The following is a 115,343-nucleotide window of genomic DNA, read 5'->3' on the forward strand; positions in this document are numbered from 1 at the left end:
CGCTTCTTTGTCATGGCTCGGTTCTCACACGTTGAACGTACGCCCGAGGACAACACATTCCCAACGAGCCGACGACAGTCCTCACAATGAGAAGCGCCAGAAGCCGCGGCCTCCGTCGTCGATGCGCCGGGCCCGCACGCGGAAAATGCGCTCGAGCTCTTCCTGCGGGAGCGACGCGGCATCATCGGTCTCCAACGCCACACTGCCGCGATCGAGCAACACGAAGTGATCGCCGTACTCGAGCGCGACATTGAAGTCGTGCAGGATCGCGATCACCGTGCACCCGGAATCGAGCAACGAGCGCGCGACGTCGAGCAGATGAATCTGATAATGAACGTCGAGGCTCGTCGTCGGCTCGTCGAGAAACAAGAATCGTCCTGGCCGGCCGCCGCCCCGCGTTGCGTCGCCCGGTGCGTCGTCGCTCCAGATCTGCGCGAGCACGCGAGCGAGTTGAATCTTCTGCTGCTCGCCGCCTGAGAGCGTCGGATACGATTGATCGCGCTTGTCCGTCATTCCCACCAGCTCGATCGCGCGTGCAACGACGTCACGGTCATGGACCGTCGCCACGCGATCGTAATGTGGATAGCGGCCCATCATCACCACGTCCGCCGCGCGCATTGGAAATGCCAGCTCGACATGCTGTGACAGCACCGCGCGCACGCGCGCCAACTCCATCGTGTCGAACGAGTCGATCGGACGATCGTCATACAGCACGCTGCCGCTCGTCGGATGCAACAGTCCGGTCGCGATGCGCAGCAGCGTCGACTTTCCCGCGCCATTCGGGCCAAGAATCACGTTGAACCTGGCGCTCCGAAAGCAGGCGCTCGCATCGTTGAGAATGCGCATGCCGCCTACCGCATAGCTGACGTTCCGAAGCTCAACCACGAAAACCTGCCGCTCCCGGACGGCTGTCGCGCAGCAGAATCCACAGGAACACCGGCGCTCCCACCACCGCCGTGATGATGCCCACCGGCAACTCGGCGGGCGCGATGATCACGCGCGCGATGATGTCGATCGTTTCCATCGACAGCGCGCCGAGCAGCGCCGATGCCGGCAGCAAAAACGTGTAATCCGAGGATCGCCGCATGCGAAGCACGTGCGGCACCACGAGTCCCACGAACGCGATGACGCCCACCATCGCCGTGGCCGCGGCCACCATGACCGTATTCACGAAGAGCAGACGTCCGATCAATCGCTGGGGATCGATTCCGAGGAGCGCCGCTTCGTCCTCACCCAGCATCAATGCGTTGAGTGCCTTTCCGGCGCGCAGCGTCCAGACGAAACACACCACGAAGCACACGAGCACAATGGTGGTGCCGCGCCAATCCGCGGTGGTGAACGTGCCGAGGTTCCAGAACGTGATGTTGCGCGCTTGCGGATCGCGCGCGATGTACGACAGGAACCCCGTCCCTGCACCGCACGCGGCGTTCACCGCGATTCCCGCCAGCAGCAACGTGAAGATGTTGACCTTTCGGAACGACGAGGCAACGCGGTACACGAGCATCGTCGCCGCGAACGCACCGACGAATGCCAGGAGCGGCACGGCGAAGGCGCCGAGGATGGTCGTGAAGGCGAGCATGGTGCCGCTGCCGAGCACGAACACGAGCGCCGCGCCGAATGCCGCGCCGGCCGACGTGCCCGCGAGCCCCGGCTCGACGATCGGATTCCGAAACAGTCCTTGCATGAGAGTTCCAGAAACGCCGAGCACCGCACCGGTCAGCCCGGCGAGGAGGACGCGTGGAAGCCGCAGCTGCAGAAAGACGTTGCGCGCGAGCGTGTCCGTGGTGCCGGCCTCGCGCAGGCGCAACGCCTCCCCCATGAAGCGCGCCATCTGGCCCGGCGTGAATGAGAACGCGCCGATCCCCGCCGATGCGCAGACCGCGATCGCCAGCAGGATCGCGAGCACGATGTACGTGCCCGCGAACGAATCTCGAGACGACGTCACCGCGCGACCGCCACTGGCGTTACTGATGCAGCCATCCCGCGATCTTTCTGAGACTCGCCGCCGTGCGCGGTCCGAAATACATGATCTCGGTCTCGTCGACGCGGTAGATGCGCTTCGCCTTGCCGGCCGGCGTCTCGGCGACGCCCGGCATCTCGGCAAACTTCTCGGCGCTGCCGAGCCGGTCGAAGCCGACGTCGGTGGCGATGATGATGTCGGGCGCCGCCTTCGCGATGAGCTCCGGAGTGAGGCGCATCATGCCGCCGACGGAATCGATCGCGTTGACGCCACCGGCCCAGCGAATGATCTGATCGCCGGGCGATCCGCGCTTGATCGCGAGATAGTTGTTCGCGATCTGCCCCATGTGCATGATCATCACGCGCGGCGGTTTCGCGCCTGCCCATTTCACCGTGTCGGCGAGCGCGCTCTTCATGTCCGCGTTCCATTGCGCAATGACGCTGTCCGCCTGCTTTTCGTGGTGGAATAGTTGGCCGAGCTGCTTCATGAGGAGCTGCGAGCTGTCCGGTGTATTTCCGGGCGCCATCGTGACGACGGGAATGCCGACCTGCTTGACCTGCGTGACGACCGCCGCGGGACCGAGATTGCCGTCGGTGAGGAGCATGGTCGGGTGCATCGACAGGATGCCTTCGGCACTCAGCGCGCGATGATAGCCGACCGAGGTGAGCTTCGTGATTTGCGGCGGATAGACCGACGTCAGGTCGCGCGCGACCAGCACCGACTCGGCGTGGATGTCGTATAAGAATTCGTTGATCTGCTTCGAGACGCAAACGACACGCGCCCCCTGGCCGGCGTCATGGGCGGCGCATGCCGCGCTGAATGCGCTGAGCGCAGTGAGTCCAGCGATGATGCGTCGGCGAAGGTTCATCGGTCACGGGCTGCGAAGGGCGGGGCTGCGGGGTTGCGGGCAGAGCCTCAAATGTACCTGTCATTCCGAGCGAGCGTCAGCGAGCACCATGTCATCCTGAGCGTAGCGAAGGACCCCTTGCTCGGCGGAGTGCTGCATAGGACTCCTCCGTCGGGACGGGGGTCCCTCGACTCCGGCGCTGCGCGCCTGCGCTCGGGATGACAGCAGAGGAGCGCCTGCGCTCGGGATGACAAAAAAGAAGGCGTCGCGCGCCCTCCGCTCGCGTAACGAACGGGTGCTTGACACCCCGCGCTCATCGCCTTATATAACCACTCAGTTAGATAACCTTTTGGTTATATATGTCCCTCGATTCTCTCTCACTCGCCTTCTCCGCCCTCGCCGACCCCACGCGGCGCGCCATCCTCGCGCGACTCGCCGAAGGCGAATGCACGGCCGGCGAGCTCGCGCGACCATTCTCCATGAGCGGCCCCGCGGTCTCGAAGCACCTCAAGGTGCTCGAACGGGCCGGCCTCGTTGCCCGCGGCCGCGACGGACAACGGCGGCCACGACGCCTGCGCGCCGCCCCGATCAAGAAGGTGGCCGAATGGGCGGACAACTACCGCCTCTTCTGGGACGCGAGCTACGAGCGGCTCGACGAATACCTCACGCATCTGATGGAGGAGACGGACGATGACGCCTCGAAGTGAAGCTCGCGCCGTGGCCTCCACGCCGGCGCGCCACGAAACCACCTACGCGACGCCCAGCGACCACGAGCTCGTGATCACGCGCACGTTCGATGCGCCTCGCTCACTCGTCTGGTCGGTATTCACCGACCCGAAGCACGTCCCCAACTGGCACACCGGCCCAGCCGGATTCACCATGCCCGTGTGCGAGATCGACCTGCGTGCCGGCGGCGCGTGGCGCTACGTCTGGCGAAACGCGCACGGCCGCGAGTTCGAGGTGAGCGGCACGTATCGCGACGTCGATCCACCCAATCGCCTCGTCTCCGTCACGATAAAAAACGACGTCGAGCAACCGAGCACCACGACGTTCATCGAGCATAACGGCCGCACGACCGTGACGCTCGCGATTCTCTTCGCGAGCAAGGAAGCTCGCGACCAGGGTCTCCCTTACGCGAAGATCGGCACAGAACCCGACTACGCGCGCCTGGACGAGTATCTCGCGCACGCCAGCTGATCGTCCGCACACGCACGCACACACACTCGAACCGACACCGCTGAGGATCATCCCATGAAGATCAAGCTGACGAGCGTTCACGTCGACAACCTGGACAAGGCGCTGCACTTCTATACCGACGTGCTGGGCTTCGCGAAGAAAGCCGACTTCTCGAACGGCCCATACCGCTGGCTGACGGTCGTGTCGCCGGATGAGCCGAACGGCACCGAGTTACAGTTGGCGCTCAACGACAACCCGGCCGCGAAGACCTATCAGCAGGCACTGTTTCAACAGCATCAGCCCGCGGCGCTCTTCTTCACCGACGACATCAAAGCCGATTACGAGCGCATCAAGAAGGCGGGCGGCGAGTTCATCATGCCGCCAACGGAAACGACCGGCTCCACCATCGCCCAGCTGAACGACACGTGCGGCAACGTCATTCAGCTCGTCCAACTGGCCCGCTGGTAGTCGTGAGGCCGCGCATTGCGCGCCGATCCGGAACGAGCGCCGCGAACGCGAGAACGACCCCGCCGGCGAATACCACGGCGAGACCGATCCCGGCGCGCGGCGCAAGCATCGCGTTCGAGGTGTGCACGCGCGTCAATTCTCGGACGCCGATGAGCAGCCACACCGCCGCGACGGCGACGCCGACCCCGAGCACGCCGGTCGAACGCCGCGCGAATGCACGCACGCGAGGTTTGGCGCTCAACGCCATCACCACCGCCAGCAACAGTGTGATCGTACCGGCCCCAAGCAACAGCCGCCCGTTGATGCCGATCACGCCGCGCAGCGGGACGAGCCCGGCGAAGTACGACATCCACGGCAACCACGCGCCGAGCACGATCGCACCGCCGCCCGCGACGGCGAGCAGCGGTGCGACCGACGCCGACCAGCCAAAGACGCGAAATCTTCCACGCATCGCTCAACGCACCTTGAAGAAGAGGAAGATGTTCGTCTCGATGTCGTCGGTGATATGCACGTTTCCCGGATCGATGTGCTGGAGCCGCCGCACTTCGCCCAGGTTCTGCGTCGCGACGATGTCGTCCCACGTCGCTTCGTCCTTCACCCCGATCACCTCGAGCACCCACGGCGTTGGCTGGTGATTCATTGGATCGATGATGATGTGGCTGTGCGGCGGCAGCGGCGTCTTCTCCGTTCCCGCGCCGAACACGCGGCTCACGTCGACGTCGCTCGGATGCGTGACGCAGTTCCCCGCCGTCGGGCAATGCAGCGTGCTGTCGGGCGGTTTGAACCCCATCGGCGTCATGACGTAGAGAACCGGAATCGCGGTGTTCGCGGCGGGCTCCGTCTGCGCGGTATCGCCCAGCTCGCATCCTGACACCGATCCGGCCGACGGCGGATTCTTACACTGAAACGGCGCCGTGTAATCGAATGTCACCACGTCGCCGTCGAACCAGCCTGGCGTGCTACCGAGGATGGTGCCGGGCGCGACGGGCGCGACGGCGTTGTTGTCGCTGCCGCAGGCGGCGAGCGCGAGTGCTGCGCCGGTCACGGCGAGCGCGGTGAAAACTTGTCGATGCATGAGACTGCCTCAGAGAGTTGGGCTGCGACGCTCATCGCCGCGTGCGCCCCGGTCGGGCAGATGACATGCCAATAGTTGACACAACAAGTGATTATCGAAGAAGCTTTGTCTTTGTGATAGAATAAAGGCGCGTCTCAGGACGCATCCCGTCCGCGGAAAGGGCCGAGCCCACCTGATCGATCGTCGCACGTCCACATCCCGATCTTCTTTCTGCCCGGCGTGCGGACACGGGCGCTCGTGAGAGGAGATCACATGTCTGACCCAGCCTCGCGGCTCCCGGCGCGTCCGTCGGTAGCGCAACTCCGGAAACAAGCGAAGGAACTGCTGCGTGCCTTTCGTTCGGGCGACGCCGTCGCGCGCGAACGATTTCGCGCGATCGTTCCGCGGTTCGCCTCGGCGAACGAGAGCGCCGTTCTCGCCGACGCGCAATTCGTGATCGCGCGTGAAGCCGGCTTCCCGAATTGGGCGGAGCTCGTGCGTCATGCCGAAAGTGTGAATCCCACGCCGACGCGCGGGCCTGCGTTGCCGCTCATTCGGCCGATCGAGATGACCGCTTCGCCGTCGATCACGCTGTCCGACGGTGACGTCGCGTCATCCGATGAGGTGTATGGCATCTTCGTCGCCGCGCGCGCCGGCGACATGAAAGCGGTGCGGCGCCTCGTGAGCCGGCACCCCGCGCTCGCCACGCACGAGTACAACTACACGCCGCCGATTCACTTCGCGGTGCGCGAGGGGTTTCTCGACCTCGTGCGGTTCTTTCTCGAGCACGGAGCCGACCCGGCCTATCGCACGTACCCGTATGGCGACTCGCTGTTGATGATGGCCGAAGATCGCGAGCATCACGACATCGCCTCCCTGATCCGCACGCGGCTCGCGGCGCAATTCGGCGATGCGCTCGACGCGACGGTCATTCTCGCCGCTGCCAGAGGCGGGGATCTCGCGCGTATCCGTGCCGAGCTCGCGCGTGATCCTCGGCTCGCCGTTCACGGCGATGAGACTGGAAACACCGCGCTGCACGAGGCGGCGTCCAACGGCCATCTCGAGATCGTCATTGCGCTGCTCGACGCCGGCGCGCGGGTCGACGCCGTGCGCAGCGACGGCGCGCGTCCGATTCACAATGCCATGGGCCCGAACTGGCGTGCGCAGGTGCCGCCCGAGCGCGCCCGCGCGATTGCCGACCTCCTCCTGGCGCGCGGGGCCAGGTACACGATGTTCCTCGCCGCGTTGCGCGGTGACGATGAGTACATCAAAAATGCGCTTGCGCGCGACGCATCGCTCGCGAATGCGGAGGACAGCTGTCATCGCCGGCCGTTGTCGGCGGCGGCCGGCACGCAGAATCTCGAGATGGTGAAGCTGCTCTTGGAACACGGCGCCGATCCAAGGTTGCCGGAAGTCGGAGCGCCGGGCGGTGCCGCGCTGTGGGACGCTGTCTATCGCAAGCAGTACGAGATGGCGCGGCTGTTACTCGAGCATGGCGCGAACCCGAACGCGATGGTCGAGTCGAGCGGCACGCCAATGTATCATGCGCGGAAGGACCCTCGCTTCTTCGAGCTGCTGAGCCGCTACGGCGGGAGGCACGAGACAGATCACGTCGCGACGCTCGGCCGACTGATCGGCGACGATGACCGCGCGGGCGTCGAGACGATGCTGCGCCGCCGGCCGGAGCTCGCCCTCGAGGATCGCCTGTTCTGGTCCGAGGGTATTCTCTGTGGCCCGTCGAGCGCGGGGAGTCATGAGATGATCCGGCTGTTGTTTCGTTTCGGCGCGCGCGTGCCCGCGGTGTCGAAGTGGGGCCCAAATTACTACTTCAAGCATTACGAAACTGCAAAGCTGCTGCTCGAGCACGGCATGGATGCGAACCACATGAACTGGCATCGCACCACGTTGCTGCATCACTTCGCGTCGAGGGGCGACGGCGCCAAGGTGCGGCTGCTGCTCGATCACGGCGCATCGATCGACGGCGTCGACGAGGAGTATCGCTCCACGGCGCTCGGCATGGCGTCGCGCTCGGGACAGCGGGAGATTGTCGGTCTGTTGCTCGAGCGTGGCGCGGATCCGTCGGTCGCCGGTGCGTCGTGGGCGACGCCGCTGGCGTGGGCGAGAAAGAAGGGGCACTCGCACATCGAGACGCTGCTCGTTCAACGCGAATCGACCGCGTCGTGACCGGGCCCCACGTACCGCGCGCGCGGTCGAATCAACTGCCCGAGGGTGTATTGCTCGATCGCATGTCCGATCCACCCGATCGTGCGGCCGATCGCGAACAACGTGAGGCCCGAGCCCGCCGGCAGGCGCAACACGCGTGAGACGGCGGCGAGGCCGAAGTCAAGTGAGGGACGCGTGCCAAGCGTGTTCGACGCCGCGTCCGCGACGTCGAGCGCGAACGCAAGCTCGCGCGAGGTGGGATAACGCGCTCGCAGCACATCGAACAATTCGCGTGCTCGCGGATCGCCGTCCGGGTACAGGGGATGGCCGAAGCCGTGAATCTCCTCACCCTGCCGCAAGCGTTCGGCCACTGCCGAGCGTCCCGAGCGGGCATGGCGCATGGACGCGAGCATCGCCTCGACGCGCTCGGTCATGCCGCCATGCCGAACTCCCTCGAGCGCCGAGAGGCCGGCGATCACGGCGGCATAGACACTCGCGCCGGCCGATGCGACACATCTCGCGGTGAATGCCGAAACGTTGAGCTCGTGATCGGCGCACAGAATGAGCGCGGAGCGCACGACGTCGACTGCTCCGCGCTTCAACCGCCACGCGGCGGCGAGCTCCGCGTCGATGCTCGCATTCAGCGCCGGCGCCAGGGTCGCGGCGCGAGTCATCGATGAGAGAATCGTCAATCCGGTCTCCACGACGGCGTCCCGGCGGAAGTCGAATGCACGCGCATCACGCGCCGCGGCGGCGGCGAGCAGCGTTTGTGCTCGGAGGACGAACGGAAGATCGCGCGGTAGGTTCGGTGGCCGCGCCGTGGCCACGCGGGGGGCGGCTGGCTCCTCGAAGCTGCCGGTCCAGAGCAGCGCCGCCACGGCGCCGACCGATCGGCTTCGCGAGAGCTCGATCGCGTCGTGGCCGCGATAGTACAGCCGTCCGCCGTCGATGAGCGTGATGGCCGACTCGAGCACGGGGGTGCCCAGGTCGAGAGCGTGCGCGGCGACGGCGCTCGGATCGCGACGCTCCTCGGCCCGCCGCCGAAGCCGCTCGACGTCCTCGCGCGCATAGAGTCGCTGGCGCGTCGCGCCGCCGCGTGGCCGGGACCGAAGCCGCCCGCGGCTCACGTACGCGTACAATGTGGCGCGTTTCACACCGAGGCGGCGCGCGGCCTCGGCGGCCGAGAGCCACGCGGCCGGCGCTTTCATATTGATTTATTGATCAACATTGACTCGAATATGGAGCGGCCGCTACCCATTCGCCATGGGCACCGATACTGGACTCGAGGGCGTCGTCGCCGCGTCGACCCGCCTGAGCCACGTCGACGGCGAGCGTGGTGAGCTGATCATCGTCGGATATTCGCTCGCCGAGCTGGCCGCGCACGCGACATTCGAGGAGACGACGTGGCTGCTGTGGCACGGCCGCCTTCCCGCGTCATTCGAGCTCGATGCATTTCGCGCCGAGCTCGCGGAAAAGCGTGCGCTGTCCGAGACCACCCTGTCGCTGCTCCGCGACTGCGCACGCGCGAAGCTCGACGCCATGGACGCGCTGCGTATGGCGGCGGGAACGATCTCGCTCACGGCCGACGACGCGGTCACGATCGCCGCCGCGATTCCGACGATCGTCGCCACGTTCTGGCGATATCGCGACGGGCTCGAACCCATCGCGCCCCGGCCCGATCTCTCGCATGCCGCGAACTACTTGTACATGCTGACCGGTCGCGAGCCGGCGGCGGAGCGCACGCGCGGACTCGAGACCTATCTCAACACCGTCATCGACCACGGGTTGAATGCCTCGACGTTCACGTGCCGCGTGATCACCTCGACCGGCTCCGATCTCGTCTCGGCGATCGTCGGCGCGATCGGCGCCCTGAAAGGACCGCTGCACGGCGGCGCACCCGGTCCGGCGCTCGAGATGGTGTTCGAGATCGGCGACGCGTCACGCGCCGAGCCGATCCTGCGCCGCAAGATCGAGAGCGGCGAGCGGCTCATGGGCTTCGGTCATCGCGTGTACAAGGTGCGCGATCCGCGCGCCGACGTTCTCGCCACCGCGGCCGAGCGCCTCTTCACGCGCGGCGGCGACATGGCGTTGTACCGTTTGGCGCGCGACGTCGAGGGCGTGGCGCTGCGCCTGCTGGAGGAGTACAAACCCGGACGACGGCTGCAGACGAACGTCGAGTTCTACACCGCGTTGCTGTTGCACGGTCTCGGCCTGGACGTGCCGCTGTTTACGCCGACGTTCGCGATCGGCCGCGTGAGCGGCTGGATCGGCCATGCGCTCGAGCAGCGGGCGGCGAACCGTCTCATTCGGCCGAGCTCTGCGTACGTCGGGCCGCGCGACCTGAGGTGGACGCCCCTCACCTCGCGCGTGCGATAGCTCGCAGGCCGGACACTTTCCGGCCCTGGGACGATGACGGCGATCGCGATACCGCTTGCGTAGCGGCCCCGGCGGTTCCGCGAGCCACGCAAATCGTGCGGACCCGGCGGTGCTGGTCTGAAACGTGACGCATCTAACAGAAAGGCGTTGGACCGTCTGTTATCCATCGCGGCCCCCGATCAGGATGGAATGATGGCATTATGGAAAGAAGCAACCGTGACACAGAAGGAATCGTCGGAGCCCGCGCCCGACGCCACGGCCAAGAGCGATCTCGGCTTCGCCGCCGATCTCGGCTCGACGCCGCGACGTCCCGCCGCGCGCGAAGGCCGCGACATTCGTGAGGTCAAGGACTCGGTGCTCGGCACCGAGATCACTATCACCGGACGTATTGAAGGTGCAGGCAGCGTTCGCATCGCCGGGCGCTTCGAAGGCGACGTGAACATTCAGGGCGACTTGACGGTCGAAGCGGGCGCCAAGCTCACCGGCAGTATTCGCGCGAATGCGGTCTCGATCGCCGGCGAAGTCGAAGGGAACATCGACAGCGCGGCGCGCGTCGAGCTGCAGTCGACCGGTGTGCTCAATGGTGATCTCAAGGCGGGCACGCTCGTCGTCGCCGCCGGCTCGAAGATGCGCGGACGCTCTGAATTCGGATGGGGCGACGAATCTTCATCGACCGCGCTGACGCTCGGCACGCGCCAACTCTTGTGAGTGGACTTCGTCGCCCGCCCGTCGGGGCGACGCGCACGTGTCCGCACTGTCGCGCGGTGATTCTGCAAAGCGCCAGCGTGTGTCCGTCGTGTCGCAAACACTTGCGATTCGACCCCGCGACCGACGGCACGAACGCAGAGCCGAGCTTTTCACCGCTGCGCGTGGAAGGCGCGATCCGTCGCCCGGCGGCCGGAGAGGGGTGGGAGTACGCCGTGATGGTCACCGTCAGCAACGAGCGCGGCGAAGAGCTGGTTCGCCAGCTCGTCGCCGTTGGAGCAATTCCGTCGGGCGAGCTGCGTCGCTTCACGTTCGCCGTCGAAGTGTTCACCGCGGAGGAGACGCCGGCGCCCGCGTCATCCACGCCGCTCTGACGAGGGTCACGACACCAAGCTTCTGCCGCGCGTTTCAGGAAGCAGAAACGCGGCGAGACCCATGAGGCTGTACGCGATCGTGGCGAAGATCGCGATCGCGCGCGACAACGGCATGGTCGCCGAGATGTAGCCGACGAGCGCGGGAAACGTCGCGCCAATGCCGCGGCCAAAGTTGTACGCGAAGCCCATCGCCGAGCCGCGCACGCGGGTCGGAAAAAGCTCGGCGAAGAATGCGCCCATGCCGGCGAAATACCCCGACACCACGAAGCCGAGCGGAAAGCCGAGCAGCCACAGCACGTTGTTCGTGAGCGGCGCGCGGGTGTAGATGAGCGTCATGACGAGCGCACCGCCGGCAAAGAGCAAGAACAACATCCGCCGTCCGATGCGATCCGCGAGCCACGCGCCCGTGAGATACCCGGCGAACGCACCGGCGATGAGAAAACCCAAATAGCTCGTCGAGCCGACGATCGTCAGGTGCCGTTCGGTCTGAAGAAAGATCGGCAGCCACGTATTGATCGCGTAATAGCCGCCCTGCGCGCCGGTGCCGAGGAGCGCGGCGAGCAGCGTGGTCTTGCGCAGCTTCGGCGAAAAAATCTCCCAGATCGACGCCATCGATTCCCGGCGCGCGGCCACGACGACAGGCGGCTCCTCGACGAAGCGCCGGATGAACACCACGTACAGCGCCGGCACGAAGCCGAGCGCGAACATCCACCGCCACGCCTGCTGTTCCGGCACGAGTGAATAGACGATCGCCTGAAGCAGCACCGCGCTTCCCCACCCCACCGCCCATCCGGATTGAACGCATCCGACGGCTCGGCCGCGATAGCGCGGGCGAATCGTTTCGCTCATCAGCGCCGCGGCGGCCGTCCACTCGCCGCCAAACCCAAAGCCGAGCAGCGCGCGGAAGAGCGCGAGCTGCATGAAGCTTTGCGCAACGGCCGAGAGAAGACTGAACACGGTGAACCACAGCACCGTGATCTGCACGGCGCGCACGCGGCCCATGCGGTCCGAAATGTGGCCGGCAGCCCAGCCGCCGACCGCCGAGCAGAGGAGCGTCGCGCTGACGGTAAGTCCCGCGGCGCCGCGATCGACATGCCATAGTGCGATGACGCTGCCCAGAACGAGCGTGTAGATCGTGAAGTCGAGACCGTCGAGTGCATAGCCCAGGGCACACGCCAGCATCGTTCGGCGTTCGGTGATCGTCATCGCGCGATAGAAGGCGACCATTCCCGAATCGTCGCGATCCACGCCGATGCTCGCCGATGGTTCTGCCTCGGTGGCCTCGGTCATGGAGACGAACGTACGGCGCGCGAGCAGTCCACGCTATCATTCATCCATGCGACTCATCTCGTTCGCCACTGCCGAATCAGGCTGGACGTCGCCGCGCATGGGCATCATCCTGCGAACCAACGGCGCGGATAACGGCTACCGGCTCGATTGCGAGAAACTGTTCGCGCCCGCCGACCGTCCGACGAATCCGCTCGCGTGGTTCGACATGGACGCGCGCTGGTTTCAGACCGCGCGGGACACGGCGCTCCGCCTGGAGCGCGACGAGCGCGCGCTCGAGGACGCAGGTGACAAAGGTTGGCTCGTGCGGAGCGAGGACGCCTACTGGTTCGCGCCGGTTCCGCGGCCGGGCAAGATCGTGTGCATCGGGCTGAACTACCGCGACCATGCCGCGGAGCTTGGCATTGCCGTCCCGACGCTGCCGACGATCTTCTCCAAGTTCCCGAGTTGCGTGATCGCACCGGGAGAACAGGTGGTCATTCCCGAGGGCAGCGAGCAGGTGGATTACGAGGCGGAGCTCGCGGTGGTGATCGGGCGGCGCGCATCGCGCGTCAGCGCCGATCGCGCATACGATCACGTGCTCGGGTACACCGCGTTCAACGATGTGACCGCACGCGATTTTCAGTTCAGCGACGTGCAGTGGCAACGTGGGAAATCGTGCGACACGTTCGCGCCGATGGGTCAAACGATCGCCACCACCGATGAGATTCCCGACCCGCATACGCTCCGCGTGACGATGCGCGTCAACGGCGCGCTGATGCAGGATTCGAACACGAGCCAGATGATCTTCGGCGTGCCGGCGCTGATCGAATTCGTATCGCGAAGCATCACGCTCGAGCCGGGCGACGTCATTGCGACGGGCACGCCGGCCGGCGTCGGGTATGGGCGCAAGCCTCCCGTTTTCGTACAGGCGGGCGACGTCATGGAAGTCGCGATCGAGGGGGTCGGGGGTCTCGACAATCCGGTCGTCGCGGCGGGCTGAGTCCCGTTCACATTACGGCGACCGGGGCCGACTATCCGGCGGGATGATTCCGTTCATCCGCGCGTATTCGACCATCTGGCCGTAATGGTCGAATGAGTGAGCGATGGCGTCGATGGCGAACGACAAGCGGTTTCGTTGCCAGGCGCTGGATGTCGCAACCGGCGCCGTCACGTTCGCCGGCTCGATCGAGCCGACAGCGTGATGCAACGCGGCGAACGAGCCTTTGAGATATCTCATGATCTGTGCCTTGGTCCGAACGGAGTCGGGGCCGCGTTCGTCCGACATGTCGCCGCTCGGCGTCTCTCCGAGGATCAGCGCCGCCGCGCGATAGTTGTTCGCGGCGAGATGTTTCACCTGATCGCCGAACGAACGCACGCCCTCGAACTCGCCGAAGCGGCTTGGCGGCGCGAATGCGTACTTGCTCGCCGGCAACGCATCGGCGAGCGGTACGAGGTGCTGCTCGGTGTTTCCGATCCATGAGTCCACGGTCTCGGCGATCGTGCCTTGGCGTGACGGTTGGCTCGTCTGTGACGCGCCAGTCGCGGCGCTGAGGGATAAGAGTGCGATCGCGAGCGAGAGACGGGCGTCGAGCATCGAATCTCCGGGAAGTGAGAAAGCCGCCGATGAGTCCCGCGAGCTTAGCACTTCAAGCCGGCTTGAACGCAAGCTCCGGCGCGCGCCGATCCCGAACGATCGCCGCGCTCCTCGACCGCTCGGGCCGTCTGCCCTACACTTCCCTCGTGACCCAATGGACCATTTCCCAGGTCGGGCGGCGTGTCGGCTTGAGGCCATCCGCCATTCGCTATTACGAGGAGATCGGCGTCGTCGAGCCGCCCGCGCGCGTCGGCGGTCAGCGTCGTTACGACGACACCGCGGTCGAGCGCCTGATCGTGGTTCAGCGAGCGCGCACGCTGGGATTTTCCCTCGACGAGATTCGCGCGCTGTTTCATGAATTCCCTGACGACGCGCCACCGGCCGAGCGTTGGAAGCAGCTCGCGCAGCGAAAGCTCGCGCAGTTGGCCGAGCTTTCGGCGCGGATTGCCGAGCGAGAGCAACTCCTGCGGCAGCAGGGCGCCTGTGGATGTTCGTCGCTCGAGGAGTGCGGGCGGTGTCTCATGGAAGCCGAGGGCGCCGGCCCGCGGACCCCGTAAGGTCCCTGCACGTTTGCTTGACACGCCGGACGGTCCGACGTATCGTGCGGCACTTCCTGCCGGAATCCAGTAGGAGAGCATGCCCGCTTCGCACCCTGACGTCCTTCGCGGCACCCTCGACCTCCTCGTCCTGCAAACGCTCGCCCGCGAGCCGATGCACGGCTGGGGCATTGGGCAGCGCATTGAAGACTCGTCCCGCGGCGTGCTGGGCATCAATCAGGGATCGCTCTATCTCGCCCTGCAACGTCTCGAGCAGCGCGGCTGCGTGGCCACGGAGTGGCAGGCCAGCGAGAACAACCGGCGCGCGAAGTACTACCGCCTCACGGCGAAGGGCCGCCGCCTGCTGAACGAGGAAACCGCGTCGTGGCGGCAGTACGTCACCGCCGTCGAATGGGTCCTTCGGACGACATGAGGATACTCGAATGCTCGACCGACTGCGTTACGCGCTGACCGCCATGCTCCGCCGCCGCCGCGTCGAGCGGGACCTGGACGACGAGATTCGCGACCACATCGAGCGCGAGACCGAGAAGAATTTGACGCGCGGCATGGCGCCGGCGGACGCCCGGCGCGCGGCGCTCGTCGCGTTTGGTGGACGCGAGCAGCTCAAGGAGTCGCATCGCGATGCGCGCGGCACGCGGTGGCTGGACGACTTCGTCGCGGACATGCGCCACGGTGTGCGCATGTTCGCGGCGAACCCGGCGCTCACCGCCGCCGCCGTGGCGACGCTCGCTCTTGGCGTCGGGGCAAACACCGCGATCTTCACCGCCGTCAGCGCCGCGCTGTTGCGGCCGCTGCCATTCCAGAATCCGGATCGTCTCGTCATGGTTGGCGAGAACAATCGCGAGTTCGTCTGGCACATGGCGGACGCCGCGCCGGCGAACTACCTCGACTGGCGCGCGCGCGTTCCGGCGTTCGCCGACGTGATGGCGTACGGCGACGGTCCCGCGTCGGTCACGTTGCTGGTGAACGGCGCGCCGCGGCTCGCACCCATCGTCGGCGTCACCGGCAACTTCTTCTCGGTGCTTGGCGTCGGCATGCAGCTCGGCCGTGCATTTCGCGACGAGGAGACGTGGAGCGGGCATCCGTTCGTCGTGATCATCAGCGATCGCTTATGGCGCGAACAGTTCGGCGGCAAACCGTCCGTTGTCGGCACGTTCGTGTCCGTCAGCGGGAAGATGGCGGAAATCGTCGGCGTCGCGAAGCCCGGTTTCACCTTCCCGCGACCCGAGGTCGACGTCTGGTTGCCGCTGGGCTGGACGGTGAAACAACGCGCGAACATCTCGTTTCGGCGTGCGCACTATTTGCGGGTCGTCGCACGGCTGCGCGATGGCGTCACGGCCGACGAAGCAAGCATCCAGCTTCGCTCCGTCGCCGACGCGCTCAAGCGGGAATATCCGGAGACGAATCGCATCATGGACGCGGAGCTCGTCCCGCTGCATCGCTTCCTCGTCGGCGACTCGCGGCTTCCGCTGCTCGTGCTCCTTGGCGCCGTGACGCTGCTGCTTCTCATCGCGTGCGTGAACGTCGGCAATCTGCTGCTCGTGCGAGCGGCGAACCGGGAGCGCGAGATGGCGGTGCGCGCCGCGCTCGGCGCGGGGCGCTCGCGGCTCGTTCGGCAAGCGTTCGCCGAAAGCGTCGTGCTGTCGTGTGCCGGTGGTGTTCTGGGACTCGTCCTCGCGTGGTGGGGAACGCGCGTGCTCGTACGTCTGGCGCCGCGGGGCGACGGCATGCTGCCGATGGCGAACGTCGGCATCGATTGGCGTGTCGCGCTGTACGCGCTCGCGGTGACGCTTGGCGCCGGCCTGCTGTTTGGCATCGCGCCGGCGATCTGGGCCTCGCGACGGTCGCCGAACGACGTGCTGTCGGGCGCCGGCGGCAGCGGCCGCTCGAGCACGCGCGGCGTTCGTGCGCGCCGCGGCGGCGAGCGTCTCGCGGCGATCGAAGTGGCGATCGCGCTCGCCCTCACGGCGGGCGCGGCACTGCTCGTTCGCAGTTATGAGAATCTTCAGAATGTGAACGTCGGCTTCGAGTCGGCCAACGTGCTCGAAGCCACGGTGCAATTGCCGGCGCGCTATGACAGCCAGACCAAGATCGTCCGTTTCGCCGACGAGGTCATGACACGGGCGCGGGCGCTGCCCGGTGTCGTCGACGTCGGCGTCGCGAATCAACTCCCGTTGACACGGCCCAGCTGGAGCAGTGCGTTCAGTATCGAGGGACCGTCGGCGGGGCACTTCGGCGCGAGCCTGCTGCATCGCGAGGTGTCGGCGGACTACTACAAGACGATGCGCGTCCCGCTGATCCGCGGCCGCACGTTCACCGCATCGGATCGCGGACTGCCGTTCTACGTCGTGATCAACGAGTCCTTCGCGCGCGCGTACTTCAAGGGAAGCGATCCCGTCGGCCAGCGAATCACGTTCGACAAGGCGCCCGATTCGACGTCGCTGTGGCGAACGATCGTCGGCGTGGTCGGCGACGAACATCAGGCGACACCGGGCACACCGACCGACATCGAAGTGGATGCGCCGATCACGCAGGAACCGTCGCATCAGCTCGCGTTCGTGGTGCGCACACGCGGTGAGCCGTTAGCCGTTGCCCCGGGCATGCGGCACGCGATCGGCGACGTCGATCGACTCCTCGCGATCGAGAGCATCCGGTCCATGGACGGCATTCGCGCCGAGTCCATGGCGCGTGACAGATTTCTCATGATGCTACTGTCGATGTTCGGCATCGTCGGACTCGCGCTCGCCGCGGTCGGCGTCTATGGCGTGATCGCGCAGCTCGCCCGGGCTCGCACGCGCGAGATGGGCATTCGCATCGCCCTCGGCGCGAATCCGCGCGAGGTGCAGTGGCTGATCGTGCGCCGAGGGATGGGCATTGCGATGTTCGGTGTGATCGCCGGCTGCGCATTGTCGCTCGCCGGGGCGCGGGCGATGACGAAGCTCGTCTTCGGCGTGGCGCCGACCGATCCGCCAACGCTCGGCGCCGCCGTGGCGATCATTCTGGCGTCGACGTTGCTGGCGTCGTGGCTTCCGGCGCTTCGGTCGGGACACGTGGACCCCGCGACCGTGCTGCGGGAGGACTGAGCTCCGGCGGTTCGCGCCGCAATGCGGGTTGACGCCGACGTCGTTCGGTCGCGCGCGACGGCGTGGCGGTTGGCGACGGCTGCCGTAGCGATCAGCGCGGCCATTCGCCGCCGGGACGACGCAATGCGCGCGCGATCACAGCATGCGCGTGACGGCGGTCACGGGTGTGACCGCCGTCGCTGTTTCCGGGATCAACGCGCACGAGATTCGCGTACTTCACTGGCAACGATCGTCACATCGACGCATCAACCAGACGCATCAATCCGCAGGAGACGAGCGATGAAACAGTTCCGCGTTGCGCTTTGCGTGGCCGCCGCGGCAGCGGCATTCACTATCCCGTTGGCGTGCTCCGATTCGGGAACGCCCACGGACACCGCCAGCGGCTCCGGGACCGTCGTCGTCAATCTCACTGACGCGCCCTTCTCCACCGACTCCGTTCGCAGCGTCGACATCTTCGTGCTGCGCGTCGACGCGCGTCAGTCAGACGCAGATTCCGCGACGACCGATCATGCGCTGTCGAGCGACAGTGCGTCCTCGAATGGTTGGAAGACCATCGCGGCGCCGAACGCATCGTTCAACTTGCTCGCGCTTCAAAGCGGCGTCATCGCCCCGCTCGGACAGACGACGCTCGCCGCGGGCACCTATAACGGCTTCCGTCTCGTCATCGACCCAACGCGCTCGAGCGTGACGCTCAAGAATGGAACGAAGCTCACCAACAGCAGCTCGCCCAACGTGACGTTCCCGGGCGCCGCGCAGTCCGGCCTCAAGATCATTCCGTCGCAGCCCGTGACCATCGCCTCGGGCGCGACCACGACGCTGCTCGTCGACTTCGACGTCAACAACAGTTTTGTCCAGCGCGGCAATACCATCGCGCAGAACGGGTTGCTCTTCAAGCCGGTGATCAAAGCGACGATCACGAATAAGACGACAGCGAACGCGGGAACGTAGCAACCGATTACGCGTCGGACAATCGCTCGACGGCTAGCGACAGGTCAGTCGGCGCGCAGCGCTTCCGCGGGATCGACTCGCGCGGCACGGCGCGCCGGCAGCCAGGCGGCGATCGACGCCGTGACGACGAGCGCCAGCACCGCGCCGCCAAGCGTCAGCGGATCCGTGGGCGAGACGCCGTAGAGCAACGAGCGAAGCAGCGGCGCGACAACGGCGAACAGCACGAGGCCGGCACCCGCCCCGATCACGACGAGCGCGAGTCCGCGCATCGCCACGGTTTGCGCCAACTGCCGCGGGTCGGCACCCAGCGCGATGCGCACTCCGAATTCTCGCGTGCGCAACGCGACCATATACGCCATCACGCCATACAGTCCGATGGCTCCGAGCAGCAGCGTGATGATGGCCGCCGCGCTCATCAGCGTCAGCGCGAACGAGAGTCGCGCCATCGACGCACGAACGACGTCGGTCATCAGCTCGACGTTGAAGATCGGCACCGTCGGGTCGAGATCGCGTACGATTTTTCTAATCGACGGCAACACCGCCGTCGGCGACCCCGACGTCTTCACGACGAGCGCCATCATGCGGCGAGCCCTCGGCTCGACTGAATCCAACGGCACCACCTGCGGCACATAGAGTGTCGCGGACGGCTGCGCGCCGAGGTCACGATCGCGCACGTCGCCGGCGACGCCGATGATGGTGTACGAGGGTCCGGCAGGCACCGACACGATTCGCCTCCCCACCGCGGCGCGGCCCGTCGGATCGTGCCACAGCGTTTCCGCGGCGCGCCGGCTGATCACGGCTTCGCCGTCACGCTGAACGCTCAAGGTCTGAAAGCTTCGGCCGGCGAGCAGCGGAATGTTCATCGCCGCGAAATAGCCGTCGTCGATCGCGTTCGTCGAAAGCGAGGACTGCCGTCCCTCCTCTTCCATGCGGAACGACTGCTGATGCGTCTCTCCGTCGCCCAGCGGCAATCGTTCGGTGAGACCAGCGGCGCGAACGTTGGGAAGGTCTCGAACCGCCGCGGTGAGGCGCGCATGAAACCGGACCGCGCCCGAGTCGCTGTAGCGCGCGAACGGCAGCTGCATCCAGACGGTAATCACATTTCGTGTATCGAAGCCCGGACGCTCGTCGTAGAGCCGGCGAAACGTGCGCAGGAGCAACGCCGATCCCGCGAGCACCACGAGCGCCACCGCGATCTGCGTGGCGGCGATGCCCATGCGCAGCCGCTGTCGCGCTTTGCTTGCGGTGTCGCTGCGCCCGCCATCGCGCAGACTGATCGACAGATTCGCGCGCCGAATGCGAAACGCCGGTACGATGCTGCACAAGCACGCGCTCGCGATCGCCACCACGACGACGAACACAGTCGTCACGCTGCCGACATGCAACTCGGCCAGCCGGGGAACGTCCGCCGGTCCGAACGACACGAGCGCACTCACCGCGACCCACGCCGCCGCGACCGCAATCGCGCCCGCCGCCGCACACAGCACGACCGCTTCACCGAGGAAGTGCGTGAGAATCCGCAGCCGGCTTGCGCCGAGTGCTTCGCGCACCGCGAGCTCGAGCTGGCGGCCATCCGCGCGGATGAGCATGAGGTTCGTGACGTTCGCGCACGCGACGAGCAGCACGAGCCCCGCCGCGGCGGCGAGAATCCACAGCGTGCGCGCGATGCCGCTCGTCATCTCGTCGCGCAGCGGCGTGACGACGGGAGTGACGCCCGTCTGGTCCAGCCAGGTGATCGTCGGCGTTCCCGATTCGAGAAGTGGAAAGAGCTCGACGACGCGCGGCAGGACCGTCGCGAGATCGCGCTGCGCCACCGCCGTCGTCGCGCCGTCGACGAGACGCCCGACCGCCGAATAACTGAAGTCGCCGAGCGAGGCGCCGGCCCGATCGAGCTTGGAGGGAAGCCACACGCGAGTCGCGGCGTCCGGAAACCGGAAGCGCTCCGGCATCACACCAACGATGATCCTCGCGACACTATTGGCGTAGAGGATCTTCCCGATGACGTCGCGGTCTGCGTGGAACCGCTGCCTCCACACCGATTCGCTGATGATGGCGGCGTCCGGCCCATGCCCACGATCTTCGTCGACCGTGAACGAGGCGCGGCCGAGAAGCGGGGGCACCTGCAACATGGAGAGCGTGGACGTCGTGACCCACGTCGCGGTGACGCGCTCCGCCTGGTCATCGCTCCCGCGCGTCCAGATGTTGGCATTTCCAGTTCTATAAAACCCGATGTCCTGGAGGCGCCGTGAGAATCGCTTGAACGCGAAGTACGCGCCGGCCGGCTGCTGGATGCGCCGAAGCTCGGGCGATCGCGCATCCATGCCGACGCTGACCAGACGATCGGAGTGCCCGAACGGGAGGGGCGCGAGCAGCACACCGTAGACGATGGCGAACATCGCCGCGACAGAACCGAGCCCGAGGACGAGCGTCAACGTCGCCGTCGTGGTGAAGACCGGCGTGCGCTTCAAGGATCTGAGAGCGTGTTTCAACCAGCTCGGCAGATTCATCGTGGCTCGCCCGAGCTCACTTGCGCTTCCATTGGCTGAGCGTCATTCCCTCCCCGCCGGCAGGCGGGAACTCCGCCGGTCGCTCGCGTCCCGGCGCGGCCATCAGAAAACACACCTCGTCGCCGATCCACTGCATGATGCCTTTGCTCACTTTGCCCGTGTCGCGCCCGTGGACATGGAGATAATCGATGGCAATCGGTGTCGCGCTCTCGTCGATGCGCATCTTCACGTGCAACATGGTTTGTCCGCCGAACACGACCTTCGCTTCGTTGCGCGTCCCGGTGCGCGACCCGTACGCCAGCCAGTCGGCCCGCATCTCGTCGCCGTTGGTGACGAGCCGAACAGGAATCCACGTGCCTTCGAGTCGCGCAAGTATCGGGCTCGACTCGATCGCGAAGTCCGCGGGATCGACGGGCGGTAACGGAGCGGCGCTCGCGGCTTCCCCGTCCGGCGCGGTACCACCGGTGACTCCGGCCGGACGGGCCGGCGAGGCACGACGCAGCCGCTCCAGCGCATGTCCGCTTCCTGCCGTCGTCGCAAACGACGTCGGACGCGACGAACCGACCAGGCCGAGACAGATGGTGAGGCGATCATCGTCGAGCGCGAACAATCCGTACGCGTGATTTCCGGCCTCGGGACCCTCGACGAACGTGATGTCGATCTGCATCGGCGTCGTCAGCGTGTCGATGCTGAATCGGCCGTCATAGGTGGCCTCGGGCGACTCCATCCGAAACAGATCGCCGTCCATGAGAAGTTTCGAATCCCCGAACGCCGCGCCGGGCATGTTGCCGCCGTCGATCTGCAACGACTCGAAATGCCACTCGCCTTGCAGTGCCCGCAGCTGCTCGACATGCCGAACGAGCTGCGGCCAACTGGCGAACCCGCTCTGTCGCGCGATGACGGACTGCGCGTCGGCCAGGCGAAATCCCGCCGCGCGCGTTTGCGCGACGGACATGCCGCCGGCCTTCGGCAGATGTGCGATGAATGCCCGCGCGGCCGAAGCGTCGCCGGCGCGAAGCTCGGCGAGCAACGTTTTTGCCTGGCCGCGAAAGTGGTCCAGGTTGGGGCGGGTCGTCAGCTGATGCGTCACGAAGCCTCCATGCCGAGCCTGGGGTCCGCAATCAGGCTGCACGAAGGTCGTGGCCTAACCGACGAGCGCACATACATGCGCGAGCATGCGAAGGTGAGTTGAACTCTTCCCGCGGACCCGGAGGCTTCCTTCAAGCCGCCCCGATCATACGTCGGATGGTCACGGGTGGCAAGAATTGCTTCGCCACCGCTCGGTGCGACGCACCATTCGCTTGACCCCGCCCCGCGCGACGGGTAGCCTACGGGATCATTTTCTGTGTAACTACATCACATGTCCGGATCCGCCACGAAAGCCTCGGGCGCCACAGCCAAATGCGCCGCCGGTACGCTCCGCCGCGCCACGCGCTCCATCTCGCGCGTGTATGACGCGCGCCTCGCGCCCGCCGGACTCACCGCGACGCAGTTCTCATTGCTGAGCGCTGTCCAACGGCGCCGTGGACCGGTTCGCCTGACCGAGTTGGCCGACGAATTGGTGTTCGAGCGGACGTCCCTCTACCGGAACCTCACGCCGCTCGCGCGCGAGGGACTGATCACGCTCAGCAACGCCGGCGGTCGCGCGCGGCAGGTGGCCCTGTCGGCGAAGGGTGTTCGGCGCATCGCGCAGGCGCTGCCGCTGTGGACCGCCGCGCAGGAGGATTTTCTCGAACGGTTCGGGCGCGGTCCGTGGAACGAGCTTGCCGAGCAGCTCGTCGAGATCGTCGACATCGCGCGGGCCATGCCGGGCGCGGACGGCTGATTGGTTTCGCGACGAGCGCCCTAGTCCTGCCGAAGCGCCTGCATCGGCGAAATTCGGAGCGCCGCAGACGCGGGAACGAGCGTCGCGACCGTCCCGACGAGCATGAGGAACACCGCGATCGCGGCGAGTCCCAGAACGCCGAGCGACGGCAACGGCAGCGTCCAGCTGTTGATGAGGCCCGACTCGCCGATCGCCAGCACGAGGCCGATCGCCAGTCCAATCCCGACGAGCCGCAGCTCGCCGCGCATGACGAACTTCAGAACGTCCGCGGGCCTTGCGCCAACGGCCATGTGCACCGCGATCTCACGCCGCCGCTGCTCCACGCCGAACGCGACGACGCCGTACAGGCCGACCACCGCGAGCGCGAGTCCGAGCAACGCGATCGCGCCGGTGATGCCGGCGCCGTACCGGAACGGAACGATCTGCTGATCGTGTAACGCCGACAGCGGAGTGATCGTGAGCGGCGCGTTCGGGTCCACCTGCGCGGCGATGTCCGCGATCGTGCGCGACGCATTGACGGCTCCGGCATCCATGCGCGCGAGAATCGGCATGTCGAGCGACGCGAAGTCCGCGGCGACCGCCGGCGTATAGAGGTATCCCTCATCGTCCGGATCCCACAGCATGACACTGTGCGCATCGGCAACGACGCCCACGACTTGCTGCGGCGCGCTCAACTCGCCGTTCGCGTCAACCGAGCGAAACGTATTGCCGACGGCACGACGACCCGGCCACAGCGCGCGCGCCGCGGCCTGCGTGACGATGGCGACCGAGGTGCCGGATGCACTGTCCGCGCTCGTGAAGGCGCGCCCATCGACGATGCGCTGGCCGATGACGTCGAAATAGTTCGGCGTAACGATGTTGTGCGAGAGAACGTGGGGGCGTGCGTCGTTCGATGCTTCACTGGAACGAATACGCGTCACGCGCCAACTGCTGAACGGCGGGAACGCCGCGCGCGCGACGACGGCGACACCGGGTGCGCGCGCGATTCGCGCGTCGAGCGTCGCCCGGTCGGACGCGATCGTCGCCGGCAGATGGTCCGCCGGAGCGATCCCGAACTCCACGAATGCAACATGCTCGGGATTGAGACCGGAATTCGACGACGCGAAGCGCTGCACGCCGCGCGTGAGAATGCCTGCCGCCGCGATGAGCACGACGGACCCCGCGACCTGCGCGGCGATCAACCAATCGCGGACCTTCGAACGACGCAGCCTCCCGCCCACGGCGGTGTCGTCGCCTTTGAGCATGCCGCTGAGATTCAACGAAGTCGCCTGCAGCGCGGGCACGAGGCCAAACGTCATCGAGCTCACGCACGCGAGCACCACCGTGTACGCGACGACGCGCCAGCTCGGCGCGAGCGTCAGCGCGAGCGTCAGCGCGAGTGAGCCGAGTGTCGGCGGCACGAAGCTCAGGTAGGATCGCGAGACGATCTTCACGGTCCAGTCGGCGAGCACGAACCCGAGAATCGCGCCGGCGACGGCGATGAGCAAACTCTCAGTCAATAACTGTTGAATCAACCGGCCGCGCGAGGCGCCCAGGGACAGACGGACGGCGATCTCGCGACGACGAACGAGCGCGCGACAAAGCAGCAGGTTCGCCAGGTTGGCGCATGCGATGACCAGCACGAGTCCCACCACGAACAGCGCGGGCGTCAGTATCAACAGCGTGTTCGACGTTGGAGGAATCATCGACGCTCTGGGTTCGACGGTGACGCCCACGATTCGCTCGAGCGCCGCGCGGGTTCCCTTGGGCGCCGGCGGCTCGGCGACGAATCCGGACAGCTCCGCCCGCGCCTGGCGCGGCGTGTAGCCTGAACGAAGTCTTGCGTGCAGCGTGATGAATCGATTCGTCGGATCGAGCAGGCGTCCCGGCGTCGCGCCGATGCGTTCGGCTTGCGGCAGCGTCATCCAGATGTCCGGCACCAACGGGTTGATGCCGATGAACGTCGGCGCGGCGACGCCAACCACGGTGACGTATGCCCCGTTCACGATGAGTGAGCGTCCGATCGCGTCCCGCGAGCCGCCGAACATGCGTTGCCAATACGCGTCGCTGATCACGGCCACCGGACCACCGTCGGTTCGTTCATCCGCCGTCGACAACACGCGACCTGCCGATGCCGAACCGCCGAGCGCCGTGAAGTAATCTCCGGTCACGAGCCCGACGCTGCTCGCCGTCGCGAGAGTGGTCGCGCTCGGCTTGATCGCCACGGGCTGAGCGAAGTATCCGATGACCTGTTCGATACTCCGCGCGTTCGCCGAGAGCGCGACGACCTCCGGATACGAGAAGCGAATGTTCTGGAGTCCGCGGCCATCGAGCGTCAAGAGCCGGACGAGCTGTTCCGGACGCGCGACCGGAAGCGGCCGCCACATGAACGTGTCGATGAGCGTGAAAAACCCTGCGTTGATGCCGATCGCGATTCCGACCGCGCCGATGGCGATGGCCGCGAAACCGGGCGAGCCACGGAGCATGCGCGTGGCGTAGCGGATGTCCTGCCCGAGCTGCTCGAACCAGCGGAGGCTCCGCTCGCCGGTACGCGTCCATACGTGCATGGTCTGACTCCGTTGGGTTACCGGATAGTACGAGGGGAAGGCAGAATGGATTCAGCGCGTCACCAGCTTCAGAATTTCCGGCCGTCCGAGAAACTCGGCCCAACCAATGGCGTCGCTGTCGTGTCGCGTATCGCGAATGGTCGGATCGGCCCCGGCGTCCAGAAGCGCGCGCACGACGTCGACCTGATTCCCGAGCACGGCGAGGTGCAATGGCGCAACGTCCGAATCCCAGTGACTCCAGCGCGTGTTCGGATCCGCACCGTGGTCGAGGAGCCACTTCACCCCCCGGAGATCTCCGCGCTTCGACATCAGATGCAACGCGCCGGCCGCGGGCTCGAGGAGCGCGCGATTGTCCGCGACGAGCCGCTCCGCCATGTCCCAGTCGCCGAGCGACAGCGCGGCGAGAAGATCCATTGCCGTGCCGTTCATCGGGCGATTCCCGCGACGCGCGCTCGTCAGCTCGGCGGCGGTCATCGCGCGAATCGCTTCCATGACCGGCCGGTCGATCAATGCATTGCGTGCGTGCGCCGCGGCGGGAGCACCGGATGCGTCGCCGGCGAGCGGATCGGCGCCAAGCTCGATGAGCAGCGACACCATGCGAGGGCGATTCGCGTTCACCGCGAAGTGCAGCGGCAGGCGGTTGTTCTCGTTGCGGCTCATGCGACGTCTGAGCACCGACGGATCGGCGGCGACGATGCGGCGCACTTCATCTTCCAGGTCCAGCGCGATCGCCGAGAAGATGTGGTGTCGCGCGCCGCGGCTGATCAGGAAATCGACCACCTCGCGATGCGCTCGATCGTCGCATCCCTCCCAACACGACGCCCAGCCGATCACTTCGAGCTCGTGATCGTCGCCGTGGCCGACGACGTCGCCACCGGCGTCGGCAAGCCGGCGCACGACATCGAGCTCGCCGCCGGCCGCCGCCCAGTGCATGGCGTACGTGTTGTCGCCCTTTTCGCGCGCGTTGACGTCGGCGCCGCGTTTCAACAAGAGATCGGTCGTGCCGAGGTGTCGCGCCGCGAGATGGAGCAGCGTCTGCTCATACGGGTCGAGGCGAACGCTCAGTTTTTCGGGATGCGCATCGAGCAGCTCGGCGAGTTTCGCGTTGTCGCCTTCGCGCGCGGCCGCCGCGAGTTGTCCATCGATCGAGCGTGAATCGATATGGGCTTTGAGCGCGCGCCAACTCGCGAAGCCGTAGCGTTTCGCGAGATCGAATTGCGCGTCGGCGAGCTTCGCCGCGGCATTCGACCGTTGGAGCTCCGCCAGGCGCCGCTTGGCGTGCTTCCGAAGCCAGTCGAGGTTGGGCGCGTCGGGCAATGACGCAGCCGCCGATGGGTGGTCCTGCTCGGACATGGCACCTCCATTCCTGGTGGAAGGGGCGAGCCCTTCGTGCCGCCCATGGTCCGCAGTGAGGGCGAGGAATAGAAGCCGATATGAGAATGCTAAAGAGGTGGGTTGAACCCTTTACGCGGACCGTCGGCCGCCCCGGCGGCCATGGGGTTAACGCTAGGTCCGATGCGGCGCGACGGCAAGCCGGCGTGCGGTCTCAGTTACGGCAAGATCGTGTCGATGAGCGCCCGAAATCGGTCGCGCACACCTGCACTGAGGGACTCGAGCGGCGGTTGTCGTATGAGATGCAACGTCCCACGCTTCTGAACGATCTCGCCGTGCGATTCTCCCTTTTCCGTTCGCCAGAAGCGTAACGTCGCCGTCGCTCCGCCGATGCGGACGCGCTCCAGAATCACTTCGGGCATCCACTCGGGCAGCACCGGATCGATGACCATCATCGACAACGGCGCGACAGGCTGCAAGCCAAGCAGCGATTGCAGCAGCATGGGAAACGTGGACGCATTCCACAGTTGCGGCGTGTTCGCTCGCGGGTACGCGCCGGGCGTCGGATACTCACTTCGCGCGTAGCCGCCGACGGTTTCGGGAATTCGAAATCCGCCGTACAACGTCGCGAGATCGAACAACCCCTTCGAGAGCTCGCTCGCCCGCTCGTCGAATCCAAAACGCCGAAGGCCGAACACGATCGTCGCGTTCTCGACGGCCCACACGGCGCCGAGGTGATAGTCCACGGGGTTATAGGAGCGGTCCGTGGCCGACAGGGTGCGGACGCCCCAGCCGCTGAAGAGATCGGGCGCGAACATGCGCCCGACGACGCGCGGCAGATGCTCGTCGTCGATGATTCCCGTGGCGATACACTGCCCGACGTTCGACGTCAGCGCCGGCACGAGCGCCTTCGACGGATCGCGCGCGAGCGCGAAGAAGTCGTGCTCGGGCATCCACCAGTCGCGGTTAAAGCGCGCTTTAAGATCCTGCGCGGAGTGCCAATACGCCTTCGCATCGTCACGCGCGCCGCGCGCCCACGCGAGTGCCGCCATCAACTGTTGCGCGCCGAACCAGTACCCCTGCAGCTCGCAGGTGCCGAGCGGCGACGGTACCGGCGTTCCATCCGGATACAGAACGGCGTTGCCGCTGTCCTTCCATCCTTGATTCTTCGTGCCCTCGCGCGATTTCGTCTGGTACTCGAAATACCCGTCGCCGTCGCGATCGCCGCGCTCGCGCGCCCAATCCATGATGCGCCGCGCGACGTCCCAGTGCCGCGCGAGGAACTGCTCGTCGCCCGACCACGCGAACGCATGCGCGAGCGCGATGACGAACATCATCGGACTCGCGTAGTCGGCGTAATAGGCGGAGTACGGATTGATGTTCAGCCGCGCGAGCGGCCCCTGGCGCACTTGATATGGAATGCGTCCCGGTTCCTCGTCGTGCCAATCGTCGATACGCGTACTTTGGAGCCGCCCCAGTCGAGTGAGCGATGCGTCGGCCAACTCGCCCCGGTCGATGAATGCGGCTTGCCACGCCGCGGTGAACGCATCGCGGCCGAACAACGCCGGATACAGCGGCATGCCGGCTTGCGGCGCGAGCCATTCGTCGCGGCCACCCTGCAGCAGTGCAAACGACGCCAGATCTGAAACGTTCGCGCGGACGATCTCTTCGACGATCGTGTTCGCCGGCACTTTGATGCGGACGAGATTGTCGCGCCACGTCCGCCAGACTCGTTCGCGCTCGCCGATCGTCGCCTCGTCGTATGGCTCGAGGTAGTCGACCGGTTCGACGCGAAGCGTGACGACGACTCGCTCTTGCGGCGCAAGTGTGACGGCCGCATCGAAGCCGGCGTCGTGCGCAGTCCACGCGGCACCTGATACACGGACGCTGGTGGCGTATGGCAGCTCGTCGTGATCGTACGCGAAATCCAATGTCTCGCCGTCCGCGCGGCGTGTGACTGCCGCTTCTTGCTGGCGAGCACCGCCCAGCGCCTCCTGAATGTCGGCGAAGTCGGCGTCGACGAGCCATCGCAAATCAAACGATACGGTCTGGCGCGGCGCGCGATTCGTGATCGTCGCTTCGACGTCGAGCGAGGCAATGCCCACGCGATACGCGAGCCGAATGTCGATCGCGCGTTGCGGAATGCCGTGCTCGTCGACCGGCGTCTCGTCCTGCGACTGGCCGGTGCCTCCGCCTCCATACGTCGAGATCTCGGGAAACGCGAACGCGAAACACAGCTGCTGCGGGTCGACGAGCGCGTCCTCACACACCCACGGTTGCTCGTTATTGATGAGCAAACGAAGCGTGCTCAGGTAGCGCGCTTCGCGAAAATAATAGCCGGCGATCTGTAGCGTTTCGGTGCATTCACCGTGGTGGTCCACGATCAGCAATGACTGGCCGTGCCAGGCGTAGCGCTCGGTCGGACGGATGCACGCGCGCGTCGAAGTGTTCGGCATGCGCCTCACGCGTCGGCAGGAAACAAGCCAGTGACAGACCCAGCTGGCACACACCTCGCAAGCGGCGGCCAGCTGGAGGGTTGTGGAATGAGCATACGTTTACGGCCGCTGGCGGAGCAGGTCGTCGTCGTCACCGGCGCGTCGAGCGGCATCGGCTTGGTCACGGCAACGAAGTTTGCGGCGGCCGGCGCGCGCGTGATGCTCGCCGCGCGCAACGAACGGGATCTCGAGGCGGCCGTCACGCGGATTCGCCGCGATGGCGGGCGGGCGGTGTATCTCGCCACCGACGTCTCCGACGCGGAGCAAGTCGAACGACTCGGCGATGCGGCCATCGCGGAGTTCGGCGACCTCGATACGTGGGTCAACAACGCCGGCGTATCGATCTATGGTCGCTCGACCGAGATCCCCCTCGCCGACATGCGGCGACAGTTCGACGTGAACTATTGGGGCCAGGTGCACGGTATGCTCACCGCCGTGCGATTGATGCGCCGCCGCGGCGGAGCGCTCATCAACGTCGCCAGCGCCGTCGCCGACCGCGCCATTCCGCTGCAAGGCAACTACTGCGCGACGAAACACGCCATCAAGGGATTCACCGACACGCTGCGCATGGAGCTCGAGGAAGAAGACATTCCGATCTCCGTCACCCTCGTGAAACCAGGGAGCATCGACACGCCGCTCTTCGCGAAAGCGAAGTCGTTTCTCGGCGTCGAGCCGCAGCCGATACCACCGGTGTATGCACCGGAAGTCGTCGCCCGCGCGATTCTCGCGGCGGCGCAGCGGCCCATTCGAGACGTCATCGCCGGCGGCATGGGCAAGGTCGTCAGCCTGGGCGAAAAACTGTCGCCGCGACTCACCGACCGATACATGGAACGCACCACGTTCGACTCGCAGGCGACCACCGAAGCGCTGCAGCAGGGCCGAACCGACAACCTGTATGAGCCGGTCGAACATGATGGCGGCGAGCGCGGACACTTCGACGGCCGCGTGCACGAGCACAGCGCGTACACCGAAGCGGTGCTGCATCCGAAGGCGGCGACCGCGATCGCGGCGGGCGGCGCGGTCGCGGCGTTGATGCTGAAGCGTCGCCTCGCCAGGGGACATGCCGAGGCCGAATCACAACCCGAACCGCCGCGAGCGGACTAACCGGAGGATTCATGGAAGCACGCGCCAAACTGCTGGGTCATCCGATTCACCAAATGCTCATCGTGTTTCCGCTCGGTTTGCTCACGACCGCGGTCATCTTCGATCTCATTCATCTCGCGATGCATGATCCAACGTGGTCGATGATCTCGTATTGGATGATCGGCGCCGGCGTGATCGGCGGCTTGTGCGCGGCGTTGTTCGGCCTCATCGACTGGATGAAGATCCCGAGTGGAACGCGCGCCCATCGCGTCGGCCTGTGGCACGGCCTGGGCAACGTTTGCGTCGTGGTATTCTTCGCCATCAGTTGGTTTCTGCGGCGGGCGGATCCGAGCAATCCTTCCGCGCTCGCGATCGTGTTGCTGCTCATTGGCGGAGGCTTGAGCCTCGTGACGTCATGGCTCGGCGGAGAGCTCGTCGGGCGCCTGGGCGTCGGCGTAGACGATGGCGCGAATCTCGATGCGCCGAGCTCCCTGACTGGTCCCGCCTCGCGTTCCAGCGGTCGTCGCTGATCGCCACCTCGGGCAAGTTCCCTCCCGCGCGGAATTGAAGGCATCGAACGGCGAAGCGTGATTCGCCGTTCGCGACCGCGTTGCGCCCCAAGCGAACCACACTTCGCGGCGCCCCACGAAAAATCAACGACTTACGTGTGGCACTCCGGCTGCTTTAACGCGGGTCCGACGGATGACCCCGTCCGCGTCCCACATCCCAGCCCCGGAGGAGATCATGCACGACGTGGATCGCACGCTCCGCGAGTTCGAAGGAAACGAGATGGAGTTCGAAGCGTTGGAAGCGGAAACCGGCGAAAACGAGCAGTTCCTCGGCGACATTCTCGGTGGAATACTCGGAGGAGAGATGGAAACCGGCGAGACTTTCGAAGCAGAACAGAGCTTTCTTGGCGAAGCGGAGTACGAGACCCAAGGCTTCCTCGGTGAAGCCGAAGCCGTCTTCGACGAAGTACAAGAGATGGAGTTGGCGGGCGAGCTGCTCGAAGTCGCGAACGAAGCCGAGTTGGAATACTTCCTCGGAAACCTGATCAAGGGCGCGGGCAAGGCGATCGGCGGATTCGTGAAAAGTCCCGTGGGCAAAGCGCTCGGCGGCGCGTTGAAGGGCGTCGCGAAGAAGGCACTGCCCATCGCGGGCGCGGCGCTCGGCAACATGGTGCTGCCGGGTGTTGGTGGCGCGATCGGCGGCAAGCTCGCCTCGGCCGCCGGCAACATGTTCGGTCTCGAGCTCGAAGGGTTGAGCCCACAGGATCGCGAGTTCGAGGTCGCCAAGCGATTCGTGCGGTTCGCCGGCGCGGCCGCGGGCAAGGCGGCGCGTACGCCGCCGCACGTGCATCCCGCGCGCGCCGCGAAGACGGCCGTCGTCGCCGCCGCGCGTCGTCATGCGCCGGGGCTGTTGCAGCCCACGCGTCACAACGTCAGCGTCGCGCGTCGTCGCCATCATTCGAACGGACGCCCGGTGAGCGGGCCCGCTTCGAACAGCGTGTCAGCACCGATCAATATTCCGGGCGCGCCGCAGTCGCCCATCTTCCGCGGCGTCATCAGTGGCGTCACGAATCAGTATTCGCCGTCTGTCTCGCGTCCGTACACGGTGCCGTCGGCCCAGACGCCGAGCTACGCCGATGATGGATACGGCGCGGACGACGCCGGCGGATATTCGGCGGGCGCGCGTACCGGGCGTTGGTATCGCCGCGGTCGCCGCATCGTGCTGGTCGGAGCCTGAGGCTTCACATGGCGAGCTCCCCCGCGTCCATCTTTCTCGCGCAAGAGGCGCGCGCGATGCTCACCCGGCTCGCTCGCGTGAAGCCGTTCGCGCTGATCATGCCGTCCGTTCCCTCCGCATCGGTATCGGTCGCCGCACAGAGTGCGATCGAGAGCTACCTGGCGGAGGGCCGACGGGAGTTGCGCGGACGACTTCTGCGGTTTCTGCAATGGATTGGCGGGCCTGCCGGACGCACGGCAAGCCCCGCCGATCTGCAGCGCCGCTTCACGTTCTTGCGTCTTCGCTTCAACGTCGTTCTGAATCACTTCAACATCTTCGCCGACGTGCTCGCCCAGCGCGCCGAGCATGAGACGGGCGTCTTCTGTGGCGGCTTGGACGTGTTGGCGGGCGACGCCCTCGCGTTGCCGAACGTGCAGCTCCCGGAAGATCCGCCAATCATCTGCTATCTCGAGCGGGATCCGGGCGCCGCGATTCGGCGGGCGCGCACGCGTCTGCCGGGCGGCGGCGAGAACCCGGTGGCGGTCATCAAGATTCCGCGCGAGCGGATGGTGTCGTCGGGTGTCGCCTCGAGTCTGGTGCACGAAGTCGGACACCAGGGCGCCGCGCTGCTCAAGCTCAACGAATCGCTGCGCGTCGCCCTGCAAGCGAAGCAGCGCACCGCGTCGCAGCTCGACCAGCTCACGTGGTCGATGTGGGAGCGGTGGATCTCGGAGATCGTCGCCGATCTCTGGTCGGTGTCGCGCGTCGGCATCGCGTCTACGCTCGGTCTCATGGGCGTGGTCAGCTTGCCGAAGGCATTCGTCTTTCGCGTGAACGTCGACGATCCGCATCCGCCGCCGTGGATTCGCGTGCGCCTGAGCTGCGCGATGGGTGCGGCGCTGTATCCGCATCCGCAGTGGGAGCGGCTCTCCGAGCTCTGGGGATCGCTGTACCCGCTGAGTGAATCGAGCGACACGCAGCACGGTGTGTTCGTGATGCTCGAGCGCAAGAAGCGCGAGCTGATCGAGTTGATGCTCGACCATCGGCCGGCGACGCTGCGCGGCCGGTCGCTGCGCGACGTGATGCAATCGACCGAACGGCAGCCGGTGCACCTCCGGCGCCTGTATGAGAACTGGAAAGGCCGGCCGGTGGCCATGCGTGACAACGCGCCGACGCTCGTCTTTGCGGCGATCGGGCAGGCGCGGGCCGACGGGAGATTGTCTCCCGAACGCGAAAGTGAAACGCTCGCGTACCTGCTCACCTATTGGGCATTGCGGGGCACGCTGGACGTCGCCGAGGTGTGCGCGACGGACTTCGGCGTCAGACAAGGCTGGCGCCACGCTCCGATCCACGTACCGCGATCGGCGGCCATCGCCGCCGTCTGAGGAGGATAGACAGGTATGACCACTCCGCAGCAGGACATCAGCAAGCTCGAGGTCACGCTTCCCGACGTGCAGCGCGTCGATGTGATTCGCAGCGGCCGGCCGTTCACCCGGGACAGTCTGCTCTGGGAGATCATCAAGGATCGGTCGGCGGCGGTGTCGTTCACCAGGTATTCGGCATTCGTCGACGACGTGTTCAGCGGCAAGCGCCCGGAGCACGTGATCGGACAGCGGCCGGTGAGCACCGCCGACGCCCTGCACCGCGCCGAGGCGATCGCGCAAGCGCAGGATGTGCTCGCGCGCAGCGAGGACGTCGACGAGCGCGACGAGGCGCAGCGGTTCCTCGAGTCCGAATCGCTCGAGGACGCGAAGAATCCGTCATCGAGCAACTCGAGCCGCGTCGACATCTTCAAGCCGAAGGATGCGCAGGGCAGTCAGTTCGCGATGAATCCCGAGATCAACTCACATCAGTACTTCTTCAACGGCGACGCGTACTCGCTGCTGAAGTCGGCGACCGAGGCGTTCGTGTTTCACGAAGCCGGACGGCTCGAGGACCTCGGGAGCGAGAACCCGCTGATGGAGCCGCCGACGACGTATCTGTCGGACGACTTCATCCGGCGCTTCCGCACCGAGTATCTCACGGCGCTGCGCACGGAATCGGGACCGGCGGGCGTGTTGCCGTATCTCGAAATCATCCGCTCCAATCTCGCGGAGCTGCCGATCAAGGCCGGCATGGCCCTCGGCGTCGCGCCGCAGATGTACGGCATTCTTCGTTCGCGCGTCACGAGCCCCCCGTTGATCGAGCTCCTGTGGAATTACTGGCAGGAGCAAGGGTTGCTCGTGCAGACGATGAACCTGATCTCGCTGCGGTTCCAGAACGTGCGGCGCGGCCGCGGAGTCGATCCGCTCGCGTCGCTCGAGCTCGATCCGCTGCGTCCGCTCAGCAACATCCTCTGGGGCTACATCCAGGACGAGATCAACCGCCTCACGGTGTCGCGGAGGGCATATGAGTATGCTCATGGCCTGGGACTGCAGCTCGTCGGGCGCGCGGTGCCTGAGATGCATCCGGCCGACGTCCGCACGCAGTTCCTGCCGGCGTTCCACGACCTGCTGCGCCTGTGCTGGATCTTCTTCCGCGAGGACGACGACAAGATGGTGGTCGCCGACGCGTTCCCGCTGTTGAACGCGCTGCGCGAAATGCATTTCGTCGTGTCCGAGGGCGCACACAACCAGTTCGGCGATCTGCCGATCCGGGCCCGTGTGGAAATGCTCATGCAGCAATGGATTCTCGCGCGGCCGGAAATGCGCGAGTTCCTGCGCGGCCGCACGATGGTGCCCTACCCCGAGCGCTGGATGGATCGCGTCGACGCGATGAAGGCGCTACAGGGCTGGAACGATGCGTCGGTCATCAACTACAACGATCTCGCGATGTTCGGCGAGCAGATCATCCTCGGCGTGCGCTACGGGAGTTGGAGCACGACGACCGATCAGAACCAGGCCGCGAACTGGGCGCGCGCGTGGCGTCCGGCCATTCAGCGGTACACACATGCGCTCAAGATCGTGTCCGGCATCGACCTGTCGATCGCCGGCGCCGTCGAAGTGCGCACGGATGCGGAACGGCTCGCGCAAGGCGCGCCGGGGGGACGTACGCCGTACCCCGGCGGCACGATGAAGCGCGTGCCGGCGCCGGTCGAACAGCCGGCGTTAGCGCCGCGTCCGGGAGCGGACAAGGTATTGCGTCCCGTGTCGGTGAGTCAGCCGGCCACGGCGCGCGTCATCAATACGCCGTCAACGCCGCCCACTCGCGTGCGGTAAGGGTGCAACCCGAGGCAGCGCGGGTGATCGCCGATTTCACGTCGTCGTTGTATCTGGGAATCGGCCACCCACGCGACGCGCTCGCGGAGTGGCGGCAACTCACTACCGGCGCGCCCGCCGTTCTCGGCGAGCCGCCGGTGGTAAGACGCGTGGCGGAGGAGTTTGCACGACTGGTTGGATTCGACGCGGCCCTCGCGGCCACATCGACGTTGCACATCGCGTGGGACCTCGCGGAGTTGATCGGGTCGATGAACGCCGCGGTGCTCGTGGATCACTCGGCGTATCCAACACTGCGCATCGCCGCGGAGTTGGCGCGCGCACGCGGTGCGCCGGTGCGCCGCTTCTCGGGCCACGATCCCATGACGCTTCGCGATGCCGTCGGCCGTCTCGGCCGGCGCGACGCGCGGCGACCCGTGGTGGTGATCACTGATGGATTCTGTCCGATGTGCCGGCGCGTCGCACCGATCGCCGGATTCGCCAACGTCGTACGCGACACAGGCGAGGGAGGCTTCGTGGTCGTCGATGATACACAGGCACTCGGCATTCTCGGTGAGCATCCAAGCGTCGCGCAGCCATATGGCCGCGGCGGCGCGGGAACGCTTGCCTGGAGCGGCTGCCCTCGCGATCGCGTGATGCTCGTCGCGTCGCTGGCGAAAGGATTCGGTGCGCCACTGGCCATGGTCGCCGCGAGCGACAATCTCCTCGAACGCTTTGCGGCGGAGAGCAAGTCGCGCACGCATTGCAGTCCGCCGTCGATCGCGGATCTGCACGCGGCCGAGCGTGCGTTGGCGATCAATCGCACGCACGGCGATCGCTTGCGCGATCGGCTTCTCGCTGTGGTTCGCGAATTCCGCGCGTCGCTCGCCGCCGCCGGCGCGCGACTCGAGCCGGGCTTGTTTCCCATTCAGTCGATTCATGCTCCACGAGGCGACGGCGCCGTCGCGCTTCACGCGCTGCTCGCTCGGCGCGCGGTTCGGGCGGTGCTCGCGAACGGACGGCGCCGTGCGCGCGTGATGTTCGTGCTCACCGCCAAGCATTCATCCAACGATATTCGTCGCGCCGCAGCGTCGGTCCAGCCGACCGTCGAATCGTCAGCGTCAAACGCGTCAAGCGCGTCGAACGCGTCCATCGCGGGCGGCACCAGACAGTTCGGCGACGCGCGCGAGCGTGCGGCCACGTGGCGCTGATCGACCGCGTGCTCGCGTACACCAACGCGCATCGCCAGCGCTTCGTGCGCGAGTTGACCGAGCTCGTTCGCTTTCCGAGCGTGAGCGCGGATCCCGCGCACGCCAAGGATGTGCGCGCCTGCGCGTCGTGGCTCGCCGCCCACCTCGCTTCGATCGGCGCGACGGGCGCGCGTGTCGTCGAGACGAACGGCCATCCCATCGTCGTCGCGGTGCTCCGTGCGTCGCACCCGGATCGGCCAACGGTGCTCGTCTACGGTCACTACGACGTGCAGCCCGCGGAGCGCGCGACAGAATGGACGAGCCCACCATTCGCCCCGGTCGTCCGCGACGGTTCGCTGTTTGGCCGCGGTTCATGCGACGACAAGGGCCAGCTGTTCACGCATCTCAAAGCGCTCGAGGCCTGGATGCGCGTGGCCGGCGACGTTCCGGTGAACGTGATCTGCATGATCGAAGGCGAGGAAGAGATCGGCAGCGCCGCTCTGCGTTCCTTTCTCACCGAGAATCGCTTGGCACTCCGCGCCGACGTTGCGCTCATGAGCGACATGCTCATGCGCGGCCCCGACCGCCCGACGATCACGTACGCCGTTCGCGGCGAGATCGCCATGGAGATCGAGCTGCGCGGCACCGATCGCGATCTCCACTCCGGGCAATTCGGCGGCGCGATCCACGACCCGGCGCAGGCGCTCGCCGAGCTGCTGGCGAGCTTGCACGACGCACGCGGGCGCATTGCCGTACCCGGTTTCTACGACCGCGTTCGGCCGGTGAGCGCGGCTGAGCGCCGCTACATGGCGCGCGTCGCGCCGGATGATAAGGAAATTCTCATGTCTGCCGGCGCGGGGCTCGGTTGGGGCGAACGTGGCTTTTCACTATATGAACGAACCACGTCGCGGCCATCGCTGTCGATCAACGGCATCAGCGCGGGCTACACCGGCACCGGCCACAAAGCGGTGATCCCGGCGCGCGCCTCGGCCAAGCTGAGCGCGCGCCTCGTCCCCGATCAGGTTCCCGACGAGATCCTCGCGCTGCTCACGCGGCATCTGGAGCACGCGACCCCGCCGACGATGCGCATCTCGGCCACGACGCTGCTCTCGGTTCCACCGGCGCAGGTCGATCTCGATTCGGCGGTGATGCGCGCCGCGCGCGAATCGTGCGCAGCCGCCTTCGGTCGAGCGCCCGTCTTCGTGCGGCTCGGCGGAACGATTCCGATCGTGAGCACGCTTGAGGCACTCGGTATTCCGGCCGTCATGATTGGCTTTGCCCTGCCGGACGACCGCATTCACGCAAGCGACGAACATTTCGAGCTCGCCAACTTCCATCGCGGCATCGCCACCTCGGCGCGATTCCTCGGCCTGCTCGGGCAGGCGGGAGTATTAGAAAATGATCATCGACTGTCATTGCCACGCCGGCAAGGGCGACGGCCTCACAGCGCCGTGGGACACTGACGCGCCGCTCGAGAAGTATCTCGAGCGGGCGGCGCGCGCCGGAATCGAACGAACGGTGCTGTTCGCGGCGTTTCATTCGGATTACGCCGTCGCGAATGCCGAAGTTGCGCGGATCGTCGCGAGCCGCCCCGATCGCTTCTTCGGATTCGTGTTCGTGGATTCGGTGCGCGACCGTGGCCGCATTCGCGCGCTGGTCGAAACCGGTGTGCGGCGCTATGGGTTTTGCGGCATCAAGGTCCATCGGTATCACGGCGACATGACGCGCGAAGTTTGCGACTGCGCGCGTGAATTTCGGCTGCCAATTCTGTACGACGTCATGGGCAAGGTCGCGACCATCGAGATGTTTGCGACACGATATCCGGACGTGCCCTTCATCATTCCGCACTTGGGCAGCTTCAAGGACGACTGGCGCGCGCATCTCGCCATCATCGACCATCTGGTTCGGCATCCGAACGTCCATACGGATACATCGGGCGTATTGCGCTTCGACATGATCGAAGAGGCCGTGGCGCGCGCGGGGGCGCACAAGGTTTTGTTCGGCTCCGATGGACCATGGCTCCATCCCGGCGTCGAGCTCGCGAAAGTGCGCGAGCTGCGGCTGCCGATCGAGCAGGAGCGGCTCATCACCGGCGGCAATCTTCTGCGTCTCATCATGCCGGCGGTGCGGCGCATTCCGCATCTCATCGCGCGAACGGGGCGTCATGTTCGCCGCGCGGCCGCCGTTGCGCCGCTGAACCTGCCGTCCCCCGCTCCCATCGGCGTCGATCGCGAGATGGTCGCGGAGCAGTTGTAAAGTGTCAGAGCTCGGCGAGTGGATCCGGCGATTGCCGCTTGGCGGCGCGGCGCATCTGAAGCGCTCGATCCGTCACGCCCAGTCGGCGTGCGGCGCTCTGCAAATTGCCTTCGACTTCGACGGCGATCTCGATCGCCAGCTCGGTCGCGGCGTGGCTGATTTCTTTCATCCCGGCGCCTTGCGCGACGGCGCGGCGCACCGCGCGCTCGAACGTCTCGTCGCGCCAGTCGCCAGGCAGCGCGACATCCGGCCGCTCGTCGGGCGGAATGTCGCCGACCGTGATCGGCCCGGGACCGACGTGCCGCTGCATGATGCGCGACACGAGCTGCCGAAGATCGCGCACGTTGCCGGGATACGACCGGCGGCAGAGGTACTCGCGGACAGTGTCGTCGAGCGGCGGCGTCGATCCGTCGCGCGTCATCTGCCCCACGAAATGCTGCGCGAGCGGAACGATGTCCTCAGCGCGCTCGCGAAGCGGCGGCAGTCGCACGACGACGCTTGCCAACCGGTAGTAAAGATCACTGCGAAACTTGCCCTCCTCGACTTCGCGCGGCAGGTCGCGATTCGTCGCCGACACGAGCCGGAACGACGTCTCACGCCACACGTTGCTGCCGAGTCGTTTGTAGGTTCGCTCCTGCACGGCGCGCAACAACTCCGGTTGAAGCCTGAGCGGAAGCTCGCCGATCTCGTCGAGAAACAGCGTTCCGCCGTCGGCGATCGCAAACGCTCCCTCGCGCGCGTCGACCGCGCCGGTAAACGCGCCGCGCACGTGACCGAACAATTCGCTTCCCGACAGCTCGGGCGCGATCGCGCCGCAGTCGACAACGATGAGTCCACGTTTGTTTTGTCGCGTATCGAGCGCGTGAATCAGGCGTGCCGCCAGCTCCTTGCCGGTTCCGGTTTCGCCGAGGATGAGTACCGGGCCGTCGGCGAAGCGCGCCGCTTCGACGAGCCGCCGAGCGACGAGCGTCCACGCGTGACCCGTCCCAACGAGATTGTCGCGCACCATCGGCGACTCGACGCAGCGATCGACTTCGTCCCACCGCGCGACACGCGCGACGATTTCCGCGGCGGTGTTTCGCTCCTGCGACCACACGAGCAGGTCCGACGCGCCCTCGCGCACCAGTCGCCACGAGGTGTCGCGGCCGATCGCCGCCTGATCGACGGCGATGGCGATGACGCGCCCCAAGCCGCCACGACTGACTTCGCGCAGGCGCTCATGGAGCGCCGGCGAGTCGGTGTCGAAGAAAATGAGACCGGTCGCATGGGCCGGCATGTCGTCCGACGGCGCGACGAGGCGCATGCCCGCATGCGACAGCGCGTCGAGCAACGGCTTCGCCGCCACGCCGGAAGCAGTCCCAACGAACTGATGCCACACCGCCGGCCTTGGCATGTCGTTGCCGAGGATCGCGAACTTCGGATCCGGTCGTGGGTGGCGGCTCGATGCCTCCAATCGCGCCGTCGCGGTGGACCTAGGACTGCGGCATTGCGATGTACTGCGTCGAGCGCACGCGGGGCCCTATTCTCGGGGCAAAGTGCGGATGCGTCAAGAGAAAACACTTCGCGCAATCGGCTTGGATACACTCCGTTGAATCATTTCGCGACACGATGTTGCGAGATCGTGATTCACCTCACCTCTGAACGCGAGTTTGTCGCATGAGCGGCGCGCATCGAGTGCTGATCCTCAGCGGAGTGCGCCTGTTCTGCGAGGGACTGGCGCTGCGATTGAGCGAACATAAACAACTGAGCGTCGTCGGCTTCGCGACGTCGCTGCACGACGCGCACGAACAAATGCGTACCCTCCGCCCCGACGTCGTGCTCGTTGACGCGTCGGCGCAGGATTTTCTTCGCATCGTCAGCAGCCTGCGCGAGCTGTGCAACGCGGTGATCATCGCGTTCGCCGTTGGCGACGAGGAGACCGAAGCCATCGCGTGCGCGGAAGTCGGTGTAAACGCCTTCATCGAGCGCGACGCGTCCGTCGAGGACCTGGTGCGCGCGATCACCGAATGCACGCGCGGTGAAATGACGCTCTCGCCCCGGTTGGTCGGCGCGCTGTTCCGCCGCGTGGGATTCCTGGCGCGCATGGCGAGCGGCGCCCCGGCGACCGCGCTCACCTTGCGCGAGGCGCAGATCTACTCGCTGCTGCGTCAGGGCTTCGCCAACAAGGACATCGCCTCACGCCTCGGGATCAGTCTCCCGACGGTGAAGAACCATGTCCGGCGCGTGCTCGAGAAGCTGGGCGTCCATCGTCGGAGCGAAGCAGCCGCGCTTCCGCGGACTGGTCCTTCGCTGCCCATGACAAGCCGCACCTCGATGGATCGGCCCAGTTCCACGACTGCGCCTTAATGCTCTGGTTGGCGTTTCGAAAAGTCGTACCATGGCCAGCGCCAACCGCACCGCACCAATCGCACTGTCTTCCGCCATCGAGGAGGAGCGCATGAGCAAGTTGGATCGCCCGGATCGGGTGACGAGCCACGTCGGAAAGCTCATCGAGAAGCACGGTCTCACGGCCGCCGAGCAGGAAGAGATTCTAGCCGCGCTCGAGGAGCGGGCCGCGACCATCGCGCAGCGTCGCAAAGAGCAGGCACGGGAACGGGCCAACGACCGAGACAACGACGACGACTGTGATCCGTGCCTCGAGTATCTCGACAATCCACTCGCCGAGCTGCGCGTGCTGGTCCTGTCGCAGCCGGGCGCGGGCGAGCAGCCGGAGTATCTCATGGGCGACAACATCCGGCGCGTACGCGAGTGCGAGCTGCTCAACATCACGACGGATGTGATCGAGGGCGAAGCGGCACAGGTCTGCGATCGCTGACGCCGCCGCATCCACTGAATTCACTGGAGTTTCATCACTCACTGCTGAACAATCTGGCGGCCGTGCGCCGCGGGAGAGTCGACGCATGTTCAGGAATCTCGTTGCGAACGTGGGCGGCGGAGTCAACAACGCGAATACCGTGTTGACCGGCTACACGCCGCTCCAGCTCGCGAACTATCTCGAATTGACGTGGAACGCGCCGCGCTCGCGCGCGCGTGTGTGGCGACTCCCCGCCGTGCAGGGCGGCGGCGCGGTCGGGCGTCTGGGCGTGAGCCGGCGCATGGCGCGCAACGTCGCGGAGATGTGGGCGCCGCGCCCGCCGATCAACCCAGCGCTCATCGGCGCGCCGACGTTCTGGAGTCATCTCATCTACGCGTACATGATCGAGAATACCGGTATTGTCGAAATTTTTCGGCGTGTGCTGCAGTCATGGATCTCCGACGAGAAATTGCCGCCCCCGTCGATCGAGACGCAGTATTGGATTCGCGCGAGCGAAGATCTCTTCTTCAAGAACCCCTCGCCGTATTTCCACTCGCTGGCGAGCAGTCTCCGCCCCGATCCCGACAGCATTCGCGTGAACGCGTACAAGCGGCTGCTTGGTGTCGAGCTCGGCCACAACTTTACCGGGAACGGCACGGGTCGCGCCCCGGCGATCGCGAACACCGAGTTCATGATGGTGTTCGAACGCCTGCTGCATGAAGTCTGGAATGGGTACGTCTACCGCGCCCCGGCTGCGGGGCCGAACGCCGCGGACGTTCAGGCCATGGAGTATCTGTGCCGCACGCTGCGCTGCATGATGCTCGACCGTCGCACGAACGGCGCGCTCATGCGCGAGGAGTTCGAGGCGGTAAGCCTGTTGTCCTGGTTCCACCTCGCCGTCGAATACGACACGTTCATCGTCGATAATCTCGACGCGCAGTCGACGCGCGCGGCAAGCCGGCTGCATCGCATCGGCGCGCTCGTCGGGGTGACGCCGGCCGCCGCATCCGACGCGTACTTCCAGCTTGCCGACGCGCTGTCGACGGCCCTGATCTCGATCGAGAGTGGCCTCGTGGAACTGGCGCTGCAAGCCAACGTGCCCGCGCTGTCGGACCCCGCGGTGAGCCCGCTCGCGAACGTCTTTCAAACAATCATCACGTACTGGCCGCTCATGACGGGCCGCGCCTTGAAGGCGCCACTTGCCACCGGGTGGGCGGTGCCGGTGCAGTTCCTCGGCGGCAGCGGTGGCAGCATCAACGTACGCGGCGAGCTTCCTGCGCCGACCGACGCAACGGCTGCAGCGCCCTCGAACGTGTATGCGATCCAGCAGCCGACAGGCGCGGCCGCGCCGGCACCCGCGAAGGCGGCGGCCGCACCTGCGCCGGCGACGGTCAATGGCCCTCCCGCGCAGCGCATCGTGAAGCTGATCGCCGAGAACCGGTCATCGTCGTTCGTCGGCATCAACCGCGTCGCGCGCACGGAAACGACGACGCAGTTGATCAGTTGATCAGCTGACCGGCTGACGGGTTTGATCGGCTGCACGGATTTTTCGCGATCGAGCCGGCGGAATGATGCCGGCTCGATCGTGACCGCTCAGTGAGTGATCTTCTTATACGAACGCTGAACCTCCGTCATTCATCGTTCCCTTACAGAAGGCATACGCTGTGTTGCGCGGCCGAGCGCCTATCATAGAAGTCATGCGCGCCTCACTCATCGCCGCTCTTGTTCTCGTCCCGTTGTCGCTCGCCGCGCAACGGACCTCGTTCGTCACCACACTCGGCCACGATACGCTGTCGTTCGAGCAGTACACGCGAACCGGCGACACGATCACCGGCGACTGGGTGACGACGTACGGCGGCATCATGTACCATCACTACGTCATCACGCTGCGCCCCGACGGCACCGTCGCGCGCTATCATCTCGCGTTGCACCGCGTCAACGGAAAGCCGGTCGGCTCGGTGGACATGCAGTTCGACGCCGACTCGGCGACGATCACCACGACCGATCCCGACAAGGTTCAACGCGTCGCGGCAGCGAATGCCTTTCCCGTGTTCGCCGGCACCGTCGCGCCATACGAGGTGATCGCGCGGTTCGCGCGCGCACACAATCGCGATTCGTCGGTCACGCGCATCCTGCCGGCATTCAGCAGCTACCGCACCGGCGAAGCTCCACTCGTTTTCTTCGCGGGCGACTCGGCGTGGCTCGGCAATCCGGCGGCGCCACGCTATGCGCGTATCGATCGCAGCGGTCGCATCGAGGGCATCAGCGCGCGTGCGACAACGACCCGCGGCGAGACTCGACGCACTGCCGATTACGATCTGGCGTCGATCATCTCGCACTTTCCGGATATTCCGCCCGACAAGAACATCGTCGGCGCTCCCGGCATTTCGCCGCGCGATACCGCACGCGGCCAGCTTGGGCGCGCGACGATCTCGGTTGACTACGGTCGCCCCGCCGTGCGCGGTCGCGACGTGTTCGCCCGCGGCGTGCTTGGCGACACCCTATGGCGAGTCGGCGCGAACGCCGCGACCCAGTTCACGACCGATCGCGATCTGAAATTCGGCGAATCGACGCTCCGCGCCGGTACGTACTCGATGTGGATGCGGGTCACTCCCGACGACTCGCGCTTCGAGCTCGTATTCAACAGCCAGATCGGGCAATGGGGTACGGAGCACCATGCCGATCGCGACGTTCTCACGGTTCCGCTTCGGCGACTCAAAGGCAGTGCCCCAGTCGAGCGGCTGACCATCACGCTGCCGCAATCCGGCGAGAAATCAGGCGCGATGCGCATCGTGTGGGGAACGACGGTGCTGGCGACGCCCGTCTCAGTTCCCTGATCCACGGGTCGAAAACGACGCGGGCCTGACCGCGCTTGCCTGTCTGGTGTCCTCATTTTAGGTTAATATATGGGGACCAATCCAGACCTGTAACTGATGATTCTCGAAGTACTTCGCATCGCCGCCGCCGCGCTCCGGGCCAACCTGCTCCGCTCGCTGCTCACCATGCTCGGCATCATCATCGGCGTCGCCGCGGTCATCGCCATGGTCGCGCTCGGCGGCGGTGCCCAACAGTCCGTTCAGGATCGCATCGCCAAGCTCGGTACGACGACGCTCCAGATCGACGCCACCTGGATTCGCACCGGCGGCGTTCAGCTCAACACCCGCCGGCGTCTCACGATCGACGACGCGCACGAGATCGAAGAGCGCGCGCCGCACATCGTCGCGGTCCAACCGCAGCAGGACAAGATGCTCCAGCTGCAATGGGGCAACAAGAACGCGAATCTTCGCGTCATCGGCGCGTCGCCCAACTTTCTCATCGTCCGCAACTATCAGATCGACATCGGGCGCATGTTCACGCCGGCCGAGAGCCGCGGCATGCAGCGCGTCGCGGTGCTGGGCGCGGGCGCGCTCACGCAGCTCGGCGTCAATGATCCGTACGCCATCCTCGGCCAGCATGTACGGATCGGCGGCATTCTGTTCACGGTCATCGGCACGCTACGCGCGAAGGGAGCCGGCGGTGGGTTCGGCAGTCCCGACGACCAGATCGTGATTCCCTACTTCACGGGGCGGTGGCGCGTCTTCAAGACCGATTGGGTGAACGACATCTTCGCGCTCGCGACGAACGAAGCGGATCTGCCGAGCGCGATGAGCGAGATCCGCCTCGCGATGCGCCGCTCGCATCGCCTGCGCGGCGATCAGCCGGACGATTTCCGCATTCGCAACCAGGCGGATTTCCTCGAGACGCTCGACGACGCGACGAGTACCCTCACCGCCTTGCTCGCGGGCATCGCGGGCGTATCGCTGCTCGTCGGCGGCATCGGCATCATGAACATCATGCTCGTGTCGGTCACCGAGCGCACGCGCGAGATCGGCATTCGCAAAGCACTCGGCGCGACGAAGACGAACATCCTCCTGCAATTCCTCGCCGAGTCGACGGCGTTGTGCCTGATGGGTGGTGTGATCGGCTTTGGGCTCGGCATTGGCGGCGCGATCGCGATGCGCGACGGATTCGGCTGGAGTACGCAAGTGGACGCCGCGTCGCTCGGTCCTGCGTTCATGTTCGCGACGGCGGTCGGCGTGGTCTTCGGCGTGTGGCCGGCGCGGCGCGCGGCCGGGCTCAATCCGATCGAGGCACTGCGGTACGAGTGAGACACAACACCGACAACTTCGAACTCACGGAGAACATGGTATGCTGAAACTTCTGTGCTCGTTCGGCGCAGCAGCGAGCCTTGCGTTCGCGGCGACCGCCGGTGCTCAACGTCCGAGCAATGCGCCGGGAGGCCGCGGTGGCGGCGCGGCGAATGCGTCCGCCGAATCGACGGACGAGGGCGTCGCCGCGGTCGAGCACATCTCGACCACGCATCACACCGTCGTCATCAACGGCAAGACGATTCCATATACGGCGAACGCCGGCACCATGGTGATTCGCGACGACAACGGGAAGCCGAAGGGTACGGTATTCTACATTTCTTATACGAAGGATCAGACGGAACCGACCACGCGTCCCGTCACGTTCTTCTTCAACGGCGGACCCGGCTCGGCCTCGGTGTGGCTCGACATGGGCTTGATGGCGCCGCGGCACCCGGAGATGGGACCGAACGGTGCGCAGCCCGCGCCGCCGTACGACCTCGTCGACAATCCCTATTCGCCGCTCGACGTCACCGATCTCGTGCAGATCGATGCCATGATGACCGGCTATTCACGGCCGGCGCCGGGCGTGAAGGTGTCGGACTTCACCGGCGCCACGAACGACATCAAGATGTTCGGCCAATTCATTCGTAACTATCTGGACAAGTACAATCGCTGGGCCTCGCCCAAATTCCTTTTCGGAGAGAGCTACGGCACGTTCCGGTCGGCGGGACTGGCGTCCGAGCTCCAGAGCGGCGAAGGCATCGAGCTCAACGGCATCATGCTCCTCGGGACGGTGCTCGACTTCGCAAACATTCAGCCGTCGTCCACGAACGATCTCGCGTACGAGTGCTATCTGCCCACGTACGCGGCGACAGCGTGGTATCACAAGAAGCTGTCCCCTGACATGCAGAAGCTCTCGCTCGAGCAGGTGGTGCAGCAGGCGCGCGCGTTCGCGTTCGGCGACTACATGACGACGCTGGCGAAGGGCAACACGCTCAGCGCGGCGCAGCGGACCGCGGCGGCGCAGCAACTCGCGAGGTACACGGGCCTTACTCCGCAGTTTATCGAAGCCACCAACCTGCGAGTCGATCCCGGCGTCTACCGCACGGAACTTCTCCGCGGGCAGCGCGAAACCGTCGGCCGCTACGACAGCCGCATGATCGGTCTCAACGGCAACGCGTCCAGCCAACGCCAGGATTACGATCCGTCCGACGTCGCGCCGACCGGTGCGTTCATGTCGGCGTTCATGCGCTTCCTGCGCGGCGATCTCGGATATACGAGCGACCTTCAGTACTATCTCGGCGGCCGCGCGGGCCGGTGGGATTACTCGAGCCTCACCGGTTTCGGGAATCTCGGCAGCGGCTATCCGAGCGAATCAGAGGCGCTGCGCACCGCGATGGCGAAGGATCCCTACCTCCACGTGATGGTCGGCGCCGGCTATTACGACATGGCGACCCCATTCGCGAATGCCGAGTACACGTTCGATCATCTCGGCTACGATCAGACGTATCGCGATCGCGTGCAATTCAAGTATTACAAGAGCGGCCACATGGCGTATCTGAATCAGGAGTCGGCGCGACAGCTCAAGTCGGACATCGCGAGTTTCATTCAGTCGACGGAGCATCCGGCGAACCTGACGCCCTGATTCGGCGTGAGTCGGAAACGCAATGCGCACGCGGACTAACGCCGACACTGCACGGGCTCACGCGGACGACACCAGAAACTACTCAACTACGCGCACGCGGTGAGATCTGAGCCAAATGTGCGCGCGTATTTCTACGACTAGAGCATGAACAAAAGATTCGGTTCGTTGTTGCTTCAGTACCCTGCGCCCCGCCATTCTGGTTTTATGGTGTTGTCCGCGTGAGCCCGTGCAGTGTCAGCGTTAGTCCGCGTACGCTCTGTTCTACTTGATCGTCCCGACACACGCACTCCCTACAGGCAGTCCCACGAGCTTGGCGAGGATGTACTGCACGTCTACGGCCTCGACTTTTCCGTTGCAGTTGGCATCGCCGTTCGGGTTGATGACGAGCGGCGTGCCCGGCCCGGGGAAGCCGACGATGGAGCGCACGAGCAGCAAGGCGTCGGCGCTCGTGAGCCGCCCATCGAGATTCACGTCGCCCCGCAGCGCTCCGGGAATCACCTCCGCCTTCGCCGAGTTCAATCCCAATGACGAAGCGAAGTCGGTGCCGCCGGGCGTCTTTGCCGATGTGAACGTCGGCGTGATCGAGGTGGTCTTGCCGATGTTCGACGCCGAGAAGTGAAAGTAGAGCTGCGCGAGCGGCACGCTACCCGATTTTCCGGCCGGGTCGGTCGCGCTCAGTGACACGCGCGCCTTGTTCGATTGCGTCGACGCCGGCTTCGCGAAGCCGCCGGACACGCCGGCTGCCGAGTCGAGTTGCACGACCGTGGAATCCCAATCGACGATCGCCGCATACGAGCCAAGTGTCTGGTTGAGCGGGCCGACGTTCACACTGAGCGTCGTCGCGAATTGGTAGTTGAGCACCCCGCCGACCGAGTCGACGTCGAACCCCGCGGCCGCCACAGTCTTCACCGGGCCGCCGCCGACGAAGATCGTATTGACGATCGACGCGCCGCGTGCGTTGCTGCCGGCGCTCACGGTGATCGTGTCGACGTACACGCCTGCGGCGAGGCCGGATGGACTGATGGTCCATCGGAGCGTCGTTGGTCCAGTGCCGGACGCGGTCGCGAGCGTCGTGAACGAACGGCGCTTGGTCGCGGTCCATGCGGTCGTCGACGCGTTGATACCGACGACGAAGAGGTTCACCGAGTCGGTCACCGACGTCGTCGACTGTGCGGCAATGCTGTCGATGTGCGCAGTCTGACCGAGCGACAACTGCGTGCCCGGCAGAATGACGAGCGTGTCGAATAGCGTGGCTGTGGCGTGGCCGTCGAGTGAGGCGATGGGAAGGACATTGGCGTAACGGCCGGGCGCGAGCCCCGTGAGAACTCTCTCATAACGCACCCACCCGCGCCCTCGACCGCCAAATTGCGGCAATCCGGTACCGGGCGGCAGCGCCACACGCAACGGCGCTGGTGCGCCGCCCGGGGTCGTCTCGCCGCTCGCGGTAAGCAGAATGCTCGCCGCCCACTGCAACGTGTCGGCTCCGGGACCGACCGGCACCACGAGAACGGAATCGACACTCGAGCTGAGTCCTTGCGCAATGGTATCCGCGCGCGCCGCCGACGAGAGCTGAAGCCCGGCCGTCGCCGACGGATTGTAGACCACGAGCGTGTCGATGAGCCGTTGTTGCTTTTGACTCGACGCGGATTGCGTCGATCCACCTGGAAAAGGACCGACGATCAACAGCGTGTCGATGTACGTACCCGGCTCGAGATGAATGCCGCGCAGCGTATCCTGGGCAATCCACTGGAAGTACGCCGTGGCGTTTCCGGTGGCGGCATACGTATTGGCGAATCCGCCGCGTTCGACGGGAACGAGGAATCGGGGCGAGCGGTTGCCGGTCGTGAGCGTCCATGACGCACGTGTCGCCCACAGTCCGCTGAAGCTCACCGCGATGGAATCGGGCTTCGACAGTCCGCCCGCCAGGATGGAGTCCCGGCGCCCGGTGGTCGAGAGGGCGTATTGCACCGGCGGCACCACGAGCAGCGAATCGAAGAACACCGCCGAGTCGGTTGGGTTCGCGGTGAGCTTGACCGTGATCGTGTCGACGTACCAGCCGGTTGCCGTCGTCGAGAGCGTGACCATGGGCCAGATGGCCACGCCATTACCCGTGCCCGTCAACGTCACCAGATTCTGCGATCCCGACGCGAACCCGAAGTTTTTCCTCCGCGTCGCCGTCCACTGCGCCGACGCACCGCCGGCGCCGGCGATCCGCACGAGCGTCGAGTCATTGTGCCCGACGCCGGCGAAGTTCGAATCGACGTGCGCGACCGCGCTCAGTCCAACGTGCAGCGCTGTCCCCGGCGTCACCACGAGCGTGTCGATGTACTGGTGCACGCTCGTCGCGGCGGTGCTGGTGATGTTTAGAGTATCGTAATACGTGCCTGGTGCGAGCTGCGCCACGTTGCGCTGGAACCGCAGCGTTCCGGAACCGCAACCGGTGGGCGTCAGGACCTGCAGCCACTGTCCCCCGCTCTGCTGATTCGCGGCCGCCCACGTCGCGCCCCCGGGCCCGCTGGCGGTGATGTCGATCGCATCGCTCGCTGACGCGATTCCCTCAGCCACCGTGCTCTTCGAGCCGGTGCGCGATAACGCGAAGTTGCGGCCGAATCCGTTGTGGATCGTCACCTGCGCACTGGTGCCCGTGATCGAGACGACCGAAATGCTGATGGCGTGCGCCTTGTCAACGAACGACTCGCCGGACTGCAGGACCGCGCCGTGGTCGTTCGGATTTCCATTGCCGTCCCGGTCCTGCACGTTGAACGACTGGGAGCTCAGGCACGCGAACACCGTGCAGCGTTGGTGGACGACGACTCCCTCGAGCGGCGTATCACGATCGAATCCCGCGTGCTGGCGCAGCTCGACTGTGTAGTACGGATCCGACGCGCTGTCGCTCGAGCCAAGCGGGATGACCGCGAGCAGATAGTTGGTATTGCCCGCGGGCGTCGCCGCGCGCTCGAGCGTGATCGTGCTCGAGGCGCCAGTCGCGACGAACCGCCGCGCGACGGGGATGTATCCGAGCAGGTCCTTCTGCGGCTGCGCCGCTTCCGCGCCGAAGTTGATCCCGCTTTCCGTGTACGCGGTCGCGTTGCTCATGATGTCCCAATCCGACGTGTACCCGAACCCGTCGTCCGTGGATGAGTGAAAGAGCGACAGCGCGTGGCCAAACTCGTGCGCGTGGCTGCCCATATCCGATTGGGGAGAGGCTTGATAGCCGCTGACTGTCGTGCCAAACGCCTTCGTCACGCCGCGAACCGTCGAACTGTCGGCGTACCCGCCCAGCTCGACCGGGTAGAAAATCCCCAACTCGTACGCCACGACGTCGTACTTCGAGACGTCGACGCTCGCCGGAATCAACGCTTCACACGCCGGAATGAATGTGGCCAACTGCAGCGTCCCGCCGGACTCGTACGACGCCGCCGTTCCGGGCACGGTGATCCAGTCGAGAACGTCCCCGGTGACGTTCAGCTGTCCGTACGAGCTCTCCTGCCAGAACGCGGCGACGCTCATCGGACCGTTGAACCACAGGCTCTGGAAATCCTGCACGCTGCCGAACGGCGTTGGGCTATCCGATGTGCGACACGGCAGCACCAACACACGGCGCGTGGTCCACATCGGCGTGCCCGGCACCGTCGTGATGAATCGCGCGCCGCCACTCGGCTGAATCGACGTCACGTGTCCGTCGGACATCGTCGAAAGCGTCGCGCGTAGACCGCGCAGCCGATTCACGCCGCCAACGCGTTTGACCGTCGCGCTGTCGAGATGCACCTCGTACGATCGCCGCGTGGCGCGGTCGAAGACGTACGTCAGCGGTGTCGCCGTATGGTGCTTGAAGTCGTCCGCCCACAGCACACTGATCGGGCCACTCATTGATGCCGGCACCGCGACGCGCCGCGACGGGCTTTCGCCGCTCACTTGCGCGCGAGCCGTGCGCGCGAACGTCGACATGGCGACCACCCCGGCTGCCGCAGCCGCCGAGGCCGCGACGAATGCGCGTCTTCGAATCGACATTGTCGTCATCGATGATTCCGTCGCGTCAGCGTCGCCGAACTCGCGGTCGCAGCGCTCGCGGTCGCAGCGCTCGCGGTCGCAGCGCTCGCAGTCGCGCCGGCGGTCTTGTCCTCGAACTTCGACGTCGTCAACTCGCGAATGATGAGCGTCGCGCCGCTCAACCCGCCGGTCTTCTTCACGGTGAACGTCATGCCCGCCAGCGTGTCGTTGCTGAACGACGTCGCGGCGCCGGCGATCTGCACGCTGAGCGGCGTTCCGGAGTTCATCGCGACGATGCCGTCCGTCGTGCGAGTCACCTGGCCCGCGTATGCGAGTGCGGATGTGTCGAGCGCGACGACGGCCGAGAAACTGCCGACGGTGGCCGATGCCGCGTCCCGTTTGGCCACGAGCCAAACCGTTGCCTGGCTGCCCGCCGCCGGAGCCGCCGACGGTTGCGCGAGCACCAGCGTGTACGCCGCATTGGGATTCGACGGCGGCGTTGGCGGCGTCGGAGTCGGCGTTGGGGTCGGCGTCGGTGTAGCCGTAGGCTGCTGGCTTTGCGTCGGCGAGCTTGGCCCGTCCGTCGAGCCGCCGCAGCCGGCGACGAGCAAGGCACCCGCTACCGCGACGACGGCGACGATGGTCGCGACGTCGCCCACTCCCATGCGATCGGTCATGCGTCACTCTGCGTGATTGACATGACCGGCATGCTACGCGCCGTCCGTTAATCGCTAGTTAACCGGCAGTTAACTGCAGGTTGGCGGCGAGTTTCCGTCGTCGAGGCCTCGATCCTGCCGCGGCGGCTATATTGAACGACCGCATCGACTACTCACATCCATCGCCGCGATCGATCGTCACGATCGCCACGATCGACTCCGCGCCGGACACCTGCGTGACACCCGCGTGACACCTGCCCTCCTGCGCGTCCTCGCCCGCGTCCTCGCCCGCGTCCTGCCCCGCGACTTCCGCGAACGGGTGTTCGAGCCGGCGCTCGCTGACCTTCGGCGCGAGGAGCAGTCACGTCACTCCACGCTCGCGAGAGTGATCGGCCGCGCGACCTTCATCGCGGAATGCCTGCGGCTCGCGGCGCCACTCCTCGTTTGGCGGCGGGGGCAGTTCACCCGGCTCGCCATCGCGCTCGCGGCGATCGCCGTCCTCGTCGCATTCGTGATCCAACGGCAGCATTACATCGCCGTTCCCACCCCGTGAGTCGGTATTAAATTGACATAATGTCGCATTACATCATATGGCCACGAATCTCCCGCGTTTGACCCACCTGCAGTTTCTCGTCGTGTCCGAGCTGCAGCGGGGCATCGCACGCGGTCGGGATCTGCGCGATCAGCTTCGATCGGCCGGCGTGCGCCAGAGCGGTCCGGCGTTCTATCAGATGATGGCGGTGCTCGAAGACGCGGGCTTCGTGATTGGGCGATACGAGCAACAGGTGATCGACGGACAAATCATCCGCGAGCGATACTACACGGTTTCCGCGAGCGGAAGAAAGGCGGCCGACGGGTCGCGCGCGTTCTACGCCCGCGCGACCGCGCGTCATCGGCCCGGGCTCGCATAGGACGGAGGCCGTTGCCACCGGTCCCGCCAGCGCACCACTCCGATCGCCGCGACGACGACGAGATACGTCAGAGGCGTGGCACCCCAACCGAGCGCTCCTCCCGGATGCAAGAGCAGTGTGGCGAGCGCCGTCGCCATGACCGTCCCCACCAGCACCGCGGCGTACTTGGCGAGCCCGGGAGCGAGGAGCGCGAGCGCACCGGCTAGCTCCAGCACGCCGACCATCGGCGAGAGCCACGCCGGGTAACCCCAGCCGACAAAAAGCGACTGCCAGTGTTGGGGCTGAAGCAACTTCGTTATTCCGGCCGCGCCGACGCCGAACGCGACGACGACCGTGGCGACCCAGAGAAGAATCGTTCCCGCCTTCGTGTGTTGTCGCATCGTGACTCCTCGCGGACATGACTGGCACGGACACGCCGGTCTACCGATCGTCGGCCGACACGAACGCGCACCGTCTACATAATGTGACAAAACATAAGTCGGCATTATGTTAGTGGGCAAGAGATCGACGGCGCGGGAACGTCCCCACCGTCCCCTCCCGCCGGCTACTTGACCCGGACGAACACCGTGCCGTGACGCGGAACGACCGTCGTGAAGCTGTCGGCGAACGCCCCCAAGTCGCGCTGACGCCACAGATCGCGCACGGCGTGACGCCCGGTGATGCCGAGATCGCGCCACGCGACGCTGACCGGCATGTCCATCTCGTCGCGATTGAACAAGCCGACGGCGAGCGAACCGTCGCTCAACGGCCGCGCCCACGCCTCGAGCTCATCGTGCTTCGACACGCGATCCGCCGCCTTGCCGAGTGGATCCTGGTGCACCGCGAGCACCTCGTCATTCGTCACCAGATTGAGCTCGAAGTCATCCATCTGCGTGAGATCGTTGCCGAGCAGCAGCGGCGCCGCGAGCAGCGTCCAGAGTGTGATGTGCACGTACTGCTCGTTCGGCGTGAGCCGTGAGTCGCGCAGCCGCGGTCCCCAACCAACCTTGCCGATGACGAGCATGTCGGGATCGTTCCAGTGCCCGGGCTGCGCGTACTTCGAGTGTCCGACCTGCTGAAAGCCAATACCGTTCATGCTTTCCCACGTGTCGGTAATGTCGCCCGTCGTACGCCACGAGTTGCCCGCGATGCCCGGCTCCGCGCCCCATTCCCACACATTGCCCCAACCATACTGGCACAACGAATAGATGATGTCGCGCGGCACCTGATCGAGCGCGGCGCGACCCACCTGATACGGCCGCTCGAGCACCGCGAGCTGTGTGTTGGTTTCGCCCGGCGCGAGGACGTCGCTGTAGCCGCACCAATCGTACTTCAGATAGTCGACACCCCAGTTCGCGAACGTTAGAAAATCCTGATGCTCGTGCTGCCAACTCGCTTCCAGGCGCTGGCAGGTGGTGGGACCGGGGCCGGAGTAAATGCCGAACTTGAGGCCCTTCGCGTGGATGTAGTCGCCGAGTGCCTTCATGTTCGGAAATTTCTTGTTCGTGAGAATGGTGCCGTCGTCCGCGCGCACCGGGCCTTCGTACAACGGATCGGTTTCGCGGCGGCTCCGCTCCCACCCGTCGTCGAGATTGACGTACGTCCAGCCGTGGTCGGCGAGGCCCGTCGAAACCATCGCGTCCGCGGCGACGCGCGCGAGGGAGTCACTCACCGCGCGGCCGAATGCATTCCAGCTGTTCCATCCCATCGCCGGCGTCAGCGCCAACTGTCCCTCGGCCACGAAGACAAAGTCCTTCGATGCCGAACCGCGCGCGTTTCGCGCCGTGAACGTTACCGGGTATCGGCCGCGCGTCGCGATCACACCGTGAATGATGCCGGTAGCCGCGTCGAGCGTGAGGCCCGTTGGCAGGCCGCGCGCGCCGAACGTCATCGGCCGTTCCCCGGTCACCGGCATTCGATAGATGACTTCATGCCCCGGCGAAACGCCAGTGAGCGACGGACCGTTGATGCGCGGCGCCGGACCAGATTTCGGCGTGAGGATTACCCGAGGCTCGACAGGAATGTCGATCGCTGTCGGCGCATTTCCCGAAACCGTAAAGCGCGCGTCGGCCCAGTCGGCGGAAATCGGGCGGCTCCCGTCGACGGGTTTCACCTGCAACACGAGCGTCTGGATGCCGTGCACGTCGACGTTCATCGCTTCGGGCGCGTCGCCACGGACGAGTGGCTTGCTCACCTGCAGCACGCGGCCGTCGCCGACGACGCGAAAGATGATCGGTGTCGGCGCCGGCGCGTTCGCGGGTGGATTGCCCGCTGATGCATTGTCATCCGCGCCGACCATCGCGGTGAATCGCTCGGCGCCGCCCGAGAGCCGGACGAAGATGACGCTCGTCGCGCGCGTGCCGACGCCGTCGGCGAATTCCCTGCCCCCTATGCGAATGGCCGCGCCATCGATCGACCTGTTCGCCTGCGCGACGTTCCGCGCGGCGGTGCCGCCACGGCCTCCGACGATTTGCACCTTCATCTTCGCGAGGTCGAGCGACGAGAGCGAAACATCCCCGACGTGCGTGCGATGACGGCCGGGTACGATTGCGAGCGAAAGCGCGACGAGCCGCGCGGAACGGCGGGCGACAAGCATGGTAAATCCAGTCGATGTAAGGACGCCGCGAATATAGTCCTACGTCGCCTGCGTCGCGACCAATCGGGCGCCGCCGCACGGACGCGCGGCGAACGCGCCGGCACCAGCATGTTCGCGACGAAGCGCAGCCGCCACGTCGCGTACGAATCCATCCGCGTCGCCGGCGCGAACGAGTGCAACCGCGCAACCGCCGAACCCCCCGCCCGTCATGCGCGCGCCGAGGCATGCCGCGTGTGCACGCGCGATCTCGACCGCGCGGTCCAGCGCCGGCCCTGACACTTCATACAGATCACGCAGCGACACGTGCGATGCATTCATCATCTCACCGGCACGCGCGACGTCGCCGCGCTCGATCGCGTTCGCGAACTCGAGCACGCGTGCATTCTCCGCGACGACGTGCCTCGCGCGGCGCATGTCGGTGGCCTCGAGCGATGTTGACGATCGCTCGAGCTGGTCGAGCGTGGCATCGCGCAACGCCCGGAGACCCAGCGCCGCCGCCGCGCGTTCGCAAGCGGCGCGTCGATCGGCGAACTCCGTCGACGCCAGCTTTCGCCGAACGCCCGTGTCAAGCACGACGATCGCTAGATCATCCGGGATTGCCACCGGACGCGCATTGAAAGAACGACAATCGATGAGCAGTGCCGAGCCTTCGTTCGCAAGCGCCGCAACCATCTGATCCATGACGCCGCAGGGAGTGCCGACGAACTCGTTCTCGACACGCTGCGCCGTGCGCGCCGCGTCAAGCGCGTTCCACTGCGTGTGCATCATCGCCGCGGCGGCACGCAGCACCGCCAGCTCCAGCGCCGCGGACGACGAGAGCCCAGCTCCCACCGGCACGTCGCTGTCGATGACGAGATCGCAACCATGCGAAAGGCCGCTCGCTTCGATCGCGCCGGCAACGTAGGCAAACCAGCTGGCGCGATCGACGGATCGTAGCTCGCGAATATCGGTGGAACACTCCTCGTCGAACGACCGCGACCACGCACGCAGGACGTTGTCGTCCCGGCGGCGGAAGGCGACGCGCACTCCGAGGTGGATCGCCATCGGCAGCACAAAACCCTCGTTGTAATCGGTGTGCTCGCCGATGAGGTTCACGCGCCCGGGCGCGAACGCCAGCTCACACGTCCCGCCATATCGCTGCTCGAATTCGTCCCGCGGAGTCATGACGAGGGCGAAACGTGCTGCTCGCGCAACCGCACGGCCGCGACTTCCGGTGTAAGGTCGCGCTGGGGTTCGGCCGCCAGCTCGTACCCGACGAGGAACTTGCGCACCGTCGCCGAACGAAGCAGCGGTGGAAAGATCTCGATGTGTAGCCGCCATGAGTCGTCGCGCGCCGCCGTCGGCGCCTGAAACCAGCACATCGAGTACGGCGTATCCGTCGCGAAGACGCTGTCGTAGCGGCTCGAGATCTGTCCGAGGGCGAGTGCGAGCGAATCGCGCTCATCGCCATCACACTCGGCGAGTGTGCCGACGCGGCGCGACGGAATGAGCATTGTCTGATACGGCCACACCGCCCAGAACGGCACGACGACGCTCCACCGCTCGTCGCTCCAGATCACTCGCCGGCCGTCCGCCAGTTCGGCACGGACGTAGTCACCGAGCAGGTCGGCGTCGTGCGAGTCGCGATACGCGCGCTGGGTGTTGCGCTTTCGAGCGGGCAGCGTAGGCACATGTTCCGTCGCCCAGATCTGCGCGTGGGGATGCGGATTGCTGCAGCCCATCGCCAAGCCCTTGTTCTCGAACACCTGGACGTACGCGACGTCGGCGCGCGCGGCGAGGGATTGCGACTCGTCGGCCAATGTGTCGATGACGGCGCGAACGTCCGGCGCCGGCATCCGCGCGAGCGTCACATCGTGGCGAGGTGAGTAGCACACCACGCGGCAAACGCCACGTTCCGGCGCCGATCGAAACAGATCGCCCTCGGCCGCCTTGGCCGCGGACGTCGGCTCGAGCGCCGGAAAATCATTGTCGAACGCGAACGTCGCATCGTAGCGCGGGTTGGTGCGGCCCGATGCACGACGGTTGCCGGGACACAGATAGCACGAAGCATCGTAGTGTCGCGTCTCGACCGGCTGTTCCGGCTCGACCTGCCCTTGCCACGGCCGTGCGAGGCGCTGTGGTGAGACGAGCACCCACTCGTCGAGCAAGGGGTTGTACCGGCGATGCGTGGACGCGAGCTCCGAGGCCATGGGTAACGGTACACCTCGCGGGAACGCGTCGCCACCTGACAAGTCGCCAGGGGCGCCGGGGACGCTCTTAGAGATCCCTAAACTTGCGGTACCGGCCGGTCGCGCGTCCGATCGCACGCAATACCGGAAACACGATGGCGCGCACCGGGCGCGGAATGGCCGCCAATTCGTTCTCCTCGGCGAAGTGGTGGAGCAAGAACGCCAGGTCGAAGAGACCCGGGCGCCTTCCACCGTGCTCGGCGAACGAGCGATAGAGGGCCGCGATGAATGCCTCGAAGCGCATCGGGGGCGAAATCCGGCCCGTGCACCGCATCAGGGTATCCCCCGCGTTCCAGAATCGGTGCGCGACGCCCGCTGGGAACACCACTGTCATACCGGGCTCCGCGGTCCGCACCGGGCCGCCGTCGATGACGTAGGCGAGCGTGCCTTCGACTACCGTCAGCTCCTCGACCTGGTGCGGGTGCCGGTGCATCGCCGGTCCGCGGCCGGGAACAACCTCGCTCTCGGCGTGCATCCACTCGCGGTCGCCGTCGCGAGTCACGCCGAGAATCGTGATGCGCTCGCCTCCGCCGTCGTAGGTGCGTGGCGGGTCGGCCGCTCCGAGCCCTGGCAAGACGTGGTGCATCAGCGCGACTCCGTGGACTTGACGCGTGTAAAGTTTACACGTGTAAAGTACGCTGCGCCGCGTCGGGCGTCAATGTAGATTGCCCGGCATGCCCCGCCGCTCGACCACCGACACCCATCAACGTCTACTCGACGCCGGCCGCGCGCTCGCCGAGCGGGTCGGCGCCGCCGAGCTCACACTCGAGGCCGTGGCGCGCGAAGCGCGCGTCTCCCGGCAAACGGTCTATCTGCACTTCAAGTCACGCGCGCGCTTCTTCTTCGCGCTCGCCGACGCGACCGGCGCCGACGCGGTCTTCGGCGCCGCGGAGGCGCTCGTCCGTGACGCGCCAACGGCCGACGCGGCGCTGCGCCGCCTGATCGAGCTCCGCGCCGCGCGGTCCGCCGTCTCGTACAAGCTCACGGCCGCGTTTCACGCCGTGGCCCACGCCGATCCCGAGATGGCGGGACTTTGGGACAAGCGCCAGGTGCGCCGCCTCCACGTCTTTCGCGCGCTCGCGCGGCGGTTCCACGCGGAGCGCCGGTTGCGTCGCGGCATGTCGGTGGACGATGCCGCCGCCCTGATGTGGGCGAGCCTGTCATTCGAGAACTGGTACTATCTCGTGCACGCGAACAAGTGGCCGGCCCGCCGGTTCGTCGCGCGCACGCACCAGATGCTGGTGCGCGCGCTTACCGCGTAACGTGCGCGAACCCGCTCACGACCACGTCAGGCTTCCATCAGCGATCGGCAATGTGCGCACGCGAACACCCGTCGCGGCGAAGATCGCGTTGCAGACCGCCGGTGCCGCGGCCGGAAGTCCAGGCTCGCCCAATCCGGTCGGCGACGCATCGGACTTGATGAATTCGACGTCGACGATCGGCGGCGCGTGTTTCATCCTCAACATGCGATAGTCGTTGAAATTCGTCTGCGCGACGCCGCCATGCTCGATGGTGATCTTCTGAAACCACGCCGCGCTGATGCCGTCGAGCATTGCGCCCTGCACCTGACTCTCCGCTGCGCTCAGGTTGATGATGGTGCCGGCATCGACGACGGAAGTCAGTTTCTTGATCGCGAGCTCGCCCTGGCGGCTCACCGCCACGTCGGCGACGATCGCGACGTAAGCGCCCATCGTATGCGTGATCGCGAAACCCTGGCCCTCACCCCGCGGACGCGACTTGCCCCAACCCGCCTTCTCGGTGGCGCGCTTCAGGACTGCGGTCATCTTCGCCGCGTCGAACCCACGACTTCCGGCGGGCGGAGCCGCGGCGAGCAGATCGAGCGTGAACGCGAGCGGATCGCGGCCGGCGGCGTGCGCAAGCTCGTCGACGAACGACTGCGTCGCCCATGTGTTGCCGTTGTCACCAGGCGCGCGCCAATAGCCCGTCGGAATGCCCGCGGGCAGTTTGCTCGACTTCACCTCCGAACCCGGAATCGCGATGAACGGAAAGCCGCCGGCGCTCATGTCGCCGGGACCGCCCTGCATCTTCACGAACGCATCGTGCAGCGCGACGACCTTCCCCGCTCCATCGAGGCCCGCGGTGAAATAGTGCCAGCCGTTCGAGCGATAATTGTCGTGCGCAAAGTCGTGCTCGCGCTTCCACATCAGCTTCACCGGCGTGCCCTCGAGCTTCTTCGCGATCGCGGCCGCCTCGAGAGAAAACTCATTGCTCCCGCGGCGCCCAAACCCGCCGCCGAGTCGCGTGATGTGGACGATGACATTGCTCGGCGAAAGGCCAAGTCCCCGTGCGACGAGCCCTTGCCCGACCGAAGGAATCTGCGTCGGCGTCCACATCTCCATGACGCCGTTCTGGAAGACCGCGGTGCAGTTTTGTGGCTCGAGCGTGGCGTGCGCGAGGAACGGGTAGTGATATGTCGCCTCGACGACTTTCGCGCCGGCGGGAATCGGCGGCGCCGCGTTCGCCTTCGCGAGCTGCTCCGCCTGCTTCGCCATCTCCGCGCTGTTCTGACTCGCGACAGCGCCTTCGTTCCACTGCACTTGGAGCGCGTCGGTGGCGCTGAACGCGTTCCACGTCGAGTCGGCGATGATAGCGACCCCTGGCACCAGCCCCTCGATGCCTTCGAGCACGAAGGCATCCCGCACTCCGGGGCGTTTCTTCACGGTGTCGAGGTTGGCGCTCACCACAGTGCCGCCGAACACGCGGCACTTCGTGTACGTCGCGTAGAGCATGCCGGGGCGCTTGACGTCGATCCCGAACAGCGGTGCGCCTGTTACAATTTTCTGATTGTCGACGCCGGGAACGCGCGTCCCGATCAGCTTGAAGTTTTTGGAATCCTTGACGTTCGCGTTCGGTGGCGGAGTCAGCGTAGCCGCCTTTGCGGCCAGCTCTCCGTAGGTCGCGCGGCGGTTCGACGGCGCATGAATCACCACGCCGTTCTCCGTCGTCAACTCCTGCATCGGCACGCGCCACGTCTCGGTGGCCGCCATCAGGAGCATGGTGCGCGCGACGGCACCGGCACGGCGCATGGTGGAGTAGTTCGTGGGCGTCGACATGCTGCCGACCGACATCTGGCGCCCGTACGCTGGATTCAGGTCTCCCTGTACCACCGTGACCTGCTCCCACGGCACGTCGAGCTCCTCGGCCACGATCATCGGGAGCGACGTCTTGATGCCCTGGCCCATTTCCGAGTTGGGCGCGATGATCGAGACCGCGCCGCTTGATGAAATGCTCACGAAGGCGTTTGGCGCAAACGTCTCAGCCCCGCTGTGCACCGTTTCGGCGAAGGCGGCAGAATCACCGATGCCGAAATACGTCCCGACGAGCAAGCCACCACCCGCGAGCGCGCTGACCTTGAGAAATGCGCGGCGATCGACCGGAGCCGAGGACTCGACGGGGCGTTTCATGACCGGCCTCCCTGCGCGTGCGCGGTGCTCGTCGCGAGCTCGGCAGCTCGCTTGATGCCGGCGCGAATGCGCGTGTACGAGGCGCACCGACACAGGTTCCCGGTCATCATCGCATCGATGTCGGCGTCGCTGGGATGTGGCTTTTGCTTGAGCAACGCCGCCGCGGTCATGATCTGCCCCGCCTGGCAGTAGCCGCATTGCGGCACGTCGACTTCACACCACGCCTGCTGCAACGGATGCTTTCCGGCGGGATCGAGTCCCTCGATCGTGGTGATCTCGGCGCGCCCGACATCCGAGACGGGCGTCTGGCACGCGCGCGTCGGCCTGCCGTCGAGATGGATGGTACAGGCACCACACTCGCCGATCCCGCACCCGTACTTCGTGCCGACCAATCCTAACGAGTCGCGCAGCACCCACAGCATCGGAGTGTCTTCGGTGACGTCGACGGTGTGCGACTGGCCGTTGACGCGGAGCGTGTATTGACTCATGGGCGCGGGAGGTGGCGGGTAAGACGACGGAGGTGCCCAACCATTCTATACTATAGAGCGGTTGGGGACCGTGTCAAAAGCCGGCGCCGGCGCCGACGGTCAGGTACGATGCGAACGGTGCGCCGACGATCCCCGCCGGCGCACCGCGATCCGCTCGGACCTCGGACCTCAAGGAATTGGTACGAGGTCCAGTGTGAGTCCATGCGGCGCGATCTTCGCCGCCGCCGCGTTGATCGGAATGTACAGGTAGCCCTGCAGCTGGCTGAACGCGAGCTCGAAGTGTGCTCCGCCGGGGAGATTCACCGTCGCCGGAATCCCCGTCGGAATGCTGCGACCGCCGCCCCGGGCGAACTCCGCCGGCTGCGCGGCCGAGCGAGCCGAGGACGCGACGGGCGCCGTGGCATCGCTGCATGCGGTGAAACCGATCAGCACAACGGCCCCACAGAACGTCGATCGAATGAACGAGCGCATCCCTGCCTCCGAAGATGTAAGAGAATTGAAATGATGTGAGATGCTGCTGATTCAGCTCTTCGGCGGAAGCGTCGGCGCAACGGTGCACGAGATGATCGTCGAACCATTCACGACAGCGGATGTGCAGAGGCTTCCACCGCCGCCTCCGCCACCCCCACCGCCCCCGCCGCCACCACCACCGCCTCCTCCTCCACCGCCGCCACCGACCTGTCCTGTTGAATCTGTGCTCGGCGAACCCTTCGCGAACGCAGCCGATCCAGTCGGCTGTCGCCCAATGGGAGACGAGATGTCACTGCACCCGGCGACGAGCGCGCCGAGGAGCAGGAGTCCAGCGAGGGATTGCAGGCGAGAGTTCATTGGAAGCGGGATTTGAGGAAGGCGGCACCATCGCTTGCCGAGCCGGCAAGCACTTCCCGCGCCCGCGATACAGCGATGGTTGCCTTCGTCTAAGCGCATACCGCGATGATCGTTATGCGCGAGATGCGTAATTCGATCACCGAGAACGCCTGTCTCGTTTCGCGGCCAACGCGTATCGTTTCACGCCAGCGCGAGCGTGTTAACGTTTTCTTAACACGACAACGAGTAACTGCCCGCTATTCCGGCGTTCCTTCGCCGGCGGCATCGGGCTCGCCGTCCTCCGCTCGCATCGCCTTCTCGAAACCCCGAGCGATGCGAGCCAGCGTCGCGGGATCGTTGCGCTGGAATCCTTCGATCACTTCCGCGCTCAGCGGCTCACAGCCCAGGGCCTTCAGCAAGAGCCTCGACAGCGCGAGATGTCCGAACTCACGCTCGCCGAGAAACTCCGCCAGGCGGTCGTCCGCGCGAATCCAACCATCGGGACCGACCAACCCGTGCGATCGGACGTACTCTCTCAACTGCGCGATCAACTGCTGCCCGTTCCCGCGCGTGACCTTGAACAGCGCGCGACCACTCTCCGGCACATCGGCGTCTTGAAGCGCCAGCGCGAACTCGGCCCAGAACGCGTTCGGCTCGGCTTGCAGCGCCGCCATCGCTTGTTCGTAGGTCGGCGACTGCAGAGCGGGATGCGACGCGGGTACCGCGTCGGACGCACTGTCTTCGCCCCAAACCCGCTGCAACGTCGCCGCGGCCGGATCGCCCGCCAACTCGCCGCGCGCGACATAGCGGTAGCCGAGAAATGAGAGCGTCGGAGGCAACGCGAGTATCGCCTGCATCGCGCGATGGCGATCGACTTCCAGAACAAATTGCGAATGGTCGGCGTGCAGCACCCGGCGTAGCTCGCGGATTTGACCGCGCACGCCGAACGCCGTGCACAACTGCTTCGCATCGCCGCCAGCAGGAGGCAGATTCTCGCCTTCGAAGTATCCCGGGTTCGAGTCGTATCGATCGAGCAACGTGCCCGACGCCGCCAACAGCAACGTCAAGGTGTCGTCGTCGTGATTGCAGGCGGCGAGTGCCGAGCAATGAAGCCGGTCGGACAGCGCAATCGTGAGTTGCTCCAAAGCGTGAATGTCCTGATCGTCGCACGCTTTGTCGAACACCACGACGTCCCCCGCATCGGACGCGACCCACGCATCGCGGCGGAGATGCGTGAGCGCGGCGACGGCGGCCGCGGTGTCGGCGGCGCGCAGCGTGATGTTTGCGTAGAAGTTTCCCATCCGATTCCTTTGGCCGCGCTCGTCGCGTATGAGATGGCCGCGCCGTCTCGATCAATCCCGCAGTCGCGCTACGGGTTCTTCGGCTTCTTCGGCGCTCGGCGCCGCGTGTGACGCAGATGCTGCGCTAACTCGGCTTGCTTCCCAGCGCGCAGATCCAGCCGTGCGTGCGCTCCTCGAGTACTTCGACGTCGCGATACCCGGCGCCCTCGAGCGCTCGAGCATGCTCGGCGCGCGTGAGATAGCGTGCGCCGAGCAGCGCCATTACCGGCCAGAATAGGAAGTCGAGGCGCTTGCCGCGGTACGCTTCGGCGAGAATCATCAGTCGCCCGCCCGGCTTGAGCACGCGCCGCACCTCCTCCAGGTCGTGTTGCAGGTCCGGCCAGTAGTAGTGCGTTTCCACGGCGGTGACGACGTCGAACATGTCCGCCGGAAACGGAAGGTTGGACACGGAGGCCGGCCGAATGTCGACGCTGCCCGTGGCGATTTGCTTCGCATTCGTCGCGCGCGCCGTCGCGATACTCGCCGGCGCGTAGTCGACGCCGAAGACTTTGCCATTCGCGGCCATCGACGCGAGCGTCTTGATGGTCTGTCCGCCGCCGCAGCCGATATCGAGGACGGTGGCTTCCGGGCCGATCGACAGATGGCTGAGACCCCAGGCCGTCAGGCGCACGTGGCTCGCGTTCATCGAGCGCGCGATCAATCGGCCGAGAATCCACGTCGGCCGGCGGCATTGGCGCGCAACGGCGATGGCGAGCGGAACGCCAACGAGCCATGCCGCGATCGTGGTTGCGGTGTCGTGGGTCATGCGGGAAGGTGCGAGTGCACGCGGCTGGTAAGATGTATCTACATCATTCGGCTGCTCAAGTATATTCGGCCGAGGTTTGCGCTTCAACGCTGGTCGATTCGCTTTGCGGCTTCGACGAGCGCCGTTCCCCAGCCATCGTACTCGCACTCGTACTTGTCCGCGAACAAGATGAACGTCGCGATGTTCGCCCGCGTCGTGATCCAATCGACCGACGCCTCGAGCGACCCGGTCACGAGCCACCGCGCGCTCACGCTGGACGGAGCCGCGGTCGCCAGCAGCTCGTTTCGGCGAAGCGCCGTCGCGAGCGCGGCGGCTGACGACTCGTCCCGCGCCACGAACGTCACGTCGATGACCCTCTTGGTTTGCAGATCCACGCCGAGGGCGCTGATCGCGGCGCGCTGCGTTTGATCGCGGGCTTCGAGGGCATGGAGGTGCTGTTTGAGCGCTTCGTCGGTTTTTCCCACGGTAGTCCTCTCGGATATGGAGCGCGACGGCGTTCCGCGGCTCGGGGCGCGGGGATGGCGCACCACGTATCTAAATCCGGCCGCCAAGGTTCGCCGGGCGAACCATGTTGGGTCATTGCGTGTCTATATCCACTGTGGCTATATCCACTGTCGCTATATCCGGCACTCCCGCTTGGTGAGGATACCGATGACTTCGACGCAGAACGGTGACGGGCGCTCGACCCCGACCCGGCTCCGACTCTACTCCGCGCTGCTCTATTGCTATCCCGCATCGTATCGCACGACCTATGGCGACGAGATGCGAGACGTGTTCGCGCAGCGCCTCGCGGCGGATCCCCCCCGCTGGGGATTGCCGGGTTACGCGCTCGCCTCGACGGCCGATGTGCTGCCCAACGCCGCTCGCGTACACATCGATCTGCTCCGAGCGGATCTCGGCTACGTCACGCGAGCATTCCGGCGTTCGCCCTGGACGTTGGCCGGTGTCATCGGCGTTTTGGCCATCGGCGTCGGGGCTGCCTCGGCGGTGTTCAATGTGCTCTACGGTGTCGCATTTCGGCCGCTGCCCTATTCCGCCGCGGATCGACTTGCCATGGTCTGGATGCGTCCACGCGATGTACCGACGGCTGCGCCGCGGCGCGGAGTCGCTCCACAACGAAAATCTCCGAGCCTCGAGCACGGGCTCCTCGTCGGGAACGCGGTGCTCGGTCTACGCCGCGACAGCCATGGTCTCTTCCGCGACCTTGCCGCGATCGAGTCGTGGCAGGGCAACCTCGCCGCACAGTTTGATTTGCCCTTCGCCGATCACGTCGAGCGCCTTCATGGTGCGTACGTCACCCCGAACTTTTTCGCGCTGCTCGACGTTCACCCGTATCTCGGGAACCTGTTCGCCGATCAGGGCAACGACGACGATGCGGCATCGATCGTTGTCAGCTATCGGGCATGGCGAGAGTACTTCGGCGCGGATCCGAGCATCGTTGGCCGGCCGCTGACGCTCACGGTCGGACGCTCCCCTCGCGCCACACGATCGTATCGCGTCGCCGGCGTGCTGCCTCCCGACTTTCGCTTCACGTATCCCGAGGAGACGCAAGCGTGGCTCGCGTTGCCGTGGACGGTGATGGCCGCGGCCAACCCGCGGTCGCTCGCGTCGGAACCGGTGTATCAACTCGTCGGCCGGCTCGTCGACGGCGTGACGATCGAGCAAGCCGACGTGCGCCTCCGCGCGCTCGATCCCATGGGTGCGCCTTCGGCTGCCGCGCCGCCGACCGCGCCGGTCCCTCGACAGCCATCGTTCGTCACTCTCTCGGCGAGCCCTATCCGGGATTGGGTGCTCGCTGACGCACGTCCCGAGCTCTACTTGCTCTCGGCGGTCGTATGTCTCTTGCTCGTCATCACCTCGGTGACCGCGGCGAGTATCATCGTCCTTCGCGGCATCGCACGGCGCGACGAGCTCGCCGTGCGCACCGCGCTCGGTGCCGATCGCGGCCGCCTTGCACGCCAGCTCGTCACGGAGGGCTTCGCGCTCTGTCTTGGCGCGGCCGGCATCGGGATCGTCGCCGCCGCGGTGCTCCTGCCGATGTTGCGACGCATACTTCCCGGCGGATTGCCACGCGGCGACGAGGTCTCACCCGCAGTCGGCGTGTTGCTCGTCACCGGCGGCGTCGCGATCGCGATGACGATGATCGCCGCGCTCGTGCCGCTGCGTTCCTTGACGCGGTTCGACATCCGTGCGTTGCTTTCCGCGAAGGAACACGCGAGCGATGGCGGCCGATGGCTCGGATGGCGACAGCGCATCCTTGCCGTACAAAGCGCGATTGCCACGGCGCTGCTGCTGGCTGCGGGTCTGCTTCTCGTCAGCTTCTGGCGCCTTGGCCACGTTCCGCTCGGCTTTTCATCGGATCACGTGGTGACGCTCGAAACGCGGCTGCTCGATCCAAAGTACCGCGATCCGACACGCATCGCGGCGTTTCTCACGGCGGCGGTAAACGGCGTGCGCGCCGTCCCCGGCATTCGTGACGTTGGCGTGACGTCGGCCGTTCCATTTCGCGGCACCGACTTCACGTCGAGAGTTGGACGCGCGGATGGCGGCAGAGAGCTGCCAGCGGCCCTCCGCATGGTCGATTCCGCCTACTTCGACGTCATGAACGTGTCACTTGTGCGGGGGCGCTGGTTCAACAGCGCCGACAACGCGAACGGCCCAAACGTCGCGATCATTTCCGAGTCGCTGGCGCGGAACCTCTTCGGCGCGAACGACCCGATCGGTCAAGCGATCGATTCCGAAGTGCCGAAACGAATCGTCGGCATCGTGCGTGACGTGCGGTACGCCGGATTCGATGAAGCGGCGCGACCGGCGGTGTACATCTCCGTGGCGCAGCATCCCGAAAACCTCATTTGCATTGTCGCGCGCACTGCGCTTCCGTTGGACGCTGTCGCGCCGGCCTTACGTCGCGCGATCCACGCCGCGGATCCCGCCGTGCCGGCGATGAACGTCACGACGGTCGATCGGATTCTCGACGAATCGATTGCCGATCGGCGCTTCTACACGTTCGCGGCGATCGCGTTTTCGAGCATCGCGCTCGTCATCACGCTCGCCGGTCTTTCGGCGATCGTTGCCCGGACGGTCATCGATCGGCGCCGCGAGTTGGCGATTCGTGTGGCCATGGGAGCCGAGGTGGCGCACTTGCGATCGGTGGTCGCGCGCGACGGTGTGGCTCCGGTGATCGTCGGTACCGCGTGTGGTCTCGCGCTCACGGCGCTCGTCGTTCGACAACTCGCTGGTCTGTTATTCGACACGCGGCCGCTCGATCCGGGCGTGTGGATCGCCGTGCCGGTGTCGATCGTTTTGATTGGCGTTGTCGCTGCCGCGCTCGCCGGACGAGGTTTGCTGCGCATGGCGCCCATGGACATTCTTCGCGGTGACTGAGCGCGCTCGCGTCAAGCCCGCATTCCACGTTGGTAGTTCCCGGGCGTCGTGCCTACATACCGCTTGAAATGCCCGGTGAGATGGCTTTGATCCACGAACCCGGTCAGCGCCGCCACGACGGACGGCGCTTCACCTGACGCGAGCAGCACCCGCGCGCGTTCGACACGAACCTGAAGCAGGTACTGGTGCGGCGAGACGCCCGTCGATCGCGTGAAAGTGCGAATCAGGTGAAACGATGTGATGCCTGCCTGCGCCGCCAGCGCGTCCAGCGAGGTCTTGCTCGAATCGGCGAAGCAGGACTGCATGACCTGCTTGGCGGTGCGCACGGCCATCGGATCGTCATGCATCGCCGCGCTCGATCTCCGTCCGCCGTGATGACGCACGACGGCCGCGATGGCAAGTGTCAGTGCTTCCTGGGAGGTGATGCCGGCAAGCACCGCGCTCGATGGTCGCTGCTCCCGAGTCGTTCCGAGCGGAGGCAGCAATCGCCGCTCGAGCGTGAGGAGCGCTCGCTCGACGAGAGTGTCCTGTAATACTGGAACTAGAAACTCCAGCCGTCCGGGAGCGACTCCCTCGCTCTCCGCGCATTGCTCGAACAGCGACACCGGCACGTGCGCCGCGAAATACGAGAGCACGTCCGAGTGTGGCCCAATGCCGCCGGTGTGGACCTCGCCGGGCGGAATGACGACGATGTCGCCGCGCCGGCGCACGTGGCTCACGCCGCGACACCAGATCGACCCGACACCGCGCAGCCCAACCCCCAACGTGTACGTGTCGTGCGAATGCCGAGGGAAGGTCATTACGCGGTACAGCGTGCGGAGCACTTCGACGCGCTCGCCGGCGACGTCGAACGCTGCGACATCGGCTCGATCGACATCCCGACGGCTGGATGAGCCCGGCATGCGTGGCCTGCGATGAGGCGGATGACGTCAAGAATCTCCAAGACGCCGCATCGGTTCCGGACTTGGTTGCATCGGCGGGGGCATCCACAGGGAGACGAAATGCGTCGGCGAAACAGGCTGGTGTTCTGGAGCGGTGTTGTCGCGGCGACGGCGATCGTCGCGATCGGCGCGACGCATGTCGTCTCGGCGTTTGCGCGGCCGGCGACGACCGTCTCGGTTGCGCGCCCGATGGCCCCATGGGACGTCACCGTCGCCCATGCCGCGCAACAGATGATGAACGACGGGCGAAACACCTTTCGCTACGCGACGTTCGGCGACGAAGCGTTCTGGAGTGACGGCCTTGGTCTGGACAAGGCGATCGAGGGCGCCGCGCACGGCGGCGTGGGGGCCGGCGTCAGTCCGAAGACGGCGCTCTCACTTGGCCTCAAGGTCGACATGGATGCTCTGCCCTCCGCGGTCGTCGATGCGATCAAGGCCGGCAAGGTCGACCTGAACGATCCGGCGACGACGTTGACGCTCATCAAGCTCAAGGCGGTGCTCGGTGTGGTCGGTACGTTCGACGGCGATCGCATGACGAAAGTCGGACTCACGTGCGCTGTGTGTCACTCCACGGTCGACGATGCGTTCGCGCCCGGCATCGGCCATCGGCTGGACGGCTTCGGGAATCGCGATCTCAATCCGGGAGCGATCATCGCCGCGACGCCGAACGTCTCGATCGTCGCCAACCTGCTCAAGGTCGACGTCGCGACCGCGAAAAAAGTGCTCGGCTCGTGGGGCCCGGGTCGCTTCGACGCGGAGCTCGACAAGGACGGCAAGGCAATGCGGCCGGACGGCATGCAGGCCGGCACCATCATTCCGAACGCATTTGGGCTCGCCGGCGTGAACAACCATACATGGACCGGCGGCTGGGGCGACGTCACCTACTGGAATGCCTACGTCGCGAATACAGAGATGCACGGCAAAGGCACGTTCTACGATCGGCGATTGGCCGATGCGAAGAAATATCCCGTGAGCGCGCGAACCGGCGCGTGGAAGATGCGGAATTCGCCCGATGAGGTGACCCCGCTGCTCGGCGCGCTGCAGGTATATCAGCTGTCGATTCCCGCACCCCCGCCGCCCGCGGGCTCGTTCGACGCCGCCGCCGCGAGCCGCGGTGAAGGTGTGTTCAACGGCAAAGGCACGTGCGCGACCTGCCACGTGCCCCCGCTGTTCACCGAGCCTGGGTGGAACACGCATACCGCGCAGGAAATGGGAATCGACGATTTCCAATCGTCCCGGTCCCCGGATCATTCGTATCGCACGGCACCGCTGAAAGGCTTGTGGACGTATGACAAGTCGAATGGGCATGGCGCCGCGGGCCCGGGATACTATCACGATGGGCGTTTCAAGGACCTCATGGCCGTCGTCGAGCATTACGACACGCACTTCAAGCTCGGCCTTACCGCGGCCGAGAAGCGTGATCTCATCGAATATTTGAAGTCGTTGTAGCAGGGCACCTCGGGTTTAGTCGCGTTTATTCGAGTTTACTCGAGACGCATCGCCAACACCGGATCCGTGCGCAGCGCACGCCGCGCCGGAAGGACGCATGCGCCCAGCGCCGCGAGCAGCATCACCAGCGCCGCGGCGGCAAACGCCGGCCCATCGGTCGGCGTTACGCCGTAGAGAAATCCCGAGAGCGCTCGAGTCGCCAGGGCCGCGCCAATCAGTCCAACGATGACGCCCCCTGCGACCGCCGTGACAATTCGCGACGTCACGAGTTGCACGACCTGGCCGCCTCCCGCCCCAAGTGCGATTCGAATGCCGATCTCGCGCCGCTGCCGCGCCACGATGTACGCCACCAATCCGTATACACCCACAGCCGCGATCAGCAGACCCAGGAGCGAATAGGCGCCGAGCAACGTTGCGCCGAAACGCTGTGGTTGAAGCGCCGCGTTGACCTGGTCGGCCACGAGCCGGGCCTGGCGAATCGGCGGGTGGGGCGCGACTTCCGCCAGCACGCGCCGCAAGTCCGCCAACGCGGCCGCGGGGTTCGTGCTCCGGACGATGAACTGCACGTCGTCGCTGAAATCGGGTATCATGGGCGTGAATACCATCGGGACCTGCCGGTCCTGGACCGACGCGTACTTCGTATCGCGCACCACGCCGACGACGGTGAAGCGCATCATCCCCGCATGAACGATCTGGCGCCCCACCGGATGCCCGTCGGGGAAGAACGCCTTTGCCGCCGCTTGATTGATGATGGCCGTGCTCAATGCCCGCGCCGTATCGCTCGCGATGAATGCCCGGCCGTCGACGATCGGCACATGCAGCACGTCGAAGTAGTTCGGGCTGATGTAGACCCAGCCCGCGTTCACCTGATCCTCGGTCCCCGGAGCTTGAGCGGCGGCTTTCTCGCCGGCGACGAAGGGCAGCACGTCGACCTTCGCCAACGGCACCTGGGTGCCCAGCGCGACCCCCGTCACTCCATGAATGGCGGCCGCCCGCGCCGTCGCGTCGCGATAATAGTTCGCTAATTCTACTCCTTTGTATCCGCCCAACGCGGGATTGATGCGCGCCGCGGCGAGCGGGGCGGGATCGAAGCCGAGATCGCTCCGCAGGCCGGCCTGCATCGTTCGCACGAAGAGACCGGCACCCACGAGGAGCACGATCGAGAGCGCGACCTCGCCGGCGAGGAGCAGCGCGCGCGTATCGAGTCCGGAGCTCGCCTGTGTTTTGCGCAGCGTGGCGATCAAGCTCGCGCGCGAGGTCTGGAGCGCGGGCCCCAATCCAAAGATCAGCGCGGTGACCGCGCCCAGCGCGATCGTGCCGCCGAGCACTCGCGCGTTCAATGCGAACGGGATGTCGGCCAATCGAACGCCGCCGGGCAACGTGAACGTCGCCAGGAGGTGCACGCCCGCTCGGCTCACGATCACTCCGCCGAGCGCGCCCGCAATGCCCAGGAGCAGGCTTTCGACGGCAAGCTGCTGCGCGATACGTCCCCGCGACGCGCCGAGCGATGCTCGCACACTCAGCTCCAGGCTGCGTTCGCCGCCCCGCACGAGAAACAAGTTCGCGACGTTGAAGCACGCGATCAGCAGCGTGAGCACGACGACGATGCTCAGAATCCACATGAATCGAACGAGTGTCGCTCGATCGTTGAATGCCGCGGCGTCGTTCACCGGCGTCAAGCGCACGGGATCGCGCACTTCGCGTCCCGCATAGCCCATCGACATCGCGGACTTCCTGGGCGTGAGCGCCTTTTGCTGCGCGAAGACCGCGTTCAGCTCGGCGGCCGCCGCCCCGGACGCGTGTTCATCGCGCAGACGACCGACGAGTCGCCAATAATGGAAGTTGGGCAGCGTAAACAGCCGGGCGCGATGATCCGCGGAAAGAAATCCACCCAATCCGAGATCGGCGAGCATGGTCGCGGGTACCCAGAGCTGCGGCGCCTCGTTCAGCAACGTGCCGCGAAATCCACGCGGCGCGACTCCGATGATCGTGAACGGGTTGTTGCCGATCTTGATGGTGGATCCGACGACGCTCCGATTGCGATCGAAGGCGCGCGTCCACAACGCGTCGCTCAGCACGACGACCGGATGCGCGCCGGGGACATCATCGTCGCTCGGAGCGATCAGACGGCCCACCTGCGCGTGGAGTCCCAGCACCGAGAAGTAGTTTCCCGAGGCGGCCGCGGTCTGCATCTGCTCGGATGCGCCCGCCGTCGTGGCGACGACGGCATCCTGCGTGGCGAACGCCGCGATTCCCGTGAACGAACGAGCGCGCTCCGCCAACGCGCGATAGTTCGGATACGACAGCGGTGCCCGCGTGACCTGATCGGTGATCGCTTCCGCGATCGAAACCAGTTGCGCCGGATGGTCGACGGGCAGCGGGTGCAGCAGGACGGCGTCGACGATCGAGAACACGGCGCTGTTCGCGCCAATGCCGAGTGCGAGCGTCGCGACGACGACGATCGTGAATGCCGGCGCGCGCAACAGGCTCCGCACGGCGTAGCGCACGTCACGTGTCAGCGAGTCGATGAACTCTGTTCCGCGCGTATCGCGCGCATAATCCTTGTGATATTCGAGGCCGCCGAAATCGCGCACCGCCGCCGCGCGCGCCGCCCGCGATGGTTCGCCGCGCGTGATGCGAATGGCCGTCTCGCGCTCGATGTGATAGCGCATCTCGTCGTCCAGGTCGCGCTCCGCGCGCCGGCGGTGGAACACGTCACGGAGGCGGAGACGGATGACGTACCACATTCGCTCGATGCCCATTCTACACCTCCTGCAGGTGAAGCACGGCCGTGATCGCGCTCGAGAGACGCACCCAATCGGTGGTTTGCGCCTTGAGGAACTGGCGTCCCGGCCGCGTCAACGTGTAAAACTTGGCGCGCCGATTGTTGTCGGTGGTGCGCCATTCGGCGGTCACCAATCCGATGTGCTCCAGCTTGTGAAGCGCCGGGTACAGTGAGCCGTGGCTCACAACGAGCGCCTCGGCGGAGACCTGGCGAAGGCGTTCGCTGATCGCCCAGCCGTTCATCGGCTCGAGCGCGAGCATCTTCAGGACGAGGATGTCCAGTGTGCCCTGAACGAGATCAGTCGGTTTGCTCATGGTCTCATGTCGGTAACCGACATGAGTGTAGGATCAAACGGCCGCCCGCGCAAGAGTCAGGATTCCGACACTTCCGGTTCGCCCCCAAGGCCCACATCGTAAGTCCGCGCGTGCCTGATCCCCGCTTCGCGACCAACAACAAAGCGCCACCTTCCGTAGGTACGGACACCATGACCGATCCAACCGTATTCTGGCCGGCGCTTCTGGGACTCGCTGTTCTCGTCGCGGGATTGATCACCTACCGCCGCGACGCACACGGCCTCGCCGCCTTCGGCCCCGTTCTTGTCGCCGCATCCCTCGCGGCGTTCGCGGGCGAGCACTTCACGATCGCGCCGGCCCTCGCCGGCCTCGTTCCGAAATGGCTGCCGGGCCGGTTGTTCATCGCCTACTTCGTCGGCGTGGCGCATCTCGCCGCCGCATTGAGCTTCGTCGCTCGTCGATACGTCCGCTGGTCGTCGCTCTGCCTCGCGGTCATGTTCGCGTTGTTCGTGCTCCTGATGGATTTGCCGGGCGCGATCACACATCCCACGACGCGACTGTTTTGGAGCCTCGCTGCCCGCGAGACCACGTACGCGATCGGAGCCTTGGCGCTCTTTGCCACCGTGATCCGCACCGACCACCCGCAACCGGCGCTGACCCTGGCTCGAATCGCGCGGATCTGGACCGCGTTCGTCCTTGTCTTTTACGGTCTCGAAAACCTGCTCTATCCGCAGTTCTCGCCCGGTGTGCCGGACGTCACGCCGACCGCGGCGTGGATTCCCTTCCCTCGCCTGTTCGCCTACGCCACGGGTCTGCTTCTCGTCGCGTTTGGAATCGCGATGCTCGCCCAGAAACATGCGGCGTCGAGCGCCGCGCGATCCGGCCTGTTGATGACGCTGCTCACTGTCGCGCTCTATGTGCCACAGTTCTTCCTCGCGCACGACGCGTCGCAACAGCTCAACGCGCTCAATTTCATTTTCGACACGCTGCTCTTTGCCGGGATGATGCTGGTGATCAGCCATGCGGTCGCGGAACCGGCATCAGCGCAATCACACAGCTAGTCGCGCAGCGCGATGGTCGGATCGACTCGCGCGGCACGCCACGACGGGATCAACGCCGCCGTCAACGCGATCGCCAGCAACGCGAGCGAAACGCCGACGAACGTCGCTGGATCGCCCGCGGTCACGCGATACAACATCACCGTGAGTAATCGCGCGAAGAGCGCGCCGCCGATCACGCCGAACACGATGCCGACCATCGTGAGCTTCACCGCGCCGGCGCCGATCTGCGAAAGAATGTCGAACGGACGCGCGCCCAGCGCGATGCGCACGCCGATCTCCCGCGTCCGCTGCGCCACGCCATAGGCGATGAGACCGTACAAGCCGACGGCGGCGATCGTCATCGTCACGATCGCCAGGACGGCGAGCATGCCGGCCATCATCGAGAACGCCGACACGTGACGCGCCTGCATCTCGACCATCGTCATGATGTCGCCGACGGCGACGCTCCGATCGGTGCGCGCGACGACGCTTCGCACGGCGTCGCGCATCGCTGACGGATCGCCGTCCGTCCACACCGCGGCCGCCGCGTACGAGCTTGGCGACTGATAGATCGACCGATAGACGGTATTGCGCAGCGGCTCGTCGAGCCCGCCGTGATACACGTTCGCGGCGACCCCCACGACCGTCCACGGAATCTTGTCGATGATGACGACGCGACCGATGGCGCTGGCGTGCGGCCATAGGGCGTTGGCCATGAAGCGGTTGACGACGACCACGCGCTGCGCCGCGGGCGACGCTTCGTCTTGCGCGCCGATCATTCGCCCTTCTTCGATGCGCATGCCCGCCGCGGTCGCGTAGCCAGGCGTGACATGTTGATCATTCGCGGACAATCCGCGCCCGTTCGGCTCCGGCGGCCGCCCGGGAACGCGGAAGCCCACGCCATAGAAGTTGTTGCTCAATGGCGTCGTCGTCGTGATGCCTCCGGCGCGAACACCGGGCTCTCGTCGAAAATTCGCGTCGAGCCGGCGATAGAAATCGATCTGAGCGGAATCGGACATCTGCGGCGGCAGCGTCAGATGCATCACCAATGCGTGGTCGAGCCGCACGCCCGCATCGCCGCGAACCATATTGCGCACACTCCGTGTCAGCAGCGTCGCGGCGGTGAGCAGCACGAGCGCGATGCTCACCTCGAGCACGATGAGCGTCGCGCGGACGCGCGTGTTGCGCACGCCGCCGGTGCTCGCGCGTCCGCCCTCGGACAGGACGCGAGCCAGGTCCACCCGCGTCGCGCGCCGCACCGGCAGCGCGGCGAACGCCATCATCGACAGCACGGCGGCCGCGAACGCGAATGCCAACGTGTGTCCGTCGAGACCCAGGCGCGCCCAGCCAGGAATGAACTGCGCGAAATTCGCGGGGATCGCGTCCCGTATCGCGTGGACGCCCCAGCCGGCGAGCGCAGCGCCCGCCGCGCCGGCGACGAGCGACAGCAACAGCGATTCCGTCAAGAGATGGCGCGCGAGACGCCAGCGGCGCACGCCGAGCGCGGTCCGCAGCGCCAACTCGTGGCGGCGCGTCGCGAGACGCGAGAGCGCGAGGTTCGCCGCGCTCATGCACGCCGCGAGAAACACGAGCAGCGCGGCGATGCCGGAGATCTGCACGAGAATCGAGACGTCGTCGGTATGATAGGTGGCGATCGGACGCGCGCGCAGCACCCAGCCGCTGTCCGTCCTTGGCGATTCGCGCGCCAGCTGCTGGCCGACCGTGTTCACTTCGGCGACCGCCGTGGCGAACGTCGCGCCCGGTGCGATGCGCGCGAACACGGCATACTGCCGCGCGCCGTAATTCGAGCGGTCGCCCGCGCCGAGTACAAACGGCGTATACGCATCGGCCGCCGTCGGGAAGACGACGTCCTTGGCGAGGACGCCCGTCACCGTGAACGGCCGCTCTCCCAGCGTGATCGTCGAATCGATGACGCCGCGGCTGCCGCCAAAGCGCCGTTGCCAGAAGTCATACGAGAGGACGACAAACTTCGGCGCGTCCGGCTGCCCGGCGTCCTTGGAGAATCCGCGCCCCGCGGCGAACGGGGCGTCGATCGCCTCGAACGTGTTGGGAGAGACGGCGTATCCCGACAAGGGCTCGCTGCCATTCGCCGTGCGGAGCGCGAGGCGCGAATTGGCCGCGCCGATCGCGATGATCGACGGCGCGCGAGTCCGAAGCGCGGCAAGCGCCGCCGGCGACACTTCCGTGCACTCGGTGGGGCACGACGCCGTGCTATGCGTAATCGAGAGCAAGCGATCCGACGGCAACCGCGGAAACGGATTGTGGATCGCGCGCGAAAGACTGTACACCGACGACGCCGCGCCGATACCCATGGCGAGCGTGATCACCACGGCCGCCGCGTACAGCGGACTGTGGGCAATCGCACGGACGCCGTGGCGGAGATCCTGCGCGAGCTGCTCCAGCCACGTCCATCGCCATACGTCGCGCACTGCCTCGCTCACATTGGTCATGTTGCCGAATCTCCGTTGGGCGAGAAAACGTGCATCGGGAGCAGCACCGGATGACACGAACGACTCCGCGTCGAGCTCGAGATGGTCGCGCAGCTCGCGCGCGATCTCGTCGTCGCTCGGTGCGCCGCGTTTGCGAAGGCGCGCGATGGCGCGACGCAGCATGGTTCAACCCTCCGGCAACGGATTCATGACGCTGCCGATGGCGCGCACGAGGTCGTCCCACTTCGACTGCTGCCTGCTCAGCTGCCGCCGCCCCGCGGCGGTGAGACGATAGCATTTGAGCTCGCGATTCTTGTCGGGGACCTTTTCCCACCGGGACGCAATGAATCCGTCACGCTGCAGACGGTGGAGCGCGGGGTACAGCGACCCGTGCTCGACGACGAGCGCGTCGCTCGTCGTCTGGCGAATGGAGGTCGCGATCCCGTGCCCGTGGGCGGGGCCGAAGAGGAGCGTCTTGAGAATGAGCATGTCGAGCGTGCCCTGGAGCAGCTCGAGCTTGTCGGTGGCGCGTGGCGGCATGTCGGGCGTCAATACGGTAGTAGAGTGTCTACCACGGATGGTAGACACTCTACCAACGGACGGGTGGGGCCGCAAGTTTCAAGGCGGTCCGGCCCCCCCTCCCCGTGCCGGAGGCCGGGGTTGGACCCGCCGCGCTTGACAGAGATCACGACCAGCCGTTACTCTCCCCCCAGTATTTCAGAGGAACTACTTGGGGTTACGATGGCCGATCAATCGCCCGTCCTCCGCGGCTTGCTCGACACGCTCGTGCTGCGCGCACTGCGCCTCGAGCCGATGCACGGCTTCGAGATCACCACCTGGCTCGAAAGCCAATCCCACGGCGCGTTCGAGTTCGAGGACGGCGCCCTGTATCACGCCCTCGTGCGCCTCGAGCGCCGCGAGCTCATCGCGGCCGAGTGGCGCGTCACCGAGAACAATCGGCGCGCCCGCTACTATCGGCTCACGCCAGAGGGCCGACGCGAGCTCAAGGCACAGTCGGCCGCACTGCTCCGCTACGCACACGCGCTCAGCGACATGCTGGGCAACCCCGCATGACTGCGCGGCCGCCGGGTGCGCGACGGCTCTTTCGCCTCCCGTGGCGCCGCCCGGCCGGGGCCGCCGCGGAGATGGACGAAGAAATCGAATTCCACATCGCCGAACGCGTTGACCAGTTGACGCGGCTCGGATGGACACGCGACGCCGCGCGCGACGAGGCGCGCCGGCGATTCGGATCGTTCGACGAGACGATGGCCGAGCTCCACAACGCCGCGCGCAAGCGCGAGGAGAGATTGGGCATGTTGGAGACGTTGCGCGAAGTTGGTCAGGACCTGCGATATGGAACGCGCCTGCTGCGCCGATACCCCGGCTTCGCCCTCACCGCGATCATCACACTCGCCGTCGGCATTGGCGCCGCGAGCGCGATGTTCGCCGTGGTGCAACACAGCTTGCTCGCGCCACTCGCGTTCGCGCATCCGGATCGCCTCGTCTTCATGGGCGAGGAATACCGCGCGAACCAGCCCATGCTCGTCTCGTACCCCAACTTCGACGACTGGCGCGCCCGAGCGCACAGTTTCGATGCCATGGAGGCATTGACGTTCGCCGACGGCGCACCCGTCCTCGGAGCCGACGAGCCGGTAATCGCCCGCGTCCAGAACGTGTCGCGCGGATTTTTCCAGATGCTCGGCGTCCAGCCCATCGTCGGCCGCTGGATTGCGCCGAGCGAGAATCGCCCCGGTGCGGATGCGACGATCGTCGTCGGCGAGGCCTTCTGGCGTCAGCATCTCGGCGCGACGACGGATCTCTCACGCGTGAAACTCACGCTGTGGGGACGGCCGCGGACGATCGTCGGCGTCATGCCGAGCACGTTCCGCATTCTCGGCAGCGCGGACATCTGGTTCCCGCTCGAAATCGATCCCGTGCGCATTCGAGGCGCGGGCAACTACTGGGTGATCGGCCGGCTCAGACCAGGTGTGACGCTGGCCGCCGCACGTCGCGAGATGAATGGGATCGCAGCGGAGCTCAAGCGCACCTACGGTGACGCGAGCATTTCTGCCGCCGTGGTGACCGTTCCGCTGATCGATCGTGTCGTCGCGAACACACGCCGGCCGCTGCTCATCCTCTTGGGCGCCGCGGTCTTCGTGCTGGTCGTCACGTGCGTGAACGTCGCGATGATGCTGATGGCGCGCGGCACGGCGCGGCTGCGCGAAGCGGCGGTACGCGTCGCGTTCGGCGCGGCACGCTGGCGTCTCATCCGACAGGCCGTCGTCGAGACCACGATTCTCGTCGCCGCGGGCAGCGTGGGCGGAGTGCTGATCGCGTGGGGTGGCGTCGTCGCGATGCGCACGTGGGGAGTCGGCCTCGTGCCGCGGCTCAACGAGCTCCGGCTCGATGCGCGCGTGATCGCGTTCGCCGTGCTCGTCGCGGCGTTGGTCGCGATCGGCTTCAGCATCATTCCCGCGCTCGCATCGCGTCGCGCGACGCACGGAGCGCTCGGCGCCGCGGCAATGCGCGCGTCGCGGCCCTCGCACGCGTGGTCGGTGCTCCTCGCGATTCAAGCGGCGGCCGCGGTGACGCTCATCGTGAACGCGCGCCTCGTCATGCGAACCGTTGAGAATATTCTCGACACGCCGGCCGGCTTCGACGCTCGTGACGTGACTGTGACGACTGTTCCTCTTGCCACGAACGCGTATTCCTCGGATACGGCGCGCGCGGTCGTCGGCGATCGCATCGTTCGTGAGCTCGCCGCGGCATTACCCGGCAGCGACGTCGCGCTTGGAAGCGCGCTGCCGACCGATCAGGGCGGTGGAAACAGCCCGCTCCTGCTGCCGCCGATCACGAACCCCAACTCGCAAAAGGAGTGGGCGGCCATTTCGCGCATGCGTTTCGTGTCGCCCGGTTTCTTCCATACGATTCGCATGACACTGCACCGCGGACGCGTCTTCAACGAAGGCGATCGCGACGGCTCGCCGGACGTCGCCATCGTCAATCAGTCGCTTGCTGACAAGCTGTGGCCCGGACAGAACCCGATCGGCCGGCGCGTGCGCCCGCTCGCCGATCGTCGTGGCGCGTTGTTCACGGTGGTCGGCGTGGTGAACGATGCGCGCGACTGGCGCATTCCCGCCGGCCAGCAACTCGAGATGTACGTGCCGTTCGCGCAACGCCCGCCTGGCTTCGTCTACGCCGTGGTGCGGTCGACCGCGCCCGAAGCAGTGGTGGCGGCGACCACACGCCGCGTAGTGCGTGGCATCGACGCGAATCTCCCGCTGCGCTCGACCACGCTCGCGTCGAACATCGACGAGACCATGGCCGACCGCCGCTTCCTTCGCGGCATGCTCGTTTCGTTTGCGGTGATCGTGCTCATGCTCACCGTGGTCGGCACCACCGGCGCCGTCTCGTATGCCGTGATGTTGCGCACGCGAGAGATTGGAATTCGTCTCGCGATTGGGGCGACACCCTCGGGGATCTGGCTCTCCGTCGAGCGCGGCATTCTGGCGGTGCTCGGGCTTGGCGCCGGCGTTGGACTCGTACTCGCGTGGAGCAGCAGCCGGCTCCTGAGCGCGCTGCTCTATGGATTGAGCGTGCATGACGGACCGTCGTTCATGACGGGTCCGCTCCTCGTGTGTCTCGCCGGGATCGTGGCCGCGGCTGTGCCGGCGCGACGAGCGGCGCGGACCGATCCGGCGTTGTCGCTGCGCGCCGAGTGAGCAATCATGGACGAAAGACGCGCGCCGGTGCGTCTACGAGGGTCGTCGCGTTCTGTCCCGGATTTTCCGCGAGATACGCCGACACCAAGCGGTAGCCCAGGGTGTATCCCGTCCATTGCGGGATGTCGCGCGTCGACCCGAAGAACCACTTGGCGTGGTCATACGGCCGATCATCGAAGTGCGTCCGCGCCGAATCGAGCAAGGCGTCGCTCGCCGTTCCATTGAGGGCGTGTGTCCAGGGCGGCGGCGGAATGCGAAGAGCCTCGACCGCAAAGTGGTCCGCGAGTCCCTCGCTGATCAGCGACTCGAAGAGAGAGCGGCCGTAGCCCGGCCCGCGCTCGCGAATGGCGTGATGGAGCTCGTGCGCCAGCGTTTGCGCAATCCGTTCTCCAAGCGTGCGCGCCGTGTCGGCGAAGGTCGGGTCGACCGAGATCTCGACCGTATTCGCCGTTGGGGTGAATCCACCGACCCCGTAGCCCTGAATCGCGCGCCGCGCGTCCGCGATCACGGTTATGTCGACGGCCGTGACGGGAAGCAGCCGCGAAACGAGTCGAAGCGTCGAGTCGATTGCCGTCCTGATCTGTCCGATGGAACGCGTCAGCGCGCCGTCCCGGTCTCGAACCTGAACCGCATTGCTCGCGAGCATCTCGTCGGCCGTCATCCGCGTTTGCGCCGCAGTGCGTGCATGCGGCGTAGCGAGCAGACACGTCAGCCACAACCCACCAACACCGCACCCTTTCATCGCACCTCCCCGGTCGGGTGAACAATTATGCTTAATCTGAGCATAGTGTCTGACACCGGGATCGTCGAATTGGTTGGGTGCGGCGCCAGAGTCCGTGAAGGCATCGCGCCGGCGAGCGGCCGTCCAGCCGTCTTGCGGTAATAGGCAGTGGTCTACATATTCAGCTAACTACCTGTTCCTGGCTGACTATGACCGATTCCGCCGTGACCCGCGCCGCCCTTGGCGCCGGAACGCTCGAGATGCTCATCCTCAAGACGCTGGACACCGGCGTGCTCCACGGCTACGCCATCGCGCAGCACATCGAGCGGCTGTCGAAGGACGTGCTCGCCGTCGAGCAGGGATCGCTCTACCCCGCCCTCGAGCGCCTGCAGGCCAAGGGCTGGGTCACCTCGCAGTGGAAGGCGTCGCCCACCGGACGCCAGGCACGCTACTACACCATCACCGCCTCCGGCCGCAAACACCTCGGCGCCAAGAAGACCGAGTACGATCGAGTGGCGCTGGCCGTCGCGCGCGTGATGCGCGGTACCTGAGCTCCCAACCGCGCGTCGCATGTCGCTCTGGAATGGCCTCCGGTATCGCCTTCGCGCGCTGCTGCGCCCCGCGCGTCACACCCGCGAGCTGGCGGACGAGATGGATTTTCATCTCGAGCTCGAGGCACGCCAGCGCGCGCGCCTGAGCGGCGACGCGCGGGCAGCGGACGACGCGCACTTCGCGGCGCAGCGACGATTTGGGAATCGCACATACCTTCACGAGGAGTCGCGACGCATGACCGCCTTCGAGTGGCTCGACACGGTGAACCGCGACGCGCGCTTTGCCGCGCGCAGCTTCCGCCGCACGCCCGGCTTCACGGCGGTCGTCATCATCACACTCGCCTTGGGGCTCGGTGTGAACACGGCGATCTTCAGCGCGCTCCACGCGCTGCTGCTGCGGCCGTTGCCGTTCGATCACTCCGAGCAATTGATGAACGTGAGTCTCACGCGGAGCGGCAACACGACGCGCGGCGCCGGGAGCAGTGACGCCATCGTGTGGTCCGTTCCAAAATTCACGATGCTCCGCGACCAGCAGCGCGTGTTCTCGGAGCTCGGGATATTCGGCCCCGACGAGGTGACCATCGCGGGCGATACGCATGCTGCCGAGCGTGTGGAGGCGGAGGTGGTCGGCGGCCGGTACTTCGAGACGCTTCGCGTGCGTCCGATCATTGGCCGCTCGTTTCTGCCCGAGGAGCTCGATCGCGCCGGAGCGCCCGCCACGGCGATCGTGAGTGAAGGATTGTGGCAGCGCCGCTTCGATGCGAGTCGCGCCGCGCTCGGCAGCACCATCGATGTCGACGGACATCCGCATACGATCGTCGGGGTCATGCCGTCGTCATTCTCCGGACTGACTGGCCGCTCGCAAATCTGGATCCCGATCGCCGCTGAATATCCGGGGGATCTCACGGAGGCGTGGAACCTGAGTTACGCGGGAGTCGCGCGTCTCGCCCCGGGCGTCGATGCGGCGCGGGCCGAATCCGCGGTGCGGACGATTGGCGCGCGCATCGACGCCGCGACACCGTATCCCATCGGCCACGAGCAGTGGGGCGCCGCGGCGCGGCCGCTCGACGCCACACGCGTCGATCCCGCGATACGACGGTCGCTGTTCGTGCTGGCCGGCGCGGTCATTATCGTTCTCATAATCACGTGCGCCAACGTCGCGGGCCTGCTGATCGTTCGCGCGTCGCGTCGAGAGCGCGAGGTCGCGGTGCGTCTCGCGATCGGCGCGAGCCGGCCCCGGCTCATCCGGCAGCTCGTGACGGAGAGTGTGCTGCTATCGCTCGCCGGCGGACTGCTCGCCATCGGCCTGGCGGCCGCGGGCGTTCGCGTGCTCGAAGCGTTGAATCCCGCGAGTACACTGCGTTTGCAGAACCTGACGGGACTCGGGGTCGTGAGTTTCTCGCGAATCACGCTGGACGCGACGACCCTCTCCTTCGCCGCCGCGTTGGCGGTGATCACGGGATTGGTGTTCGGGCTCCTGCCCGCGCTCCGTGGGACGCGCCCGTCGCTGGTCGAAGGCCTGACGACCGCACGCCGGTCGAAGCGGCACGGAGGGCTCACGGGCCGCGGACTATTGTCGGTGGTCGAGATCGCACTGGCCGTGGTGCTCCTCGCCGGATCGGGACTGATGCTGCGCAGCCTGCGGAACCTCCTGGGGGTCGCACCCGGATTCGACGCGTCGCAGGTGCTCACCCTGCGCGTCAACGTCTCGTCCGATTCGTCGGCGAAAGCGGCGACGAACGACTACTATCAGCGTTTGCTCACGAGCGTTTCATCATTGCCCGGCGTGACCGCGGCCGCGCTCGCCTCCTGCCCCCCGCTCAATGGCGGATGCAATCGCACGTGGCTCGAGTTGCCCGATCGCGCGCCGGTTCCCGCCGCCGATCGGCCGATCGTCTCCGTGCACTGGGTATCGCCGGCTTGGTTCGCGACGATGCGCGTGCCGATCGTCGGCGGACGGACCTTCGGGATCGCGGATAGCCGGAACACGCGTCGAGCCGTCATCGTGAGCCAGACCGCGGCCGCCAAGTGGTGGCCCGGGCGGGATCCGATCGGCCGGCCGGTGCGATTGGGACAGGGCGGCTTCAACAACGACACCGGCGTCGTGGTCGGCGTCGCCGGCGACGTCAAATACGTGTCGCTCGACTCACCGCCCGCCGCCGACATGTATCTCGCGTACAGTCAGTCGCAACGACCGGCGACGGTCGTGTTCCTCCGCACCGCCGGCGACCCGAACGCACTGCGCGCCTCGGTCGAGCGCGCGGTGCGGGCGGTGAACGTGAATGTGCCCGCGTACGACGTGCGCACGATGGACGATCGCGCGGGCGACGCCACTGCACAGGCGCGATTCGGCGCCGTGCTGCTCGCCGTGTTCGCCGCGATCTCTCTGTTGCTTGCGACCATCGGGATCTACGGTGTGATTTCGACGAGTGTCGCAACGCGCATGCGAGAAATTGGAATCCGGGTGGCTCTTGGCGCGACGAACGCGCATGTGCTTCGCCTGGCGCTCGGCGAGGGCGTGAGCTTCGCGGTGCTCGGCGCCGTACTCGGCATTGTGGGCGCTGTTGCGGCAACACGCGTGTTGAGCGCGTTGCTGTTCGGCGTCGTGCCGGCGGATCCGGTCACGTATGCCGGCACCGTCGCGATACTCGGAGCGGCGACGATCGCGGCGGCGATTGCTCCCGCGCGGAGAGCCGGCCGCGCCGACCCCATGCGGGTGCTGCGCGAAGAATAGAAGCTCGGGTACGCAACTCTCAAACCCGGATTCGTGTCCAACCGGGGTATGTCACTTCTCATCGGTCGTTTTCCGTCTGCGCGCCGCGCCGCGTGCATTTTCCTGCCGGCCGCGGCGCTTGGCTCGGCAAGCGCGTGCCGCGCGCCCATACGATCCCGCTCTCCGCAACCGCTGACAACGACCGTACAACTGGTCGCTGACGAATCGGAAGCGAGTGTTGCGATCATCGAGCATCATGCGCACGCCGAACCGGTCGAACCGAGCGAGTGGCGCGCCCTGTTCAACAGCGCGGGCTACCGCGCTCTCGTCGCGCGCGACTCGACCTTCGGCTCGCCGCGCGACGATTCCGCCTTCGCTCGCTTTCTCATGCGCGATTCACTCGCGGCGCGTGTCCGTGATCTGTCGGAGCAGGTACGTGCCATGGCGCACCTGGACGTCACGCGAGCCGCGCAACAGGCGCTGAGTTATGCGCCGCCGAACGCGCGGATCGTCGCGACCATTTTCCCCGTGGTGAAGCCGCAATCAAACAGCTTCGTGTTTGGACCGGACACCGCGCCGCAACTCTTTCTGTTCGTCAACGTCGACGAGACATCGGCTCACTTCTTCAACCGGCTCACGCACGAGCTGCATCACGTCGCTCTCAACACGGCGTGCGCGGCAGATCCCGCGCCCACGCTGGCCGAGCCCGTCCACGCGTTGGTGCGCAACCTTGGCGGTTTCGGTGAGGGACTCGCGATGCTGGCCGCCGCGGGATCTCCGAATGTCGATGCGAACGCGGAAAGCGACGCCGCCACGCGAGCGCGGTGGGACGCCGGCGTGCGCGCCTATCCACGGCAGTTCGCGCAGATCGAGAAGATGGTTCGCGACGTTGTCGAGGGACGGATCGCGACGCGTGATTCGGTGCGAGCCCTGGCGCAGACGTTCTACGGTGCGCAAGGACCGTGGTACGTTGTTGGATGGAAAATGGCGGCGACGATCGAGCAAGTGTTCGGGCGTCAGACCCTGATCGCCGCAATGTGCGACCCGCGGCGGCTCATGGCCGCGTACAATCGTGCGGCTGCGCTGGCCAGTACTTCGCTGCCCCGGTGGGATCCGCAATTGCTTGCCGCATTGCGGACCCCCGAATGATCGCCGACTGACCGATGCCATCGCGGCGCGGGACCGGCGGCTAACATCGCACCCCGGCAACCGGTCATGCTCAGTACAGGCATGCCGCCAAGCTCTGATCCGGTTTCGAACGCTCCCCACGACATGGAGAGCGACGCGATGCTCGTCGCGCGCGCCCGCGACGGCGACGTCGCGGCGTTCGATCGTCTCGCGCGGAAGCATTATCGGACGGCGTTCTCGGTCGCGCTCGCCGTCATGCGCCACGACGCCGACGCGGAGGACGTCTGTCACGACGCGTTCGTGCTCGCGGCCGAGCGACTGGCGCAGTGTCGAGATCCCGAACGGTTTGCGCGTTGGCTGTGCATGATCGTGCGGAATCGGGCGCGCAACGCGCGGGCCAGAGCGATCGTGCGACACGCATTCTCGCTGGACCATGGCACGGCGGCGAGCGCAGACGATCCGCATCGAGATCTCGAGTTGTCGGAGCTGCGGAAGCGCTTGCTGGGGGCGCTCGCGACGTTGCCACGCGTACAGCGCGAGGTCGTGCTGCTGCACGATCTCCAGGGGTTGCGACACGACGAGATCGCGTCGATCGTGGGTACGTCGGCCGGCATGTCGAGGCAGCATCTCTTCAAGGCACGAAAGCGGTTGCGGGCGCAGCTCGGTGGCGACGATCGAGGAGATAGCATGAAACGGGAGAGCACATGACTGAGGAACCGATCGATTTCACGCCGCTCGATCCCACGCGCGATCGCGATCGATTCGAGGCGACGCTCGGCGCGATCCACCGCGAGGTGCTGGCCGCGCGACATCGTTCAGAGACGAGCTTCGGCGCGCACATCGCGGCGCTTGCCGCTCCGGCCTTGATTGCGGTCGCGTTGGTGTTGGCGGTCGCCGTCCCGTCGATCGTGCGGTCGCGCTCGTCCGCGGCGGCGGCGCGCGTTGCGGCGACTCCCAACGCGCTCGGCATTCCGCCACGGCTCGCGGCGCTCATGCGCAGGCCCGACGCCGTGTCCATCGCCGCGCTCGACGAGGCCCTTCGCGGCAGTCCATGAGCATTCTCTAAACCTTCGCGCCATGTCTTCGAATCTTCGAGCCATCGTCATCCTCGTTCTCGTCTTCATCGCCGGCGGCGCCGCCGGCGTGGCGCTGGAGCGGGCGCGCACGACGCCGCGGCGTGAATCGCGCGTCAAGGAAGGGGTCGTCGAAGACGAACGGATTCCGACGCCGCTCACGGCGCTCGGATTGTCGGACGACGAGACTCGCGAGCTCCACGCCATCGCGCGCCGCTGGCGGCCGAAAGCATCGCAGCTGGTGCGCGGGCTCGCGGCGAGCGTGGGCAGTCTCGAGAACGACATGTTCGCCGAGATGCTGTGTGTGCTCTCGCCCGATCAACGCGAGCGATACTTGTCGCAGCTCCAGCAGAATACGGCCGACACCACCCTGATCAATCGCCGGTTCCAGCTCGTTCGCGCGAACCAATGCCCGGACAGCGTGGGCGGAAACGCGACGCCGCGATAACGGAAGCGGCTGGTCGACTGTCTTGGTGGTGAACTCACCAGGACGCCATGAGGAAAGTATTACAGGCCGTGCTGCTCCTGTCGGCCGCGCAGTTCGCGCCGCTCGGCGCGCAGCAACCCCCGGCCCCACGGCACGACATCGTTCAAGGCCGGGTCGTCAACGACAGCGGCGTACCGGTCCGCGGCGCGGACGCCATCGTTACCCAAATCTCCGATGCGGCCAGCCAGTCCGCGCAGACGGACGCGCGCGGCGCTTACCGCACCGACTGGCCGCGCGGCACCGGCGACTACCTCGTCGTCGTCACGGCGAACGGCTACCAACGCTTCGCGGCGCACGCGGCGCGCGGCGCTGATTCCGTCATCGTCGCCGACGCACGCCTCGCTCGCGCCGTGCAGCAACTTCCGACGGTGGTGAGCCGGGCGACGCGGCCGGTTCCGGATCGCGACCCGGCCAGCTTCGACGCCGGCGGCTCCTCGAGCTCGACAAATGCGCAGAACGCCGACCGCCGGCTGGCACCCGATCAGGCGGGAGACCTTGCCGCGATTGCCGGTTTGATGCCGGGCATCTTGTCGACCGCCGGCGGGATCTCGGTCGCCGGGCTCGCACCATCGCAGAATTCGATCACGCTCGGCGGGCTCGCGTTCGCCGGATCGAGCATTCCGCGCGACGCGATCACGCGCGTGCGCGTTCAGGCCTCGTCGTACGATCCGTCGATCGGATGGTTCAGCGGCGCGCTCACGGCCGCGGATCTCGCGATCGGCGATCAATTCACCAACCGCAGCGGTCACTTTACCGCGGATGCGCCGGCGCTTCAATACAACGATCCGATCTCGGCTCGACTTGGCCAGCGATTCACAAACTTTAATGCCAGTCTCGGCGGCAACGGCCAGCTCGTCGACGACCGCTGGGCCTACAACTACGGTGTGCAGGGGGGCCAAAAAGCATCGGCGCTGTCCGCGGCGCTCACCGATGCGGGCAGCGCGCTTCTCGAGAGCGCCGGCGTCGCCCCCGATTCCGCGGCGCGCCTCCTGTCGGTGCTCGCCCGCGCACACGTGCCGGTCTCACTCAGCCGGATTCCGAGCGGCGTCGTGGACAACGACGTCTCGTTCATCGGGCGCGTCGATCACGCGCCCTACGACTGGATCACGCTGCAGTACAATCCGGTGTCGTACGGACTGCAGGGCTACGCGCGATGGCATCGCATCGACGGACAGGGACTGAGCCCCATTGCCACACCGGCGCATTCGGGATCGACGACACAGCAGATCGGCTCACTTACCGGATTCTACAGCGCGCTCTTCTCCAACGCGTATCTGGCCGACGTGCGCTCCGGTGTGACGATCATCCACAGCGCGGCCGATCCGTATCTCACGCTTCCCGATGGCCGAGTGATTGTCGCCTCGGCGCTTCCGGATTCGACCGGCGGGTTGTCGACGCTCGCCTTCGGCGGCAACTCGGGAATGACGACGACGCAACGCACGGTCCGCTGGGAGTCGCTGGCCGATCTACAGTTGTATCCGCCGGGGCAGACCGCGCATCGCGTCAAGGTGTCAGCCGATCTCAGACTCGACAGGTACGCGCAGAACCTCATCGGCAACCGCTTCGGCACGTTCACCTTCAATTCGCTGGCCGACGTCGCCGCGAACCAACCGTCGTCGTTCACGCGAACGCTCACCGCCCCGCAGACGAGCGGTGGCGAATGGAACGCGTTCGCTGCCATTGGAGATCTCTGGCGAGTAAACCCTCAATGGCAGCTGATGTACGGTGTGCGCGCCGACGCGAATGCGTTCACCGCTCGGCCGGAGGCCAATGCGGCCCTCGCCGCCGCGCTGCACGTACGCAACGACATTGCCCCAAACGGGGCGGCGCTCAGCCCGCGTCTGGGCTTCACGTGGCAGGACGGCAACGGCAAAATCCTCCGTGGCGGAGTCGGGCAATTCCGTGGTCTGCCCGACGCTTCGTTGCTCAGCCTTCCAACGGCGACGACCGGGCTCGCGGGCGGCGTCCTGAAGATCTCGTGCATCGGACCCGCGGTGCCGCTCGTCGATTGGAGCGCGTTCGCCGCGAGTAGTACCGCGATTCCGTCCCAGTGTTCCAGCTCGAGCGGCGTCTTCACCGATGCATCGCCGAACGTGCAATACGTCGATCCCTCCTTTCAACCGCCGCGCAGTTGGCGATCCAACCTCGGGTATCAGTCGAGCGTTCTCAGAAACGTCTTCACGCTCGAGTGGGTGGGATCGCTCAATCTGAATCAGCCGGGCACGTTCGATCGCAATTTCAGCGATGCCACCGCGTTCACGCTGCCCGTCGAGCAGCGGCCGGTTTTCGTCGCACCCTCGTCGATCGTACCGGGAAGCGGTCAGACGTCGCCGACGAACGCCCGAAGCTCCGCCCAGTTCGGCCGAGTGGTCGACGTCGTGTCCGACCTGCGCTCGGCCAGCCAGCAGGGAATCCTGACCGTGCGCCCGCATCTGCCGGGCAGCTGGCTTCCTTATTTCGGCGACGTCGTGTTTGGCTACATGCTCTCCGACATCCGCGCACAACAGCGCGGCTTCGACGGGGCGAGCGGCACCGACCCGGCGGTCCGTGAGTGGGGACGCGGTGATCTCGATGCCCGACACCAATTCACGGTGCAGCTCGTCTACCGTCCACTCGGCAATCAGAAAATTATAACATACGTGGTTGGACGGGCGCAGTCCGGCCTTCCCTTCACTCCCTTGGTCGGCGGCGACGTCAACGGCGACGGACTCGCCAACGATCGCGCGTTCATCTTCCGTCCCGCCGGCGCGGACACCACGGGCCGCGGCATTGCATCGTTGTTGGCCGCGTCGCCGGCGCGTGTGCGCGACTGCTTGACCGCGCAACTCGGACACATTGCCGCCCGCAACAGTTGCGAAGGTGGCTGGACGGAAACCTTGAATCTCGGCGTGCGCTTGAGTGGCCAGACATTGCTGCACACTCCGCGCATGGATGTGACGCTGAATCTCGCCAATCCGCTCGGCGGCGTCGATCAACTCTTGCATGGGTCGAATCACCTCCGTGGTTGGGGCGCGCCGTCGACTCCGGACCCGACGTTGCTCACCGTGCGCGGGTTCGATCCGCGGACGAATCGCTTCATCTATTCGGTGAACCCGCGCTTCGGCTCGACGTCGCCGGCGCTTGGCGCGCTACGCGCACCCTTTCGCGTCACACTCGACGTTCAGTTCGATCTCGCACCGCCGATGGCCAAGCAGCAGCTCGACCGCTGGCTGCGGCCCGGACGAGCCGGCCATGAAGGGACCAGGATCTCGGCGGCAGATTTGCTGCGCCGCTATCAGCGCACGGTTCCCGATCCGTACGCAGAGCTCCTTTCGCAATCGGATTCGCTGCTCCTGTCGCCGGAAACGGTGACGCGTCTTCAGGCGGCGCAGACGGCGTATCGATCCCGGGTCGACGGCCTGTGGAGGACGCTCACCACCTATCTCGCGTCGCTCCCCGACGCGTACGACGCCGACGTCGTCGCGCGTCATACCGACGATGTCATCGACGATGTCTGGGAGGCGACGCGGCTGGCCGTGCGGCGCGACTTCGACGCCATTCTCGCGCCGGCGCAACTTTCACTCCTCACCGGCTGGTCCGGTGTGCTCTACCGGTCGCGCGACCGGGTGCATTTCCGTTTGTCGCCGCGCGGCGGCTGACTCCCCATTAACGCATCGGTTGACAACACATGTATAACACTTCTGATATACGCCGCACTGTCGCGGCCCTGGCCGGACTAGCGCTGTGTCTTGTCTTTCCCACAGTCGCGCGCTCACAGACCATCAGCCGAGCGACGATCAACGGCGAGTGGACGGGTACACTGGTGCTGGATAACAGCCAGCCGTCGGTCTCCATGGTCTTCCAGCTGACGGACAGCACACTCGCCGGCAAGGTCTACAACGATGGGGCGCTGATGGGTCCCATGGAGCAGATGAGCATCACGGGCAACGTGATTCACTTCAAGGTCGGCCGCTTCGACTTCACCGGCACCGTAGCCGGCACGCGCATGGCGGTGAGCCTCATCGTGTACAACGGCACGACGCGCAAGTTCACCGCGATCAAGTCACCGGGGGCGCCAAGGGACACCGGACTGAAACAGTCATGATGTTAGCGAGCGCGCGCATCATTCAGCGCCCGTGGTCGCCGCGAAGAGCGCGTAGAGATCGTCGAAGAGTTGCGCGCCACGCGACAATCGGGTGTCATCGTCATCGTGCGCCGCCGCGACGCCCGACAACACGCGTTCGATGCCCGCCGCATCCTCGCGGCCGAACTTCTCGTCCTTGAGATCGATGTCGTGGACGATTTCGCCGATCGCCTGCAGCGCGGGATCGGTCAACGCGAAGCGGTCGAGCAGCGTCTCGAACGTGCAGCGATCGCCGACATGCGTGAACTCGCCTCCGACCATGTCGAAGCGAACTTCATTCGCCTGGCGGCGTGCTTTCGTGTGGGCAACGAACCTGAAGCGCGCGTCGCGATCGATGAACCGGCGAATGAGCCACGCGCTCGCGATGCGGTCGACGAAGACGCCGGTTCGCGTCACCCACACGCGGCCGCGGTACTCGGTCTTCGAGGCGGGCGGCGAAGCGTTGGAGCGGTCGTCGGGCTCCGCCTGATCGGCAAGCGCTTGCAGCGCATCGGCGGCCATCGCGCGGCCTGGCGCATGGCAGAAGTCGATCGCCATCACCGCGCTGAATCGCTTGCGCAGACGGGCAAGCTCATCGTCCGCCCCGCCCCGCCTGGCCCCGTCTCGCGCCGCTCGAGCGATCTCCGAATACTCGGCGTCGCGCGCCGAGCGGAAAAGATGTTCGATCTGCTCGTTCGTGAGCCCGTCGACGAACGCCGCGCGACAGATCGACGCGTCGCCGCCGCCGTCGATCACTTCAGCGCGCACCCATTGAAAGTCCTCGAGCGATTCCCCGCGGTCGGGCAGCACGTACACCGAGTTCTTCACCGGTACCGCGCCGATTCGCTGAAGACGACGGCCGATCTTCACCCGCAGGTAATCGGGCTTGGGTGGGATCTGATGAAAGAGGAGCAGCCACGTTCTCTCGGCCGCCGCGTCGCCGCCGGGCGCGTTCATGTTTGGAAATCGATCGTGAGACAACCACCGCGAGCCACAGCGTGCTCGTACACGACCGCGGCCGCCGCGACGTCCTGCAATGCGGTACCGGTGCTGTCGAAGATCACGATCTCGTCATCCGACCGCCGGCCGCGAATGCGACCGCTGACGACGTCGGCAAGCTCTCCACGGACGTCCTCTCTGCGCATTACACCAGAGGTGATCGCGTGATGGAGATCCCCGATCGTCGCACTCTGGTCGAGGACATCCGCAATCACGACGTTCGCTGACAGCAATTCCGGCTCGAGCTCCTGCTTCTCCGGATTGTCCGCGCCGACGGCGGCCACGAACGAGCCCGCGGCGACGTGCTCGCGTGCAAGGAACCATTGGCGCGACGGCGTGCAGGTGATCCAGATCGTCGCGTCGCGACCGGCGCGCACATCGTCGACGGCGGAAACGGCGATGCCAAGCTCGCTCTGCATGTCATCGGCGAATGTCGCGGCACGAGCGCGCTCGACGTCGAACGCGCGTACACGTCGCACCGAGCGAACGCACGCGAGCGCGCGAAGTTGATGCCGGCTTTGCTCGCCGCAGCCGCAAATCACGACATCCGCGATCGTTGGCGCGAGATGCTTTGCGGCGACGGCGGTCGCGGCGGCGGTTCGCAGGCTCGTGATCTCGATCGAGTCCATCAACGCGAGCAGGCGCCCATTCGCCGCGTCGAAGAGGCCCAGCACACCTTGAATGGTGGGCAGACCGAATCGCGCCGAGTTCTCAGGAAAGTTGGCGTTGATCTTCACGGCGAACACGGCCCTGCGCGCTTCGCGCAGCCCCGCGGCCTTTACATGGAAACCGCCGCCATCGGCATGTACGCCGATCACCGCTGGTCCTAGTGTCTCGCCGCGCGCGTGGCTGACGAACGCGTGTTCGACGGCCGCGATGCATGCCGGCATGCTGAGCATGCGGCGCACGTCGGTCTGGCGCAGGATGATCGTGGGTCGTCCGTCGAGCTCGAGCGTCGCGGTCGCCGTCATGCCTGCATGTTAATGTCACAGTTGAATCATCGCAACTGGTGCGATTGCCACCAGGTTGTTGATTCGATTGAATCTATCATATCTATCGCGGCCGGCGCACCGCGCGCACGACCCCGCTCGCGCCGCCGCCACAGAAGAAACGATCCTTCCCGTCCGACTCGAGGCCCGAGACCTTGACGCCGGCCGGCAACGCCAGACGCTCGAGCACCTCGCTGGTGCCTGGATCGACTCGGCGAAGCTCGCTCTCATCGTCTTCCCACGTCGCGTGCCAGAGTTGTCCGTCCACCCACGTCACACCGGTAACGAAGCGGTTCGACTCGATCGTCCGCAGAATGGTGCCAGTGTCGGGATCGATCTGATGAATCTTTCGCGCGCGATAGTCCGCCGCCCAGAGCGTCCCTTCGGCCCACGCGAGCCCCGACGTACCCGTGCCCGCGGGCGCTGGAATCGCCGACACCAGGCGCCGCGCGTGCGGATCGACTTTTTGGATTTGCCCTTGGGCGATTTGATAGAGGAATTTGCCGTCGAACGCGGTGCCGGCGTGTGCCGGCACATCGATCGGCTCGCGCTCGTCACCAGTGTCGGGGTCGAAGGCGCGCACGGCATCGCCGCCGGCGAACCAGACCGACGCACCGTCGTATGTCACGCCGCCTATGTTGTTCGCCCGCGGAAACGGGCCGTACTCGCGAATGACTTCGGCAGTGGGATGTCGCATGCCGTGACGTTACTCGGTCGGCAGCGCGGCGGGGAGTAACAATGCCGTCGTGAATCCGGACTTGGGCGGCATGATCCAGCGGCGCGCCCGGCCACGGCCAAAGGCCTGCACCTTCCCTTCCCGCGCCAACGTCTCGAGCGCGCGCTGCAACGTGCGCTGGCTGCTTCCCAGCGCCAACGCGAGTGCCGAAGTCGACCACGCCTCGCCGTCGTCGAGCAGCGCGAGCAAGGAGGCATGCGCCTCCTCGATGGGTCGCGCCAGCACGAGGACCTCGCGCGTGTGGCGCGGCGCCAGCACGAATCCTCCTTTCGTCGCGCGGATGTCGGCGACCTCGCGAAGCGCGGCGCGAAGCCGGCCGATCTCGACGCGCAGCCGCGCACGGTGTGAATCGTCGGCATGTCTCGCACCGAACGCGCGCGCGAGCAGCACATCGCGCGCGACGTCGCCGGGCCATGCTTCGCCGAGTGCGCGGGCGAGGTCGAAGAGCACGGGCCGCGTGGCGAGCGGGATCGATGCACCCGATTTACGAACGGCATTGCGGCAGGCATCGATGATCAGCGCGTCCGACGCCAAGACGGCTTCGACGTCCTCGAGCAGGAGTGGCCGCTCGCCGCCGTCGGCGATGAGCCTTGCGGCGGGCGACTCCAACACGTGCGCCGTTCGTTCGACCTCGGCCAGAAGCGACGGAATTCGTGCGGCCCGCGCCGCGGTCATCGCGCGGTCGAGCGCCTCGCGCGCTTGACGCGTGCGCAGCCGCCGGAGCGCGATGCCCGCGACGACGAGCTCGAACACCGCTCGCGATGCCGGTGGAAACGCCGAGACATCGAGGCCGCCGATGGCACGCTCCGCCTCGTCCAGACGTCCGGTGAGGAGGAATCGGCGCGCCGCGAGGTGTCGCGCATGCGCGGCATTCACCACGTCGCCGTGGCGCACGAGCGTCTCTTGCGCCGCTTCGAGCGCCTTCACCGGCCAGCCAAGGTCGCGGGTGACGAGCGCAATCTCGGCCTCGGCCACCACGCAGCGCGCTCGCGCCACGGCTTCGCGTGGTCCGAACGATTTTGCCGCACGCCGCAAGAGCACGCGCGCCCGCTCGAGATCGCCGAGCTGCGCCATGGCGATACCGCGCAGCGCGAGCGCCGCGGCGTCGTCACGCAGCGCGACGCGATTCAATGCCGCGAACGGATCGCCGGCCGCGAGCGCGCGGGCGGCGGCGTTGATCATCGAGTCCATTCGAATCCCGTCACACTTGTTACTCACACCCCGAGCTGCGCGGATCCTAATCTATCGCCCGTTCATCAGACGCCCGGCGTGCGGTGGTGCGCCGCATCCGACGAGGCACCGACGACGCACTGACCACAACTATGGAGAGCACCATGACATCGATGATGACGACCACGGGAACGCGCGAGGAATGGCTCACGGCCCGTCTCGAGCTGCTGGAAGCCGAAAAGGAATTGACGCGTCGCGGTGACGAGTTGGCGCGCCGGCGGCAGGCGTTGCCGTGGGTCGCGGTCGAGAAGGACTACACGTTCGATACCGACCAAGGCAGCTCGTCGTTGGCCGATCTTTTCCGCGGTCGTTCGCAACTGCTCGTGTACCACTTCATGTTCGGGCCGGACTACGCGGCCGGGTGTCCCTCGTGCTCGAGCATCGCCGACGGGTTCAACGGCATCGCCGTGCATCTCGAGAATCACGACGTGTCGCTTTATGCCGTCTCGCGCGCGCCGTTGCCCAAGCTGCAGGCGCACAAGCAGCGCATGGGTTGGACGTTTCCGTGGGCATCATCGTTCGGCGGGGACTTCAACTTCGACTTCAGCGTTGCGTTCACGGAGCTCGAGCAGCGGAACGGCGGAATCGAGTACAACTACCGGCGCGAATCCGCGATGCCGGAAGCGGTCCTGAAACGCTCATTACAGGAATGGAAACAGCTGGGCAGCGAGGCGCCGGTCGGTCAGATTGCCGCCTCCGCCGGCACCGACGTGGCGACGTTTCTGCGCGAGCGTCCGGGGGTGAGCGCGTTCGCGCTGCGCGACGGCGTCGTCTATCACACGTATTCCACGTTCGCGCGCGGGCTCGATGGTCTCTGGGGCATGTATCAGTGGCTCGACCGCGCGCCGCTGGGACGTAATGAGCGCGGCGTGTGGCTGCGTCACCGCGATCAGTACCCGGCGCGATGAGCTCCATGCCGATGATGTCCCCGATGACGTCCCCGGCAGCGGGGATGATGACGGTTGCGATGATGGTGGCGATGATGCTGCCATCGGTCGCGCCCAGCCTGTGGCGGTATCATCGGCAAGTGCGCCATGGCGGACGCACAGCGCTGTTCACGGTCGGTTATGCGAGCGTGTGGGCGGCGATCGGGCTGGCGTTGTTCGCGATGAGCGTGGCGCTGCCGCCGATGGCGCCGTGGTTGGCAGGGACGATCGTTCTGTGCGCCGGCATGGTTCAATGTTCGGAATGGAAAATGAAGCAGCTTCTTTGCTGCCGGGGCGCGTGCATGCAGTCGCTTTCGAGCAGTGTCGGTACGGCGTGGCGAGACGGCTGCCGGCTCGGAGTCGATTGCGGCGCAAGCTGCGGCGCGGCGATGGCAGTTCTTTTCGTCGCGGGCATCATGCACACCGGGATGATGCTCCTCATCACGGCGGCGATCACTGGAGAGCGCCTGGCGCCAGCCGGCGTGCGCATTGCGCGAATCACCGGTGGGATCGTATTCGCCGCCGGGCTACTTCGCCTCTGCATCCAACGATGACGCAACTTCGCGCGGCGGGTCGACGACCGGCTGCGGACCTTCGAGCTGGTCGGCATCATGCGCGCGTTCGAGTTGCGTCGGATCGCGCAACATTGGTGGGTACTGCTGATCGCCGGAATCGTGAGTCTCGGCTTCGGCATCGCGGCGCTGGACTTTTACCCCGCGCTCTCACTCTCGTTTGCCGTCGTGTGGTCTGCCCTGTGGCTCATGACGGGAGGCGTGCTCGAGAGCTGGCTGGCATTTCAGGAAAAACACGCCCAGTTGCCGTGGGGATTGACGCTGACGTTCGGGCTCGTGGCCTTCGTCGCCGGCGTCCTCGCGCTCGCGTATCCACTGGCGACGATCTCGGCGCTCATGGGTTTGTTGTCCGCGTTTGGTCTCGTCGGCGGAGCGATCATGCTGGTCGCCGCCGGACGCCATCAATCCGTCGAGAGGGACGCTCGTCAAGCGATCCATCACGCCATTCGAACGTGATCCGAGCGAGCGACGGGCGAATCTGATTGCGATCGGCGGTGTCGGAGTGGGACGCCATGAACCTCTGACGCCTCGCGTTGTTGGACCAAAGGCCACTGCGTCGCCCCGCTCGCCGACCCGTAGCATGCGATTGACCGCGTCGGCTTCCCACCCGGCTCGACGCACCCTTCGAAAAAAATCAGCCCGGAATCTCTCATGCCCCGTCCGAATACCCGCACCGAGCGCGATCTGCTCGGCGAGTTCGCCGTTCCCGCCGACGCCTACTACGGTGTCCAGACCGCGCGCGCGCTCGAGAACTTCAAGATCTCCGGCGTGCCGCTCAATCTCTATCCGAACTTCATCAAAGGTCTGGCCATGGTGAAGCTCGCCGCGGCGCGCGCCAACTTCGAGAGCGGTGGATTCTCGCAGGAGATTCTGACCGGGATCGAGGGCGCATGCCAGGACATCATCGACGGCAAGCTGCACGACCAGTTTCAGCTCGACGTGCTCCAGGGCGGCGCCGGTACCTCGACCAACATGAACGCGAACGAGGTGATCGCCAACCGTGCCCTCGAGTTGATGGGCCACGAGAAGGGCGAATACAAGTTCTGTGATCCACACGATCACGTGAACCGCTCCCAGTCCACGAACGATTCGTATCCGACGTCGATGCACATCGGCATGGCGCTCGGCAACCGCGAGATCATCGCCGAGTTCAACAAGCTCATCGACGCGTTTCGCGCCAAGGGCAAAGAGTTCGCCAACATTCTGAAGATGGGCCGCACGCAATTGCAGGACGCGGTCCCGATGACGCTCGGCCAGGAGTTCGTCGCGTTCGCCGAGACGCTCGCCGACGAGGTGCGCGCGCTCGAGTCCCTGGAGCGTGTCCTGTACGAGATCAGCATGGGTGGGACGGCGATCGGCACGGGATTGAACGCGCCGAAGGGCTACGCGGAGAAATGCACGGCGCATCTGGCGAAGGTCACCGGCATGCCGATTCACCTCGCGCGCAATCTCGTCGAAGCGACGCAGGACACCCAGGCCTTCGTGCTCTACTCGTCGGTGCTGAAGAGCCTCGCGATCAAGCTCGCGAAAGTCGGCAACGATCTTCGTCTGCTCTCGTCCGGCCCGCGCTGCGGCCTGCACGAGATCAATCTGCCGGCCACGCAACCAGGATCGTCGATCATGCCGGGGAAGGTGAATCCGGTGATCCCCGAAGTGACGAACATGGTCGCGTATCGCGTGATCGGGAATGATCTCGTCGTCACGCTCTCGGGCGAAGGCGGGCAGTTGCAACTCAACGCGTTCGAGCCGGTGATCGCCGCGGTGATCTTCGAATCGCAGACGCTGTTCGTGAACGCGGCGCGCACGCTACGCGTGCACTGTGTGGAGGGCATCACCGCGAACGAGGACGTCTGTAAACATTACATCGAGACGAGCATCGGCACCGTGACCGCGCTCAATCCGGTGATCGGCTACGACCGGGCCACCGAGCTTGCCGCGGAAGCCCTGATGTCCGGCGAAGGCATCATCCCGCTCGTCCGCGAAAAGCACATCCTGACCGACGCGCAGATTGATGACATTCTAAACCCGGCCGCACTCACGGGTCAGGGTCGGTAACAGGCGTCGGCGCCGGAGGAAGACGATGGCTATTCCATTCCCGCGCCGCGAGGGCGACGAGGCTCTCGCCGGGCCGAAGTTGGTCCAGGCGCCGGCGGCGGCCGAGCCGCCAAAGCCGAAGCGCATCGCGCGCGCGATTGCGTTCGCGATCGCGCTGGCGGTCTGGTTCGTGCCGCCGCCGGGCAGCCTGACGGCGCAGGCATGGCACCTTTTCGCGATCTTCGCCGCGACGATTCTGTCGGTGGTGATCGGCGCGTTTCCGATTCTCACGGCGTCGGTGATCGCCATCGCCGCCGCGGTGCTGTCGGGAACGCTGAGCGCGGGCGATGCGTACGCCGGATTCGCGAATCCAACGATCGTGCTCATCATCGTGGCGTTTCTCGTCGCGCGCGCCGTGGTGAAGTCGGGGCTTGGCGAGCGACTCGGCCTGCGCGCGATCGCGTGGTTCGGCAAATCAACGCTTGGCCTGTCGTACAGCATCTTCGCGGTCGACGCACTCATCTCGCCCGCGTTCCCCAGCAACACCGCGCGGTCCGGCGTGCTGTATCCGCTCGTCTCGTCGATGGCCGAGGCGGCGGGTGCCACGCCGGGTCGCGACGATCGCAAGCGACTCGGCCGCTTCCTCATGTTCTCGGGCATGGCGAGCCTGACGTTGTCGTCGGCGCTGTGGCTGACGGCCATGGCGGGCAACCCGTTGGGCGCCGAGATCGCGAAGCAATCGGGCGTGAACATCGGATTTGGGTCGTGGCTCCTCGCGGCGTCGGTGCCGACGCTGCTTGCGATGGTCGTCGTGCCGTTCCTCCTGTATAAGTTCGTGAAACCTGAAGTCACGACGATGCCGAACGCACCGGCTGAAGCGCGCAAGGCGCTCGCCGAGCTCGGGCCGCTGACGCGCGATCAGAAAATCGTCGGGTTCACGTTCCTGGGCATGGTCGTGCTCTGGGGCCTTGCGAGCACGCTCGGCATCGATCCGACGTCCGTGGCGTTTCTCGGGCTCGGCGTCCTGCTGGCGACGAGCGTCCTGAGGGCGAGTGACATCGCAAAGGAAGGCGAAGTGCTCGCCACGTTCATCTGGTTCGCGCTGCTGTTCACGATGAGCGACCAGTTGAACAAGCTCGGATTCATGGACTTTCTGGGCGAGCGGCTCGTGATGCGACTCGGCGGGTTGCCCGTGCCGGTCGCGGCGGTAGTACTCGTCGGCGCCTACGTCGCCCTGCACTACCTCTTCGTCAGCCAGACCGCGCAGCTCCTCGCGCTGTTCGGCGTGTTCCTTGGCGTCGGCGTGAAGCTTGGCGTCTCGGCGCCGTTGCTCGCATTCCAGTTGCTCTTCGCGACGAACTATTTCGCCGCGATCGCGCCGCAGGCCTCGAGCGCAAACCTGCTCTTCGCCTCGAGCGGCTACCTGACCCAGGGCGAGCACTATCGCATGGGCGCGATCTATACCGCGTTCTGCCTGGTGCTTTACCTCGTGGTTGGGACGCCGTGGTTGATGCTCGTCGCACGATAACTGTTAGACAATTCACATCGCAGGAGTTCAGCATGTCGAAGCGTCGCATTACCCTGGTTCAGAGTATGGCGGTCATGTTGCTCGCCGTCTCGAGTGTCGCGGCCGCTGGCCAAGGCGGATCCGCCGCCGGCACGGTCGCTCCCGACCGCCCCGATCCAACGCTCAAGAACGTGGTCGTGCTGGCGACCGGGGGCACGATCGCCGGCGCGGCCGGCAGCAACGTGACGGCTGGGTACTCGAGCGGACAGGTCGGCGTCGAACAACTTCTCGCTGCCGTACCCGAGGCGAAGAAGATCGCCAATCTCTCGGGCGAGCAGGTGTCCAACATCGGCTCGCAGGACATGAACGACGAAGTGTGGATGAAGCTCGCCACGCGCGTGAACGAGATTCTCGCGCGTCCCGACGTGACCGGTGTGGTGATCACGCACGGTACCGATACGATCGAAGAGACGGCGTACTTCCTCAATCTCGTCGTGAAGTCGGTGAAGCCGGTCGTGTTGACGGCGTCGATGCGCCCGTCGACGGCGCTCTCGGCCGATGGTCCGCTCAATTTCTACAATGCGGTTGCCGTCGCGGCGAACGGTCGTGCGGCCGGGCGCGGCGTGATGGTCGTGGCGAATGACTGGATTCATGGCGCCGGCTCGCTCACCAAGACGAGCACCACCGCCGTGCAGACGTTCATGTCGCCGCTCTCGGGACTGCTGGGCACGGTGGCGTACGGCGACGTCACGTGGCTGCGTCAGCCAATCGGCAAGAACACGACGACGTCGGAGTTCACGGTCGACCAGAGCACGACCCTTCCGCGTGTCGATATCATCGTGGCGACCGAAAACATGGATGGCGCGTTGATCAATGCCGCGGCGGCCGCGGGCGCCAAAGGCATCATCATCGCCGGCGTCGGAAACGGCAACATGACGCAGAAGGCGCTCGACGCGCTCGCCGCGCAGGCGAAGCGCGGCATCGTCTGCGTTCGCGCGTCGCGCGTCCCGACGGGATTCGTGGGCCGGAACATCGAAGTGAAGGACGACAGCCTTGGCCTGGTCGCGTCGCAGAGCCTGAGCCCGCAGGAGGCGCGCGTACTCCTGCGCCTCGCGCTGCTCAAGACGAGCGACCCGAAAGAGATCCAGCGCTACTTCGACGAGTATTGAGGCACTCTGATGCTCAGCACGCCGCGGGCGTACGCGCTTCTGGTCATCGGGCTTCTCGCCTCGCGGGGCGCCGCGGCGCAGCGGCCTCCCAGGTCGGCGGCGGATTCCATTCGCGATTCGGTGCTCGCGAACGGAATCACCGCCGGTGAAGCGGACGGAGAGCGCATGAACCGCAATCTCCTGTCGCGCGCGCGGTTGAATTTTGGATTCACCACGTTCGAGCTGGGTGGCGGGGTGCTCGTCGACTACATCGGCTACGACCAGGACTCCGCGAGCCGCTCGCAGTTCGATCTCGCGTCGATCGGCAAGCTGCGCGACGCGCGCGTGCTCGTCGGCGGCAAGTTCAGCACGAAGCGGTCGTTCACCTGGCAGGCGGGCGTCATGTACGACGCGGCGACCAAGAAATGGCTCGTGCGCCAGTCCGGTGTGATGATCGCCATTCCCGAGTTGTGGGGACATCTCTTCATCGGGCGCGCGAAAGAGGGCTTCAGCCTGAACAAGGTGATGGTCGGCTACGACGGCTGGACGATGGAACGCCAGCCGTTCACCGATGCCAGCATTCCGCTGCTCGCCGATGGCATCAAGTGGCTGGGTTACGTGCCGAGCCAGCATTGGTTCTGGAACCTAGGCGTGTTTGGTGACGGCTTTTCGCAGGGGCAGACGTTCTCCAGCTACAGCAATCAGTTCGTCGTGCGATCCGGATGGGTGCCGGTGGTCTCGGATTCCGCGGGCTCGCTCGTCCACGTCGCCGTGAACTACCGCATCGGGAAACCGCTCAACGACTCGCTGCGCCTGCGCTCGCGACCCGAGGCGTTCGAGGCGCCGTACTTCATCGATACCGGACCGTTCACGTCGACGTTGTCGCAACAGCTGGGGCCGGAGGTGTACTATCGCCCAGGGCGACTGCTCTTCGGCGGCGAGTACTACTGGCAAAACGCCAATTCCGCCGACAAGGGAAACCTCTGGTTCAACGGCGGCGAGGTCGTGGCCACATGGCTGACGACGGGCGAGACGCGCTCGTACAACACCGTCGGCAACTACTTTCGGTCGATCGCCCCGACGCGCACGGTAATGCAGGGCGGGCCCGGCGCGTGGGAGGCTGTTCTCAAATACTCTTATGCGAATTTGAATAGCCGCTCCGTTCAGGGCGGTCGCTTCTCGCGGGTGACACCCATGCTCAACTGGTATCTCACGGACAACGCGCGTCTGGAGATCGCCTACGGGTTCGGCGTGCTGAATCGGTTTGGGACGATCGGGCACACGCAGTTCTTTCAAGTCCGCCTTCAGACGGAGCTCTAGCGATGACGGCGCGCGATTCCCGCCACGCCCTGCTCTCGGTCGGCATCGCCGTCGGGCTGTGGGGCAGCATGCTCGTGTGCCTCGAGATTGGCCGCCGGGTGGGTATCGCGCACGTGCAGGCGTGGGGTGCCGACGCATGGTCTGGCGTCGGTGCCGTGGATGGCGCCGTCTTCGGCCTGCTCGCGCTGCTCGTGGGATTCACCTTCAACGGCGCCGCGAATCGCTTCGACCGGCGCCGCGAGCTCGTATCCGAGGAAGCGAACTCGATCTCCACGGCGTGGCAGCGCATCGCGCTCCTCGCCGACGATCAACAATCAGAGCTGCGCCGGCTGTTTCGCGGCTATCTCGATGCGCTCGTATCGTGGTACGCCGCTCCCTCGCCGACGCAGGATTCGCTTGGCCTGCCCGCCAGCATCACGCGCGCTCAGGACGCAATGTGGGCAAGCGCCGTCTCGGCCTGCTTGACGTCGCGGGGCGAGCCCGCGCGCGTCCTCCTCCTGCCGTCGCTGACGGACATGTTCGGCGCCGTCGATCGCGAACGCATGATGCGACACATCCATCCGCCAATGCTCGTCTTCGCGATGCTGGGCCTCACTGAGCTCGCCGCGGCGATATTCGCCGGATACGCGCTCGCAAATACGCCGGCGCGCAACTGGACCTACATCGTTGGCGTCGCGACGGCGATTTCACTCGCGACGTACGTCATCATCGAGCTGGAATTTCCTCGGCTTGGCTGGGTTCGAATCGATGACATGGATCGCGAGCTCGAGACGATTCGCGATTCGATTCGCTCAATCGCCGCGTAGCGCCCTCGCCGCATCGATTCTCAGCGCGCGCCAGGCCGGCACCGCGCTCGCCAACGCCGACACGACGACGAGCCCGGCGATCGTTACGCCGAGCGTCCGTGGATCTGACGGCGACACGCCATACGTCTGACCACTCAACACGCCGCGGGCCGCCACCGCACCGATCGAACCGACGAACGACCCAATGAGGCCGAGCGCGCATCCGCTCGACACCACCAGCCTCAGAATGTCCACGGGAGTCGCGCCAAGCGCGGCGCGAATGCCGATCTCCGCGGTGCGCTGCGCGACCATGTAGGCGATGACGCCGTATATCCCGATGGCCGCCAGCACGAGTCCCAGCAGCGCGAACGCACCGAGCAAGAGCGCCGCGTACGTCGTTCCGCCGGTGGCGGCCGCGACGACGTCCTTCATTGTCGACACCTCGGCGAGCGGAAGGTTCGGGTCCATCTCGCGCAACGCGGTGCGTACGGGAGTGGCGAGCGAAGCGGGGTCGCCCGCCGTGCGCACGAGAATGTCCTTGAACTCGGAGTTGAACTCCGGCAATTGGCGATACAAGCCGACGACGGCCGGAAACGGATCTTTTGCCAGTCCGTCGTTTTTCATATCTCTAAACACGCCGACGATCGTGATCGTCCGGGCCTCGGCCACCGGCCGAAGCGGATTGCCCAGCTGAAGGCGAGCGCCGACGGCGCTCCGCCCCGGGAGGAATCGTCGCGCGAAGGTCTGGTTGACGATCGCCACCGCCGGGCCGCCGACGACGTCACTCGTCCCGAGATCACGGCCCTCGACGAGCGGCGCGCCGTACGTGCGCAAGTACGCCTCGTCGCTCGTCGCGAGGTACGCGGTTCGCCGGTCATCGCTGCGCGCCGGCGCCTCACCCTCGATGGCGATCGTCTGCGGCCAGCGCGCCGCCACCGGCAGGTAGCCCGTGGTCAACGACGCGCTCCGGACGCCCGGCAACGCCCGGACCTTTGCGGTGAACTGCTCGCTGAACCGCGTGAGTGCGGCCGCGTCGCCGTACCGCGCCGGCGGAACGTACAAATGCGCCTTGAACAACCCGCTTATGCTGAATCCTAAATTCTGATTTCGTAATCGTGCCGCGCTCTGTACGAGCACACCCGTCGCGGCCAGCAGCATGACGGCCAGCGCGACCTGCACGACGACGAGTGCCGATCGCGCGCGGCGCTGTTCGTGTGACGCCGTGCCGGTTCGTCCTCCGGCACGCAAACTCGCGGCGAGATCCACCCGCGAAGTCGACCACGCGGGCCACACGCCGAATATCCCGCCGGACACGACGGCGATGACCAGCGCAAATCCAAGCACGCTGCCGTTCACCGTAAGGCCGGCGAGCTGTGGGAACTGCGGCGGATGCCAGCGCGCCACCGCCGCGCATCCCGCGGCGCCGAGCGCGAAGCCGGCTCCGCCGCCGATCGCCGCGAGCAGAAGCGTCTCCACCAGGAGTTGCCGCGCAAGCTGCACTCGACTCGCGCCGAGCGCGGTACGCACCAGCAGCTCGCGGTGTCGCGCCGCATTTCGCGCATGCAGAAGACCCGCGAGGTTGGTGCACGCGATCAACAGCACGAGAGCGACACCACCGCTCAGGATCGCGAGAATCGGTTTGAGCGCGCCGGCGCGCGATTCCACGAGCGGAGTCGCGGTCATGCCGTACGGACGATCCGCGGGATACGTCGACGCCAACCGCGACGCGACTCGCCGCAGCTCGGCACGGCCCTGCTCGATCGTCACGTTCGGCGACAACCGGGCGATCGTCACATCGCCCGTCGCGCCACGTGCTGCGTCGGATACGACCGTGTCGGGCTGCGCCCACGGCGTCCAGATGCGCGCCGTGAGCCCGCGCGCGTTGAGCCACGCGAGGTCCACGTCCGGAACGACGGCGATAATCGAGTACGGCTCGTCGTTGATTCGAATCGTCTTCCCGAGCACGTCGCGCGCCGAGCCATATCGATCCCGCCACAACGTTCGACTGATCGCGGCGACATAGTGGCTGCCGTAACGCTGTTCCTGGTCGGTGAACAGACGCCCCATGACGGGCGTGACACCCAGCGCCTCGAAATAGGCGCGCGACACCAACGCCACCGCCATCTGCTCCGCGACGCCGTCGGTGCCCATCGCGACGTTCTTGCGCCATTCGTCGTACGCCGCGACGCGCTGAAAGGCGCGCGTGTCGCGCGCGACGTCGCGCACGTCGAGCGGCGACGGACTGCCGACCACGACACCATCTCGCGTCGACGACCATGTGACGAGCTGTTCCGGTCGCGGAAACGGCAGCGTCCGGAACACGACGGCATCGATGATGGTGAAGATGGTCGTGGTCGCGCCGACGCCGAGCGCCAGGGTGAGCGTCGCGACGATCGCGAACGTGGGACTGCGTCGCAGGAACCGCGCGGCGTATCGGGCATCCCGTTTCAGATCATCCAACACACGCACGATCGCGGACATGCCTCGGAGCTCCTCGCGCAAGTACGTGACGTTGCCCACCGAGCGCCGCGCCGCGCGCTGCGCGTCGTCCGAGTCGAGCCCGTCGTGGCGGCGTTGCGCCGCATCGAGCTCCGCGCGCGCTCGGAGCTCGTGCTCGATCTCGCGATCGAGTGCGTCGCGCCGCCAGGCGGCGCGCCAGCGATACCGCAGTGCGTCGATCAGCGACATGCGGCGCTCAGGTCGACCGGAGCACGCGACGCATGGCGGCGACGAAGCGCTCGAACTCATCGACGCCGCGATCGAGCTGCCGCTCGCCGGCGCGCGTGATCGTGTAATATCGCGCGCGCCGTCCGGTGGGCGACTCCTTCCACTTCGAGGTCACCCATCCCTGTCGCTGCAGGCGTTCGAGCGACGGGTAGAGCGACCCCGGTTCCGCGGCGAGGACGCCGCCGGTGAGCCGTGCCACATGTTGCGTGATCGCGTACCCGTGCATCGGCTGCAGGCGCAAAGTGCGCAGCACGATGAGATCGAGCGAGCCGTGGAGAAGCTCGGATTTTTGCGGCGACGCCACCAATAGCGCTCCGATATATAGACTGCCGACTGGTTGACCTATCGACTGCCAATATATGCGGGGACCGCTCGGCGTCAAAGTCGAGGCCGCGCGCTCATGATCCCGCCAGTTCCGGCCCCATCACGCGAGCGATCGACTCCACCAGCCGATTCCAGCGATCCGCCTCGGCACTGAATTGCCGTTGGCCGGCGGCGGTGAGCGAGTAGAAGCGCGCGCGCCGATTGTTCGACGAAATCCCCCAGGCACCCTTGATCCAGCCGCGATCCTCGAGACGCTGCAACGCGGGATACAGCGAGCCATGATCGATGATCAGGCTGTCTTTCGACCGGTCCTGGATCTCGCGGGCAATGCCTTGTCCATGCTCCTCACCCAATAAGAGAATTCGCAAGATCAGTAGATCGAGCGTCCCTTGCATGAGGGCGTCGCGTTCCTTGGCGACCTGTCGCGGCATGTCGTTATCCGTCCGCGCGCAAGACGAGCGCGGGGTTCGTCGTCGCCGCCTTTCTCGCCGAGAGCGAGGCGGCCAGCAAGGCGACGCCCGCAATCGCCGCGGGCACCAGGATGATGCTCGCCGGATCGAGCAGGCTCGCCGCGATCGCGGCACCGGCCAACACGGCATTGGTGAGCTTGATCCCGACGACGCCCAGCGCGACGCCCGCGACTACGCCATAGCCAATCCACGACGTCGTGCCACGCAGGGTTCCCACCAACACTTGAACGCCACTCGCACCCAGCGCCATGCGAATGCCGATCTCGCGTCGCTTCTGGCGCACGGCGTACGACACCATGCCGTAGACGCCAACGGAGGCGAGTAACAGGCCAACGAGCCCGACGGCCGCGAGAATGCCGGCGCTGACTCGCGCGGTCATGACGCCGGCGTCCGATGCGACGATGTCTGACATCGCCTCGACCGACACGGGCAGCGCCGGCTCGATTGCTCGCACGATTCGTGGAATGTCGCGCGCCAGCGTCGAAGCATCGCCGTGCGTGCGAACGAGAATCCGGCTGCTCCATTCATTCGTGAGCTTGGGCAGATACACGTCGCCGACGTCCGGTTCCGTCATCGACGTGCCCCGAACGTTGGCCACGACGCCTACGATCTGTGCGGTGCCTTTCAATCCCGGCCCGGCGTTGAACGCATTCGGCCGCGCGACGCTGAGCGCAATTTGCTTTCCGACGGCGTCTCCGCGCGGCCACAAGGCACGCGCCATCGAGTCGCTGATGATCGCGACCGAAGCGCTGTCCCGCACGTCTTGCGCGGTGAACGTTCGGCCGCGGAGGATCGGAACGCCGAGCGTTCCGAAATACGACTCGGAGACAAAGCTGTACGGATATCGGGGCGCTGACTCGCCGGACTGAGAATCTCCAGCTCGTTCGGCGGGCAGCATCGCCGACGTGCTGACGTTTCCGCCGAGCGGCACACGCGAGGCAACGGCGAGCGATTCGACGTCTGGCAAAGCAGCGATTTGCCGGCGGACCTCCGCTTCGATCTGTCGCGCGCGCTCGGGCGACAGTGCGAGCTCCTGCGGGTTGGTGAGCCACACCGAAAGCACCCCGTCGGCATGAAAGCCAGGATCGGCGCGAACCAGTTGCATCGCCGATCGTGCGAGTCCGGTTGCCGCGATCAGCAACGCAACTGATAACGCGATTTGTCCTGAGATCAGAAAGGAACGAAGGCGTCCGACGCCCTTCCCCGCACCGGCGCCGCCGCCCGTTCGCAGGACGCCGGCGAGATCGGCGCGGCTCGCCTGCAACGACGGCGCGAGCGCGAACATCACGCCCGCGGCGATGCTCGCGGCGACCACGTAGAGTGCCAGCTTCGCGTCGGCGGTAATCGCGAGTGAAAGCGTGCCGCCGCCCTCGCGCGACAGGAATGCCGACAGCACGCGCGCCACGGTCGCGAGCACGTACGCCGTCGTGACCGCGGCGAGAAGTCCCGCGACAACCGCGACGACCACGCCTTCCGTGAGCAGCTGGCGCACGAGGCGGCCGCGGCCCGCGCCCGTGGCGAGCCGCACCGTAATTTCGCGCTCGCGCGCGGCCGCACGCCCCAACATCAGGCCCGCGACGTTCGCGCATGCGATGAAGAGCACCAGCAGCATGGCCACCTGGAGCGCGGCGAAGAGCGGGCGTACCTGTTCCCCGAGCCGTCCGAATGCGACAGCGGGAGACACGGTCACGGTCATCTGTCGCTCGGACGGCGGGAGCTCGCCGCGGCGAATGGCGGCGAGATTCGCGAGCTCGGCTTGTGCGTCGCGCACGGTGTAACGACTCGCCAATCGGCCGATCATCTCGCAACAGGCGCTCGATTCGCGCGCCGCGCGCTGGGCAATATCTCCGAGCGCCGACAGCGTGATCCAAAGGTCTGGCACTTCCTGGCGAATCCCGGCAAAGTCGCGCGGAGTGACACCGACGATCGTCGCGCGAATGCCGCTGACGATGAGCGTTGAACCAATCACGCCGGGATCGCGGGAAAAACGTCGTTCCCAGTAGTTGTCGCTGATCATCGCGGCAAACGCGCCGTTGCCCGCTTCGTCGTCGGCGCGGAGCGACCGCCCGAACACCGGCCGCGTTCCGAATGTCTCGAAGTAGTTCGTCGTCACGAACAGCGCGATCACCGGCTCGGCGACCGCACCGGGACTCGCGGCCGCCGGCGCGGACGTTGGCGATGTCGCAATCCCGGCCAGCCGAAGGTGCGATGGCTGCGCGATGGCAACGCTGGCCAATGTCCGGCTGTTGTCGCGATAGAAGAAATAATCCGCGATCGAGAATGGCCCGAACCGGATGGGCGGCTTGACCTGGGAGATGCTCACCAGACGGTCTGGTGCGGCGACTGGCAGCGGATGGAGCGCTACCGCGGAGAAGAGCGAGAACAGGGCGATGTTCGCCGCCAATCCGACGCCGAGCGCGCCGACCGCGGCGAGCACGTATGGCTTGTCCTTCGCCAGCGACCGCGCCGCATATCGCACGTCCCGAACCAGGTCGTCAAGGAGCGTGATATGCGTTCGCTCATAATACCCTTCACTCACCTGTCCGACGTTGCCGAACCTGCGGCGTGCCTCGGCCGCCGCGGTCCGCGGCGCCCAACCGTCGCGGATCAGTTGATCCGTCTCGATCGCGATGTGCGATTGGATTTCGTCGGTGAAGTCGTCGCTGCTTCGGCGTCTGCGCCAGCCGGTGAACAGATTGCGCATCCCGCACACTCGGGTAGAATGTCGACCCAACGTAGGACGCAGACTCCTGCCACGCAATAGCCGGCGGGCGCGCGAACGGCGCTGTCATGGTTCTCGCACAAAGCCCATACACATCGGCGACCTCCGGCGAGCCGCGCGACCGTAGCGTTGAAAGAATTCCTTCGGAGCCCGAGATGCGCGTGTGTCGTTTGGCCCTGGCCGTACTCCCGTTTGTGCCGGCGTTGCCGGCGTTGCCGGTTGTCCTCGCGGCGCAAATCATGAACACCGGCGGTGGGCGGCCGTCCGTTTCGCCTGACGGACAGTGGATCACGTACAGTGCGGCGCGAAATGGGGAATGGGACGTCTACGCCATTCATCCCGACGGCAGCGGCGACCGGCGCGTCACCAACGTCGCCGAGCGGAACTTCGTCAACCTTGGTCCGCCGACGTGGATCGGCAACCGCGTGCTCGTCTTCCAGCGCGTGAACGACACGACACACCTGTCGCTCGTCGATCTGCCGGGCAGTCCGGCCGAAGCGCCGATACCCTCGAGCCATTCCGTTCCAATCATGGCTGGAGCTCTGCAGCTGCGTCCCTCGCCCGACGGCCGGCAGCTCGTGTTCCTCCATGGCGGCCGCGGGCGACCGCGCGTCGCCGTAGTAAACGTCGATGGTACCGGATTCCACGATCTCACGGACAGCACCGTCGTCGGCATCAATCCCGATTGGTCGCGCGACGGCAAACACATCGCGTTTACCGTGGTGGACTCCGCATCGCACGGGCAGATCGCGATCGTCGATGCGAACGGCACGAACTATCACGTGGTTACGCACTTCGATCCAAGCAACGGGCTGCCCCAATGGGCGAACTGGGCGCCGGACGGCAAGCGACTCGTGATTCAAGCCGGCGTGTACAATCGCCAACACATCGAGGAAAGCACGGCGCATCTGTGGATTGTCGACGTCGCCACGGGACAGGCTACGAAGCTGGCGCCACACGCCGGCATGTCGCTCGATGAGACGCCGTCGTGGTTTCCCGACGGAACACGCATCGCCTTTCAAAGCAATCGGACGGGAGTCATGCAAGTGTGGACCATGAAGCCCGACGGTTCCGACCCGCGCCAGCTCACGGCGCTCCATCCATGAAAAGCCTTCGACGCGCACCGCTATTCTCCGCCCTTGCGATCGCGACCATCGCGCTCGGCATCGCCGCCAACACGGCCATCTTCTCCATGGTCGAGGGCGTGTTGCTCCGCCGTCTGCCGTACGCCTCCGGAGAACGAATCATTCATGTCCGGCAGGCGTCGTCGCTCCTGCCCGACACGCGCTTTTCCATTCCGGAAATTCAGGACCTGCGCGCACAGTCGACGGCGTTCGACGCCATCGTCGAGTACCACTCGATGTCCTTTCAGTTGTATGGGCTCGGCGACCCGCAGCGTCTTCAAACGGGTGTCGTATCGGACAACTTCTTTCAAGTGTTCGGCGTACAGCCCGTGCTGGGCCGGCTGTTCCGCAAAGGGGAGGAAGAGGTCGGCGCGCCGCCGGTAGTCCTCCTTTCATACACGTACTGGCATAACGTGCTCGGCAGCGATCCAAAGGTCATCGGCGCCAAGTTCACGATGAACGATCGCGTACACACCGTGGTCGGCGTGCTGCCTCCGCTGCCCGTGTATCCTGACAACAATGACATCTGGCTTCCCGCCGGCGCGTGTCCGTTCCGTTCGGCGCCCCCGGCGATGGCTTCACGCACCGCCCGCCTCCCTACCGTCTTCGCCCGCCTGCGGCCGCGCGTGTCGATGGCGCGGGGAACAGTCGAGCTGCAGACGATCGAACAGAAGCTGCACGGCTTGTACTCGGAGGCGTACCCGCCCGGCAATGGTTTGCACGTGACGACCGAAACGGTGCACGACGAGCTCACGAAGGATTCGAAACCGCTGTTGCTGATTCTCTTCGCGACCGCGGTGTTTCTCATGATCGTCGCCGCCGCGAACTTTGCCGGGCTGACGATCGCGCGACAGCTTCGCCGGGGTCGCGAGCTGGCCGTGCGCGAAGCGCTCGGCGCGAGTCGCTTGCGCATGTTCTCGCAGTTGGCGTCTGAGAGTCTTCTGCTCGCGCTGCTGGGCGGCGTCCTCGGCACGCTGCTGGCCTGGAGCGGACTTGGCCTGCTGCGCACGTTCGCCACGCGCCTCACCCCGCGCGCGGGCGACATCGGCATCGATGCGGTGGTGCTGGGATTCGATCTGCTCACGGTCACGCTGGTCGGTCTGCTTGCCGCCGCCGTCCCGTTCATCCGCGGCCGCGGCGGCGCGTTGCTCATCGATCGTCTGCGCCAGGGAAATTCGGGCGCCATGGCCACCCGCGGCGAGGGACACCTTCGCAGCGCGTTCGTCCTCGCGCAAATCGCGATTGCCTTCGTGCTGCTGGTTGGCGCGGCGCTCGTCGGCCGAAGCTTGCTGCATCTGGAGCGCGTCGACGCCGGGTTCAACGGGCACGACGTCCTGACCGCCCGCATCACATTAAATTTCTCTAAATATTCGAACGCGCAGCGAGTGCTGGCGTTCAACGACCAACTCATGTCGCGGCTGGCGTCCACGCCCGGCCTGGACGCCTCCGCGATCGCCAGCACGCTGCCGTTGAACAACGCCGTCACCCGAACGCGCGCGTTCACGATCGGGGGCGTCGATGCGACGACCGGCGCGCAGAGTCCGCGCGGAGATTTCACGAGCGTCAGCCCGCGCTACTTCCAGACGCTCGGGATTCCCGTCGTGCGCGGCCGCGCGTTCTCCGAGAGCGATCGCGATACGGCCGACGTTCCCGTCATCCTCAGTCAGCGGTTGGCCGCGTCGTTCTGGGGCACGCGCGATCCGATCGGCACCCGGATCTCGACCGACAGCGGCAAGACGTGGAGTCGGGTCATCGGCATCGTCGGCGACGTGCACCAGAACGGGCTCGATCATGACGTGGGTCAACAGGTGTACATGCCGTCGACGGTCATACCCACCGGAGACATGCGCGTGTTCGTGCGCTTCAAGGGGCCGAGCGCGCCGATCGCCCTGGCGTTGCGTGGCATCATTCGCGACATGGATCCACAGCAGGCCGTGGTCGCCGTGCAGACGCTCGATCAAGTCCGGGGCACACAGCTGACCGAGCCGAGATTGACGTCGGTGCTGCTCGCGAGCTTTGCGGTGGTCGCATTGGTCCTGGCCGCGACGGGATTGGCGGGGATCGTCGGCTATTCCGTTTCGCAACGCATCCCGGAGATCGCCATCCGCATGGCACTCGGCGCCGATGCATGGCGGATCATCGGCATGGTCGGGCGCGACGGCTTGAGCATCGTCGTGATCGGACTGGTGTTTGGCGGAGTCATCGCGCTGTCGCTGTCGCGATTCATTCGCTCGGTGTTGTTCCAGATTCAGCCGACCGATCTCGCGACCTACGCCGGCGTCGGCGCGCTGCTGCTGCTCACGGCGGCGCTGGCGTGTTTCACGCCGATTCGCCGCGCCGTCGTCACCGACGCCGCGCGGATTCTTCGATCCAGCTGATTTGCTCGTAGGGCCTCAGCGCGGCGACGGTCGCGCTGGAATCCATACAACTCGGCTCTTGCACGCTCTCCTCCTCGTACCTACCCTTAGATACGAGGAGGAGAGAATTCGCATGGCCATGCTCAGAGGCACGCTCGACCCGCTCGTGCTCAAAACGCTGTCCTGGACGCCGATGCACGCGTTCGAGATCGCGACCTGGCTCGACGAGCGCTCCGCCGGACGCGTTGAAGTCGACGATGCCGCGCTGCTCCAGGCGCTGCACCGGTTGGAGGAGCGCCGGCTCATCGCCGCCGAGTGGGCCGTGACGCAGAACGGCCGCCGTGCCCGATACTATCGGATCACGACGGCCGGACGGTCCTACCTTCGCACCGAATCCGCGCGCCTCGTCGACCAGCTCGACGCCGTCACCGCGATTCTCGCGGACAAACGCGCGAAATAGGGGAAACACCGTGGCGTCATTCGATCGCCGTCCGGGTATCCGTCGCCTCTTCCAGCTGCCGCTGTTGAACCGGCGCGCAACGAGCCGAGACGCCGATGAAGAATTGCACGCGCTCATTGCGAGCCGCGTCGAGTACCTCGTCGCGCGCGGGACGCCGCCCGAGCGCGCGTATGCCGAAGCCCTTCGCCGTGTCGGCGCGTCGCTCGACGACGCCCGACGCCAACTGCAGTCGTCCGCCAACCATCGGGAGCGCCGCATGCAGCTCAGTGAATTCCTCGACAGCGTGATGCATGATGTCCGCTACGCGGCCCGCGGGCTCATTCGGCGTCCGGGGCTCACGGCCGTGGCCGTGCTCACGCTCGCCATCGGTGTCGGCGCGACGACGGCGATCTTCAGCGCCGTCAACGCGCTCTTGCTGCGTCCACTGCCGTATGCGCGACCGAACGAGTTGATGCGCCTGCCGTTGTTCATTCCCGCCGACGGCGCGTTGGCGAAAAGTGAATCGGGTTGGTCGTATCCAATGTTCTCGATGCTGCGCGACGAGCAGAAGAGCTTCACGGACATCGCGCCGTACACGTTCGGGCAGTTCAATCTGACGAGCGGGGACGTCGAACGCGTCGCGGGCGAATATGTGGGCGCATCGTATCTGCACGTGCTGGGTCTCTTTCCCGTGCGCGGCCGCGACTTCGATCGCGCGCTCGACGCTCACACTACCGGCGCGCCGCACGAAGTAATTCTTTCGTACGGGCTCTGGCAGCGCCGATTCAACGGCGACCCGTCGATCGTCGGCCGCACGATCGACATCAACCGCGAGCCGTGGACGATCATCGGCGTTGGCCCGAAAGACTTTCGCGGCCTTTCGGGGCAGGCGGACCTGCTGCTGCCCGCCGCCACGATGTCTCCCGCTCGACTGAGCGCGAACTACTTCAACTTCGTCCTCATCGCGCGTCGCGCGCCAACCGTGACCGTGGCGCAGGCCGTCGCCGCCACGACGGCCATCGGCGCGCGCGTCGGCGCCGCGTATCCCAATCCGATGAGCAAGTTGAACTGGGAGGTCGGCGCGACGCCGCTCGACGAGGCGCGCATCGATCCCGCGATCAAGCGTTCCCTGCTCGTCCTCTTCGGTGCGGTGTGTCTCGTGCTCGGCATGGCGTGTGTCAACGTCGCGAACTTGCTGCTCGGCCGTGCCACGGCGCGGCGGAGTGAGATTGCGGTGCGCATGGCAATGGGCGCAGGTCGCGCGCGCCTCGTTCGGCTGCTGCTGACCGAAAGCGTGCTGCTCGCGTTCGCAGGCGCCATCGCAAGTGTGGCGGTTGCGTGGCTCGGCGTGCGCGCGCTCAGCACGATCGATCCGGCCGCGGTCGGGCGCGCATCGAACGTGGCTGCCGCGGCATTCGGCGCGGTGCAGTTCTCGTCGATCGCGTTGGATCTGCGCGCGTTGTCGTTCACGTTGGTTGCGTCACTCGTCGTCGGCGTGCTGTTCGGACTCGCGCCCGCGCTCGATGCGGCCCGGGCATCGCTCACCGGCGCGCTCAACAGCGATCGTCGATCGAGCAGCGGCGGCGCGGGACGCCGCGCGCTCGTGGTCGCCGAGGTCGCGTTGGCGATCGTGT

At 66.2% G+C, this 115,343-nt stretch carries 96 protein-coding genes (1 of these 96 running past the window's edge); 55 read left to right on the forward strand and 41 right to left on the reverse strand.

Going from position 1 to position 115,343, the window contains the following annotated elements; translation table 11 throughout:
- Positions 1-81: 81 nt before the first annotated feature.
- Genes VN706_00920 through VN706_00930 form a run of 3 tightly spaced genes read right to left on the reverse strand, consistent with a single transcriptional unit; the run spans position 82 to position 2,828 of the window.
- Positions 82-846 (reverse strand): ATP-binding cassette domain-containing protein, encoded by a 765-nt coding sequence (locus VN706_00920; GenBank protein ID HXT14157.1) that lies wholly within the window; start codon positions 844-846, stop codon positions 82-84.
- A 31-nt stretch (positions 847-877) separates the two neighbouring features.
- Complete coding sequence (locus tag VN706_00925) at positions 878-1,945, reverse strand: iron ABC transporter permease (GenBank protein ID HXT14158.1); 1,068 nt, start codon at positions 1,943-1,945, stop codon at positions 878-880.
- 19 nt (positions 1,946-1,964) lie between these two features.
- Complete coding sequence (locus tag VN706_00930) at positions 1,965-2,828, reverse strand: ABC transporter substrate-binding protein (protein ID HXT14159.1); 864 nt, start codon at positions 2,826-2,828, stop codon at positions 1,965-1,967.
- Positions 2,829-3,166: 338 nt separating this feature from the next.
- Between VN706_00930 and VN706_00935 the strand changes: the two genes are divergently transcribed.
- Genes VN706_00935 through VN706_00945 form a run of 3 tightly spaced genes read left to right on the forward strand, consistent with a single transcriptional unit; the run spans position 3,167 to position 4,451 of the window.
- Positions 3,167-3,514 (forward strand): metalloregulator ArsR/SmtB family transcription factor, encoded by a 348-nt coding sequence (locus tag VN706_00935; GenBank protein ID HXT14160.1) that lies wholly within the window; start codon positions 3,167-3,169, stop codon positions 3,512-3,514.
- On the forward strand, positions 3,498-4,004 hold the full coding sequence (locus VN706_00940; protein ID HXT14161.1) for an SRPBCC domain-containing protein: 507 nt from the start codon (positions 3,498-3,500) through the stop codon (positions 4,002-4,004). Before VN706_00935 ends, VN706_00940 begins: the two co-directional genes overlap by 17 nt.
- Positions 4,005-4,058: 54 nt before the next feature.
- Complete coding sequence (locus VN706_00945; protein HXT14162.1) at positions 4,059-4,451, forward strand: VOC family protein; 393 nt, start codon at positions 4,059-4,061, stop codon at positions 4,449-4,451.
- Here the strand turns inward: VN706_00945 and VN706_00950 are convergent.
- Positions 4,420-4,902: a hypothetical protein gene (locus VN706_00950; GenBank protein ID HXT14163.1), complete on the reverse strand. Its 483-nt coding sequence runs from the start codon at positions 4,900-4,902 to the stop codon at positions 4,420-4,422. The two genes, VN706_00945 and VN706_00950, sit on opposite strands and share 32 nt — an antisense overlap.
- A gap of 3 nt (positions 4,903-4,905) precedes the next feature.
- Positions 4,906-5,526 carry a hypothetical protein gene (locus VN706_00955; GenBank protein ID HXT14164.1) on the reverse strand — a complete coding sequence of 207 codons (621 nt, stop codon included), beginning with the start codon at positions 5,524-5,526 and terminating at the stop codon, positions 4,906-4,908.
- A 252-nt stretch (positions 5,527-5,778) separates the two neighbouring features.
- Here VN706_00955 and VN706_00960 point away from each other — a divergent pair, with 252 nt between their 5' ends.
- On the forward strand, positions 5,779-7,689 hold the full coding sequence (locus VN706_00960) for an ankyrin repeat domain-containing protein (GenBank protein ID HXT14165.1): 1,911 nt from the start codon (positions 5,779-5,781) through the stop codon (positions 7,687-7,689).
- Here the strand turns inward: VN706_00960 and VN706_00965 are convergent.
- Complete coding sequence (locus VN706_00965) at positions 7,665-8,876, reverse strand: citrate synthase (protein ID HXT14166.1); 1,212 nt, start codon at positions 8,874-8,876, stop codon at positions 7,665-7,667. The genes VN706_00960 and VN706_00965 overlap by 25 nt on opposite strands.
- A 55-nt stretch (positions 8,877-8,931) precedes the next feature.
- Here VN706_00965 and VN706_00970 point away from each other — a divergent pair, with 55 nt between their 5' ends.
- The 3 genes from VN706_00970 to VN706_00980 all read left to right on the forward strand — a co-directional run bounded on the left by VN706_00970 (position 8,932) and on the right by VN706_00980 (position 11,123).
- The gene (locus tag VN706_00970) at positions 8,932-10,044 is read left to right on the forward strand and encodes a citrate synthase/methylcitrate synthase (GenBank protein HXT14167.1); all 1,113 of its coding nucleotides are present in this window, start codon (positions 8,932-8,934) and stop codon (positions 10,042-10,044) included.
- A 216-nt stretch (positions 10,045-10,260) separates the two neighbouring features.
- On the forward strand, positions 10,261-10,752 hold the full coding sequence (locus tag VN706_00975; GenBank protein ID HXT14168.1) for a polymer-forming cytoskeletal protein: 492 nt from the start codon (positions 10,261-10,263) through the stop codon (positions 10,750-10,752).
- Positions 10,753-10,853: 101 nt separating this feature from the next.
- Entirely contained in the window at positions 10,854-11,123 is a 270-nt protein-coding gene (locus VN706_00980) for a hypothetical protein (GenBank protein HXT14169.1), read from the forward strand.
- A gap of 6 nt (positions 11,124-11,129) precedes the next feature.
- Here the strand turns inward: VN706_00980 and VN706_00985 are convergent, their stop codons facing one another.
- On the reverse strand, positions 11,130-12,413 hold the full coding sequence (locus VN706_00985) for an MFS transporter (GenBank protein HXT14170.1): 1,284 nt from the start codon (positions 12,411-12,413) through the stop codon (positions 11,130-11,132).
- A 46-nt stretch (positions 12,414-12,459) separates the two neighbouring features.
- Between VN706_00985 and VN706_00990 the strand changes: the two genes are divergently transcribed.
- A complete protein-coding gene (locus tag VN706_00990; GenBank protein HXT14171.1) occupies positions 12,460-13,392 on the forward strand; it encodes a fumarylacetoacetate hydrolase family protein in 933 nt (310 codons plus the stop codon).
- A gap of 12 nt (positions 13,393-13,404) precedes the next feature.
- Here the strand turns inward: VN706_00990 and VN706_00995 are convergent, their stop codons facing one another.
- Entirely contained in the window at positions 13,405-13,986 is a 582-nt protein-coding gene (locus tag VN706_00995; GenBank protein HXT14172.1) for a DinB family protein, read from the reverse strand.
- A gap of 146 nt (positions 13,987-14,132) precedes the next feature.
- On the opposite strand from VN706_00995, the gene VN706_01000 reads away from it, so the two are divergent.
- The 4 genes from VN706_01000 (at position 14,133) to VN706_01015 (ending at position 18,574) form a co-directional block, all read left to right on the forward strand.
- On the forward strand, positions 14,133-14,543 hold the full coding sequence (locus tag VN706_01000) for a MerR family transcriptional regulator (protein HXT14173.1): 411 nt from the start codon (positions 14,133-14,135) through the stop codon (positions 14,541-14,543).
- A gap of 79 nt (positions 14,544-14,622) precedes the next feature.
- Entirely contained in the window at positions 14,623-14,955 is a 333-nt protein-coding gene (locus VN706_01005; GenBank protein ID HXT14174.1) for a PadR family transcriptional regulator, read from the forward strand.
- Between the two features lie 10 nt (positions 14,956-14,965).
- A complete protein-coding gene (locus tag VN706_01010; protein HXT14175.1) occupies positions 14,966-17,626 on the forward strand; it encodes an ABC transporter permease in 2,661 nt (886 codons plus the stop codon).
- 279 nt (positions 17,627-17,905) lie between these two features.
- Entirely contained in the window at positions 17,906-18,574 is a 669-nt protein-coding gene (locus VN706_01015) for a DUF4382 domain-containing protein (GenBank protein HXT14176.1), read from the forward strand.
- Positions 18,575-18,618: 44 nt separating this feature from the next.
- Here VN706_01015 and VN706_01020 read toward each other — a convergent pair whose 3' ends face one another.
- Together VN706_01020 and VN706_01025 are read right to left on the reverse strand one after the other, a co-directional pair.
- The gene (locus tag VN706_01020) at positions 18,619-21,081 is read right to left on the reverse strand and encodes an ADOP family duplicated permease (GenBank protein HXT14177.1); all 2,463 of its coding nucleotides are present in this window, start codon (positions 21,079-21,081) and stop codon (positions 18,619-18,621) included.
- Positions 21,082-21,097: 16 nt separating this feature from the next.
- On the reverse strand, positions 21,098-22,171 hold the full coding sequence (locus VN706_01025) for a TIGR03067 domain-containing protein (GenBank protein ID HXT14178.1): 1,074 nt from the start codon (positions 22,169-22,171) through the stop codon (positions 21,098-21,100).
- 270 nt (positions 22,172-22,441) lie between these two features.
- On the opposite strand from VN706_01025, the gene VN706_01030 reads away from it, so the two are divergent.
- Positions 22,442-22,906 carry a MarR family winged helix-turn-helix transcriptional regulator gene (locus VN706_01030; GenBank protein ID HXT14179.1) on the forward strand — a complete coding sequence of 155 codons (465 nt, stop codon included), beginning with the start codon at positions 22,442-22,444 and terminating at the stop codon, positions 22,904-22,906.
- 20 nt (positions 22,907-22,926) lie between these two features.
- On the opposite strand, the gene VN706_01035 is transcribed toward VN706_01030, so the two are convergent.
- The 3 genes from VN706_01035 to VN706_01045 all read right to left on the reverse strand — a co-directional run bounded on the left by VN706_01035 (position 22,927) and on the right by VN706_01045 (position 29,240).
- Positions 22,927-25,452, reverse strand: coding sequence for an ADOP family duplicated permease (locus VN706_01035; protein HXT14180.1), 2,526 nt, complete (start codon positions 25,450-25,452; stop codon positions 22,927-22,929).
- 51 nt (positions 25,453-25,503) lie between these two features.
- Positions 25,504-26,805, reverse strand: a complete 1,302-nt coding sequence (locus VN706_01040) for an ankyrin repeat domain-containing protein (GenBank protein HXT14181.1) — start codon at positions 26,803-26,805, stop codon at positions 25,504-25,506.
- Positions 26,806-27,002: 197 nt separating this feature from the next.
- On the reverse strand, positions 27,003-29,240 hold the full coding sequence (locus VN706_01045) for a glycogen debranching N-terminal domain-containing protein (GenBank protein HXT14182.1): 2,238 nt from the start codon (positions 29,238-29,240) through the stop codon (positions 27,003-27,005).
- Between the two features lie 87 nt (positions 29,241-29,327).
- On the opposite strand from VN706_01045, the gene VN706_01050 reads away from it, so the two are divergent.
- From VN706_01050 to VN706_01085, 8 genes are all read left to right on the forward strand, one after another.
- Positions 29,328-30,383, forward strand: coding sequence for an SDR family oxidoreductase (locus VN706_01050; GenBank protein ID HXT14183.1), 1,056 nt, complete (start codon positions 29,328-29,330; stop codon positions 30,381-30,383).
- A gap of 11 nt (positions 30,384-30,394) precedes the next feature.
- The gene (locus VN706_01055) at positions 30,395-30,892 is read left to right on the forward strand and encodes a DUF2231 domain-containing protein (GenBank protein ID HXT14184.1); all 498 of its coding nucleotides are present in this window, start codon (positions 30,395-30,397) and stop codon (positions 30,890-30,892) included.
- A 214-nt stretch (positions 30,893-31,106) separates the two neighbouring features.
- Positions 31,107-32,108, forward strand: coding sequence for a hypothetical protein (locus VN706_01060; protein ID HXT14185.1), 1,002 nt, complete (start codon positions 31,107-31,109; stop codon positions 32,106-32,108).
- A gap of 8 nt (positions 32,109-32,116) precedes the next feature.
- Positions 32,117-33,472 (forward strand): hypothetical protein, encoded by a 1,356-nt coding sequence (locus VN706_01065; GenBank protein ID HXT14186.1) that lies wholly within the window; start codon positions 32,117-32,119, stop codon positions 33,470-33,472.
- Positions 33,473-33,487: 15 nt separating this feature from the next.
- Positions 33,488-35,284, forward strand: a complete 1,797-nt coding sequence (locus VN706_01070) for a hypothetical protein (protein ID HXT14187.1) — start codon at positions 33,488-33,490, stop codon at positions 35,282-35,284.
- Between the two features lie 2 nt (positions 35,285-35,286).
- Positions 35,287-36,471 carry a hypothetical protein gene (locus VN706_01075; protein ID HXT14188.1) on the forward strand — a complete coding sequence of 395 codons (1,185 nt, stop codon included), beginning with the start codon at positions 35,287-35,289 and terminating at the stop codon, positions 36,469-36,471.
- A complete protein-coding gene (locus tag VN706_01080; GenBank protein ID HXT14189.1) occupies positions 36,462-37,913 on the forward strand; it encodes a dipeptidase in 1,452 nt (483 codons plus the stop codon). Before VN706_01075 ends, VN706_01080 begins: the two co-directional genes overlap by 10 nt.
- On the forward strand, positions 37,849-38,706 hold the full coding sequence (locus tag VN706_01085) for an amidohydrolase family protein (protein ID HXT14190.1): 858 nt from the start codon (positions 37,849-37,851) through the stop codon (positions 38,704-38,706). Before VN706_01080 ends, VN706_01085 begins: the two co-directional genes overlap by 65 nt.
- 4 nt (positions 38,707-38,710) lie before the next feature.
- Here the strand turns inward: VN706_01085 and VN706_01090 are convergent, their stop codons facing one another.
- A complete protein-coding gene (locus tag VN706_01090) occupies positions 38,711-40,099 on the reverse strand; it encodes a sigma 54-interacting transcriptional regulator (GenBank protein HXT14191.1) in 1,389 nt (462 codons plus the stop codon).
- Between the two features lie 263 nt (positions 40,100-40,362).
- Here VN706_01090 and VN706_01095 point away from each other — a divergent pair, with 263 nt between their 5' ends.
- The 6 genes from VN706_01095 (at position 40,363) to VN706_01120 (ending at position 47,275) form a co-directional block, all read left to right on the forward strand.
- The gene (locus VN706_01095) at positions 40,363-41,052 is read left to right on the forward strand and encodes a response regulator transcription factor (protein HXT14192.1); all 690 of its coding nucleotides are present in this window, start codon (positions 40,363-40,365) and stop codon (positions 41,050-41,052) included.
- Positions 41,053-41,143: 91 nt separating this feature from the next.
- Positions 41,144-41,521: a hypothetical protein gene (locus VN706_01100; protein HXT14193.1), complete on the forward strand. Its 378-nt coding sequence runs from the start codon at positions 41,144-41,146 to the stop codon at positions 41,519-41,521.
- A gap of 85 nt (positions 41,522-41,606) precedes the next feature.
- Positions 41,607-43,007, forward strand: a complete 1,401-nt coding sequence (locus VN706_01105; GenBank protein HXT14194.1) for a hypothetical protein — start codon at positions 41,607-41,609, stop codon at positions 43,005-43,007.
- A gap of 190 nt (positions 43,008-43,197) precedes the next feature.
- The gene (locus VN706_01110) at positions 43,198-44,337 is read left to right on the forward strand and encodes a DUF2911 domain-containing protein (protein ID HXT14195.1); all 1,140 of its coding nucleotides are present in this window, start codon (positions 43,198-43,200) and stop codon (positions 44,335-44,337) included.
- Positions 44,338-44,433: 96 nt separating this feature from the next.
- The gene (locus tag VN706_01115; GenBank protein HXT14196.1) at positions 44,434-45,648 is read left to right on the forward strand and encodes an ABC transporter permease; all 1,215 of its coding nucleotides are present in this window, start codon (positions 44,434-44,436) and stop codon (positions 45,646-45,648) included.
- Positions 45,649-45,688: 40 nt separating this feature from the next.
- Positions 45,689-47,275, forward strand: coding sequence for a hypothetical protein (locus VN706_01120; GenBank protein HXT14197.1), 1,587 nt, complete (start codon positions 45,689-45,691; stop codon positions 47,273-47,275).
- Positions 47,276-47,536: 261 nt separating this feature from the next.
- Here the strand turns inward: VN706_01120 and VN706_01125 are convergent, their stop codons facing one another.
- Positions 47,537-51,286, reverse strand: a complete 3,750-nt coding sequence (locus VN706_01125) for a dockerin type I domain-containing protein (GenBank protein ID HXT14198.1) — start codon at positions 51,284-51,286, stop codon at positions 47,537-47,539.
- A 5-nt stretch (positions 51,287-51,291) separates the two neighbouring features.
- Positions 51,292-51,942 carry a hypothetical protein gene (locus tag VN706_01130; protein HXT14199.1) on the reverse strand — a complete coding sequence of 217 codons (651 nt, stop codon included), beginning with the start codon at positions 51,940-51,942 and terminating at the stop codon, positions 51,292-51,294.
- 226 nt (positions 51,943-52,168) lie between these two features.
- Here VN706_01130 and VN706_01135 point away from each other — a divergent pair, with 226 nt between their 5' ends.
- Both VN706_01135 and VN706_01140 read left to right on the forward strand, forming a co-directional pair.
- The gene (locus VN706_01135; protein ID HXT14200.1) at positions 52,169-52,474 is read left to right on the forward strand and encodes a hypothetical protein; all 306 of its coding nucleotides are present in this window, start codon (positions 52,169-52,171) and stop codon (positions 52,472-52,474) included.
- Between the two features lie 37 nt (positions 52,475-52,511).
- Positions 52,512-52,832: a hypothetical protein gene (locus VN706_01140; protein HXT14201.1), complete on the forward strand. Its 321-nt coding sequence runs from the start codon at positions 52,512-52,514 to the stop codon at positions 52,830-52,832.
- Here the strand turns inward: VN706_01140 and VN706_01145 are convergent.
- From VN706_01145 to VN706_01165, 5 genes are all read right to left on the reverse strand, one after another.
- Positions 52,811-53,212, reverse strand: coding sequence for a DoxX family protein (locus VN706_01145; GenBank protein HXT14202.1), 402 nt, complete (start codon positions 53,210-53,212; stop codon positions 52,811-52,813). The two genes, VN706_01140 and VN706_01145, sit on opposite strands and share 22 nt — an antisense overlap.
- 164 nt (positions 53,213-53,376) lie before the next feature.
- Positions 53,377-55,407, reverse strand: coding sequence for an NPCBM/NEW2 domain-containing protein (locus VN706_01150; protein ID HXT14203.1), 2,031 nt, complete (start codon positions 55,405-55,407; stop codon positions 53,377-53,379).
- A 39-nt stretch (positions 55,408-55,446) separates the two neighbouring features.
- On the reverse strand, positions 55,447-56,571 hold the full coding sequence (galK, locus tag VN706_01155; GenBank protein HXT14204.1) for a galactokinase: 1,125 nt from the start codon (positions 56,569-56,571) through the stop codon (positions 55,447-55,449).
- On the reverse strand, positions 56,568-57,596 hold the full coding sequence (locus VN706_01160; GenBank protein HXT14205.1) for a UDP-glucose--hexose-1-phosphate uridylyltransferase: 1,029 nt from the start codon (positions 57,594-57,596) through the stop codon (positions 56,568-56,570). Before VN706_01160 ends, galK begins: the two co-directional genes overlap by 4 nt.
- A gap of 67 nt (positions 57,597-57,663) precedes the next feature.
- Entirely contained in the window at positions 57,664-58,221 is a 558-nt protein-coding gene (locus tag VN706_01165; protein ID HXT14206.1) for a cupin domain-containing protein, read from the reverse strand.
- A gap of 88 nt (positions 58,222-58,309) precedes the next feature.
- Here VN706_01165 and VN706_01170 point away from each other — a divergent pair, with 88 nt between their 5' ends.
- The gene (locus VN706_01170; GenBank protein ID HXT14207.1) at positions 58,310-58,897 is read left to right on the forward strand and encodes a helix-turn-helix domain-containing protein; all 588 of its coding nucleotides are present in this window, start codon (positions 58,310-58,312) and stop codon (positions 58,895-58,897) included.
- A 15-nt stretch (positions 58,898-58,912) separates the two neighbouring features.
- Here VN706_01170 and VN706_01175 read toward each other — a convergent pair whose 3' ends face one another.
- The 6 genes from VN706_01175 to VN706_01200 all read right to left on the reverse strand — a co-directional run bounded on the left by VN706_01175 (position 58,913) and on the right by VN706_01200 (position 64,925).
- Entirely contained in the window at positions 58,913-61,060 is a 2,148-nt protein-coding gene (locus VN706_01175) for a molybdopterin cofactor-binding domain-containing protein (protein ID HXT14208.1), read from the reverse strand.
- Entirely contained in the window at positions 61,057-61,548 is a 492-nt protein-coding gene (locus tag VN706_01180) for a (2Fe-2S)-binding protein (GenBank protein HXT14209.1), read from the reverse strand. Before VN706_01180 ends, VN706_01175 begins: the two co-directional genes overlap by 4 nt.
- A gap of 168 nt (positions 61,549-61,716) precedes the next feature.
- Positions 61,717-62,019, reverse strand: a complete 303-nt coding sequence (locus VN706_01185) for a hypothetical protein (protein ID HXT14210.1) — start codon at positions 62,017-62,019, stop codon at positions 61,717-61,719.
- Positions 62,020-62,612: 593 nt separating this feature from the next.
- Entirely contained in the window at positions 62,613-63,656 is a 1,044-nt protein-coding gene (locus tag VN706_01190; GenBank protein ID HXT14211.1) for a hypothetical protein, read from the reverse strand.
- Between the two features lie 124 nt (positions 63,657-63,780).
- Entirely contained in the window at positions 63,781-64,461 is a 681-nt protein-coding gene (locus tag VN706_01195; GenBank protein ID HXT14212.1) for a class I SAM-dependent methyltransferase, read from the reverse strand.
- An 83-nt stretch (positions 64,462-64,544) separates the two neighbouring features.
- Positions 64,545-64,925, reverse strand: a complete 381-nt coding sequence (locus VN706_01200; GenBank protein HXT14213.1) for a ribonuclease E inhibitor RraB — start codon at positions 64,923-64,925, stop codon at positions 64,545-64,547.
- A gap of 187 nt (positions 64,926-65,112) precedes the next feature.
- Between VN706_01200 and VN706_01205 the strand changes: the two genes are divergently transcribed.
- Entirely contained in the window at positions 65,113-67,845 is a 2,733-nt protein-coding gene (locus VN706_01205; GenBank protein ID HXT14214.1) for an ABC transporter permease, read from the forward strand.
- An 11-nt stretch (positions 67,846-67,856) separates the two neighbouring features.
- On the opposite strand, the gene VN706_01210 is transcribed toward VN706_01205, so the two are convergent.
- A complete protein-coding gene (locus VN706_01210) occupies positions 67,857-68,747 on the reverse strand; it encodes an AraC family transcriptional regulator (GenBank protein ID HXT14215.1) in 891 nt (296 codons plus the stop codon).
- A 99-nt stretch (positions 68,748-68,846) separates the two neighbouring features.
- Here VN706_01210 and VN706_01215 point away from each other — a divergent pair, with 99 nt between their 5' ends.
- On the forward strand, positions 68,847-70,235 hold the full coding sequence (locus VN706_01215; protein ID HXT14216.1) for a hypothetical protein: 1,389 nt from the start codon (positions 68,847-68,849) through the stop codon (positions 70,233-70,235).
- Positions 70,236-70,270: 35 nt separating this feature from the next.
- On the opposite strand, the gene VN706_01220 is transcribed toward VN706_01215, so the two are convergent.
- Positions 70,271-72,997: an ABC transporter permease gene (locus VN706_01220; GenBank protein HXT14217.1), complete on the reverse strand. Its 2,727-nt coding sequence runs from the start codon at positions 72,995-72,997 to the stop codon at positions 70,271-70,273.
- 1 nt (position 72,998) lies between these two features.
- The gene (locus VN706_01225; GenBank protein HXT14218.1) at positions 72,999-73,334 is read right to left on the reverse strand and encodes a PadR family transcriptional regulator; all 336 of its coding nucleotides are present in this window, start codon (positions 73,332-73,334) and stop codon (positions 72,999-73,001) included.
- Between the two features lie 170 nt (positions 73,335-73,504).
- Here VN706_01225 and VN706_01230 point away from each other — a divergent pair, with 170 nt between their 5' ends.
- Positions 73,505-74,374: a hypothetical protein gene (locus tag VN706_01230; protein HXT14219.1), complete on the forward strand. Its 870-nt coding sequence runs from the start codon at positions 73,505-73,507 to the stop codon at positions 74,372-74,374.
- On the opposite strand, the gene VN706_01235 is transcribed toward VN706_01230, so the two are convergent.
- Positions 74,371-76,986, reverse strand: coding sequence for an ADOP family duplicated permease (locus VN706_01235; GenBank protein HXT14220.1), 2,616 nt, complete (start codon positions 76,984-76,986; stop codon positions 74,371-74,373). The two genes, VN706_01230 and VN706_01235, sit on opposite strands and share 4 nt — an antisense overlap.
- Positions 76,987-76,989: 3 nt before the next feature.
- Positions 76,990-77,343, reverse strand: coding sequence for a PadR family transcriptional regulator (locus VN706_01240; protein ID HXT14221.1), 354 nt, complete (start codon positions 77,341-77,343; stop codon positions 76,990-76,992).
- A gap of 201 nt (positions 77,344-77,544) precedes the next feature.
- Here VN706_01240 and VN706_01245 point away from each other — a divergent pair, with 201 nt between their 5' ends.
- Positions 77,545-77,877, forward strand: coding sequence for a PadR family transcriptional regulator (locus tag VN706_01245; protein HXT14222.1), 333 nt, complete (start codon positions 77,545-77,547; stop codon positions 77,875-77,877).
- A complete protein-coding gene (locus VN706_01250) occupies positions 77,874-80,525 on the forward strand; it encodes an ABC transporter permease (GenBank protein ID HXT14223.1) in 2,652 nt (883 codons plus the stop codon). The genes VN706_01245 and VN706_01250 overlap by 4 nt, the downstream gene beginning before the upstream one ends.
- A gap of 4 nt (positions 80,526-80,529) precedes the next feature.
- Here VN706_01250 and VN706_01255 read toward each other — a convergent pair whose 3' ends face one another.
- Positions 80,530-81,267: a DUF2268 domain-containing putative Zn-dependent protease gene (locus VN706_01255; protein HXT14224.1), complete on the reverse strand. Its 738-nt coding sequence runs from the start codon at positions 81,265-81,267 to the stop codon at positions 80,530-80,532.
- A 203-nt stretch (positions 81,268-81,470) separates the two neighbouring features.
- On the opposite strand from VN706_01255, the gene VN706_01260 reads away from it, so the two are divergent.
- The 8 genes from VN706_01260 (at position 81,471) to VN706_01295 (ending at position 91,282) form a co-directional block, all read left to right on the forward strand.
- Positions 81,471-81,797, forward strand: a complete 327-nt coding sequence (locus tag VN706_01260; protein ID HXT14225.1) for a PadR family transcriptional regulator — start codon at positions 81,471-81,473, stop codon at positions 81,795-81,797.
- Positions 81,798-81,816: 19 nt separating this feature from the next.
- Positions 81,817-84,531 carry an ABC transporter permease gene (locus VN706_01265; GenBank protein ID HXT14226.1) on the forward strand — a complete coding sequence of 905 codons (2,715 nt, stop codon included), beginning with the start codon at positions 81,817-81,819 and terminating at the stop codon, positions 84,529-84,531.
- A gap of 48 nt (positions 84,532-84,579) precedes the next feature.
- Positions 84,580-85,659 carry a DUF5700 domain-containing putative Zn-dependent protease gene (locus VN706_01270; GenBank protein ID HXT14227.1) on the forward strand — a complete coding sequence of 360 codons (1,080 nt, stop codon included), beginning with the start codon at positions 84,580-84,582 and terminating at the stop codon, positions 85,657-85,659.
- Positions 85,660-85,782: 123 nt separating this feature from the next.
- Positions 85,783-86,346, forward strand: coding sequence for a sigma-70 family RNA polymerase sigma factor (locus VN706_01275; GenBank protein HXT14228.1), 564 nt, complete (start codon positions 85,783-85,785; stop codon positions 86,344-86,346).
- A complete protein-coding gene (locus tag VN706_01280; GenBank protein ID HXT14229.1) occupies positions 86,343-86,693 on the forward strand; it encodes a hypothetical protein in 351 nt (116 codons plus the stop codon). Before VN706_01275 ends, VN706_01280 begins: the two co-directional genes overlap by 4 nt.
- Before the next feature lie 22 nt (positions 86,694-86,715).
- Complete coding sequence (locus VN706_01285; GenBank protein ID HXT14230.1) at positions 86,716-87,159, forward strand: hypothetical protein; 444 nt, start codon at positions 86,716-86,718, stop codon at positions 87,157-87,159.
- Between the two features lie 47 nt (positions 87,160-87,206).
- The gene (locus VN706_01290; GenBank protein ID HXT14231.1) at positions 87,207-90,836 is read left to right on the forward strand and encodes a carboxypeptidase regulatory-like domain-containing protein; all 3,630 of its coding nucleotides are present in this window, start codon (positions 87,207-87,209) and stop codon (positions 90,834-90,836) included.
- A gap of 29 nt (positions 90,837-90,865) precedes the next feature.
- Positions 90,866-91,282, forward strand: coding sequence for a hypothetical protein (locus tag VN706_01295; GenBank protein ID HXT14232.1), 417 nt, complete (start codon positions 90,866-90,868; stop codon positions 91,280-91,282).
- A gap of 18 nt (positions 91,283-91,300) precedes the next feature.
- Here the strand turns inward: VN706_01295 and VN706_01300 are convergent, their stop codons facing one another.
- The 4 genes from VN706_01300 to VN706_01315 form a co-directional block, all read right to left on the reverse strand.
- Positions 91,301-92,257, reverse strand: a complete 957-nt coding sequence (locus tag VN706_01300) for a chromate resistance protein ChrB domain-containing protein (GenBank protein HXT14233.1) — start codon at positions 92,255-92,257, stop codon at positions 91,301-91,303.
- On the reverse strand, positions 92,254-93,270 hold the full coding sequence (locus VN706_01305; protein ID HXT14234.1) for an ornithine cyclodeaminase family protein: 1,017 nt from the start codon (positions 93,268-93,270) through the stop codon (positions 92,254-92,256). Before VN706_01305 ends, VN706_01300 begins: the two co-directional genes overlap by 4 nt.
- 82 nt (positions 93,271-93,352) lie before the next feature.
- The gene (locus VN706_01310; protein HXT14235.1) at positions 93,353-93,985 is read right to left on the reverse strand and encodes a hypothetical protein; all 633 of its coding nucleotides are present in this window, start codon (positions 93,983-93,985) and stop codon (positions 93,353-93,355) included.
- A gap of 9 nt (positions 93,986-93,994) precedes the next feature.
- Positions 93,995-95,215 (reverse strand): hypothetical protein, encoded by a 1,221-nt coding sequence (locus VN706_01315; GenBank protein HXT14236.1) that lies wholly within the window; start codon positions 95,213-95,215, stop codon positions 93,995-93,997.
- A gap of 143 nt (positions 95,216-95,358) precedes the next feature.
- Between VN706_01315 and VN706_01320 the strand changes: the two genes are divergently transcribed.
- The 8 genes from VN706_01320 (at position 95,359) to VN706_01355 (ending at position 103,567) form a co-directional block, all read left to right on the forward strand.
- Positions 95,359-96,162 (forward strand): DUF899 domain-containing protein, encoded by an 804-nt coding sequence (locus VN706_01320; protein HXT14237.1) that lies wholly within the window; start codon positions 95,359-95,361, stop codon positions 96,160-96,162.
- A gap of 23 nt (positions 96,163-96,185) precedes the next feature.
- Positions 96,186-96,734, forward strand: coding sequence for a DUF2182 domain-containing protein (locus VN706_01325; protein HXT14238.1), 549 nt, complete (start codon positions 96,186-96,188; stop codon positions 96,732-96,734).
- Between the two features lie 57 nt (positions 96,735-96,791).
- On the forward strand, positions 96,792-97,208 hold the full coding sequence (locus tag VN706_01330) for a DUF308 domain-containing protein (GenBank protein HXT14239.1): 417 nt from the start codon (positions 96,792-96,794) through the stop codon (positions 97,206-97,208).
- Positions 97,209-97,403: 195 nt separating this feature from the next.
- The gene (locus tag VN706_01335) at positions 97,404-98,807 is read left to right on the forward strand and encodes an aspartate ammonia-lyase (protein HXT14240.1); all 1,404 of its coding nucleotides are present in this window, start codon (positions 97,404-97,406) and stop codon (positions 98,805-98,807) included.
- A 25-nt stretch (positions 98,808-98,832) separates the two neighbouring features.
- A complete protein-coding gene (locus tag VN706_01340; GenBank protein ID HXT14241.1) occupies positions 98,833-100,314 on the forward strand; it encodes a DASS family sodium-coupled anion symporter in 1,482 nt (493 codons plus the stop codon).
- Positions 100,315-100,346: 32 nt separating this feature from the next.
- On the forward strand, positions 100,347-101,462 hold the full coding sequence (locus VN706_01345; GenBank protein HXT14242.1) for a type II asparaginase: 1,116 nt from the start codon (positions 100,347-100,349) through the stop codon (positions 101,460-101,462).
- A gap of 9 nt (positions 101,463-101,471) precedes the next feature.
- A complete protein-coding gene (locus VN706_01350; GenBank protein ID HXT14243.1) occupies positions 101,472-102,761 on the forward strand; it encodes a porin in 1,290 nt (429 codons plus the stop codon).
- Positions 102,762-102,763: 2 nt separating this feature from the next.
- Complete coding sequence (locus tag VN706_01355; protein ID HXT14244.1) at positions 102,764-103,567, forward strand: hypothetical protein; 804 nt, start codon at positions 102,764-102,766, stop codon at positions 103,565-103,567.
- On the opposite strand, the gene VN706_01360 is transcribed toward VN706_01355, so the two are convergent.
- From VN706_01360 to VN706_01375, 4 genes are all read right to left on the reverse strand, one after another.
- Positions 103,553-106,234 carry an ABC transporter permease gene (locus VN706_01360; protein HXT14245.1) on the reverse strand — a complete coding sequence of 894 codons (2,682 nt, stop codon included), beginning with the start codon at positions 106,232-106,234 and terminating at the stop codon, positions 103,553-103,555. The genes VN706_01355 and VN706_01360 overlap by 15 nt on opposite strands.
- A gap of 7 nt (positions 106,235-106,241) precedes the next feature.
- A complete protein-coding gene (locus VN706_01365; protein HXT14246.1) occupies positions 106,242-106,577 on the reverse strand; it encodes a PadR family transcriptional regulator in 336 nt (111 codons plus the stop codon).
- 94 nt (positions 106,578-106,671) lie between these two features.
- Positions 106,672-107,028 (reverse strand): PadR family transcriptional regulator, encoded by a 357-nt coding sequence (locus tag VN706_01370; protein HXT14247.1) that lies wholly within the window; start codon positions 107,026-107,028, stop codon positions 106,672-106,674.
- A 4-nt stretch (positions 107,029-107,032) separates the two neighbouring features.
- Positions 107,033-109,771: an ADOP family duplicated permease gene (locus tag VN706_01375; GenBank protein HXT14248.1), complete on the reverse strand. Its 2,739-nt coding sequence runs from the start codon at positions 109,769-109,771 to the stop codon at positions 107,033-107,035.
- 179 nt (positions 109,772-109,950) lie between these two features.
- On the opposite strand from VN706_01375, the gene VN706_01380 reads away from it, so the two are divergent.
- The 4 genes from VN706_01380 to VN706_01395 all read left to right on the forward strand — a co-directional run.
- The gene (locus tag VN706_01380) at positions 109,951-110,895 is read left to right on the forward strand and encodes a hypothetical protein (protein ID HXT14249.1); all 945 of its coding nucleotides are present in this window, start codon (positions 109,951-109,953) and stop codon (positions 110,893-110,895) included.
- Positions 110,892-113,291 carry an ABC transporter permease gene (locus VN706_01385; GenBank protein ID HXT14250.1) on the forward strand — a complete coding sequence of 800 codons (2,400 nt, stop codon included), beginning with the start codon at positions 110,892-110,894 and terminating at the stop codon, positions 113,289-113,291. Before VN706_01380 ends, VN706_01385 begins: the two co-directional genes overlap by 4 nt.
- Before the next feature lie 112 nt (positions 113,292-113,403).
- The gene (locus tag VN706_01390) at positions 113,404-113,730 is read left to right on the forward strand and encodes a helix-turn-helix transcriptional regulator (GenBank protein HXT14251.1); all 327 of its coding nucleotides are present in this window, start codon (positions 113,404-113,406) and stop codon (positions 113,728-113,730) included.
- A gap of 10 nt (positions 113,731-113,740) precedes the next feature.
- Positions 113,741-115,343, forward strand: partial view of an ABC transporter permease gene (locus VN706_01395; GenBank protein ID HXT14252.1) — the 5' portion only. 1,127 nt of this gene lie beyond the right edge of the window; 1,603 of the gene's 2,730 nt are visible here — the first part of the coding sequence; it begins with the start codon at positions 113,741-113,743; its stop codon lies off the right edge, out of view.

The sequence above is a fragment of the Gemmatimonadaceae bacterium genome, from assembly GCA_035606695.1.
Classification (GTDB): Bacteria; Gemmatimonadota; Gemmatimonadetes; order Gemmatimonadales; family Gemmatimonadaceae; genus JAQBQB01.

Bases quoted from the DNA above. Each gene is read 5' to 3' on its own strand.
- VN706_00920 (HXT14157.1), bottom strand. From the start codon at position 846: ATGCGCATTCTCAACGATGCGAGCGCCTGCTTTCGGAGCGCCAGGTTC.
- VN706_00930 (HXT14159.1), bottom strand. From the start codon at position 2,828: ATGAACCTTCGCCGACGCATCATCGCTGGACTCACTGCGCTCAGCGCA.
- VN706_00935 (HXT14160.1), top strand. From the start codon at position 3,167: ATGTCCCTCGATTCTCTCTCACTCGCCTTCTCCGCCCTCGCCGACCCC.
- VN706_00940 (HXT14161.1), top strand. From the start codon at position 3,498: ATGACGCCTCGAAGTGAAGCTCGCGCCGTGGCCTCCACGCCGGCGCGC.
- VN706_00945 (HXT14162.1), top strand. From the start codon at position 4,059: ATGAAGATCAAGCTGACGAGCGTTCACGTCGACAACCTGGACAAGGCG.
- VN706_00950 (HXT14163.1), bottom strand. From the start codon at position 4,902: ATGCGTGGAAGATTTCGCGTCTTTGGCTGGTCGGCGTCGGTCGCACCG.
- VN706_00955 (HXT14164.1), bottom strand. From the start codon at position 5,526: ATGCATCGACAAGTTTTCACCGCGCTCGCCGTGACCGGCGCAGCACTC.
- VN706_00960 (HXT14165.1), top strand. From the start codon at position 5,779: ATGTCTGACCCAGCCTCGCGGCTCCCGGCGCGTCCGTCGGTAGCGCAA.
- VN706_00965 (HXT14166.1), bottom strand. From the start codon at position 8,876: ATGAAAGCGCCGGCCGCGTGGCTCTCGGCCGCCGAGGCCGCGCGCCGC.
- VN706_00970 (HXT14167.1), top strand. From the start codon at position 8,932: ATGGGCACCGATACTGGACTCGAGGGCGTCGTCGCCGCGTCGACCCGC.
- VN706_00985 (HXT14170.1), bottom strand. From the start codon at position 12,413: ATGACCGAGGCCACCGAGGCAGAACCATCGGCGAGCATCGGCGTGGAT.
- VN706_00990 (HXT14171.1), top strand. From the start codon at position 12,460: ATGCGACTCATCTCGTTCGCCACTGCCGAATCAGGCTGGACGTCGCCG.
- VN706_00995 (HXT14172.1), bottom strand. From the start codon at position 13,986: ATGCTCGACGCCCGTCTCTCGCTCGCGATCGCACTCTTATCCCTCAGC.
- VN706_01005 (HXT14174.1), top strand. From the start codon at position 14,623: ATGCCCGCTTCGCACCCTGACGTCCTTCGCGGCACCCTCGACCTCCTC.
- VN706_01010 (HXT14175.1), top strand. From the start codon at position 14,966: ATGCTCGACCGACTGCGTTACGCGCTGACCGCCATGCTCCGCCGCCGC.
- VN706_01015 (HXT14176.1), top strand. From the start codon at position 17,906: ATGAAACAGTTCCGCGTTGCGCTTTGCGTGGCCGCCGCGGCAGCGGCA.
- VN706_01020 (HXT14177.1), bottom strand. From the start codon at position 21,081: ATGAATCTGCCGAGCTGGTTGAAACACGCTCTCAGATCCTTGAAGCGC.
- VN706_01030 (HXT14179.1), top strand. From the start codon at position 22,442: ATGTCCGGATCCGCCACGAAAGCCTCGGGCGCCACAGCCAAATGCGCC.
- VN706_01035 (HXT14180.1), bottom strand. From the start codon at position 25,452: ATGCACGTATGGACGCGTACCGGCGAGCGGAGCCTCCGCTGGTTCGAG.
- VN706_01040 (HXT14181.1), bottom strand. From the start codon at position 26,805: ATGTCCGAGCAGGACCACCCATCGGCGGCTGCGTCATTGCCCGACGCG.
- VN706_01045 (HXT14182.1), bottom strand. From the start codon at position 29,240: ATGCCGAACACTTCGACGCGCGCGTGCATCCGTCCGACCGAGCGCTAC.
- VN706_01050 (HXT14183.1), top strand. From the start codon at position 29,328: ATGAGCATACGTTTACGGCCGCTGGCGGAGCAGGTCGTCGTCGTCACC.
- VN706_01055 (HXT14184.1), top strand. From the start codon at position 30,395: ATGGAAGCACGCGCCAAACTGCTGGGTCATCCGATTCACCAAATGCTC.
- VN706_01060 (HXT14185.1), top strand. From the start codon at position 31,107: ATGCACGACGTGGATCGCACGCTCCGCGAGTTCGAAGGAAACGAGATG.
- VN706_01065 (HXT14186.1), top strand. From the start codon at position 32,117: ATGGCGAGCTCCCCCGCGTCCATCTTTCTCGCGCAAGAGGCGCGCGCG.
- VN706_01070 (HXT14187.1), top strand. From the start codon at position 33,488: ATGACCACTCCGCAGCAGGACATCAGCAAGCTCGAGGTCACGCTTCCC.
- VN706_01085 (HXT14190.1), top strand. From the start codon at position 37,849: ATGATCATCGACTGTCATTGCCACGCCGGCAAGGGCGACGGCCTCACA.
- VN706_01090 (HXT14191.1), bottom strand. From the start codon at position 40,099: ATGCCAAGGCCGGCGGTGTGGCATCAGTTCGTTGGGACTGCTTCCGGC.
- VN706_01095 (HXT14192.1), top strand. From the start codon at position 40,363: ATGAGCGGCGCGCATCGAGTGCTGATCCTCAGCGGAGTGCGCCTGTTC.
- VN706_01100 (HXT14193.1), top strand. From the start codon at position 41,144: ATGAGCAAGTTGGATCGCCCGGATCGGGTGACGAGCCACGTCGGAAAG.
- VN706_01105 (HXT14194.1), top strand. From the start codon at position 41,607: ATGTTCAGGAATCTCGTTGCGAACGTGGGCGGCGGAGTCAACAACGCG.
- VN706_01110 (HXT14195.1), top strand. From the start codon at position 43,198: ATGCGCGCCTCACTCATCGCCGCTCTTGTTCTCGTCCCGTTGTCGCTC.
- VN706_01115 (HXT14196.1), top strand. From the start codon at position 44,434: ATGATTCTCGAAGTACTTCGCATCGCCGCCGCCGCGCTCCGGGCCAAC.
- VN706_01120 (HXT14197.1), top strand. From the start codon at position 45,689: ATGCTGAAACTTCTGTGCTCGTTCGGCGCAGCAGCGAGCCTTGCGTTC.
- VN706_01125 (HXT14198.1), bottom strand. From the start codon at position 51,286: ATGTCGATTCGAAGACGCGCATTCGTCGCGGCCTCGGCGGCTGCGGCA.
- VN706_01130 (HXT14199.1), bottom strand. From the start codon at position 51,942: ATGACCGATCGCATGGGAGTGGGCGACGTCGCGACCATCGTCGCCGTC.
- VN706_01140 (HXT14201.1), top strand. From the start codon at position 52,512: ATGGCCACGAATCTCCCGCGTTTGACCCACCTGCAGTTTCTCGTCGTG.
- VN706_01145 (HXT14202.1), bottom strand. From the start codon at position 53,212: ATGCGACAACACACGAAGGCGGGAACGATTCTTCTCTGGGTCGCCACG.
- VN706_01150 (HXT14203.1), bottom strand. From the start codon at position 55,407: ATGCTTGTCGCCCGCCGTTCCGCGCGGCTCGTCGCGCTTTCGCTCGCA.
- galK (HXT14204.1), bottom strand. From the start codon at position 56,571: ATGACTCCGCGGGACGAATTCGAGCAGCGATATGGCGGGACGTGTGAG.
- VN706_01160 (HXT14205.1), bottom strand. From the start codon at position 57,596: ATGGCCTCGGAGCTCGCGTCCACGCATCGCCGGTACAACCCCTTGCTC.
- VN706_01165 (HXT14206.1), bottom strand. From the start codon at position 58,221: ATGCACCACGTCTTGCCAGGGCTCGGAGCGGCCGACCCGCCACGCACC.
- VN706_01170 (HXT14207.1), top strand. From the start codon at position 58,310: ATGCCCCGCCGCTCGACCACCGACACCCATCAACGTCTACTCGACGCC.
- VN706_01175 (HXT14208.1), bottom strand. From the start codon at position 61,060: ATGAAACGCCCCGTCGAGTCCTCGGCTCCGGTCGATCGCCGCGCATTT.
- VN706_01180 (HXT14209.1), bottom strand. From the start codon at position 61,548: ATGAGTCAATACACGCTCCGCGTCAACGGCCAGTCGCACACCGTCGAC.
- VN706_01185 (HXT14210.1), bottom strand. From the start codon at position 62,019: ATGCGCTCGTTCATTCGATCGACGTTCTGTGGGGCCGTTGTGCTGATC.
- VN706_01190 (HXT14211.1), bottom strand. From the start codon at position 63,656: ATGGGAAACTTCTACGCAAACATCACGCTGCGCGCCGCCGACACCGCG.
- VN706_01195 (HXT14212.1), bottom strand. From the start codon at position 64,461: ATGACCCACGACACCGCAACCACGATCGCGGCATGGCTCGTTGGCGTT.
- VN706_01205 (HXT14214.1), top strand. From the start codon at position 65,113: ATGACTTCGACGCAGAACGGTGACGGGCGCTCGACCCCGACCCGGCTC.
- VN706_01210 (HXT14215.1), bottom strand. From the start codon at position 68,747: ATGCCGGGCTCATCCAGCCGTCGGGATGTCGATCGAGCCGATGTCGCA.
- VN706_01215 (HXT14216.1), top strand. From the start codon at position 68,847: ATGCGTCGGCGAAACAGGCTGGTGTTCTGGAGCGGTGTTGTCGCGGCG.
- VN706_01220 (HXT14217.1), bottom strand. From the start codon at position 72,997: ATGGGCATCGAGCGAATGTGGTACGTCATCCGTCTCCGCCTCCGTGAC.
- VN706_01225 (HXT14218.1), bottom strand. From the start codon at position 73,334: ATGAGCAAACCGACTGATCTCGTTCAGGGCACACTGGACATCCTCGTC.
- VN706_01230 (HXT14219.1), top strand. From the start codon at position 73,505: ATGACCGATCCAACCGTATTCTGGCCGGCGCTTCTGGGACTCGCTGTT.
- VN706_01235 (HXT14220.1), bottom strand. From the start codon at position 76,986: ATGCTGCGTCGCGCCATCGCGCGCCTTCGCAAACGCGGCGCACCGAGC.
- VN706_01240 (HXT14221.1), bottom strand. From the start codon at position 77,343: ATGCCGCCACGCGCCACCGACAAGCTCGAGCTGCTCCAGGGCACGCTC.
- VN706_01245 (HXT14222.1), top strand. From the start codon at position 77,545: ATGGCCGATCAATCGCCCGTCCTCCGCGGCTTGCTCGACACGCTCGTG.
- VN706_01250 (HXT14223.1), top strand. From the start codon at position 77,874: ATGACTGCGCGGCCGCCGGGTGCGCGACGGCTCTTTCGCCTCCCGTGG.
- VN706_01255 (HXT14224.1), bottom strand. From the start codon at position 81,267: ATGAAAGGGTGCGGTGTTGGTGGGTTGTGGCTGACGTGTCTGCTCGCT.
- VN706_01265 (HXT14226.1), top strand. From the start codon at position 81,817: ATGTCGCTCTGGAATGGCCTCCGGTATCGCCTTCGCGCGCTGCTGCGC.
- VN706_01270 (HXT14227.1), top strand. From the start codon at position 84,580: ATGTCACTTCTCATCGGTCGTTTTCCGTCTGCGCGCCGCGCCGCGTGC.
- VN706_01275 (HXT14228.1), top strand. From the start codon at position 85,783: ATGGAGAGCGACGCGATGCTCGTCGCGCGCGCCCGCGACGGCGACGTC.
- VN706_01280 (HXT14229.1), top strand. From the start codon at position 86,343: ATGACTGAGGAACCGATCGATTTCACGCCGCTCGATCCCACGCGCGAT.
- VN706_01285 (HXT14230.1), top strand. From the start codon at position 86,716: ATGTCTTCGAATCTTCGAGCCATCGTCATCCTCGTTCTCGTCTTCATC.
- VN706_01290 (HXT14231.1), top strand. From the start codon at position 87,207: ATGAGGAAAGTATTACAGGCCGTGCTGCTCCTGTCGGCCGCGCAGTTC.
- VN706_01295 (HXT14232.1), top strand. From the start codon at position 90,866: ATGTATAACACTTCTGATATACGCCGCACTGTCGCGGCCCTGGCCGGA.
- VN706_01300 (HXT14233.1), bottom strand. From the start codon at position 92,257: ATGAACGCGCCCGGCGGCGACGCGGCGGCCGAGAGAACGTGGCTGCTC.
- VN706_01305 (HXT14234.1), bottom strand. From the start codon at position 93,270: ATGACGGCGACCGCGACGCTCGAGCTCGACGGACGACCCACGATCATC.
- VN706_01310 (HXT14235.1), bottom strand. From the start codon at position 93,985: ATGCGACATCCCACTGCCGAAGTCATTCGCGAGTACGGCCCGTTTCCG.
- VN706_01315 (HXT14236.1), bottom strand. From the start codon at position 95,215: ATGGACTCGATGATCAACGCCGCCGCCCGCGCGCTCGCGGCCGGCGAT.
- VN706_01320 (HXT14237.1), top strand. From the start codon at position 95,359: ATGACATCGATGATGACGACCACGGGAACGCGCGAGGAATGGCTCACG.
- VN706_01325 (HXT14238.1), top strand. From the start codon at position 96,186: ATGACGTCCCCGGCAGCGGGGATGATGACGGTTGCGATGATGGTGGCG.
- VN706_01330 (HXT14239.1), top strand. From the start codon at position 96,792: ATGCGCGCGTTCGAGTTGCGTCGGATCGCGCAACATTGGTGGGTACTG.
- VN706_01335 (HXT14240.1), top strand. From the start codon at position 97,404: ATGCCCCGTCCGAATACCCGCACCGAGCGCGATCTGCTCGGCGAGTTC.
- VN706_01340 (HXT14241.1), top strand. From the start codon at position 98,833: ATGGCTATTCCATTCCCGCGCCGCGAGGGCGACGAGGCTCTCGCCGGG.
- VN706_01345 (HXT14242.1), top strand. From the start codon at position 100,347: ATGTCGAAGCGTCGCATTACCCTGGTTCAGAGTATGGCGGTCATGTTG.
- VN706_01350 (HXT14243.1), top strand. From the start codon at position 101,472: ATGCTCAGCACGCCGCGGGCGTACGCGCTTCTGGTCATCGGGCTTCTC.
- VN706_01355 (HXT14244.1), top strand. From the start codon at position 102,764: ATGACGGCGCGCGATTCCCGCCACGCCCTGCTCTCGGTCGGCATCGCC.
- VN706_01360 (HXT14245.1), bottom strand. From the start codon at position 106,234: ATGTCGCTGATCGACGCACTGCGGTATCGCTGGCGCGCCGCCTGGCGG.
- VN706_01370 (HXT14247.1), bottom strand. From the start codon at position 107,028: ATGCCGCGACAGGTCGCCAAGGAACGCGACGCCCTCATGCAAGGGACG.
- VN706_01375 (HXT14248.1), bottom strand. From the start codon at position 109,771: ATGCGCAATCTGTTCACCGGCTGGCGCAGACGCCGAAGCAGCGACGAC.
- VN706_01385 (HXT14250.1), top strand. From the start codon at position 110,892: ATGAAAAGCCTTCGACGCGCACCGCTATTCTCCGCCCTTGCGATCGCG.
- VN706_01390 (HXT14251.1), top strand. From the start codon at position 113,404: ATGGCCATGCTCAGAGGCACGCTCGACCCGCTCGTGCTCAAAACGCTG.